The 98,665-nt window shown below is 62.6% G+C and carries 102 protein-coding genes, 5 tRNA genes and 1 rRNA gene; 87 read left to right on the top strand and 21 right to left on the bottom strand.

The features are described 5' to 3' along the window. Positions 1 to 139 precede the first annotated feature (139 nt). The 47 genes from rrf (at position 140) to rplQ (ending at position 33,483) form a co-directional block, all read left to right on the top strand. Positions 140 to 255: ribosomal RNA gene (rrf, locus tag BM341_RS16530) — 5S ribosomal RNA — on the top strand. 158 nt (positions 256 to 413) lie between these two features. Next, positions 414 to 1,397 (top strand): biotin--[acetyl-CoA-carboxylase] ligase, encoded by a 984-nt coding sequence (locus BM341_RS16525; RefSeq protein ID WP_089797158.1) that lies wholly within the window; start codon positions 414 to 416, stop codon positions 1,395 to 1,397. Then, complete coding sequence (locus BM341_RS16520; protein ID WP_089797157.1) at positions 1,394 to 2,233, top strand: type III pantothenate kinase; 840 nt, start codon at positions 1,394 to 1,396, stop codon at positions 2,231 to 2,233. The genes BM341_RS16525 and BM341_RS16520 overlap by 4 nt, the downstream gene beginning before the upstream one ends. Before the next feature lie 122 nt (positions 2,234 to 2,355). After that, positions 2,356 to 2,439: transfer RNA gene (locus tag BM341_RS16515), tRNA-Tyr, on the top strand. 47 nt (positions 2,440 to 2,486) lie between these two features. After that, positions 2,487 to 2,560: transfer RNA gene (locus BM341_RS16510), tRNA-Gly, on the top strand. A 46-nt stretch (positions 2,561 to 2,606) separates the two neighbouring features. Further along, positions 2,607 to 2,681: transfer RNA gene (locus BM341_RS16505), tRNA-Thr, on the top strand. A gap of 147 nt (positions 2,682 to 2,828) precedes the next feature. Next, positions 2,829 to 2,904: transfer RNA gene (locus BM341_RS16500), tRNA-Trp, on the top strand. Between the two features lie 72 nt (positions 2,905 to 2,976). Next, positions 2,977 to 3,345 (top strand): preprotein translocase subunit SecE, encoded by a 369-nt coding sequence (gene secE / locus BM341_RS16495; protein WP_089797156.1) that lies wholly within the window; start codon positions 2,977 to 2,979, stop codon positions 3,343 to 3,345. A gap of 8 nt (positions 3,346 to 3,353) precedes the next feature. Beyond that, positions 3,354 to 3,887, top strand: coding sequence for a transcription termination/antitermination protein NusG (gene nusG / locus BM341_RS16490; RefSeq protein WP_089797155.1), 534 nt, complete (start codon positions 3,354 to 3,356; stop codon positions 3,885 to 3,887). A gap of 89 nt (positions 3,888 to 3,976) precedes the next feature. Continuing rightward, positions 3,977 to 4,408 carry a 50S ribosomal protein L11 gene (rplK, locus tag BM341_RS16485; protein WP_089797154.1) on the top strand — a complete coding sequence of 144 codons (432 nt, stop codon included), beginning with the start codon at positions 3,977 to 3,979 and terminating at the stop codon, positions 4,406 to 4,408. 2 nt (positions 4,409 to 4,410) lie between these two features. Beyond that, complete coding sequence (gene rplA, locus BM341_RS16480; RefSeq protein WP_089797153.1) at positions 4,411 to 5,103, top strand: 50S ribosomal protein L1; 693 nt, start codon at positions 4,411 to 4,413, stop codon at positions 5,101 to 5,103. A gap of 307 nt (positions 5,104 to 5,410) precedes the next feature. Then, a complete protein-coding gene (gene rplJ, locus BM341_RS16475) occupies positions 5,411 to 5,914 on the top strand; it encodes a 50S ribosomal protein L10 (RefSeq protein WP_089797152.1) in 504 nt (167 codons plus the stop codon). Between the two features lie 90 nt (positions 5,915 to 6,004). Continuing rightward, entirely contained in the window at positions 6,005 to 6,376 is a 372-nt protein-coding gene (rplL, locus tag BM341_RS16470; protein WP_089797151.1) for a 50S ribosomal protein L7/L12, read from the top strand. Positions 6,377 to 6,608: 232 nt separating this feature from the next. Continuing rightward, positions 6,609 to 10,688 (top strand): DNA-directed RNA polymerase subunit beta, encoded by a 4,080-nt coding sequence (gene rpoB, locus BM341_RS16465; RefSeq protein ID WP_089797150.1) that lies wholly within the window; start codon positions 6,609 to 6,611, stop codon positions 10,686 to 10,688. Between the two features lie 81 nt (positions 10,689 to 10,769). Then, complete coding sequence (rpoC, locus tag BM341_RS16460) at positions 10,770 to 14,987, top strand: DNA-directed RNA polymerase subunit beta' (protein WP_089797149.1); 4,218 nt, start codon at positions 10,770 to 10,772, stop codon at positions 14,985 to 14,987. A gap of 156 nt (positions 14,988 to 15,143) precedes the next feature. Next, entirely contained in the window at positions 15,144 to 15,518 is a 375-nt protein-coding gene (gene rpsL / locus BM341_RS16455) for a 30S ribosomal protein S12 (protein WP_089797148.1), read from the top strand. A gap of 135 nt (positions 15,519 to 15,653) precedes the next feature. Beyond that, positions 15,654 to 16,124 (top strand): 30S ribosomal protein S7, encoded by a 471-nt coding sequence (gene rpsG, locus BM341_RS16450; protein ID WP_089797147.1) that lies wholly within the window; start codon positions 15,654 to 15,656, stop codon positions 16,122 to 16,124. Between the two features lie 90 nt (positions 16,125 to 16,214). Continuing rightward, positions 16,215 to 18,335: an elongation factor G gene (gene fusA, locus BM341_RS16445; protein WP_089797146.1), complete on the top strand. Its 2,121-nt coding sequence runs from the start codon at positions 16,215 to 16,217 to the stop codon at positions 18,333 to 18,335. A gap of 30 nt (positions 18,336 to 18,365) precedes the next feature. Further along, on the top strand, positions 18,366 to 19,559 hold the full coding sequence (gene tuf / locus BM341_RS16440) for an elongation factor Tu (RefSeq protein WP_089797145.1): 1,194 nt from the start codon (positions 18,366 to 18,368) through the stop codon (positions 19,557 to 19,559). Positions 19,560 to 19,717: 158 nt separating this feature from the next. Continuing rightward, entirely contained in the window at positions 19,718 to 20,029 is a 312-nt protein-coding gene (rpsJ, locus tag BM341_RS16435) for a 30S ribosomal protein S10 (RefSeq protein WP_016419080.1), read from the top strand. 160 nt (positions 20,030 to 20,189) lie between these two features. Next, complete coding sequence (gene rplC, locus BM341_RS16430) at positions 20,190 to 20,828, top strand: 50S ribosomal protein L3 (protein ID WP_089797144.1); 639 nt, start codon at positions 20,190 to 20,192, stop codon at positions 20,826 to 20,828. A 15-nt stretch (positions 20,829 to 20,843) separates the two neighbouring features. Then, the gene (gene rplD, locus BM341_RS16425) at positions 20,844 to 21,452 is read left to right on the top strand and encodes a 50S ribosomal protein L4 (RefSeq protein WP_089797143.1); all 609 of its coding nucleotides are present in this window, start codon (positions 20,844 to 20,846) and stop codon (positions 21,450 to 21,452) included. Beyond that, positions 21,449 to 21,745, top strand: coding sequence for a 50S ribosomal protein L23 (rplW, locus tag BM341_RS16420; protein WP_089714412.1), 297 nt, complete (start codon positions 21,449 to 21,451; stop codon positions 21,743 to 21,745). Before rplD ends, rplW begins: the two co-directional genes overlap by 4 nt. Positions 21,746 to 21,762: 17 nt before the next feature. After that, positions 21,763 to 22,593, top strand: a complete 831-nt coding sequence (gene rplB, locus BM341_RS16415) for a 50S ribosomal protein L2 (RefSeq protein ID WP_089797142.1) — start codon at positions 21,763 to 21,765, stop codon at positions 22,591 to 22,593. A gap of 33 nt (positions 22,594 to 22,626) precedes the next feature. Beyond that, positions 22,627 to 22,902 carry a 30S ribosomal protein S19 gene (rpsS, locus tag BM341_RS16410; RefSeq protein ID WP_048306673.1) on the top strand — a complete coding sequence of 92 codons (276 nt, stop codon included), beginning with the start codon at positions 22,627 to 22,629 and terminating at the stop codon, positions 22,900 to 22,902. 18 nt (positions 22,903 to 22,920) lie between these two features. Next, the gene (gene rplV, locus BM341_RS16405; RefSeq protein ID WP_089797141.1) at positions 22,921 to 23,253 is read left to right on the top strand and encodes a 50S ribosomal protein L22; all 333 of its coding nucleotides are present in this window, start codon (positions 22,921 to 22,923) and stop codon (positions 23,251 to 23,253) included. 11 nt (positions 23,254 to 23,264) lie between these two features. Further along, positions 23,265 to 23,963, top strand: coding sequence for a 30S ribosomal protein S3 (gene rpsC, locus BM341_RS16400; RefSeq protein WP_089797140.1), 699 nt, complete (start codon positions 23,265 to 23,267; stop codon positions 23,961 to 23,963). A 15-nt stretch (positions 23,964 to 23,978) separates the two neighbouring features. Then, positions 23,979 to 24,392 carry a 50S ribosomal protein L16 gene (gene rplP, locus BM341_RS16395; RefSeq protein WP_021819610.1) on the top strand — a complete coding sequence of 138 codons (414 nt, stop codon included), beginning with the start codon at positions 23,979 to 23,981 and terminating at the stop codon, positions 24,390 to 24,392. Further along, positions 24,392 to 24,583 carry a 50S ribosomal protein L29 gene (rpmC, locus tag BM341_RS16390; RefSeq protein ID WP_089797139.1) on the top strand — a complete coding sequence of 64 codons (192 nt, stop codon included), beginning with the start codon at positions 24,392 to 24,394 and terminating at the stop codon, positions 24,581 to 24,583. Before rplP ends, rpmC begins: the two co-directional genes overlap by 1 nt. A 1-nt stretch (position 24,584) precedes the next feature. Beyond that, complete coding sequence (rpsQ, locus tag BM341_RS16385; protein ID WP_089797138.1) at positions 24,585 to 24,845, top strand: 30S ribosomal protein S17; 261 nt, start codon at positions 24,585 to 24,587, stop codon at positions 24,843 to 24,845. Positions 24,846 to 24,897: 52 nt separating this feature from the next. Further along, positions 24,898 to 25,269, top strand: coding sequence for a 50S ribosomal protein L14 (rplN, locus tag BM341_RS16380; protein WP_009723896.1), 372 nt, complete (start codon positions 24,898 to 24,900; stop codon positions 25,267 to 25,269). Positions 25,270 to 25,283: 14 nt separating this feature from the next. Then, on the top strand, positions 25,284 to 25,598 hold the full coding sequence (gene rplX, locus BM341_RS16375) for a 50S ribosomal protein L24 (protein WP_089797137.1): 315 nt from the start codon (positions 25,284 to 25,286) through the stop codon (positions 25,596 to 25,598). A gap of 18 nt (positions 25,599 to 25,616) precedes the next feature. Continuing rightward, positions 25,617 to 26,156, top strand: coding sequence for a 50S ribosomal protein L5 (gene rplE / locus BM341_RS16370; protein ID WP_089797136.1), 540 nt, complete (start codon positions 25,617 to 25,619; stop codon positions 26,154 to 26,156). 10 nt (positions 26,157 to 26,166) lie between these two features. Continuing rightward, a complete protein-coding gene (gene rpsN, locus BM341_RS16365) occupies positions 26,167 to 26,472 on the top strand; it encodes a 30S ribosomal protein S14 (RefSeq protein WP_089797135.1) in 306 nt (101 codons plus the stop codon). Positions 26,473 to 26,504: 32 nt separating this feature from the next. Beyond that, positions 26,505 to 26,897 (top strand): 30S ribosomal protein S8, encoded by a 393-nt coding sequence (gene rpsH, locus BM341_RS16360; protein WP_089797134.1) that lies wholly within the window; start codon positions 26,505 to 26,507, stop codon positions 26,895 to 26,897. A 9-nt stretch (positions 26,898 to 26,906) separates the two neighbouring features. Beyond that, positions 26,907 to 27,437 carry a 50S ribosomal protein L6 gene (rplF, locus tag BM341_RS16355; protein WP_089797133.1) on the top strand — a complete coding sequence of 177 codons (531 nt, stop codon included), beginning with the start codon at positions 26,907 to 26,909 and terminating at the stop codon, positions 27,435 to 27,437. Positions 27,438 to 27,446: 9 nt separating this feature from the next. Further along, complete coding sequence (gene rplR, locus BM341_RS16350; protein WP_089797132.1) at positions 27,447 to 27,797, top strand: 50S ribosomal protein L18; 351 nt, start codon at positions 27,447 to 27,449, stop codon at positions 27,795 to 27,797. 11 nt (positions 27,798 to 27,808) lie between these two features. Continuing rightward, a complete protein-coding gene (gene rpsE, locus BM341_RS16345) occupies positions 27,809 to 28,309 on the top strand; it encodes a 30S ribosomal protein S5 (protein WP_089797131.1) in 501 nt (166 codons plus the stop codon). 5 nt (positions 28,310 to 28,314) lie between these two features. Next, positions 28,315 to 28,497: a 50S ribosomal protein L30 gene (gene rpmD / locus BM341_RS16340; RefSeq protein WP_089797130.1), complete on the top strand. Its 183-nt coding sequence runs from the start codon at positions 28,315 to 28,317 to the stop codon at positions 28,495 to 28,497. A gap of 3 nt (positions 28,498 to 28,500) precedes the next feature. Then, positions 28,501 to 28,935, top strand: coding sequence for a 50S ribosomal protein L15 (gene rplO, locus BM341_RS16335; RefSeq protein ID WP_089797129.1), 435 nt, complete (start codon positions 28,501 to 28,503; stop codon positions 28,933 to 28,935). Continuing rightward, positions 28,936 to 30,264 carry a preprotein translocase subunit SecY gene (gene secY, locus BM341_RS16330; RefSeq protein WP_089797128.1) on the top strand — a complete coding sequence of 443 codons (1,329 nt, stop codon included), beginning with the start codon at positions 28,936 to 28,938 and terminating at the stop codon, positions 30,262 to 30,264. A gap of 51 nt (positions 30,265 to 30,315) precedes the next feature. After that, a complete protein-coding gene (gene rpmJ, locus BM341_RS16325) occupies positions 30,316 to 30,429 on the top strand; it encodes a 50S ribosomal protein L36 (RefSeq protein WP_008959154.1) in 114 nt (37 codons plus the stop codon). A 123-nt stretch (positions 30,430 to 30,552) separates the two neighbouring features. Further along, positions 30,553 to 30,909: a 30S ribosomal protein S13 gene (rpsM, locus tag BM341_RS16320; protein ID WP_089797127.1), complete on the top strand. Its 357-nt coding sequence runs from the start codon at positions 30,553 to 30,555 to the stop codon at positions 30,907 to 30,909. Between the two features lie 39 nt (positions 30,910 to 30,948). Beyond that, positions 30,949 to 31,335, top strand: coding sequence for a 30S ribosomal protein S11 (rpsK, locus tag BM341_RS16315; RefSeq protein WP_040183105.1), 387 nt, complete (start codon positions 30,949 to 30,951; stop codon positions 31,333 to 31,335). Between the two features lie 12 nt (positions 31,336 to 31,347). After that, positions 31,348 to 31,968: a 30S ribosomal protein S4 gene (rpsD, locus tag BM341_RS16310; RefSeq protein WP_089797126.1), complete on the top strand. Its 621-nt coding sequence runs from the start codon at positions 31,348 to 31,350 to the stop codon at positions 31,966 to 31,968. An 84-nt stretch (positions 31,969 to 32,052) separates the two neighbouring features. Beyond that, positions 32,053 to 33,051, top strand: a complete 999-nt coding sequence (locus BM341_RS16305; RefSeq protein ID WP_089797164.1) for a DNA-directed RNA polymerase subunit alpha — start codon at positions 32,053 to 32,055, stop codon at positions 33,049 to 33,051. Between the two features lie 39 nt (positions 33,052 to 33,090). Further along, on the top strand, positions 33,091 to 33,483 hold the full coding sequence (rplQ, locus tag BM341_RS16300) for a 50S ribosomal protein L17 (protein WP_089797125.1): 393 nt from the start codon (positions 33,091 to 33,093) through the stop codon (positions 33,481 to 33,483). A gap of 106 nt (positions 33,484 to 33,589) precedes the next feature. Here rplQ and uvrA read toward each other — a convergent pair whose 3' ends face one another. Beyond that, the gene (uvrA, locus tag BM341_RS16295; RefSeq protein WP_089797124.1) at positions 33,590 to 36,460 is read right to left on the bottom strand and encodes an excinuclease ABC subunit UvrA; all 2,871 of its coding nucleotides are present in this window, start codon (positions 36,458 to 36,460) and stop codon (positions 33,590 to 33,592) included. Positions 36,461 to 36,622: 162 nt separating this feature from the next. On the opposite strand from uvrA, the gene BM341_RS16290 reads away from it, so the two are divergent. The 4 genes from BM341_RS16290 to BM341_RS16275 all read left to right on the top strand — a co-directional run bounded on the left by BM341_RS16290 (position 36,623) and on the right by BM341_RS16275 (position 40,415). Then, on the top strand, positions 36,623 to 38,011 hold the full coding sequence (locus BM341_RS16290) for an MFS transporter (protein ID WP_089797123.1): 1,389 nt from the start codon (positions 36,623 to 36,625) through the stop codon (positions 38,009 to 38,011). Positions 38,012 to 38,113: 102 nt separating this feature from the next. Continuing rightward, positions 38,114 to 38,689, top strand: a complete 576-nt coding sequence (ssb, locus tag BM341_RS16285; protein WP_089797122.1) for a single-stranded DNA-binding protein — start codon at positions 38,114 to 38,116, stop codon at positions 38,687 to 38,689. 74 nt (positions 38,690 to 38,763) lie between these two features. After that, a complete protein-coding gene (locus tag BM341_RS16280) occupies positions 38,764 to 39,657 on the top strand; it encodes a sugar nucleotide-binding protein (protein WP_089797121.1) in 894 nt (297 codons plus the stop codon). Continuing rightward, complete coding sequence (locus BM341_RS16275) at positions 39,654 to 40,415, top strand: lysophospholipid acyltransferase family protein (RefSeq protein ID WP_089797120.1); 762 nt, start codon at positions 39,654 to 39,656, stop codon at positions 40,413 to 40,415. The genes BM341_RS16280 and BM341_RS16275 overlap by 4 nt, the downstream gene beginning before the upstream one ends. Positions 40,416 to 40,494: 79 nt before the next feature. Here the strand turns inward: BM341_RS16275 and fabB are convergent, their stop codons facing one another. The 11 genes from fabB to BM341_RS16220 form a co-directional block, all read right to left on the bottom strand. After that, a complete protein-coding gene (fabB, locus tag BM341_RS16270; RefSeq protein WP_089797119.1) occupies positions 40,495 to 41,712 on the bottom strand; it encodes a beta-ketoacyl-ACP synthase I in 1,218 nt (405 codons plus the stop codon). 13 nt (positions 41,713 to 41,725) lie between these two features. Next, positions 41,726 to 42,241 (bottom strand): 3-hydroxyacyl-[acyl-carrier-protein] dehydratase FabA, encoded by a 516-nt coding sequence (gene fabA, locus BM341_RS16265; protein ID WP_089797118.1) that lies wholly within the window; start codon positions 42,239 to 42,241, stop codon positions 41,726 to 41,728. Between the two features lie 68 nt (positions 42,242 to 42,309). Next, positions 42,310 to 42,852: a DUF2878 domain-containing protein gene (locus tag BM341_RS16260; protein WP_089797117.1), complete on the bottom strand. Its 543-nt coding sequence runs from the start codon at positions 42,850 to 42,852 to the stop codon at positions 42,310 to 42,312. After that, on the bottom strand, positions 42,849 to 44,117 hold the full coding sequence (locus tag BM341_RS16255; protein WP_089797116.1) for an SAM-dependent methyltransferase: 1,269 nt from the start codon (positions 44,115 to 44,117) through the stop codon (positions 42,849 to 42,851). The genes BM341_RS16260 and BM341_RS16255 overlap by 4 nt, the downstream gene beginning before the upstream one ends. After that, positions 44,114 to 44,878, bottom strand: a complete 765-nt coding sequence (locus tag BM341_RS16250; RefSeq protein WP_089797115.1) for a DUF1365 domain-containing protein — start codon at positions 44,876 to 44,878, stop codon at positions 44,114 to 44,116. The genes BM341_RS16255 and BM341_RS16250 overlap by 4 nt, the downstream gene beginning before the upstream one ends. Next, positions 44,875 to 46,200, bottom strand: coding sequence for an NAD(P)/FAD-dependent oxidoreductase (locus BM341_RS16245; RefSeq protein WP_089797114.1), 1,326 nt, complete (start codon positions 46,198 to 46,200; stop codon positions 44,875 to 44,877). The genes BM341_RS16250 and BM341_RS16245 overlap by 4 nt, the downstream gene beginning before the upstream one ends. Then, on the bottom strand, positions 46,197 to 47,000 hold the full coding sequence (locus tag BM341_RS16240) for an SDR family NAD(P)-dependent oxidoreductase (RefSeq protein ID WP_089797113.1): 804 nt from the start codon (positions 46,998 to 47,000) through the stop codon (positions 46,197 to 46,199). The genes BM341_RS16245 and BM341_RS16240 overlap by 4 nt, the downstream gene beginning before the upstream one ends. 108 nt (positions 47,001 to 47,108) lie before the next feature. After that, positions 47,109 to 47,549, bottom strand: a complete 441-nt coding sequence (locus BM341_RS16235) for a nuclear transport factor 2 family protein (protein ID WP_089797112.1) — start codon at positions 47,547 to 47,549, stop codon at positions 47,109 to 47,111. Between the two features lie 40 nt (positions 47,550 to 47,589). Next, positions 47,590 to 49,008 carry a deoxyribodipyrimidine photo-lyase gene (gene phrB / locus BM341_RS16230; protein ID WP_089797111.1) on the bottom strand — a complete coding sequence of 473 codons (1,419 nt, stop codon included), beginning with the start codon at positions 49,006 to 49,008 and terminating at the stop codon, positions 47,590 to 47,592. A 28-nt stretch (positions 49,009 to 49,036) separates the two neighbouring features. Next, positions 49,037 to 49,951: a MerR family transcriptional regulator gene (locus tag BM341_RS16225; RefSeq protein WP_089797110.1), complete on the bottom strand. Its 915-nt coding sequence runs from the start codon at positions 49,949 to 49,951 to the stop codon at positions 49,037 to 49,039. Positions 49,952 to 50,065: 114 nt separating this feature from the next. Beyond that, positions 50,066 to 51,112 carry an NAD(P)/FAD-dependent oxidoreductase gene (locus BM341_RS16220; RefSeq protein WP_089797109.1) on the bottom strand — a complete coding sequence of 349 codons (1,047 nt, stop codon included), beginning with the start codon at positions 51,110 to 51,112 and terminating at the stop codon, positions 50,066 to 50,068. Between the two features lie 89 nt (positions 51,113 to 51,201). On the opposite strand from BM341_RS16220, the gene BM341_RS16215 reads away from it, so the two are divergent. After that, positions 51,202 to 52,107, top strand: a complete 906-nt coding sequence (locus BM341_RS16215; RefSeq protein ID WP_089797108.1) for a TIGR01777 family oxidoreductase — start codon at positions 51,202 to 51,204, stop codon at positions 52,105 to 52,107. Here BM341_RS16215 and rapA read toward each other — a convergent pair. After that, entirely contained in the window at positions 52,104 to 55,049 is a 2,946-nt protein-coding gene (rapA, locus tag BM341_RS16210; protein ID WP_089797107.1) for an RNA polymerase-associated protein RapA, read from the bottom strand. The two genes, BM341_RS16215 and rapA, sit on opposite strands and share 4 nt — an antisense overlap. Positions 55,050 to 55,199: 150 nt before the next feature. Next, positions 55,200 to 56,000, bottom strand: coding sequence for a TlpA disulfide reductase family protein (locus tag BM341_RS16205; RefSeq protein WP_089797106.1), 801 nt, complete (start codon positions 55,998 to 56,000; stop codon positions 55,200 to 55,202). 124 nt (positions 56,001 to 56,124) lie between these two features. On the opposite strand from BM341_RS16205, the gene BM341_RS16200 reads away from it, so the two are divergent. From BM341_RS16200 to BM341_RS16185, 4 genes are read left to right on the top strand one after another with little or no spacing between them, the layout of a single operon-like run. Then, a complete protein-coding gene (locus tag BM341_RS16200) occupies positions 56,125 to 56,364 on the top strand; it encodes a hypothetical protein (RefSeq protein ID WP_089797105.1) in 240 nt (79 codons plus the stop codon). Further along, the gene (locus BM341_RS16195) at positions 56,351 to 57,916 is read left to right on the top strand and encodes a phospholipase D family protein (protein WP_089797104.1); all 1,566 of its coding nucleotides are present in this window, start codon (positions 56,351 to 56,353) and stop codon (positions 57,914 to 57,916) included. The genes BM341_RS16200 and BM341_RS16195 overlap by 14 nt, the downstream gene beginning before the upstream one ends. 51 nt (positions 57,917 to 57,967) lie before the next feature. Then, the gene (locus tag BM341_RS16190) at positions 57,968 to 59,455 is read left to right on the top strand and encodes an SLC13 family permease (RefSeq protein ID WP_089797103.1); all 1,488 of its coding nucleotides are present in this window, start codon (positions 57,968 to 57,970) and stop codon (positions 59,453 to 59,455) included. A gap of 22 nt (positions 59,456 to 59,477) precedes the next feature. Then, entirely contained in the window at positions 59,478 to 60,263 is a 786-nt protein-coding gene (locus BM341_RS16185; protein ID WP_175507891.1) for an alpha/beta fold hydrolase, read from the top strand. Between the two features lie 172 nt (positions 60,264 to 60,435). Here the strand turns inward: BM341_RS16185 and BM341_RS16180 are convergent. Continuing rightward, positions 60,436 to 60,512 (bottom strand) — tRNA-Pro (locus tag BM341_RS16180). Positions 60,513 to 60,588: 76 nt separating this feature from the next. Next, positions 60,589 to 61,584, bottom strand: a complete 996-nt coding sequence (ispB, locus tag BM341_RS16175; RefSeq protein WP_089797163.1) for an octaprenyl diphosphate synthase — start codon at positions 61,582 to 61,584, stop codon at positions 60,589 to 60,591. A gap of 292 nt (positions 61,585 to 61,876) precedes the next feature. On the opposite strand from ispB, the gene nrdH reads away from it, so the two are divergent. The 22 genes from nrdH (at position 61,877) to BM341_RS19085 (ending at position 81,208) form a co-directional block, all read left to right on the top strand. After that, entirely contained in the window at positions 61,877 to 62,098 is a 222-nt protein-coding gene (gene nrdH, locus BM341_RS16170) for a glutaredoxin-like protein NrdH (protein ID WP_089797101.1), read from the top strand. Beyond that, entirely contained in the window at positions 62,095 to 62,538 is a 444-nt protein-coding gene (nrdI, locus tag BM341_RS16165; protein ID WP_089797100.1) for a class Ib ribonucleoside-diphosphate reductase assembly flavoprotein NrdI, read from the top strand. The genes nrdH and nrdI overlap by 4 nt, the downstream gene beginning before the upstream one ends. Further along, positions 62,517 to 64,676: a class 1b ribonucleoside-diphosphate reductase subunit alpha gene (gene nrdE / locus BM341_RS16160; protein ID WP_217646251.1), complete on the top strand. Its 2,160-nt coding sequence runs from the start codon at positions 62,517 to 62,519 to the stop codon at positions 64,674 to 64,676. Before nrdI ends, nrdE begins: the two co-directional genes overlap by 22 nt. Positions 64,677 to 64,752: 76 nt before the next feature. After that, positions 64,753 to 65,727, top strand: coding sequence for a class 1b ribonucleoside-diphosphate reductase subunit beta (nrdF, locus tag BM341_RS16155; RefSeq protein ID WP_089797099.1), 975 nt, complete (start codon positions 64,753 to 64,755; stop codon positions 65,725 to 65,727). 157 nt (positions 65,728 to 65,884) lie between these two features. Then, the gene (gene rplU, locus BM341_RS16150; protein ID WP_089797098.1) at positions 65,885 to 66,196 is read left to right on the top strand and encodes a 50S ribosomal protein L21; all 312 of its coding nucleotides are present in this window, start codon (positions 65,885 to 65,887) and stop codon (positions 66,194 to 66,196) included. Positions 66,197 to 66,252: 56 nt separating this feature from the next. Then, positions 66,253 to 66,510, top strand: coding sequence for a 50S ribosomal protein L27 (rpmA, locus tag BM341_RS16145; protein WP_089797097.1), 258 nt, complete (start codon positions 66,253 to 66,255; stop codon positions 66,508 to 66,510). 86 nt (positions 66,511 to 66,596) lie between these two features. Then, positions 66,597 to 67,784, top strand: a complete 1,188-nt coding sequence (gene cgtA, locus BM341_RS16140; protein WP_089797096.1) for an Obg family GTPase CgtA — start codon at positions 66,597 to 66,599, stop codon at positions 67,782 to 67,784. Positions 67,785 to 67,826: 42 nt separating this feature from the next. After that, a complete protein-coding gene (locus BM341_RS16135; RefSeq protein WP_089797161.1) occupies positions 67,827 to 68,054 on the top strand; it encodes a DUF433 domain-containing protein in 228 nt (75 codons plus the stop codon). Continuing rightward, complete coding sequence (locus tag BM341_RS16130; RefSeq protein ID WP_089797095.1) at positions 68,051 to 68,392, top strand: DUF5615 family PIN-like protein; 342 nt, start codon at positions 68,051 to 68,053, stop codon at positions 68,390 to 68,392. Before BM341_RS16135 ends, BM341_RS16130 begins: the two co-directional genes overlap by 4 nt. 28 nt (positions 68,393 to 68,420) lie before the next feature. Next, entirely contained in the window at positions 68,421 to 69,560 is a 1,140-nt protein-coding gene (gene proB, locus BM341_RS16125) for a glutamate 5-kinase (protein WP_089797094.1), read from the top strand. A gap of 205 nt (positions 69,561 to 69,765) precedes the next feature. Next, positions 69,766 to 70,032 carry a 30S ribosomal protein S20 gene (gene rpsT, locus BM341_RS16120; RefSeq protein WP_089797093.1) on the top strand — a complete coding sequence of 89 codons (267 nt, stop codon included), beginning with the start codon at positions 69,766 to 69,768 and terminating at the stop codon, positions 70,030 to 70,032. Between the two features lie 212 nt (positions 70,033 to 70,244). Further along, on the top strand, positions 70,245 to 71,768 hold the full coding sequence (gene murJ / locus BM341_RS16115; RefSeq protein WP_089797160.1) for a murein biosynthesis integral membrane protein MurJ: 1,524 nt from the start codon (positions 70,245 to 70,247) through the stop codon (positions 71,766 to 71,768). Between the two features lie 138 nt (positions 71,769 to 71,906). Further along, a complete protein-coding gene (ribF, locus tag BM341_RS16110; protein ID WP_089797092.1) occupies positions 71,907 to 72,947 on the top strand; it encodes a bifunctional riboflavin kinase/FAD synthetase in 1,041 nt (346 codons plus the stop codon). A 10-nt stretch (positions 72,948 to 72,957) separates the two neighbouring features. Next, the gene (gene ileS, locus BM341_RS16105; protein WP_089797091.1) at positions 72,958 to 75,792 is read left to right on the top strand and encodes an isoleucine--tRNA ligase; all 2,835 of its coding nucleotides are present in this window, start codon (positions 72,958 to 72,960) and stop codon (positions 75,790 to 75,792) included. Positions 75,793 to 75,871: 79 nt separating this feature from the next. Continuing rightward, positions 75,872 to 76,360, top strand: a complete 489-nt coding sequence (gene lspA, locus BM341_RS16100; protein WP_089797090.1) for a signal peptidase II — start codon at positions 75,872 to 75,874, stop codon at positions 76,358 to 76,360. A gap of 104 nt (positions 76,361 to 76,464) precedes the next feature. After that, positions 76,465 to 76,926 carry an FKBP-type peptidyl-prolyl cis-trans isomerase gene (gene fkpB, locus BM341_RS16095; protein WP_089797089.1) on the top strand — a complete coding sequence of 154 codons (462 nt, stop codon included), beginning with the start codon at positions 76,465 to 76,467 and terminating at the stop codon, positions 76,924 to 76,926. Positions 76,927 to 77,012: 86 nt separating this feature from the next. Next, complete coding sequence (gene ispH, locus BM341_RS16090; RefSeq protein WP_089797088.1) at positions 77,013 to 77,966, top strand: 4-hydroxy-3-methylbut-2-enyl diphosphate reductase; 954 nt, start codon at positions 77,013 to 77,015, stop codon at positions 77,964 to 77,966. 250 nt (positions 77,967 to 78,216) lie between these two features. After that, on the top strand, positions 78,217 to 78,549 hold the full coding sequence (locus tag BM341_RS19685; RefSeq protein ID WP_089797159.1) for a type IV pilin protein: 333 nt from the start codon (positions 78,217 to 78,219) through the stop codon (positions 78,547 to 78,549). Between the two features lie 4 nt (positions 78,550 to 78,553). Continuing rightward, positions 78,554 to 78,994 (top strand): pilus assembly FimT family protein, encoded by a 441-nt coding sequence (locus BM341_RS16080; RefSeq protein ID WP_217646250.1) that lies wholly within the window; start codon positions 78,554 to 78,556, stop codon positions 78,992 to 78,994. Beyond that, positions 78,994 to 79,446: a type IV pilus modification protein PilV gene (gene pilV / locus BM341_RS16075; protein ID WP_089797086.1), complete on the top strand. Its 453-nt coding sequence runs from the start codon at positions 78,994 to 78,996 to the stop codon at positions 79,444 to 79,446. Before BM341_RS16080 ends, pilV begins: the two co-directional genes overlap by 1 nt. Positions 79,447 to 79,448: 2 nt before the next feature. Further along, entirely contained in the window at positions 79,449 to 80,012 is a 564-nt protein-coding gene (locus BM341_RS16070) for a PilW family protein (RefSeq protein WP_089797085.1), read from the top strand. 47 nt (positions 80,013 to 80,059) lie between these two features. Next, positions 80,060 to 81,208, top strand: a complete 1,149-nt coding sequence (locus BM341_RS19085; protein WP_139233026.1) for a pilus assembly PilX family protein — start codon at positions 80,060 to 80,062, stop codon at positions 81,206 to 81,208. Between the two features lie 51 nt (positions 81,209 to 81,259). Here the strand turns inward: BM341_RS19085 and BM341_RS16065 are convergent, their stop codons facing one another. After that, positions 81,260 to 81,826, bottom strand: a complete 567-nt coding sequence (locus BM341_RS16065; protein ID WP_089797084.1) for a GspH/FimT family pseudopilin — start codon at positions 81,824 to 81,826, stop codon at positions 81,260 to 81,262. 103 nt (positions 81,827 to 81,929) lie between these two features. On the opposite strand from BM341_RS16065, the gene thiO reads away from it, so the two are divergent. Beyond that, positions 81,930 to 83,030 (top strand): glycine oxidase ThiO, encoded by a 1,101-nt coding sequence (gene thiO / locus BM341_RS16060; RefSeq protein ID WP_089797083.1) that lies wholly within the window; start codon positions 81,930 to 81,932, stop codon positions 83,028 to 83,030. A gap of 64 nt (positions 83,031 to 83,094) precedes the next feature. Here the strand turns inward: thiO and BM341_RS16055 are convergent, their stop codons facing one another. Then, positions 83,095 to 83,355, bottom strand: a complete 261-nt coding sequence (locus tag BM341_RS16055) for a PP0621 family protein (protein ID WP_089797082.1) — start codon at positions 83,353 to 83,355, stop codon at positions 83,095 to 83,097. Positions 83,356 to 83,455: 100 nt separating this feature from the next. Between BM341_RS16055 and BM341_RS16050 the strand changes: the two genes are divergently transcribed. After that, a complete protein-coding gene (locus tag BM341_RS16050) occupies positions 83,456 to 85,087 on the top strand; it encodes an NAD+ synthase (protein WP_089797081.1) in 1,632 nt (543 codons plus the stop codon). 172 nt (positions 85,088 to 85,259) lie between these two features. Here the strand turns inward: BM341_RS16050 and BM341_RS16045 are convergent, their stop codons facing one another. After that, complete coding sequence (locus BM341_RS16045) at positions 85,260 to 86,093, bottom strand: outer membrane protein assembly factor BamD (RefSeq protein ID WP_089797080.1); 834 nt, start codon at positions 86,091 to 86,093, stop codon at positions 85,260 to 85,262. Positions 86,094 to 86,263: 170 nt separating this feature from the next. On the opposite strand from BM341_RS16045, the gene rluD reads away from it, so the two are divergent. The 3 genes from rluD to clpB all read left to right on the top strand — a co-directional run bounded on the left by rluD (position 86,264) and on the right by clpB (position 90,721). Further along, positions 86,264 to 87,223, top strand: a complete 960-nt coding sequence (gene rluD, locus BM341_RS16040; RefSeq protein ID WP_089797079.1) for a 23S rRNA pseudouridine(1911/1915/1917) synthase RluD — start codon at positions 86,264 to 86,266, stop codon at positions 87,221 to 87,223. A 10-nt stretch (positions 87,224 to 87,233) separates the two neighbouring features. Continuing rightward, the gene (gene pgeF / locus BM341_RS16035; RefSeq protein WP_089797078.1) at positions 87,234 to 87,989 is read left to right on the top strand and encodes a peptidoglycan editing factor PgeF; all 756 of its coding nucleotides are present in this window, start codon (positions 87,234 to 87,236) and stop codon (positions 87,987 to 87,989) included. A gap of 149 nt (positions 87,990 to 88,138) precedes the next feature. Then, on the top strand, positions 88,139 to 90,721 hold the full coding sequence (gene clpB / locus BM341_RS16030) for an ATP-dependent chaperone ClpB (protein ID WP_089797077.1): 2,583 nt from the start codon (positions 88,139 to 88,141) through the stop codon (positions 90,719 to 90,721). Positions 90,722 to 90,836: 115 nt separating this feature from the next. Here clpB and treF read toward each other — a convergent pair whose 3' ends face one another. Then, a complete protein-coding gene (gene treF / locus BM341_RS16025) occupies positions 90,837 to 92,468 on the bottom strand; it encodes an alpha,alpha-trehalase TreF (RefSeq protein ID WP_281246504.1) in 1,632 nt (543 codons plus the stop codon). A 528-nt stretch (positions 92,469 to 92,996) separates the two neighbouring features. Between treF and BM341_RS16020 the strand changes: the two genes are divergently transcribed. Beyond that, positions 92,997 to 94,721 carry an acetolactate synthase 3 large subunit gene (locus BM341_RS16020; protein ID WP_089797075.1) on the top strand — a complete coding sequence of 575 codons (1,725 nt, stop codon included), beginning with the start codon at positions 92,997 to 92,999 and terminating at the stop codon, positions 94,719 to 94,721. Beyond that, on the top strand, positions 94,721 to 95,212 hold the full coding sequence (gene ilvN / locus BM341_RS16015) for an acetolactate synthase small subunit (RefSeq protein ID WP_089797074.1): 492 nt from the start codon (positions 94,721 to 94,723) through the stop codon (positions 95,210 to 95,212). The genes BM341_RS16020 and ilvN overlap by 1 nt, the downstream gene beginning before the upstream one ends. 162 nt (positions 95,213 to 95,374) lie before the next feature. On the opposite strand, the gene ilvY is transcribed toward ilvN, so the two are convergent. Then, positions 95,375 to 96,253: an HTH-type transcriptional activator IlvY gene (ilvY, locus tag BM341_RS16010; protein WP_089797073.1), complete on the bottom strand. Its 879-nt coding sequence runs from the start codon at positions 96,251 to 96,253 to the stop codon at positions 95,375 to 95,377. Between the two features lie 166 nt (positions 96,254 to 96,419). Here ilvY and ilvC point away from each other — a divergent pair, with 166 nt between their 5' ends. Together ilvC and pssA are read left to right on the top strand one after the other, a co-directional pair. After that, the gene (ilvC, locus tag BM341_RS16005; protein WP_089797072.1) at positions 96,420 to 97,436 is read left to right on the top strand and encodes a ketol-acid reductoisomerase; all 1,017 of its coding nucleotides are present in this window, start codon (positions 96,420 to 96,422) and stop codon (positions 97,434 to 97,436) included. A gap of 195 nt (positions 97,437 to 97,631) precedes the next feature. Next, positions 97,632 to 98,519, top strand: a complete 888-nt coding sequence (pssA, locus tag BM341_RS16000) for a CDP-diacylglycerol--serine O-phosphatidyltransferase (protein ID WP_089797071.1) — start codon at positions 97,632 to 97,634, stop codon at positions 98,517 to 98,519. Positions 98,520 to 98,665 lie beyond the last annotated feature (146 nt).

The raw sequence follows: 98,665 nt of genomic DNA, 5'->3' as shown, positions 1-98,665 counted from the left end.
ACGGTGTGGACGCGCCGCAAGGCGTTGAGCTAACGTGTACTAATGGCCCGTGAGGCTTGACCATATAACACCCAAGGGGTCTGCGACCCGCGCGCCGGAACGCCCGGCGTATCACGCCAGCATGATTCACCGCTTTTCGCCTGACGACCACAGCGTGCGGGAACCACCTGATCCCTTGCCGAACTCAGCAGTGAAACCGCTCAGCGCCGATGGTAGTGTGGGGTCTCCCCATGCGAGAGTAGGTCATCGTCAGGCACCCTATCCCGACCCCCGCGCCCACAAGGCGCGGGGGTCTGCGTGTGCATGGAAGGAAAGTGATGTGCTCGGATTCTATCGGGCTTCTCTAAATGGTTCATTTCCGGTGCTGGCATCGTTCAGCTAGAATATGGGCTTTTCCGGTCTGGGGCATGCGCATGACCATCGGTGACTTGATTCGTCTGCTGAGTGATGGGAACTTCCATTCCGGCCAACAGCTAGGCGAACACCTCGGGGTCTCTCGGGCTGCCGTCTGGAAACAGTTAAAAAAGCTCGAGGCGCTGGGCATCCCCATGGAGACGGTAAAGGGCCAGGGGTATCGCCTGGCACAGCCACTCGAGTTGCTCGACGGCAGTCAGATAGTTTCGGCTCTGTCGCGACAGGCCCGTCGGCAACTGGTGCAGCTCTTTGTAGAAGAGACGCTGCCTTCGACCAACGCTTATCTCCGCGAACGTTTCGAACAGGGCGCCGGGCATGGCGAAGTCTGTCTAGTGGAGCAGCAGAGTGCCGGGCGTGGCCGTCGCGGGCGTGTCTGGACAACTCCCTGGGGACGAACGCTGATGTTCTCGGTGGGCTGGCGATTCGAGACAGGTGTCGCGGCCCTGGAGGGGTTGAGCCTGGCCATTGGTGTTGTCGTCGCACAGGTGCTCGAGCGTCATGGGGCACGAGCCTTGCTCAAGTGGCCCAATGATGTGCTGTTGGCCTCCCCGGGAGGTGAGTGGGGCAAGCTTGCCGGTATTCTGGTGGAGATCAGTGGTGACGCCGCCGGGCCCTGTGAGGCCGTTGTCGGAGTGGGGATCAACGTTGACTTGCCTGCTGAATTCCGTATTGGATTCGATCAACCCGTCGCGGCTGTGCATGACCAGGCACCTGGGCTCACACGTAATATCCTGGCGGTGGAGCTGTTGGAAAGGTTATTGCCGCTGATGGCCGAGTTTGAGCATCAGGGGTTCGGTTACTGGCAGGAGGAGTGGAACGCTCGCCATGCGTTTGCCGGGCACCAGGTTGATATTCTCAGGGGCAACGAGCGTGAAACGGGCATCGCGGAAAGTGTTGATGCCGCAGGCAATCTTTGGGTGCGCCAGGGAGATCTGCGTCGCCGACTCGTAGGAGGAGAGGTTAGCGTGCGTGGACGCTCATGATACTGGATCTCGACATCGGCAATACGCTATCGAAATGGCGATTGAAGGATGCCGACAGCAGTGAGATCCGTTCTCGTGGAGCTGTCTGGACACGTGAAGAGTGGCGCCCTGGGTCGGATATCCCCGATCTGGATGTGGTGGAGGCGGTGCGTATTTCCAGCGTGGCGCGTCGTGCCGTGCTTGAGGAAACCGTAAGCCTGCTGCGTAGGCAAGTCGGTGTGGTTCACGTTGCCCGCTCGACACCCGAAGCGCTAGGTGTCGTCAATGGTTATGAGGAGCCGGCCCGGTTAGGTGTCGATCGCTGGTTGGGGACCTTGGCCAGCTATCAGCTGGCAGGGGGCTGTTGCAGCGTTGATTGTGGCAGCGCCATTACCATCGATTTCGTGCTGCCCGGCGGGCGCCACTTAGGCGGCTACATCTTGCCTGGCCTGCGGTTGATGAAAGAGAGTCTTCAGCTAGGGACCCGTAACGTCGCCATCGACCCCGACAGCGAAGCGGAAGAGCTGTTGCTGCCGGGAAAGCGCACGGTTGAGGCGGTTAACCATGGCATCTATATGGCGGCCGTGAGCGCCGTCAATCGCATCTACAGTGAAGTCTGTGATCGCGAGGACGTTGCCTTGCCGATGCTGCTCACGGGGGGCGACGCGCGGGTAGTCTCGCGAGGCATTCAGGTGCCCCATGCCGTATGGCCGGACATGGTTTACGGAGGGCTCGAGGCCTGTTTTCCCCTGACAGCGGCAGAGCGCGCCGGCAAGATGTCGGGTGCGCCGCGTATCCCCCCACCGGTTTCGCTGGAAAAGATCCGCGCAGCGCTTGCATTCTCCATGCTGCTTTGACAAAATGCGCCGCGTTCCGAGGTGATGGGATTGAGCCGGGCTCATGACTTTCATATGGCAAGAAGCTTTGTGAAACAGCAACTTGACATCGGAAGAGAAGGTGGTAGAGTGCATGGCCATCTGGAGGGGTTCCCGAGTGGCCAAAGGGAGCAGACTGTAAATCTGCCGCGAAAGCTTCGAAGGTTCGAATCCTTCCCCCTCCACCAGATTGCGTCGTCGCCCGAGTTGTCGGGTGTGCAAGTAGAGTGGGCATGCGGGCATAGTTTAATGGTAGAACCTCAGCCTTCCAAGCTGATGATGCGGGTTCGATTCCCGCTGCCCGCTCCATCTGTGGCATTGCAATATTTGTAATGTGACGTGTGCAGCAAGTTGCGCTCATGTAGCTCAGGGGTAGAGCACACCCTTGGTAAGGGTGAGGTCGACGGTTCAAATCCGTCCATGAGCTCCATATCGAGAAGGCGAGCCTGGCTCGCCTTTTCTTTTTCTCGTCGGCTCATGTGGGGCCGTGGAGGGGTTGCCAGGCGGTGCTGTATTCGCTATCATGGCGCCCGCTGTCGCGAAGGCCACTCGCAAGGAATGGTTGCAAGGCAGATACAGGCCAGTAGCTCAATTGGCAGAGCAGCGGTCTCCAAAACCGCAGGTTGGGGGTTCGATTCCCTCCTGGCCTGCCAGTCTTCCCCAGGCTGGCGGGTTCTCATATACTTTCACGTTTCGATTGCTGCGCCCTGAGGAGTCTCGTTTTCATGAAGCATAACGCCGAGGTGCAGGAGTCGCGCCACGACGGGCTCAAATGGGCGGCTGTCGTCACGCTGCTGGTTCTCGCCGTGGTCGGCAATACGTATTTCGCCGAGCAAGCGATCATTTATCGCGTGCTGGGTGTGGTAGTCGTAAGCATTGCGGCTGCCGCGGTGGCGCTGACGACCACCAAGGGGCGTGAGCTCACCGAGTTGGCCAGAAGCGCCAAGAAGGAAATTCAGCGTGTTGTGTGGCCGACGCGTCCCGAAACCATACAGACGACCGCTATCGTGCTGGTCGCCGTGCTGGTTGTCGGTCTGATGCTGTGGCTGATCGACACCCTACTTGGCTGGGCGATGTCCGGCGTCATTGGTTAGGAGCTTCCATGTCCAAGCGTTGGTATGTCGTTCACGCTTACTCCGGCTTCGAGAAGCATGTAATGCGCTCGTTGATCGAGCGCGTGAAGATGTTTGGCATGGAGGATCGCTTCGGCGAAATCCTCGTGCCGACCGAAGAAGTCGTCGAGATGCGCGACGGCAAGCGTCGCAAGAGTGAAAGAAAATTTTATCCCGGCTACGTACTGGTCGAGATGGAAATGGATGATGGCACCTGGCACCTGGTCAACGAGACGCCCCGCGTGATGGGCTTCATCGGTGGCACGAAGGAGAAGCCAGCGCCGATCAGCCAGAAAGAGGCAGATGCCATCCTGCGTCGCGTCAAGGACGGGACAGAGAAGCCTCGTCCCAAGACGCTTTTCGAACCCGGCCAGGCGGTGCGCGTGGTCGATGGTCCGTTCGCCGACTTCAACGGCGTGGTGGAAGAGGTCAACTATGACAAGAGTCGGGTGCAGGTCAGCGTGCTGATCTTTGGACGCTCCACTCCTGTCGAGCTGGAATTTGCGCAGGTCGAGAAAGAGTAAACGCTCGGTCTGGCGCCAGAAGGGCGGTCACACGGTCGATCGCATAACCCGGGGAGCCGCGAGGCGCTACTACCCAACTGGAGTTCAACATGGCCAAGAAAGTACAGGCTTACATCAAGCTGCAGGTAGCAGCTGGTAAGGCCAATCCGAGTCCCCCCGTGGGCCCTGCGCTGGGTCAGCACGGCGTCAATATCATGGAGTTCTGCAAGTCGTTCAATGCGGCGACTCAGGACATCGAGCCGGGCCTGCCGACGCCCGTTGTCATCACGGTCTACTCCGACCGCAGCTTCACCTTCGTCACCAAGACCCCGCCGGCGGCTGTGCTGCTTAAAAAGGCGGCCGGCATCAAGTCCGGCTCCGGTGAGCCGAACAAGAAGAAGGTCGGCACCGTGACCCGCGAGCAGCTCGAGGAGATCGCCAAGACCAAGGAGCCGGATATGACGGCCAGTGACCTCGACGCTGCTGTGCGTACTATTGCCGGTAGTGCCCGCAGCATGGGCCTGAATGTGGAGGGTCTCTGATCATGGCCAAGCTTAGCAAGCGTGCACAGCAGATTAGCGAAAAAGTCGACACGAACAAGGCTTATTCCCTGGAAGAGGCCGTGGCCCTGCTTTCCGAGCTGTCCACCGTCAAGTTCAAGGAGTCGCTGGACGTCGCCATCAATCTTGGCGTTGATCCGCGCAAATCCGACCAGGTCGTGCGTGGCGCCACCGTCATGCCCAACGGTACTGGCAAGGATGTGCGGGTTGCCGTCTTCACCCAGGGCGCCAATGCCGACGCCGCCAAGGAAGCCGGTGCCGACCTCGTCGGTATGGAAGATCTGGCCGAGCAGGTAAAGAAGGGCGTCATGGACTTTGATGTCGTCGTCGCCTCGCCGGACGCCATGCGCGTTGTCGGTCAGCTGGGCCAGATTCTGGGGCCACGTGGCCTGATGCCGAACCCCAAGGTCGGCACGGTCACGCCGGACGTCGCCACTGCCGTGAGAAATGCCAAGGCCGGTCAGGTGCGTTTCCGTACCGACAAGAATGGCATCATTCACACGACGCTGGGCAAGGTCGATTTCGACGCTGCCGCAATCCAAGGCAACCTGGAAGCGCTGGTCGCCGACCTCAAGAAGCTCAAGCCGAGCACGTCCAAGGGCATCTATCTAAAGAAGATAACCCTGTCCAGCACCATGGGCCCGGGTCTTACCGTCGACCATTCCGCGCTGGTCTGAATACAGGCGCGAGGTGGGTCGTGATGGCTCCCAAGAGCCATCGAGAAAGTTGCAGTAACTTTGCGGTTCCCGCTCCGGCAATCGTCACTTGCTGGCGGGGCGCCGTCAAAGACCGCAGGTGCCGCCTCTCGTCGTGGGGGTGGCTTAATCTTCCTCCCAGGAAGCCTGCGCAGATGGTGTGGCCGCCAGTTCTCTGGTGAGCACCATCACCCAGGACTCCCGGCCCGCAGCATGCTCGCGTGGCCTGGGAGAGATGGTAACCACCGGAGCTCTCATTGCGAGGTTCCGGCACGAAGGAGTGACCACTGTGCCCCTAGCACTCGAAGGCAAGAAGGCAATCGTTGCCGAGGTCAGTGAAGCGGCCAAGGATGCGCTCTCCGTCGTCGTTGCCGATTCTCGTGGCGTTGCGGTCAGTGCAATGACCGACCTGCGCAAGCAGGCCCGCGAGAATGGCGTGCAGATCCGTGTTGTCCGCAACACCCTGGCACGTCGCGCCCTGTCCGGAACTCCCTGGGAGATTCTGGATGAGACCTTCTCGGGTCCGACCATGCTGGCCTTTTCCTATGATCATCCGGGCGCTGCTGCCCGTCTGTTCAAGGAATTTGGTAAGCAGCAGAAGGATTTCGAAGTCAAGGCGCTGGCCTACGAAGGCGAGCTGATCCCGGCTGCCGATCTTGATCGTCTGGCAACCTTGCCGACCTACGATGAGGCGATCGCCAAGCTGATGTCCGTCATGAAAGAAGCCTCGGCAGGCAAGCTGGTTCGTACCCTCGCGGCGCTGCGTGATCAAAAGCAGGAAGAGGCCGCCTGATCGGCGAACTCATTCTCGCAGCCCGAATCGAAGACTGAATCCTCGAGCCACCGCTTGATCGGGGCTCCCGCAAAGTTAGGAACTGTGACAATGGCACTGACCAAAGAAGATATCATCAACGCTGTCGCCGACATGTCCGTGATGGAAGTCGCCGAGTTGATCGAAGCAATGGAAGAGAAGTTTGGCGTGTCCGCTGCAGCGGCCGTCGTGGCCGGTGGCGGTGGCGGCGAAGCCGCTGCCGAAGAAGAGCAGACCGAGTTCGATGTCGTGCTGACCGCTGCCGGCGACAAGAAGGTCAACGTGATCAAGGCCGTTCGCGAGATTACTGGCCTGGGCCTCAAGGAAGCCAAGGGCGCCGTCGATGGTGCACCGGCTACCATCAAGGAAGGGCTGTCCAAGGACGACGCCGAAGAGGCCAAGAAGAAGCTGGAAGACGCCGGCGCGAGCGTGGAGCTCAAGTAACTCTTGTGCCCATGGCTTCACGCGCTGCGTAAGCTTCCAGGGCTGGTGGCGGGACACCCGCTGCCGGCCTTTTTCTGTTGTCACTGGCCTTTGCATGTGCAGAGCTGCCAGCCGAATTCCGAAGGCGAGCGACCCGACGTGGCGCTTGCCTTCATCGCCTGACGGAGCCGCTCCCGTCGGGTGGCGCCGACCACGCATCGGTCACCCATGGTGAACAAGCTGGGGAATACAGATGGCTTACTCATACACTGAGAAAAAACGCATCCGCAAGGATTTCGGCAAACTGCCCCAAGTGATGGATGTGCCTTACCTGCTGGCCATCCAGCTTGATTCCTACTACGACTTTCTCCAGCAGGACCGCTCCCCGGAGGAGCGTCTGGAAGTCGGCCTGCATGCGGCCTTCAAGTCCGTATTCCCGATCGAGAGCTTCTCCGGCAACGCGGCTCTCGAGTATGTCAGCTACCGCTTCGGCACGCCGGCCTTCGACGTCAAGGAGTGCCAGCTGCGCGGTGTCACCTATTCGGCTCCATTGCGCGTCAAGGTCCGCCTGATCATCTACGACAAGGAGTCGTCGAACAAGGCCATCAAGGACATCAAGGAGCAGGAAGTCTACATGGGGGAAATCCCCCTGATGACCGAGAACGGCACCTTCGTCGTCAATGGTACTGAGCGTGTCATCGTCTCCCAGCTTCACCGCTCACCGGGTGTGTTCTTCGATCACGACAAGGGCAAGAGTCACTCGTCCGGTAAGCTTTTGTATTCCGCGCGAGTCATACCTTACCGCGGCTCCTGGCTGGACTTCGAGTTCGACCCCAAGGACAGCGTCTTCGTGCGTATCGACCGGCGCCGCAAGCTGCCGGCCACGGTGCTGATGCGCGCCCTGGGCATGAGCGCCGAGGAAGTGCTCGACGAGTTCTTCGCGACCAGCACCTTCCACATCGAGAAGTCCGGCTTCTCCGTGGAACTGGTGCCGTCGCGCCTGCGCGGCGAAACCGCTACCTTCGATATCAAGGATGCCGACGGCACCATGATCGTCGAGGAAGGCCGTCGTATCACCCAGAAGCACATTCGCCAGCTCGAGAAAGTCGGGCTGGAGCGTCTTGATGTGCCTATGGAGTACCTGTTCGGCAAGATCCTGGCCAAGGATCAGGTTGATCCCAATACCGGCGAGCTGATCTGTCCCTGCAACACCGAGATCACGCCGGATCTGCTGGAGAAGCTCGGCCAGGCCGGGATTTCTACGCTCGAGACCCTTTACACCAACGATCTCGACTGTGGTCCGTTCATCTCCGATACCTTGAAGCTCGACACCACCGGGTCGCAGCTCGAGGCGCTGGTCGAGATCTATCGCATGATGCGTCCTGGCGAGCCGCCCACCAAGGAGGCCGCCGAGACCCTGTTCAACAACCTGTTCTTCAGCGAGGACCGCTACGATCTCTCGGGCGTCGGTCGCATGAAGTTCAATCGTCGGCTGCGTCGCGACAGCGATACCGGCTCGGGCATCCTCGACCGTCGCGACATCCTCGACGTGCTCAAGGAGTTGATCAACATCCGCAACGGCTTCGGCGACGTGGATGATATCGATCACCTGGGCAACCGTCGTATCCGCTGCGTGGGCGAGATGGCCGAGAACCAGTTCCGCGTGGGCCTGGTGCGCGTCGAGCGTGCGGTCAAGGAGCGCCTCTCGATGGCCGAGAGCGAGGGCCTGATGCCGCAGGACCTGATCAATGCCAAGCCGGTCGCGGCGGCAGTCAAGGAGTTCTTCGGTTCCAGCCAGCTCTCGCAGTTCATGGACCAGAACAACCCGCTCTCCGAGGTGACTCACAAGCGGCGTATCTCGGCGCTCGGGCCGGGTGGCCTGACCCGCGAGCGTGCCGGTTTCGAGGTGCGCGACGTTCACGCCACGCACTATGGTCGTCTGTGCCCCATCGAGACGCCGGAAGGCCCCAACATCGGCCTGATCAACTCGCTGGCGACCTACAGCCACACCAACAGCTACGGCTTCCTCGAGACGCCGTACCGCAAGGTGGTGAATCGTCAGGTCACCGACGATGTGGTGCATCTGTCGGCGATCGAGGAGGGTGACTTCATCATTGCCCAGGCCTCGGCCACCGTGGATGAATCCAACAAGCTGGTCGACGACCTGGTGCAGGTGCGCCACAAGGGCGAGACCACCTTCATGCGTCCCGAGCAGGTGACGTTGATGGACGTGTCGCCGCGCCAGGTGGTGTCCGTGGCCGCGGCACTGATTCCGTTCCTCGAGCATGACGATGCCAACCGCGCCCTGATGGGCTCGAACATGCAGCGTCAGGCCGTGCCGACCCTGCGTGCCGAGAAGCCGCTGGTGGGCACCGGCATGGAGCGCTTCGTGGCGCGCGACTCGGGTGTGTGTGCCGTGGCGCGGCGCGGCGGGCTGATCGACTCCGTCGATGCCCGGCGCATCGTGGTGCGCATCAATGAGGACGAGATCATCGGTGGCGAGGCCGGGGTCGATATCTACAACCTCACCAAGTACACCCGTTCCAACCAGAACACCTGCATGAACCAGCGGCCGATCGTGCGTCCCGGCGACACCGTCGCGCGCGGCGATATCCTGGCCGACGGTCCGTCCGTCGACATGGGCGACCTCGCGCTGGGTCAGAACATGCGCATCGCCTTCATGCCCTGGAACGGCTACAACTTCGAGGACTCGATCCTGCTCTCGGAGCGTGCGGTTCAGGAAGATCGTTTCACCACGATCCATATCCAGGAACTGACCTGTGTGTGCCGCGACACCAAGCTGGGCTCCGAGGAGATCACCTCGGATATTCCCAACGTCGGCGAGTCGGCCCTGGCCAAGCTGGACGAGGCCGGGGTGGTCTACATCGGTGCAGAGGTCGGGCCGGGCGACATCCTGGTCGGCAAGGTCACGCCCAAGGGCGAGACCCAGCTGACGCCGGAAGAGAAGCTGCTGCGTGCCATCTTCGGCGAGAAGGCCAGCGACGTGAAGGACACCTCGCTGCGCGCGCCGACCGGCATGAAGGGCACCGTCATCGACGTGCAGGTCTTCACCCGCGACGGCGTGGAGAAGGATTCACGCGCGCTGTCCATCGAGCAGATGCAGCTCGACGAGGTGCGCAAGGACCTTCAGGAAACCTATCGCATCGCCGAGGATGCCACCTTCGAGCGCCTCAAGCGCACCCTCAATGGCCAGGCCGTCAATGGCGGGCCGAAGCTCAAGAAGGGCGACGTGCTCTCCGAGAGCTACCTTGAGGAACTGCCGCGCCAGCAGTGGTTCAAGCTGCGCCTGCAGGACGAGACGCTCAACGAGCTCCTGGCGCAGTCCGACGAGCAGCTCGAGAATCGCCGCAAGGAGATGGACGAGCGCTTCGAGGACAAGAAGCGCAAGCTCACCCAGGGCGATGATCTCGCGCCGGGCGTGCTGAAGATCGTCAAGGTCTACATGGCGGTGAAGCGTCGTCTGGAACCGGGCGACAAGATGGCCGGTCGCCACGGCAACAAGGGCGTCATCTCGGCGATCATGCCCATCGAGGACATGCCGTTCGACGACAACGGCGAGCCGATCGACGTGGTACTCAACCCGTTGGGCGTGCCGTCACGGATGAACGTCGGGCAGATTCTCGAGACGCACCTTGGCATGGCCGCGCGCGGTCTCGGCGTGAAGATCGAGCATATGCTGCGCGAAGCCCGCGACCAGCAGGTCGGTCAGATACGCGAGTTCCTGGGCGAGGTCTACAACTCGACCTCCGGCACCCGCGTCGAGGATCTGGATTCGTTGAGCGATGACGAGATCATCACGTTGGCAAAGAACCTGAAAGCCGGTGTGCCGATGTCGACGCCGGTCTTCGACGGGGCCAAGGAAGGCGAGATCAAGCATCTGCTGAAACTCGCCGACCTGCCTGAGTCCGGTCAGATGACCCTCTATGACGGGCGTAGCGGCGATGCCTTCGATCGTCCGGTGACCGTCGGCTACATGTACATGCTCAAGCTGAACCACCTGGTGAATGACAAGATGCACGCGCGTTCCACCGGCTCCTACTCGCTGGTCACTCAGCAGCCCCTCGGCGGCAAGGCGCAGTTCGGCGGCCAGCGCTTCGGGGAGATGGAGGTCTGGGCCCTGGAAGCCTATGGCGCCGCCTACACCCTCCAGGAAATGCTCACCGTCAAGTCCGATGACGTGGAGGGTCGCACCAAGATGTACAAGAACATCGTGGACGGCGACCACGCCATGCAGGCGGGCATGCCGGAATCCTTCAACGTATTGGTGAAGGAAATCCGCTCGCTGGGTATCGACATCGAGCTGGAGAGCTGAGGCGACCGACGCTTCGCAGAATGACGGTCCGCGGGGGCTCGGTTGCCCCCGCCCATGACAACTCCGCAACGGAGCCGACCTATGAAAGATTTGGTGAAAGTCCTCAAATCGCAGTCACAGTCCGACGAATTTGACGCGATCAAGATTACCCTGGCGTCGCCGGACATGATTCGGTCCTGGTCCTTCGGCGAGGTCAAGAAGCCGGAAACCATCAACTACCGGACCTTCAAGCCGGAACGCGACGGCTTGTTCTGCGCCAAGGTCTTCGGCCCGGTGAAGGACTACGAGTGTCTGTGCGGCAAGTACAAGCGCATGAAGCATCGCGGCATCATCTGCGAGAAGTGTGGCGTCGAGGTGACCAAGGCCGCGGTACGCCGCGAGCGCATGGGACACATCGAACTGGCAAGCCCGGTCGCCCACATCTGGTTCCTGAAATCGCTGCCCTCGCGCATCGGCATGTTCCTCGACATGACCCTGCGCGATATCGAACGCGTGCTGTACTTCGAGAGCTTCGTGGTCATCGACCCGGGCATGACCACGCTTGAGCGTGGCCAGCTGCTCAACGATGAGCAGTATTTCGAGGCGCTCGAGGAGTTCGGCGACGACTTCGACGCGCGGATGGGCGCCGAGGCCGTCCAGGCCTTGCTCAAGGATATCGATCTCGAGGAGGAGATCGATCGGCTGCGCGAAGAGATTCCGCAGACCAACTCCGAGACCAAGATCAAGAAGCTCTCCAAGCGCTTGAAGCTGCTGGAGGCGTTCTACGGCTCCGGCAACAATCCCGCCTGGATGGTCATGGAAGTGCTGCCGGTGCTGCCGCCGGACCTGCGTCCGCTGGTGCCGCTGGACGGAGGTCGCTTCGCGACCTCCGACCTCAACGACCTGTATCGCCGGGTGATCAACCGCAACAACCGCCTGAAGCGGCTGCTCGATCTCAATGCGCCCGACATCATCGTGCGCAACGAGAAGCGCATGCTGCAGGAGGCGGTGGACGCGCTGTTGGACAACGGCCGTCGCGGCCGCGCCATCACCGGCTCCAACAAGCGCCCGCTCAAGTCGCTGGCCGACATGATCAAGGGCAAGCAGGGGCGCTTCCGTCAGAACCTGCTGGGCAAGCGCGTCGATTACTCGGGCCGCTCGGTGATCACCGTGGGTCCGACGCTGCGTCTGCACCAGTGCGGCCTGCCCAAGAAGATGGCGCTCGAGCTGTTCAAGCCGTTCATCTACTCCAAGCTGCAGCTGCTGGGGCACGCCTCGACGATCAAGGCCGCGAAGAAGATGGTCGAGCGCGAGCTGCCGGAAGTCTGGGATATCCTCGCCGACGTCATTCGCGAGCACCCGGTGCTGCTTAACCGTGCGCCGACGCTGCACCGCCTGGGCATCCAGGCCTTTGAGCCGTTGTTGATCGAAGGCAAGGCAATCCAGCTGCACCCGCTGGTGTGTGCCGCCTACAACGCCGACTTCGACGGTGACCAGATGGCGGTCCACGTACCGCTGACCCTGGAAGCCCAGCTCGAAGCCCGCGCGTTGATGATGGCCACCAATAACGTGCTGTCGCCCAGCAACGGTGAGCCGATCATCGTGCCGTCCCAGGACGTGGTGCTGGGCCTGTACTACATGACGCGCGAGCGCATCAACGACAAGGGCGAAGGTATGATCTTCGCCAACCTCGATGAAGTCGACCGCGCCTTCGGTACCCAGAGCGTCTCGCTGCACGCCCGCATCAAGGTGCGGTTGACCGAGGTGGAATTCGACGAGGAGACCGGCGAAAGGCGTGAACAACGGCGCCTGTTCGACACCACCGTGGGTCGCGCGCTGCTGTCGCGCATCCTGCCCGAGGGCGTGCCCTTCGAGCTGGTCGACAAGCCGATGAAGAAGAAGGCCATCTCGCACCTGCTCAACGAGGTGTATCGTCGCGCCGGCCTCAAGCCGACGGTGATCTTCGCCGACCAGTTGATGTACACCGGTTTTCGCCTGGCGACCTGGTCCGGGGTCTCCATCGGGGTCAACGACTTCGTCATCCCCGAAAGCAAGTACGCCAGCGTGCAGGCCGCGGAAGACGAGGTGAAGGAGATCGAGGATCAGTTCTCCTCGGGTCTCGTGACCGCCGGCGAGAAGTACAACAAGGTGATCGACATCTGGTCCAAGGCTAACGACAAGGTGGCCAAGGCGATGATGGCGGGCATCTCACGCGAAACCGTGGTCGATCGTGAAGGCAATGAGGTCGAGCAGGATTCCTTCAACAGCGTGTTTATCATGGCCGACTCCGGTGCTCGGGGTAGCCCCGCACAGATTCGCCAGTTGGCGGGTATGCGTGGCCTGATGGCCAAGCCGGATGGCTCGATCATCGAGACCCCGATCGTCGCCAACTTCCGTGAAGGTCTGAACGTCCTTCAGTACTTCATCTCGACGCACGGCGCGCGGAAGGGCCTGGCGGATACGGCACTCAAGACCGCCAACTCCGGTTACCTGACCCGTCGTCTGGTCGACGTGGCGCAGGACATGGTGATCACCGAGTCGGATTGCGGCACCGAGCGCGGCCTGACCGTCCATCCGGTCATCGAGGGTGGCGATATCATCGTCTCCCTGGCCCAGCGAGTGCTGGGGCGTGTGGTGGCGCAGGACGTCATCGACCCCGCCACCGATGAGGTGCTGATCCCGCGTGACACCATGCTGGACGAGGCGTGGTGTGCCCAGCTCGACACCATGGGGGTGGACGAGATCGTGGTGCGCAGCGCCATCACCTGCCAGACCTCGCATGGCGTTTGTGCTTATTGTTATGGGCGCGACCTGGCGCGTGGCCATCAGGTCAACATCGGCGAGTCCGTGGGCGTCATCGCCGCCCAGTCGATCGGTGAGCCGGGCACCCAGCTGACCATGCGGACCTTCCACATCGGTGGTGCCGCGTCGCGTGCCTCCGCCGTGGACAGCGTCCAGGCCAAGCACGGCGGCAAGGTACGCTTGCATAACATCAAGCACGTCGAGCGTGCCGACGGCAAGCTGGTCGTGGTCTCGCGCTCCAGCGCCGTGGCGGTGGCCGACGATCATGGCCGCGAGCGTGAGTACTACAAGCTGCCTTATGGCGCCGAGCTGTCGATCAAGGACGGCGATACGGTCGACGCTGGCCAGGCCATGGCCAAGTGGGACCCGCACACCCACCCGATCATCGCCGAGGCGGAAGGTCAGGTGCAGTATGCCGACATGGACGAAGGCCTGACGATCCACCGCAGCGTGGACGAGATGACCGGCTTGTCGTCCATCGAGGTGATCGAAGCGGCAGCACGGCCCATTACCGGTCGTGACAAGCGCCCGATGATCCTGTTGACCGACGATGCCGGTAAGCCGGTAACGCTTTCCGGCACCGAGACCCCGGTACAGTACCTGTTGCCGGGCAAGGCGATCGTCACCGCTGACAATGGCTCGAGAATCGGGGTTGGCGAAGTGGTGGCGCGGATTCCGGTGGAGGCGTCCGGCAACAAGGACATCACCGGCGGTCTGCCGCGAGTGGCCGACCTCTTCGAGGCCCGCAAGCCCAAGGAGCCGGCGATCCTCGCCGAGATCGGTGGCGTGATCAGCTTCGGCAAGGAAACCAAGGGCAAGCGCCGTCTGACGATCACGCCCCAGGACGGCGACCCGTTCGAGATGCTGATTCCCAAGTGGCGTCAGATCGCTGTCTTCGAAGGCGAGAGCGTCGAGAAGGGCGAAGTGATCTCCGACGGTCCGAGCAACCCGCACGATATCCTGCGTCTGCTGGGTACGGCGGAGCTGGCCAAGTACATCACCGTGGAGGTCCAGGATGTCTATCGCCTGCAGGGCGTGGGCATCAACGACAAGCACATCGAGGTGATCGTGCGGCAAATGCTGCGCAAGGTCGAGATCACCGATGCCGGCGACAGCGACTTCATCACCGGCGACCAGGTCGAGCTGGTGCGTGTGCTCGAGCAGAACGCCCGCCTGGAGAAGGAAGAGAAATTCCCGGCGAAATACCAGCGCCTGCTGCTGGGCATCACCAAGGCCAGCCTGGCCACCGAGTCGTTCATCTCCGCGGCCTCCTTCCAGGAGACAACCCGCGTGTTGACCGAGGCCGCGGTGACCGGCAAGCGCGATTACCTGCGGGGTCTGAAGGAGAACGTGGTGGTAGGCCGCCTGATCCCGGCCGGTACCGGTCTGACCCACCATGCGGAGCGTCGTCGCAGGCGTGAAGATGCCGAGCGGTTGCTTCACCCCTCGGCTCAAGAGGTCGAGCAGGAGCTGGGCGCTCAGCTCACGGCGCTCGATTCCGACGAAGACGAGATCTGAGGTTGTCGGTCGCAAGTCCGTCGTCCCGCGGCAATGGGGCGACGGGCTTGACGGCGGCCAGCCTCAGCCATTAGAATGCGCAGCCTTTAACAGTGGGGTGGGTACGCCCGCGCCCGCTGTAACGGCAAGGCAACCCATTGGAGTCAGCGACACAACATGGCAACGATCAATCAGCTCGTGCGCAAGCCGCGCAAGCGCCCCGTCAGCAAGAGTGACGTGCCGGCGCTTCAGGCCTGCCCGCAGAAGCGCGGCGTTTGCACCCGCGTTTATACGACTACCCCGAAGAAGCCCAACTCGGCCCTGCGCAAGGTTTGCCGCGTGCGCCTGACCAACGGCTTCGAGGTGTCTTCCTACATCGGCGGTGAAGGTCACAATCTTCAGGAGCACTCCGTGGTCCTGATTCGCGGCGGCCGCGTCAAGGACCTTCCCGGTGTGCGTTATCACACCGTGCGTGGCGCTCTGGATACCTCCGGCGTGCAGAACCGCAAGCAGGGCCGTTCCAAGTACGGCACCAAGCGCCCGAAGGTTTAACGCCAGGACGCGACTTGGCTGGCCTTTCGGTCGGCCTGACAGAAACATGGCATCGGTCTGATAAGAGTAAGGTCGAGCACTGCCTACGGCAATCGTCTCGGGTTTACCTGAAGGACCCTTTACAGAGGGCTTATCATGCCTAGAAGAAGAGTAGCAGCGAAGCGCGAGATCCTTCCGGATCCCAAGTTCGGAAGTGAGCGTCTCGCCAAGTTCATGAACCACCTGATGTACGGCGGCAAGAAATCCGTTGCCGAGCGGATCGTCTATGGTGCGCTGGACAGGGTTGCCGAGCGTAGCAAGGAAGAGCCGCTGGAGATCTTCGAGAAAGCGCTGGAAGCTATCCAGCCCATGGTTGAGGTGAAGTCCCGCCGCGTTGGTGGTGCGACCTATCAGGTGCCGGTGGAAGTCCGTCCCTCGCGTCGTCATGCACTGGCCATGCGCTGGCTGGTGGATGCGGCACGTCGCCGTGGCGAGAAGACAATGGTATTGCGTCTGGCGGGTGAGATGCTGGACGCCGCCGAAGGTAAGGGCTCGGCCGTCAAGAAGCGTGAAGACGTGCATCGTATGGCAGAAGCCAACAAGGCCTTCTCTCACTATCGCTTCTAAGTGCTTGGTTTCTGAGCATGCCGCTGCGCAGGGTATGACGCGCGACGGCGCAGATTCAAGGCACATCGCCAACTAACGGGGAGTTACAACGTGGCTCGCAAGACTCCGCTTAAGCGTTACCGCAATATCGGTATCGTGGCACACGTCGACGCCGGGAAGACCACCACTACCGAGCGCGTCCTGTTCTATACCGGCCTCTCCCACAAGGTCGGCGAGGTCCATGATGGCGCTGCCACCATGGACTGGATGGAGCAGGAGCAAGAGCGCGGTATTACCATTACCTCGGCGGCGACCACCTGCTTCTGGCAGGGCATGAACAAGCAGTTCGATGAGCATCGCATCAACATCATCGACACGCCTGGACACGTCGACTTCACCATCGAGGTGGAGCGCTCGTTGCGCGTGCTCGACGGTGCCGTGGTCGTGTTGTGCGGTTCTTCCGGCGTCCAGCCGCAGACAGAAACTGTCTGGCGCCAGGCAAACAAGTACGAAGTCCCGCGCATGGTGTTCGTCAACAAGATGGACCGTGCCGGTGCCGACTTCTTCATGGTCGTCGACCAGCTCAAGACCCGTCTGGGCGCCAATGTGGTGCCGATCCAGATCAACTGGGGTTCCGAGGACGAGTTCAAGGGCGTCATCGATCTGGTCCAGATGAAGGGCATTCTCTGGGACGAAGACAATTTCGGCATGAGCTACGAGCTGGTGGATATTCCTGCTGAGTTGCAGGAAACCGCCGAGAAGTATCGTGAAGAAATGGTCGAGGCGGCTGCCGACGGCTCCGAGGAGCTGATGAACAAGTACCTCGAAGGCGGTGAGCTGACGATCGAGGAAATCAAGGCCGGCCTGCGCGCGCGCACCCTGGCCAACGAGATCGTGCTGGTCACCTGCGGCTCGGCATTCAAGAACAAGGGCGTGCAGGCGGTGCTGGATGGCGTGATCGAGTACATGCCGTCGCCCACCGAGGTCAAGGCCATCGAGGGTGAGCTGGACGACAAGGATGGCACCATCGCCACCCGTGAAGCGGACGATAATGCGCCCTTCTCGGCCTTGGCGTTCAAGATTGCCACCGATCCCTTCGTCGGCACCCTGACGTTCATCCGCGTTTATTCGGGTGTGCTGAAGTCGGGCGATAGCGTCTTCAACTCCGTCAAGGAGAAGAAAGAGCGCGTCGGTCGTATCGTGCAGATGCACGCCAACTCGCGTGAAGAGATCAAGGAAGTGCTGGCTGGCGATATCGCCGCCTGTATCGGTCTCAAGGACGTCACCACCGGTGATACCCTGTGCGATCTGAACGACAAGATCGTGCTCGAGCGCATGGAATTTCCGGACCCGGTGATTTCGGTAGCCGTCGAACCCAAGTCCAAGGCTGACCAGGAAAAGATGGGTGTGGCTCTGGGCAAGCTGGCCCAGGAAGATCCCTCGTTCCAGGTCAAGACCGATGAGGAAACCGGCCAGACCATCATCTCCGGCATGGGCGAGCTGCACCTCGACATCCTCGTCGACCGCATGCGTCGCGAGTTCAAGGTCGAGGCCAACATCGGCAAGCCTCAGGTCGCCTATCGCGAAACCATTCGCGCCAAGGTCGAGCAGGAAGGCAAGTTCGTCCGCCAGTCAGGTGGACGCGGGCAGTACGGTCATGTCTGGCTGCGCATCGAGCCGCTCACTGCGGAAGAGAAGGGCGAAGACGAAGACATGCACTTCAAGTTTGCCTCCGAAGTCGTTGGCGGCGTGGTTCCCAAGGAATACATTCCGGCCGTCGAAAAGGGGGCCTACGAGCAGCTGCAAAATGGCGTCATTGCGGGCTATCCGATGATCGACGTCAAGGTTACGCTGTACGACGGTTCTTACCATGACGTGGACTCCAACGAGACCGCGTTCAAGGTCGCCTCCTCCATGGCGGTCAAGGAAGGAGCCAAAAAGGCCAAGGCCGTGCTGCTGGAGCCGGTGATGAAGGTCGAGGTGGTGACGCCCGAAGATTTCATGGGCGACGTCATGGGCGATCTCAACCGTCGCCGCGGCCTAGTGCAGGGTATGGATGATTCCCCAACCGGCAAGATCATCCGCGCCACGGTGCCGCTGGCTGAGATGTTCGGTTATGCAACCGATCTACGTTCTCAGACCCAGGGCCGCGCAAGCTACGTCATGGAGTTTGCGAATTACGAAGAGGCGCCCTCCAGCGTCGTCGAAGCCGTCATCAACCAGAACGGTTAACCGTTTAGCTAACGTAAAGAGGTTATAGCAGTGGCTAAGGCAAAATTTGAACGTACCAAACCGCATATCAACGTCGGCACAATCGGTCACGTCGACCACGGCAAGACCACGCTGACTGCGGCCCTGACCCGTGTTTCCGCCGAGGTCTTCGGTGGTGACTGGAGCGAGTTCGACGCCATCGACAATGCGCCGGAAGAGCGTGAGCGCGGCATCACCATCGCCACCTCGCACGTCGAGTACCAGTCCGAGACGCGTCACTACGCTCACGTCGACTGCCCGGGGCACGCCGATTACGTCAAGAACATGATCACCGGTGCCGCCCAGATGGACGGCGCGATTCTGGTCTGTTCCGCTGCCGACGGCCCCATGCCGCAGACTCGCGAACACATCCTGCTGTCGCGTCAGGTCGGCGTGCCGTACATCGTCGTGTTCCTGAACAAGGCCGACATGGTCGATGACGAGGAGCTGCTCGAGCTGGTCGAAATGGAAGTTCGCGAGCTCCTCGACCAGTACGACTTCCCGGGTGACGACACCCCGATCATCACCGGTTCCGCCCTCATGGCCCTGGAAGGCAAGGACGACAACGGCATGGGTACCACCGCCGTTGCCAGCCTGATCAAGGCGCTGGACGACTACATTCCGGAGCCCGAGCGTGCCATCGACCAGCCGTTCCTGATGCCGATCGAGGACGTATTCTCGATTTCGGGTCGTGGTACGGTCGTGACCGGTCGTGTCGAGCGCGGCGTCGTCAAGGCGGGCGAGGAAGTCGAGATCGTCGGCATCAAGGACACCGTCAAGACCGTCGTGACCGGTGTGGAAATGTTCCGCAAGCTGCTCGACGAGGGGCGTGCCGGTGAGAACGTCGGCGCCCTGCTGCGCGGCACCAAGCGTGACGACGTCGAGCGTGGTCAGGTCCTGGCCAAGCCGGGCACCATCACCCCGCACACCACGTTCGAAGCCGAAGTCTACGTGCTGTCCAAGGAAGAGGGTGGTCGTCATACGCCGTTCTTCAAGGGCTATCGTCCGCAGTTCTACTTCCGTACCACCGACATCACCGGTACCTGTGAACTGCCGGAAGGCGTCGAGATGGTCATGCCGGGCGACAATGTCCAGATGGTGGTCACCCTGATCGCCCCGATCGCCATGGATGACGGCCTGCGCTTCGCCATCCGTGAAGGTGGCCGTACCGTCGGCGCCGGCGTCGTGGCCAAGATCATCAAGTAAGTCGTTTGACGACTGTTTGATCGAAGGGGGTCCCAAGGGACCCCCTTTCTACGCACTGTAGCGTTCGGTTGACACTCGCTAACGACGTGCCTATAATGCGCATCCTTTGAATGCGTGGGTGGACGGCTCGCGCCGTCGATATCCATTGGAGTTTAGGAATGCAGAACCAGAAGATTCGCATTCGGTTGAAGGCTTTCGACCATCGCCTGATCGATCAGTCCGCCGCGGAGATCGTGGAAACCGCCAAGCGTACCGGTGCCCAGGTGCGCGGGCCGATTCCGCTGCCGACCAATCGTGAGCGCTATACCATCCTGATCTCGCCGCACGTCAACAAGGACGCGCGCGACCAGTATGAGATTCGCACCCACAAGCGTGTTCTCGATATCGTCGAGCCCACGGAAAAAACCGTTGATGCCTTGATGAAGCTCGACCTCGCCGCCGGCGTCGACGTGCAGATCAAGCTCGACTAAGACCACACTAGACACTCGCGGCCCAGCGTTCGCCCTACCTCAGAATTCGAGGCGATCAGCAGCCGCCACGCCGCGATGGCGTCATACAACGTGCTAGTGGAATGCTCTGGAAAGGGCAGCCATAGCGGGTGATAGCCCCGTACACTAAAGGAGACTGAGAATGACTATCGGTTTAGTCGGTAAGAAGGCCGGGATGACCCGTGTCTTCACCGAAGACGGCGCATCCGTGCCCGTGACCGTGATCGAGGTTGATCCGAATCGCGTGACTCGCGTCAAGACCGTCGAGAATGATGGTTATGCTGCGATTCAGGTGACAACCGGCTCCCGCAAGGCCAAGCACCTGACGAAAGCCCAGGCTGGGCAATTCGCCAAGGCAGGTGTCGAGGCTGGCCGTTCACTGATGGAGTTTCGCCTTCCCGAAGGCGTCGAGGCTCCCGAAGTGGGTGGCGAACTCACCGTATCCCTCTTTGAAGCTGGTCAGATGATCGACGTGACCGGCACCTCCAAGGGCAAGGGCTTCCAGGGCGCCGTCAAGCGCTGGAATTTCCGCACCCAAGACAATACTCACGGTAACTCCCTGTCGCATCGCGCGCCGGGCTCCATCGGTATGTGCCAGACCCCTGGACGCGTGTTCAAGGGCAAGAAGATGGCCGGCCAGATGGGCAACGTGCGTTGCACCGTCCAGAGTCTCGAAGTCGTGCGTGTCGACACCGAACGTAACCTGTTGCTGGTCAAGGGCGCCGTGCCTGGCGCCACTGGCAGTGACGTTGTCGTGCACAGCGCCGTGAAAGCTCGCTGAAGGGGATAGAGACCGATGAATCTGAATCTTGCAGGTGCAGGCGCCGGAACCGTCGAAGTATCCGATGCCACCTTTGGCAAAGAATTCAACGAGGCACTCGTGCACCAGGTCGTCACCGCCTATCTGGCCGGTGCTCGTCAGGGGACTCGCGCCCAGAAGAATCGCTCCGACGTGCGCGGCGGCGGCAAGAAGCCGTGGCGTCAGAAGGGCACCGGACGTGCGCGTGCCGGTACCATCCGTTCGCCAATCTGGCGTGGGGGCGGTGTGACCTTCGCGGCACGTCCGCAGGACCATTCCCAGAAGGTCAACCGCAAGATGTACCGTGCGGCCATGCGCTCGATTCTCTCCGAGCTGGTGCGCCAGGAACGTCTGGTGGTCGTCGATGAGTTCGCCGTTGAAGCCCCCAAGACCAAGCAGCTAGTCGCCAAGCTCGAAGATCTGGGCCTGGAGAAGGTGTTGATCGTCACCGAAGAGCTTGACGAGAAGCTCTATCTGGCCGCCCGCAACATTCCCAATGTGGATGTAGTGGACGCCGCGGCCGCCGACCCGGTGAGCCTGGTGGCTTTCGACAAGGTGCTGGTCACCGTCTCCGCTCTGCGTAAATTCGAGGAGAAGCTGGCATGAACCAGGAACGTGTATTCAAGGTTCTGCTTGGTCCGCACGTGACCGAGAAGGCTGCGATGGCCGCCGAACGCAACCAGTACGTGTTCAAGGTGGCCAGCGACGCGACCAAGCCCGAGATCAAGGCGGCCGTTCAGGAGCTGTTCGGCAAGAAGGTCGACCGTGTTCAGGTGCTGAACATGAAGGGCAAGACCAAGCGCACTGCGCAAGGTCTGGGTCATCGCAAGGGGTATCGCAAGGCGTACGTCACACTGGCCGCCGGCGAAACCCTTGAAGACTTCTCTGGCGCCGAATAAGGGCAGGAGTACGGATCATGGCAATCGTCAAGACTAAACCCACATCCGCCGGTCGTCGCCACGTCGTCAAGATCGTCGGCGAGGAACTGTACAAGGGCCGCGCCTACGCGCCGTTGCTCGAGAAGCAGTCCCGCTCCGGTGGCCGTAACAACCGCGGTCGCATCACTACCCGTCACGTGGGTGGTGGCCACCGTCATCATTATCGGCTGGTCGATTTCAAGCGCACCAAGGATGGCGTTCCCGCCACCGTCGAGCGCCTGGAGCACGACCCGAACCGCAGTGCGCACATTGCACTGCTCAAGTATCTCGATGGCGAACGCCGTTACATCATAGCGCCGAAGGGCGTGAGTGCCGGTGATCGTCTCGAGTCGGGTGTCAACGCGGCGATCAAGAAAGGCAACGCCTTGCCGCTGCGTAACATTCCGCTGGGTTCCACCGTGCATTGTATCGAGCTCAAGCCCGGCAAGGGTGCCCAGATCGCTCGCAGTGCCGGTACCAGCGCCCAGCTGGTCGCCCGTGAAGGCAACTATGCCACCCTGCGTCTGCGCTCCGGCGAGACACGCAAGGTGTTGGCGGAGTGCCGCGCGACCCTGGGGGAAGTGAGCAACTCCGAGCACAGCCTGCGTCAGCTTGGCAAGGCCGGTGCGAAGCGCTGGAGAGGGGTGCGTCCGACCGTTCGCGGTGTCGCCATGAACCCGGTGGACCACCCGCACGGCGGCGGTGAAGGCCGCAGCAGCGGGGGTCGCCACCCGGTCAGCCCGTGGGGTATCCCCACCAAGGGCCACAAGACCCGCAAGAACAAGCGCACCGACAAGCTGATCGTCCGTCGCCGCAAGGCCCGGAAATAAGATCCAACGCCAAGACATCAAGAGGTAACGGCTGTGCCACGTTCACTGAAGAAAGGTCCCTTTATTGACCTTCATCTTTTGAAGAAGGTTGAGACTGCAGTGGAGAAGAGCGATCGCAAACCGATCAAGACCTGGTCGCGTCGCTCGATGATCCTGCCCAACATGGTCGGGCTCACCATTGCAGTCCATAACGGTCGCCAACACGTCCCGGTGCATGTCTCCGAGGAAATGGTTGGCCACAAGCTGGGCGAATTCGCTGCTACCCGCACCTATCGCGGTCATGCGGCGGACAGAAAAGCCAAACGGTAAGCCAGAGAGGATTCAGAGATGGAAGTCACAGCTAAGTTGCGTGGCGCTCGGTTATCCGCCCAGAAGGCCCGTTTGGTGGCTGACCAGGTGCGCGGTAAACCGGTCGCCGAGGCGCTCGACCTGCTGACCTTCTCACCGAAGAAGGCTGCCAAGCTGGTTCGTAAAGTGCTGCAGTCCGCCATCGCGAATGCGGAAGAAAATAACGGCATGGATATCGACGAGCTGCGTGTCTCGACCGTCTGCGTCGATGAGGGCATGACGCTCAAGCGTATCAAGCCGCGCGCCAAGGGCCGTGCGGATCGTATCTTGAAGCGCACCTGCCACATCACCGTCAAGGTAGCCGAGAAGTAGGAGTCGACCAGATGGGTCAAAAAGTCAATCCAACAGGCATTCGGCTGGGTATCGTCAAAGACCATACGTCAGTCTGGTATGCCGAGCGCGGCGCCTATGCCGATAAGCTCAACAGCGATCTCGAAGTGCGTAGCTTCCTCGAGAAGCGCTTGAAGAATGCGTCCGTGAGCCGTATCCACATCGAGCGTCCGGCCAATAATGCCCGCATTACCATTCACACTGCCCGCCCGGGCATCGTGATCGGCAAGAAGGGTGAGGACGTCGATCGGCTGCGCCGCGAAGTCACCGCGATGATGGGCGTGCCCGTGCACGTCAACATCGAGGAAATTCGCAAGCCCGAGCTGGATGCCATGCTCGTGGCGCAGAACATCGCCGGCCAGCTCGAGCGCCGCGTGATGTTCCGTCGTGCCATGAAGCGTGCCGTGCAGAACTCCATGCGCCTCGGCGCAGGCGGTATCAAGGTGATGCTGTCGGGTCGTCTCGGCGGTGCGGAAATCGCGCGTACCGAGTGGTATCGGGAAGGTCGTGTTCCGCTGCATACCCTGCGTGCGGACATCGACTACGCCGCCTACGAGGCCAAGACCACCTACGGCATCATTGGTGTCAAGGTCTGGGTCTTCAAGGGTGAAATCCTCGGGGGCATCGAGGAGGTCCGCGCCAAGGCGAAGCAGCCGCAGGCAGCGCCCTCCAAGAAGAAAGGTTCCAGATAAGGGGAGAGCGAGTCGATGTTACAACCCAAGCGTATGAAGTTCCGCAAGATGCAGAAGGGTCGCAACCGTGGCCTGGCGCATCGCGGAAGCAAGGTGAGTTTCGGTGAGTACGGGCTCAAGGCCACCGGCCGGGGCCGCGTCACCGCTCGCCAGATCGAGGCGGGGCGGCGTGCGATCACTCGTCACGTCAAGCGTGGTGGCAAGATCTGGATTCGGGTGTTCCCGGACAAGCCGATTTCCAAGAAGCCGCTCGAAGTCCGTATGGGTAAGGGCAAGGGCTCGGTCGAGTACTGGGTCGCCCAGATTCAGCCGGGTCGGGTCCTGTACGAGATCGAAGGCGTGTCCGAGGAGCTGGCCCGCGAGGCGTTCGCTCTCGCGGCGCAGAAGTTCCCGGTCTCCACCACCTTTGTGAAACGGACGGTGATGTGATGAAAGCCCAGGAAATCCGTGAAAAGTCAGCAGAGCAGCTCAAGGAGCAGCTCTTCGAACTCCTCCGCGAGCAGTTCAACCTGCGCATGCAGAAGGCCACCGGCCAGCTCAGCCAGACACACCTGCTCAAGCAGGTTCGTCGGGACATCGCCCGGGTGAAGACTGTGCTCAACGAGAAGGCAGGTGACTGAGATGGCTGAAGAAAAGAAAGCCCGTACGCTCACCGGCAAGGTGGTGAGCGACAAGATGGACAAGTCCATCGTGGTAATGATCGAGCGCCGCGAGCGTCACCCGATCTATGGCAAGTACATGAAGCGCTCCACCAAGCTGCACGCCCACGACGAGGCTAACCAGGCGAAGGCCGGTGATACGGTCTCCATCCAGGAGTGTCGCCCATTGTCCAGGAAGAAAGCCTGGACGCTGGTCGAGGTGGTCGAGCAAGCCAAGGGCTGATCGGCTCACGCCTGTCAAACCAGTGCAGTCAGATTAGGTTTGGAGAAAACCGATGATTCAGACTCAGACAATGCTGGATGTCGCCGACAACAGCGGAGCGCGCCGGGTGCAATGCATCAAGGTGCTCGGTGGTTCACACCGCCGTTATGCCCGCGTCGGTGACGTCATCAAGGTCACAGTGAAAGAAGCCATCCCGCGTGGCAAGGTCAAGAAAGGCCAGGTGCTCAAGGCGGTAGTGGTTCGTACCCGTAGTGGCGTCCGTCGTAGCGACGGTTCGCTGATCCGCTTCGATGGAAATGCGGCCGTTCTGTTGAATAACACCAACGAACAGCCGATCGGTACCCGTATTTTCGGGCCGGTGACGCGTGAACTTCGCAACGAGAAGTTCATGAAGATCATTTCCCTGGCGCCCGAAGTGCTGTAAGGAGCGAGGCGGATATGCAAAAGATCAAACGTGACGACGAAGTGGTCGTCATTGCCGGCAAGGACAAGGGCAAGCGCGGCACCGTCAAGCGGGTTCTCGAAAACCGCTTCGTGGTGTCCGGTGTGAACATGATCAAGCGTCACACCAAGCCCAATCCCATGGCGGGCCAACAGGGCGGTATCGTCGAGCGCGAGGCTCCGATTCACGCGTCCAACGTTGCCATCTTCAATCAGGAGACCGGTAAGGCGGATCGCGTCGGGTTCCAGGTGAACGAAGACGGTACCAAGGTTCGTATCTACAAGTCGACGCAGACGCAGATCGACGCCTAACGCGAGTCGGGTAGCAAAATGGCGAACTTGAAAGAACGTTATCAGAATGAGGTCGTAGCTCAGCTCCAAGAGCAGTTCAGCTACGCCAATGTAATGCAGGTGCCGCGTGTCACCAAGGTGACGCTCAACATGGGCATCGGCGAGGCGACCAGCGATAAAAAGCTGATCGACAACGCCATCGGCGACCTGGAGATGCTTTCCGGTCAGAAGCCGATGGTCACCAAGGCGCGCAAGTCCATCGCGGGCTTCAAGGTGCGTGAAGGCTGGCCGATCGGGATCAAGGTCACACTGCGCAGCGCGCGGATGTGGGACTTTCTCGATCGCCTGGTGAATATCGCGATCCCCCGCGTGCGTGACTTCCGTGGTCTCAACCCGAAGTCCTTCGACGGTCGTGGCAATTACTCGATGGGGGTGCGTGAGCAGATCATCTTTCCAGAGATCGAATATGATAAAATCGATCGGATCCGTGGTCTGGATGTCACCATCACCACCACCGCCAACAACGATGAAGAAGGGCGTGCGTTGCTTAGCGCGCTGAACTTCCCGTTCAAAAAGTAAGGGTGGGATCATGGCAAAGAAAAGCATGGTAGAACGCGAGCTCAAGCGTACCAAGATGGTGGAGAAGTATGCCGCCAAGCGTGCCGAGCTCAAGGCGGTCATCCAGGACGTCAACGCCTCTGACGAGGAGCGCTTCGAGGCGCAGCTGAAGCTGCAGCAACTGCCGCGCGACTCCAGCCCGGTGCGTCAGCGCAACCGTTGCCGGATCACCGGCCGTCCGCACGGCTTCTACAACAAGTTCGGCCTCGGCCGCAACAAGCTGCGTGAAGCCGCCATGCGTGGCGACGTGCCCGGGCTCAAGAAGTCCAGCTGGTAACGCCACGTAGAATCATCAGGAGCGCAACGTAAATGAGCATGCAAGACACTCTGGCGGATATGTTAACCCGTATCCGCAATGCGCAGATGGCCACCAAGGAGACGGTTTCCATGCCGTCTTCCAAATTGAAGGTCCAGGTGGCCCGCGTGCTGAAAGAAGAGGGCTTTATCACTGACTTCGCCGTCAGCGAAAGTGCCAAGCCCGAGCTGACCGTCACCCTCAAGTACTTCGAGGGCAAGCCGGTCATCGAGCACCTGCAGCGGGTCTCCAAGCCGTCCCTGCGCTCTTACAAGGGCAAGGACGCGCTTCCCAAGGTCGCCGAAGGCCTGGGCATCGCGATCGTCACGACCTCCAACGGGGTAATGACCGATCGTGCGGCGCGCCAGGCGGGTATCGGTGGCGAAGTCATCTGCACCGTATTCTAGGAGTTTGGAATGTCCCGCGTAGCCAAATATCCGGTCAAAGTGCCCAGCGGCGTCGACATCAAGGTCGACGGCGATCAGCTGACCGTCAAGGGCGGCCAGGGCACCTTGTCCATGACCGTCCACTCGGATGTGGTGCTCGGCCAGGAGGAAGGTCAACTGACGTTCCAGCCCAGCGAGTCCGCGAAGAGCTGGGCCATGGTCGGTACCACTCGTGCCCTGGTGCAAAACCTGGTCACTGGTGTAAGCGAGGGCTTTACCAAGTCTCTCGAGATCAATGGCGTCGGCTATCGTGCCCAGGCAAAAGGCCAGACGCTCAACCTGACACTGGGCTTCTCCCACCCGGTCGATTACACGCTGCCTGAGGGTGTCACGGTGGAAACACCGAAGAACACTACGATCGTGCTGAAAAGCGCGGACAAGCAGAAGCTCGGCCAGGTTGCCGCGGAAATCCGCGCCTTCCGTCCGCCCGAGCCCTACAAGGGCAAGGGTATCCGGTACGGCGACGAACAAGTCCGCCGCAAAGAAGCCAAGAAGAAGTAAGGCAGGGTTATGAACGCGAAGAAAGAATCTCGTCTCCGTCGTGCCCGCCGCGCTCGCGCCAAGATTCGCGAGCTGGGCGTGTATCGCCTGTGCGTCAATCGTACCCCGCGCCACATCTATGCGCAGATCATCTCGCCGGATGGTGGTAAGGTCCTGGCAAGCGCGTCGACGCTGGACAAGGCGCTGCGTGAGGGAGCGACCGGTAACTCGGACGCCGCCGCCAAGGTGGGTGCATTGATTGCCGAACGTGCCAAGCAGGCTGGCATCACTCAGGTAGCCTTCGATCGTGCCGGTTTCAAGTACCACGGTCGCGTCAAGGCCCTGGCCGACGCCGCTCGTGAAGGCGGCCTGGAATTCTAAAGGGTTTTACGATGGCGAAGAACGAACAGAACACCGGAGATCTGCAAGAGAAGCTTGTGCAGGTCAACCGTGTCGCCAAGGTGGTCAAGGGGGGGCGCATTTTCGGCTTCACCGCCCTGACCGTCGTCGGCGATGGCAAGGGCCGTGTGGGCTTCGGTCGTGGCAAGGCGCGTGAAGTGCCGGTCGCGATCCAGAAGGCCATGGACCAGGCCCGTCGCAACATGGTCAAGGTCAACCTCAAGGGTGGCACCCTGCAGTATCCGGTCAAGGCCCGTCACGGCGCCTCCAAGGTGTACATGCAGCCCGCCTCGGAAGGTACCGGCATCATCGCGGGCGGCGCCATGCGCTCCGTCCTCGAGCTGGCTGGCGTCCACGACGTGCTGGCCAAGTGCTACGGCTCCACCAATCCGGTGAACGTGGTGCGCGCGACGGTGAATGGCCTGGCCTCCATCCAATCGCCGGACGATATTGCCGCCAAGCGCGGAATGTCCGTCGAAGCGATCACGGGGTAAATGCCATGACAGCTACACTCAAGGTCACCCAGACCCGCAGTACCATCGGTATCCTGCCCAAGCACAAGGCCACCATGTGTGGACTGGGCCTGCGCCGCATCGGTCATACGGTTCAACTGGAAGACACCCCTGCCGTTCGCGGCATGATCCACAAGGTCAACTACCTTGTGCGTGTTGAGGGAGAGTAATCCATGAAACTCAATAGCCTGAGCCCGGCTCCGGGCTCCAAGCACGCCGAAAAGCGTGTCGGCCGTGGCATCGGTTCCGGTCTGGGCAAGACCGGTGGCCGTGGCCACAAGGGTCTCAAGTCGCGCAGTGGCGGTAGCGTCAAGCCAGGCTTCGAAGGCGGCCAGATGCCGCTGCAGCGTCGTCTGCCGAAGTTCGGCTTCACCTCGGCAAAGTCGCTGGTCACCGAAGAGGTGCGCCTGGGCGAGCTGGCCAAGGTCGAAAGTGGTGACGTCACCCTGGAAAGCCTCAAGAAGGCCAACGTGCTGAAGGACGCCACGCTGCACGCGAAGGTGATCCTGTCCGGCGAACTGAACAAGGCGGTGACGGTCCGCGGCATCAAGGTCACCCAGGGTGCCCGCGCCGCAATCGAAGCCGCCGGTGGCAAGGTAGAGGACTAAATGGCCAAGTCAGGAAACATGCCGGCGATGGGCAGCGGATTGAGTGAACTGTGGGCGCGTCTGCGCTTCGTGCTCCTCGCCATCGTGGTGTACCGCATCGGTGCCCATATCCCCGTTCCCGGTATCAATCCTGACCAGCTTGCTGCCTTGTTCCGGGAGCAGCAGGGTACCATCCTGGGCATGTTCAACATGTTCTCGGGTGGCGCTCTGGAGCGCATGAGCATCATGGCGCTGGGGATCATGCCCTACATCTCGGCGTCGATCATCATGCAGTTGATGACGGCCGTCTCGCCGCACCTCGAGCAATTGAAGAAAGAAGGGGAGGCCGGTCGGCGCAAGATCAGCCAGTACACCCGATACGGCACCGTGGTCCTGGCATTCGTGCAGGCCACCGGCATGTCCGTGGGCCTGGCGAGTCAGGGTATCGCCTATACCGCCGACTTCAGTTTCTATTTCACCGCCATCGTGACCTTCGTCACCGGTGCGGTGTTCCTGATGTGGCTGGGCGAGCAGATCACCGAGAAGGGCATCGGCAACGGTATTTCGTTGCTGATCTTCGCCGGCATCGTCGCCGGGCTGCCGGGAGCGGTGGGACAGGCGTTCGTCCTGGCGCGCAACGAGGGCGCCTGGAACGTGTTGCCGCTATTGGCGTTGACCGTGCTGGGTGTCGCGACCGTCGCCTTCGTGGTGTTCATCGAGCGCGGCCAGCGTCGCATCACCGTGAACTACCCGCGCCGGCAGGTCGGCAACAAGATGTATGCCGGCCAGAGCAGTTATTTGCCGCTCAAGGTCAACATGGCGGGTGTCATTCCGGCGATCTTCGCCTCGAGCATCCTGCTGTTTCCAGCCTCGCTGGGCCAGTGGGTCGGGGCCGGGGATGGCATGGAGTGGTTACAGCGTGCGTCCCAGGCCCTGGGGCCGGGCCAACCCCTGTATATCTTGCTTTTCGGCGCGGCGGTGGTATTCTTCTGCTTCTTTTACACAGCACTGGTCTTCAATCCCAAGGACGTCGCCGACAATCTCAAGAAGTCGGGGGCCTTCTTGCCGGGCATTCGCCCCGGTGAGCAGACCGCTCGCTATATCGACAAGGTCATGACGCGTCTGACCCTGTTCGGTGCCTTGTACATTACTGCGGTTTCCCTGATGCCCCAATTTCTGATTGTGGCCTGGAACGTGCCGTTCTTCTTCGGCGGCACGTCGCTGTTGATCGTGGTGGTGGTGATCATGGACTTCATGGCTCAGGTGCAATCGCACCTCATGTCGCACCAGTACGAGTCGGTGATGAAGAAGTCCAACCTGAAAGGCTATGGCAGCGGCGGCATGATGTAGCCGTGAGGCCGTCGATTTGGCGCACCGCGAGTCGATTTTGGAGAAAGAACGATGAAAGTTCGAGCTTCCGTGAAGAAAATGTGCCGTAACTGCAAGATCATTCGTCGCAATGGCGCCGTGCGCGTCATCTGCAGCGAGCCGCGGCACAAGCAGCGCCAGGGCTGAACCTGACGCTGTACTGAACCGGGCGCCGGCATACCCCTTGCCCTTCCAAGGGTAAAGGGGTATGCTGTTGCGCCTTTTGTAGTTGATCCAACGAGCAAGCCGCTCAAATTTCGGAGTAAGCTGATGGCCCGTATTGCAGGCGTCAATATCCCGGACAACAAGCATGCGGCGATCTCGCTGACCTATATCTTCGGGATTGGCCGTACTCGCGCACGTCATATCTGTGACGCGACCGGCATCGCGCCGACCACCAAGGTGCAGGATCTGTCGTCAGAAGACGTCGACACCCTGCGTACCGAGGTCGGCAAGTACACCGTGGAAGGCGACCTTCGCCGTGATGTCACGCTTAATATCAAGCGTCTCATGGACCTGGGTTGCTATCGTGGTCTGCGTCATCGTCGTGGTCTTCCGCTGCGTGGTCAGCGTACCAAGACCAATGCGCGTACCCGCAAGGGCCCGCGCAAGCCGATTCGCAAATAACACGCACGTTCTGGCGTAAAGACAGGAAACGACATCAACATGGCTAACCCGCGTAGCAACCGTAAAAAGGTTAAAAAGCAGGTAGTGGATGCCATCGCGCATATCCATGCCTCTTTTAACAACACGATCATTACGATCACAGACCGCCAGGGCAACGCTCTGTCATGGGCGACTGCCGGTGGTTCGGGTTTTCGTGGTTCTCGCAAGAGCACCCCGTTCGCTGCTCAAGTGGCAAGCGAGCGTGCAGCGACTGCTGCAGCCGAGTATGGTGTGAAAAACGTCGACGTGCTGGTCAAGGGCCCCGGTCCTGGCCGTGAATCCGCCGTGCGGGCACTCAATGCCGCCGGCTTCCGCGTGCAAAGCATCACCGACGCGACGCCCATTCCCCATAATGGCTGCCGTCCGCCGAAGAAACGCCGCGTTTAAGGAGACAGATTCATGGCTCGTTACATTGGACCGAAGTGCAAACTGTCTCGTCGTGAGGGGACCGACCTCTTTCTGAAGAGCGGTGTCACTCCCTTCGAGAAGAAGTGCAAATCCGAACAGATTCCGGGTGTGCACGGCCAGCGCCGTCAGCGTCTTTCCGACTACGGCTTGCAGCTTCGCGAGAAGCAGAAAGTACGTCGCATGTATGGCGTACTCGAGAAGCAGTTCCGCAACTACTACAAGGAAGCGGCCCGTCTCAAGGGCGCGACCGGCGAGGTGTTGCTGCAGCTGCTCGAATCCCGGCTGGACAACGTCGTCTACCGCATGGGCTTCGGCTCGACGCGCTCTGAAGCGCGTCAGCTGGTCAGCCACAAGGCGGTTTCCGTGAACGGACGCACTGTCAACGTGGCTTCCTATCAAGTGAAGCCGGGTGACGTCGTGTCGATCCGCGAAAAGGCGAAGAACCAGGCTCGTATTCAAAGCGCGTTGTCCATTGCGGCCAACCGTGGCGATATCGCTTGGATCGAGATTGATGCCAAGAAGATGGAAGGCACTTTCAAGGCTCTGCCTGAACGCGGTGACCTGACTGCCGACATCAACGAAAACCTGATCGTCGAGCTGTACTCGAAGTAAACGGCGCCAGGCGTCGTTCCGGCCCCCATGATCGGGGCCGGCCAGAGTACCGAGTATCCGTTTGGCAGCCTGATAGGTGTTCATATGCAGCGTTCAGTGACAGAGTTTCTCCGTCCTCGCGACATCAAGGTCGAAGAAATCAGCGCACACCACGCAAAGATCGTGCTCGAGCCCTTCGAGCGTGGCTTTGGCCATACCCTGGGCAACGCACTGCGTCGTATCCTGCTCTCGTCTATGCCCGGCTGTGCCGTGGTGGAAGTCGAGATCGCCGGCGTCGATCACGAGTACAGCGCGATCGAGGGTGTTCAGGAAGATGTCATCGAGATTCTCCTGAACCTCAAGGACGTGGCGATCAAGATGCACACTCGCGACGAGGCGGTGCTCTCGCTGAACAAGCAGGGCCCGGCCGTCGTGACTGCGGGAGATATCGCGCTCGATCATGATGTCGATATCGTCAATCCCGAGCACATCATTGCCCACGTCAACGAGGGTTGCGAGCTCAAGATGCAGCTCAAGATAGCCAGAGGTCGTGGCTACGAGCCGGCCGACGTTCGCAGCGAAGCCGACGACGAATCACGTGCCATCGGCCGTTTGCAGCTGGATGCGACCTTCAGCCCCGTGCGTCGTGTCTCCTACTCCGTCGAGGCCGCGCGTGTCGAACAGCGCACCGACCTCGACAAGCTGATCATCAGCCTGGAGACCGACGGCACCCTGGATCCGGAAGAGGCGATCCGTCGCAGCGCCACCATCCTGCAAGAGCAGTTGGGTGCGTTCGTTGACCTGGAAGTCGACAAGGAACAGGAAGTGGAGGAGGAGCAGGATCATATCGATCCCATCCTGCTGCGCCCCGTAGACGATCTCGAGTTGACCGTTCGCAGCGCCAACTGCCTGAAAGCCGAGAATATCTATTATATCGGCGATCTGATTCAGCGTACCGAGGTGGAGCTTCTCAAGACGCCCAACCTCGGCAAGAAGTCCCTGAACGAGATCAAGGACGTTCTGGCAGCCCGCGGTCTTTCCCTTGGCATGCGGCTGGAGAACTGGCCGCCGGCAAGCCTGAAGGACGATAAGGCCTCCGCGTGAGCGTCGTCTCGAGTCCAAGTTTGGTAAGGAATTACAACCATGCGTCATCGTAAGAGTGGTCGTCACCTCAATCGCACGAGCTCGCACCGTCAGGCCATGTTCAAGAACATGAGCGTGTCGTTGATCGAGCACGAAGTGATCAAGACAACCCTGCCCAAGGCCAAGGAGCTGCGTCGCGTCATCGAGCCGCTGATTACCCTGGCCAAGCAGGACAGCGTCGCTAATCGCCGTCTGGCCTTCAGCCGTACCCGCTCGAAGGAAGCGGTCGGCAAGCTCTTCAGTGAGCTGGGGCCGCGTTACGTCGAGCGCCCGGGCGGTTACGTCCGTATTCTCAAGTGCGGCTTCCGCACCGGCGATAACGCGCCCATGGCCTTCGTCGAACTGGTCGATCGTCCGATCGTCGAGGACGAGGAAGTCGCCGTCGAGGAGTAACACTCGGTAGCGGGTTCCGACCTGGCAGCGCAACAGCAAAACCGGCTCCTCTCGCGAGGGCCGGTTTTTTCGTGCGCGCAAGGCTCGTCTTGCGCTGCGGACTCTATCAGCTTCCCGCCGCGCTCGTGGCTCGCGGCTCCTGGCTCCTCGGCTGCTTCTCCAGCAGTGGCTTGAGAAAGCGCCCCGTATGCGACGCCTCCAGGTGGGCCACCTGCTCGGGGGTGCCCTCGGCAATGATGCGCCCGCCGCCCGAGCCGCCCTCGGGGCCGAGGTCGATCAGCCAGTCGGCGGTCTTGATCACGTCGAGGTTGTGCTCGATAACCACGATGGTGTTGCCATGATCGCGCAGGCGGTGCAGTACGGCGAGCAACTGGCGAATGTCCTCGAAGTGCAGGCCGGTGGTCGGCTCGTCGAGGATATAGAGAGTCTTGCCGGTATCCCGCTTGGCGAGTTCTCGGGCCAGCTTGACACGCTGCGCTTCGCCGCCGGAGAGGGTGGTGGCGCTCTGGCCCAGACGAATGTAGGAAAGCCCCACGTCGAGCAGGGTCTGGAGCCGCCGGGCAATGGCCGGTACCGGGCTGAAGAAGTCGAGGGCTTCCTCCACGGTCATCTCCAGCACCTCGTGGATGCTCTTGCCCTTGTAGTGTATCTCCAGGGTCTCGCGATTGTAGCGCTTGCCCCGACAGACATCGCAGGGCACGTAGATGTCAGGAAGAAAGTGCATCTCGACCTTGATCATGCCCTCGCCCTGGCAGGCCTCGCAGCGCCCGCCCTTGACGTTGAAGGAGAAGCGTCCCGGCTTGTAGCCACGTGAGCGCGCCTCCTGGGTGCCGGCGAAAAGCTCGCGGATGGGCGTGAAGATGCCGGTGTAGGTGGCCGGGTTGGAACGCGGCGTGCGCCCGATCGGGCTCTGGTCGATGTCGATGACCTTGTCGAGCTGGTCGAGCCCTTCGATGCCGGTGTGCGCCGCGGGCGTCAGGCTGGTGGCCTTGTTGAGCTCGCGGGCGGCGATGGGCATCAGGGTGCCGTTGATCAGCGTCGACTTGCCGGAGCCCGAGACGCCGGTGACGCAGACGAACAGCCCCAGCGGCAGGCTCAGGCTTACGTCCTGCAGGTTGTTGCCGCTGGCGCCGGTGAGGCGCAGCATCTTCTCGGGATTGCCGGGGATCCGCCAGGGTGGCACCTCGATGCGCCGGGCGCCGGAAAGGTACTGGCCGGTGAGCGAGTCAGGCGCGGCCATGATGTCCTCGGGGGTCCCCTGGGCGACGATATGGCCGCCATGCACGCCGGCGCCGGGGCCGATGTCGAGCACGTGGTCGGCGGCGCGAATCGCCTCCTCGTCGTGTTCGACCACGATGACGGTGTTGCCGAGGTCGCGCAGGCGCTCCAGCGTCTGCAGCAGGCGGTTGTTGTCGCGCTGATGCAGGCCGATGGACGGCTCGTCGAGGATGTACATGACCCCGACCAGGCCGGCGCCGATCTGACTGGCCAGCCGGATACGCTGGGCTTCGCCGCCGGAGAGCGTCTCGGCGCTGCGCTCCAGGTTCAGGTAGTCCAGGCCGACGTTGACCAGAAACTCCAGGCGAGCGTGGATCTCGTTGACGATCTTCGCGGCGATCTCGCCCTTCCGACCGGGCAGCGCGAGCTCACCGAAATAGCGCCACGCCTCGCCGATGGGCAGATGGACGATTTCCGGCAGGGTGTGGTCGTCGATGAAGACGTTGCGGGACTCCTTGCGAAGCCGCGAACCCTGGCAGGTCGGGCAGGGCTGCACGGCGATGTAGCGCGCCAATTCCTCGCGGACCATGGTCGACTCGGTCTCGCGATAGCGCCGCTGCATATTGGGCAGCACCCCTTCGAACGGATGCTCGCGGGACACCTTGCGCCCACGGTCGTTGACGTAGTGAAAGGCGATGTCGTCGCTGTCGCTGCCGTGCAGGATGACCTCGCGCTCGTGTCGCGCCAGGTCCTGCCAGGGGGTTTCCAGCGTGAAGCGGTAGTGGTCGGCGACCGATTGCAGCTGATTGAAATAGTAGACGCTGCGCCGGTCCCAGCCCTTGATCACGCCCTCGGCCAGCGACAGCGCCGGATGGCTGATCAGCTTGTCCGGGTCGAAGACCTGCTGTACGCCCAGGCCGTCGCAGGTGGGGCAGGCGCCGGCCGGGTTGTTGAAGGAGAACATGCGCGGCTCGAGTTCGGCGATGGAATAGCCGCACACCGGGCAGGCGAAGCGTGCCGAAAATGCCATGTCGTCCTGCTCGCCGTCCATGAAGTGGATCATGGCAACGCCGTCGGCCAGGTTGAGCGAGGTCTCGAAGGACTCGGCCAGGCGCTGCTGTAGCCCTTCGCGGACCTTGAGACGGTCGACCACCACGCTGATGTCATGCTTCTTGTTCTTGTCCAGCGGGGCGATGTCGTCGAGCTCGAGTACCTGGTCATCAATCATGGCCCGCACAAAGCCCTGGGCGCGCAGTTCGGCGAGCAGTTGCAGGTGCTCGCCCTTGCGTCCCTTGACGACCGGGGCCAGCAGCATCAGCTTGGTGCCTTCGGGGAGCGCCAGTACCTGATCGACCATCTGCGAGACGGTCTGGGCCTCGAGATCCTCGCCGTGTTCGGGGCAGCGAGGCGTCCCGGCCCGGGCAAACAGCAGGCGCAGGTAGTCGTAGATCTCGGTGATGGTGCCCACGGTGGAGCGCGGGTTATGAGAGGTCGACTTCTGCTCGATGGAGATCGCCGGCGACAGCCCCTCGATGTGATCGACGTCAGGCTTCTCCATCATCGACAGGAACTGGCGGGCATAAGTGGAGAGGGACTCCACATAGCGCCGCTGTCCTTCGGCATAGAGCGTATCGAAGGCCAGCGATGATTTGCCCGAACCAGAAAGACCGGTGACCACGATCAGTCGATTGCGGGGCAACTCCACGTCGATCTGCTTGAGGTTGTGGGTGCGAGCACCCCTGACCAGAATCTTGTCCATTCCCACCTCGAGACGCGCGGCAAAAGATCAATTATACGTGTCTCGCCACCCGGCCGGCAAAGCCCATCCCGGCTGTCGGCTTTCCCTGCCGGGTGACGAGCCGCTAGAATAGTCGGTCCATCTTCGATGCCATGCGTCTGCCTACGGAATCCCGGAACGTTTATGCGAAAGGTCTCAGGGCTGCTGTTAGTGTCAGAGCGGCGTGCCATCACCGGTCTCGCCGGACTTTACGCCACCCGCATGCTGGGTCTGTTCATGGTGTTGCCGGTGCTGGCGCTCTACGCTGATGATCTGGCCGGGGCGACACCGCTGCTGGTGGGACTCGCGCTGGGTGTCTATGGACTGACGCAGGCCATTCTGCAGATTCCCTTCGGCCTGCTCTCGGACCGTCTGGGGCGCAAGCCGGTCATCGCCGCCGGGCTGGTGCTGTTTCTGATCGGCAGCATAGTAGCCGCCGGTGCCGACACCATCGGTGGGGTGATCCTGGGCCGCTGCCTGCAGGGTAGCGGCGCCGTGGCTGCCGCGATCATGGCGCTGCTTGCCGACCAGACCCGTGAACAGGTACGCACGGCCGCCATGGCCACCATCGGGCTATCTATCGGGGCCGCCTTCGCTGTAGCCATGGTGCTCGGCCCCTGGCTAGCCGCCGGTTTTGGCCTTGGCGGTGTCTTCTGGTTCACGGCTGGGCTGGCCATGCTGGGCCTCGTCGTGCTGTGGAAGCTGGTGCCGCCGGCACCGCGCCGGGTGCGCCATCGTGACGTGGGGCTCGACCGCGAGCAGTTGCGCTCGATCCTGAAACGCAGCGACCTGTGGCGAATAGATCTGTCGATCTTCTCGCTGCATCTCATCCTGATGGCGATCTTCGTTGCCGTGCCCTTCCGGCTTATCGAGGCGGGGGTCGTGGTCGAGCGCCATGGACTCACGTATCTTGGCGTCATGGCCCTGGCTTTTCTGGCCATGGTGCCGCTGGTGATCGTTGCGGAAAAATGGCGTCACATGAAAGCCATGTGCCTGCTGGCGATCGGGGCGATCACCCTTAGCCTTGTCGGGCTGGCTGGCCTGGCTTCGGGATGGTGGGGATTGGTCGGCTGGATGCTGCTGTTCTTTACCGGTTTTAACCTGCTCGAGGCGACCCTGCCGTCGATGTTGAGCAAGCTGGCCCCGGCGGGGGCCAAGGGCACGGCCATGGGCATCTACTCCACCAGCCAGTTCCTCGGCGCCTTTCTGGGCGGCCTGCTGGGAGGGCTTCTAGCCCAGCAACTGGGGCTCTCAGCGGTGTTCGCCGGTTGTGCGCTGCTGGGGCTGGCATGGCTGGCGCTGATGGTCGGCATGTCGGCGCCTCCTCATCTGGCCAGCGAGGTCGTCGCCCTCGATGCCGATACACCGGAAGTGGCGCTGGACGCCCTGATGGCACGCTTCGCCGAGGTGGCCGGGGTCGAGGACGTACTCGTGGTACCCGAGGAACGATTGGCCTATCTCAAGGTCGATCGTCAGCGCCTCGATGAGCAGGCCCTGGCACAATTGATCGGCTCGCGGGACCCGAGTGCCTGAGCCGCGTATGATTCGACATATGGTGCCTGGTGCGCCACTGATATTTTCTATCCATCCGCCCCAAGATCCTACCCACTTAATCAAGACAGCAAGGAGTTCACCATGGCCCGTGGCGTCAACAAGGTTATCCTCATCGGCAACCTCGGTCAGGATCCGGAGGTGCGCTTTTTGCCCTCCGGCAACCCAGTCGCCAACCTGCGGCTTGCCACCACCGATACCTGGATGGACAAGCAGTCCGGTCAACGCCAGGAGCGCACCGAGTGGCATACCCTGGTGATGTTCAACAAGCTCGCCGAGATCGGCCAGCAATACCTGAAGAAGGGCTCGAAGATTTATGTCGAGGGCCGCCTGCAGACCCGCAAGTGGCAGGGCCAGGACGGACAGGATCGCTACAGCACCGAAATCGTCGTCAACGACATGCAGATGCTCGACTCCCGCGGTGGCGGCGATATGCCACAGTCCGGCAATCAGGGTGGTAGCTACCAGGGCGGCCAGTCACAGCCGCCTCAGGGAGGCTACGGCAACGCGCCACAGCAGGGCGGCGGCCAGCCCCAGCGACCCGCCCCGCAACCAGCCCCCGCACAGGGCGGTCAACAACAGGGCGGTCAGCAGCAGAGTAATTACGGCGCTCCCGATCCGGGCAGCTTCGACGACTTCGACGACGAGATCCCTTTCTAGCCGGAATAAGAAGAGTTGACTTGAGTCGAAGGAAGCCAAGGGACGAATCGCACAACGCTTGCGGAGACGCCTGAGTGAAGCTGTTGATACTGGATGCCGGGCATTGCCTGAGCCTGGCTCTCGCGCGCGAGGCCAACCGGCGTACTGACACTGAGTTGATGATCGAGGCCGCGGTGACGATTACGCCCGAGCGTCTCGCCGACATCTCGCCGGAGGCTCTGGTCATCCCCCCGTTGTCACGGCCGATTAGTGCCGAGCCGGCCGCCGTCACGGCGCATGCCGAGGCGGTCGAGGCGTGCATGGAAGCCTGTGTGGTCTGTGGTGTGCCTCTGGTATGGTGCGTTTCGGACCAGCTCTATGAGGAGGGCTTCGCGGGGCCGATCGATGAGCACGTCGTTCCCAGGCCGCGTGACGACAGCCTGCGGCGACTGGTGATCACCGGGGACCGCATCCGTGCCGAGGCGCCGCGACATCTGATCATCCGTCTGGGGCCACTGTTCGCCCTGGAAGGCAGCCATGCCTGGCTCGGTGAGCTGGTCGATACGCTGGTGATCGGCGGCGAGTGCCGAGGCGAGTCCGACGTGATCTTCTGCCCGACCTCGGCGGACGCGGTGGCCGTGGCACTGATCGGCATGCTGCAGCAGCAGTCCTGCGGGGCCGATGCCTGGGGGAGCTATCATCTGGCCGGCACCGAGCCGGTCAGTGCCTATACGTTCATTTCCATGGTGCGTACCCAACTGGCGACGCGTCTGGAAGGACGCGGCGAGCATCGCGAATTGGGGGTGGTGAAGGCCCTCAAGCATCACCACGACCAGCCACTTCGTCGGGTACTCAACTGCCGCCGGGTATTGGAGGTGTTCGGCGTTCACCAGAAGCCCTGGCGCCTGGAAGTGGGGCGGCTGCTCGACGCCTGGTGTTATGTGAACGAGCCGGCAATACCGGGCAGCAAGACCGGGGAGAGCCCATGAATGCGCTGCGCAGCTTGGTCTTCTATGCAGGCTACTTCCTGGCAATGCTGGTATGTGGCCTGCTCTTTGTGCCGGTATCGCCCCTGTTGCCGTTGCGAGACCGCTACCGTCTGCTCAATCTCTACAACCACTTCATCATCGCCTGGTTTCGTCTCGTGTGCGGGGTACGCTACGACATTCGCGGCCTGGAACGCTTGCCGTCCGGCCCCTGCGTGATCCTGGCCAATCACCAGTGCGAGTGGGAGACCGTCTATCTTCAGCTGCTCAAGCCCCCGGTGTGTACGGTCCTCAAGAAAGAGTTGCTGAACTTTCCGATCTTCGGTTGGGGGCTGCGCCTGTTGCACCCGATCGCCCTGGATCGCTCGAAGCCGGCACGGGCCATCAAGCAGGTGCTGGTACAGGGCAAGTCGCGTCTGGATGAAGGCCTTTCGGTGCTGATCTTTCCCGAGGGGACCCGGATGGAGCCGGGGCAGCGCAAGCGCTATACCAAGAGCGGAGCGGTCATTGCCTGTCGGGCGGGTGTGCCGGTGGTGCCGGTCGCCCATAATGCCGGTGAGCGTTGGCCGGCGCGGCACTGGGTCAAGAATCCGGGACGACTCTCACTGGTGGTGGGCGAGCCGATCGAGACGGCCGGCCGGACGGCGGAGGAAGTGCTGATCGAGACGGAGGCCTGGATCGAGGCCCGGCTCGCCGAGATCTCGGAGGTGCCACGCCCGGCGACCCCCGAGCCGACGATTACCGAGAAGCCGACGCTCTGATCGACATTCGCCCCCTCATGAACGCCAGAGGCGCCCTGCGGGGCGCCCTCTGACTAGTTGGTTGCTGGCAGCGCGTAGGTCAGTCGCGGAATTTTTCCAGCACCAGGCAGGCGTTGGTGCCGCCGAAGCCGAAGCTGTTGGAAAGTACGCGCTGAAGATTCGCACTGTCGCGCCGACTTGTCACGATATCGAACCCTTCCGCCTGTTCGTCAAGCTCCTCGACATTGGCCGAGGCAGTGATGAAATCATGCTCGAGCATCAGCAGCGAGTAGATAGTTTCCTGCACACCCGTGGCGCCGAGTGAGTGGCCGGTCAGCGACTTGGTAGAGCTCATCGGCGGGGTGGTGTCGCCGAATACCTCGCGAATGGCCTTGAGTTCGGCCACATCGCCCACCGGCGTCGAGGTGCCGTGGGTATTGATGTAGTCGATCTTGCCGTCGAGATTGGCCATCGCTTGACGCATGCAGCGCGCCGCGCCTTCGCCGGAGGGGGCGACCATGTCATGGCCATCGGAGGTGGCGCCATAGCCGACCACCTCAGCGTAGATCTTAGCGCCCCGCGCCTTGGCATGCTCGAGTTCCTCGAGCACCAGCATGCCGCCGCCACCGGCGATGACAAAGCCGTCGCGTGTCTGGTCATAGGGGCGTGAAGCCGATTCCGGTGTGTCGTTGTAGTGGGTCGACAGAGCGCCCATGGCATCGAACAGGCACGAGAGCGTCCAGTGCTCTTCTTCACCGCCACCGGCGAACACCACGTCCTGTTTGCCCATCTGGATCTGCTCCACGGCGCTGCCGATGCAGTGGGCCGAAGTGGCACAGGCCGAGGAGATCGAATAGTTGACGCCCTTGATCTTGAATGGCGTCGCCAGACACGCGGAAACGGTACTGCCCATGGTGCGTGTCACCCGGTAGGGGCCGACGCGGCGCAGCCCCTTTTCGCGCAGCAGGTCGGCGGCTTCCACCTGATTGGCGCTGGAGGCGCCGCCGGAGCCGGCGATCAGGCCGGTACGCTCGTTGGACACCTGGTCGTCGGCCAGCCCCGAATCCTTGATGGCCTGGGCCATGGATATATAGGCATAGGCTGCGGCATCGCCCATGAAGCGAAGCAGCTTGCGGTCGACCAACGCTTCAAGGTCGATATCCACCACCCCGGCGACCTGACTGCGGAAGCCGCGCTCGGCATATTCTTCCTTGAAACGAATACCGGAGCGCCCGTTCCTGAGCGCTTCGAGGACCTGTTGTGCATCGTTGCCGAGGCAGGACACGATGCCCAGGCCGGTGACTACCACTCGTCGCATGGGAGCCTCCTGTTCAGAAATTCGCGGTGGAAGTGAACAGGCCGACACGCAGGTCATTGGCCTGATAGATGTCTCGGCCGTCAACGGCCACGGTGCCGTCGGCCATTCCCAGTATCAGGCGCCGGGTAATGATGCGCTTGATATTGATCCGGTAGGTGACCTGGCCCGCTTCGGGCAGTATCTGCCCAGTGAACTTGACGTCGCCGCAGCCGAGGGCTCGCCCACGGCCAGGATAACCCAGCCAGCCAAGATAGAACCCTACCAACTGCCACATGGCATCCAGGCCCAGGCAGCCAGGCATCACCGGATCGCCGGGGAAGTGGCAGTCGAAGAACCACAGGTCGGGATGGATGTCGAGCTCGGCGAGCAACTCGCCCTTGCCGTGGTCGCCACCCTCTTCATGGATGTGCGTGATGCGGTCGAGCATCAGCATGTTGGGCGCCGGTAACTGGGCATTGCCGGGGCCGAACAGCTCGCCACGTGAGCAGGCCAGCAGTTGGTCGCGATCGAAGGAGTGTTGCTTGGTCACTGAATCATTCCGATTGTCGAACTTTTTGTACCGAAGGCGGCATGCCGCCGCCGGGCGGCTTGTCTAGTCTACTGTCCGTAGCGGGCAAATGCACGCCGCGGGCCGCCTCCTCGATGGCCTCCCAGGTATCGGCTTAGCGCCAGGCAGATTAGCGCCCAGGCCAGCGCCTCGAGAGGCAACAGCCAAGGGGCGAGCTCCACACCCGCCAGGCGGGCGCCAGCGAAATAAGACAGCGGGCCGCTAGTCGCCCCGCCGAGCATCGCCAGCCACGGATACCGCCACAGCCAGGCCAGGGAATGCTGCAGGAGGCTGGCGAACAGCGGCCACAGCAACCATAGCCAGAGCGGCAGGACGCCCAGCAGGCGGGGCTGATCGCCAACATCGAAACCGCCAGCGAGCGACAGGCCGCCGTCGATCACCAACCCCAGCACCGCGAAGCCGGCCAGCCAGCGCCACTCGCCAGGATAGGCGAGAAAGCGCAGGTGCAACGCAAGGATTGCCCCGACCACCCCGGCGCCCACCAGCGAGCCGCCGAGCACGCAGGCAAACCAGCCGAGCTGGAAGGCCACCAAGTTGATCAAGGTGGCCGCGAGGCCCGAGGCTCGACTCACGGCTCGCCCGCCAGGGCCGCCGGCCGGGCGCCGGGACGCGCCAGCAGCATATGGCTGGTGCCGATGGTGCGCTCGAGAAAGCCCCCCTCGCAGTAGCACAGATAGTAGCGCCACATGCGGATGAAACGCTCCTCGTAACCGAGCTTGCGCACGGTTTCCAAGTTGGCCTCGAAGCGATGGCGCCACTCGCGCAGGGTGCGGGCGTAGTGGGGGCCAATCTCGTCGAGTGACAGCAGGTTCAGCGAGGTGCGCCGCGACAGGCCGTCGAGGATGGCGCGATGCGACGGCAGGAAGCCCCCCGGGAAGATGTAGCGCTTGATGAAGTCCATCTCGCGCTTGGCGCCCTCGTAGCGCTGGTCGCGAATGGTGATCGCCTGGAGCATGGCCATGCCGTCGTCGGCCAGCAGCCGGTCGAGGGTGGCGAGGTAAGTATCGAGATATTGATAGCCGACCGCTTCGATCATCTCCACCGAAATCAGTCGATCGTAGCATCCCTCGAGTTCCCGATAATCCTGCTTGAGCAGCGTGATGCGCTCGCCAAGCCCCTCTTCCTCGATGCGTCGGGCGGTATGCGCGTACTGTTCCGCGGAGATCGTGGTGGTGGTGACACGGCAACCGCGGGTGCGGGCGGCATGAAGGGCGAGCCCGCCCCAGCCGGTGCCGATCTCCAGCAGGTGATGCTCGGGACGCACGTCGAGCCGGTCGAGCATCAAGTCGAGCTTGTGGGTGGAGGCTTCTTCCAGGCTCGCCGCGGCGTGGGGAAAGACCGCGCTGGAGTACATCCAATGCTCCCGGTCGAGGAAGAGGGCGAAGAGGTCGTTGCCGATGTCGTAATGAGCGGCGATATTGCGTTTCGAACCCTCCCGGCTGTTGCGCTGCAGTCGATAGAGCGCGGTGAGCAGCCAACGGCCTAGGCGGGCGCTGCCGTTCTCCATCTCGCCGTTGACCCGCTCGAGGTTGGCGGCGAACAGGCGCACCAGCGAGACCAGGTCGTCGGCGTCCCAGTCACCATCCATGTAGGACTCGGCGGCACCTATCGTGCCGCCGAGCGCCATGCGCTTCCATGCCCGGCTGTCGCGCAGGACCAGATTGACATGCAGCGGCCCTCCCTGGCCCAGATGGTGGCGCTGGTGGCCATCGGTCAAGGTGATGTTGCCCCCCTCGAGGCGATCGAGCTGGGCAATCAGCCGTGGCTTGAGCCAGCCGGTCAGCCGGTCGGACTCTGACGCCAGGGAGCGGGACGTAGCGGTGCGAAGCGTGGTCACGACGAGGATTCCTCACGGGGCGGGTGATCATGGAGGGGCACGCGCTTGGCCCATAGCCGCAGCGCCTCGAAATGGATGCCGGCCAGCGTCTTCAGGCTCATCCAGGGCTGGCGTGCCAGGGTGGCGAGCAGCACGCCGCGAGTGGCCGGGCGCGCCTGCAATGTCAGGGTGGCATCGAAGTGCCGGCTACCGTCCTTCCAATTCTCCATGTGCATGGCCAGCCGTTCGCCGGGGGTGTTGAAGCGCCAGCGATAGGTCATGTCCATGGGATTGAAGGGCGAGACGTGCATCGCCTTGGCAAACTCGGCGGCGTGGCGGTGGCGGCGCGGCTCGACGGCGCAGGCGTAGCGGGTGCGCTCGCCCCAGGGCGTGTTGGACACCTCGCCAAGCACCGCGCGCAGCTCGCCATGCGAATCGAAGCAGTAGTAGAGCGAGAGCGGATTGAAGCCCATGCCGAGGGTGCGCAGCTGCGTCAGCAGGCAGACGCGGCCGTCCGGGGCGAAGCCGAGCTGGCGAGTGAGTTCCTCGTGGACCGCCTGCTTGAGGGGGCGGTCGTGAGGGGCGAGATAGTCCTCGCGGCGAAAGCGCGCCAGGGCGGGCCCTCGGGCGCTGAATCCCGGTACGTCGTCGAACAGCTCGGGCAGCTCGTCGAGGTCGAGCCAGGCCATCCACATGCGGTACTCGAAGGCATGCCGGCGCGGCTGGAAGCGGCGGTGGCGCAGCCGGCCCCGATAGATGCGTGAGCGGGGTTCGGCAATCATTCGCTGAGCTCCAGGTCGCGGGCCCGGGCGGGGGACGGCGCGTCGGGACGCGCATCGTCCTCGTCGCAGCCCAGCGACCGGGCGACGCGCAGGGCACTCCAGACACCATCCTCATGAAAGCCGTTGCGCCAGTACGCGCCGCAGAAATGAGTGCGCCGTGCCGGGCCGGAAATTTCCGCATGACGCGCCTGGGCGGCCTGGCCGGCGAGGCTGAACTGGGGGTGGGCGTAGCGGAAGCGGCCGAGTACGCGGGCCGGGTCGATGGCGTCGCTGTCGTTGAGGGTCACGCAGAAGGTATGCGGGGCCTCGAGCCGCTGCAGGATGTTCATGTCATAGGTCACCGACACCCGGGCGGCGTCGCCGCGGCCGTCCAGGCGATAGTTCCAGCTCGCCCAGGCGCGGCGGCGGCGGGGCAGCAGGCGGGTGTCGGTATGCAGCACGACCTCGTTGTCCCGGTAGGGCATGTCGGCAAGAATGTTCCGCTCGGCCGCGCTCGGGTCATCGAGCAGGGCCAGCGCCTGGTCGGCGTGACAGGCCAGCACCACCTGGCCGAAGGCCTCGACGCCGCCCTCGGTGCGAACCTCGACGCGGTCGGCATGGCGGCGGATGCCCCGCACCGGTGTCGACAGGCGGATGCGCTCGGCATAGGGCGCGGTCAACGCCGGGATATAGGCCCGCGAGCCTCCCACCAGGGTGCGCCACTGGGGCCGCTCGTTGACCGAGAGCAAGCCGTGGTTGCGGAAGAAGCGCACGAAGAAGGTCAGCGGGAAACCGCGCAGGTCCTCGACGCTCGCCGACCAGATCGCCGCGCCCATGGGCAGCAGGTAGCGGCGCTGGAAATCGACCCCATAGCCGCGAGCGTCGAGATAGTCGCCGAGGGTCATGGCCGGGTCCAGCCGGCCATCTTCCAGTTCGCGGGTCGCCTCGCGATTGAAGCGCAGGATATCGCGCAACAGACGGTAGAAGCGGGGTTTGAGAAGGTTGCGGCGCTGGGCGAACAGCGTCGTCAGCGTATGCCCGTTGTATTCGAAGTCCTCGGCCGTCTCGTGGACCGAGAAGCTCATTTCGGTCGCTTGGCTGGCCACGCCGAGCCGCGCCATCAGGCGCTGGAAATGCGGGTAGGTCCAGTCGTTGAAGACGATGAAACCGGTGTCGATGGCGTAGTCGCGACCGTCGAGTGTCACGTCGATCGTGGCGGTATGGCCGCCCAGGCGCTCATCGGCCTCGAAGAGGGTGACCGCGTAGCGACTCGACAGGTACCAGGCGGCGGCCATGCCGCCGATGCCGCTACCGATGACCGCGATGCGCGGGGCGGCGATCATGAGCGTGAATCCGGCGAGTCATGGGCTGATTGGCTACGCGCCATGCGCCGCCCGATCAGGAAGCGCAGCCTCGGCGGCAGGATGCCCAGCAGCTTGACCAGCAGCGTGAAGCGACGCGGAAAGTGGATATCCAGCCTGCGCTTGGCCAGGCCACTCAGGATGGCCTCGGCGGCCTCGTCGACCCCGACGCGCATGGGCATGGGAAAGTCGTTGCGGTCGGTCAGGGGCGTCTTGACGAAGCCGGGGTGGATCACGCTGACGTCGATGCCCTCGGCGTAAAGGTCGAGCCGCAGCGATTCGAGAAAATAGCTCAATGCCGCCTTGGAGGCGCCATAGGCTTCGGCACGCGGCAGGGGCAGATAGGCCGAGGCGCTGGAGGTAGCGGCGATCAGCGGTCGTTGCCCTGCCGCACGCGCGCGGCGCAGCAAGGGCAGGGCGGCCTCGAGACAGTAAAGCGCGCCGTAGAAGTTGGGAGCGAAGACCCGCTCGATCATATCGACGTCGAAGTCGCGTACATCGAGATATTCGCAGGTCCCGGCGTTGAGGATGACCAGATCCAGGCCACCGAAGCGCGTATTGATCAGTTCGCCGGCGCGGCGCACCGCCACGCGGTCGGTGACATCCAGCGGCACCCGCAGGGCGTTGTCGCGCTCGCCTGTCAGTTCGGCCAGGGCGTCGTCGCTGCGCGCGCTGAGGGCCACCCGGTGGCCCTCGTCCAGCAGTCGCAGCGCCAGGGCGCGACCGATACCGGACGTGGCGCCGGTCAGCCAGATGCGCTGGGTGTGGCTCGATGCCGTCATTGAAAACTCTCTCTGGAAGACTCAGCGGGCCGTCCGCCGAGACGTTCTGTCGTTGGCGTATGGCGCTCGTTGGGTAGTAGGTGATACGCGATCCGTCACTCGTCGAATTCACCGGCCAAGACGCTGCTTGATGCCCTTCACCACACGACCCAGGACCGGCAGACGCTCGTAAAGCAGTGCGCCGACGTCGAAGTAGTCGCGGTGCTGCGCGACCCGGCCGCTGCCGTCGGCCGCGAAGCGCAGGTGCGAGCAGCCGTCCACTTCGACCGGCTTTCCGCCATCAAGCCGCGGATGGACCAGCTGCATGGTCCAGGTGACGAAGGCGTCGTCGCCTTGACGCTGCGACTGGTGAAAGTCGAAATGGCACGATGTCACGTTGTCGTACAAGGACCGGTAGTAGGCTTCCAGCGACGTTATGCCGTCGAAGTGATGGATCGGATCGTCAAACGCGACGTCTTCAGTGTATACCTTGTCCAGGTTTTCTGTACAGCTTTTGTCAAGGTTATTGAAAAAGGCACAAAAAGCCTGCAGGTCCGGGTCCTGAATCATGCGGGTGCTCTCCGATGAATGAAGGGGCGTCAGCCCGACGTCAGTTCGATGTCAAACCTTTGAAAGCGTCCAGGGCGCGGGCCCGTGCCGCCTTGTGATCAACGATGGGAGGCGGGTAGTCGACGCCTGCCAAGAGGTCGCGCGGCGGGTCGTGGCGGGCCTTGGCCGGCAGGTCGGCCAGTTCGGGCAGCCACTCGGCGAGAAACAGGCCGTCGGGGTCGAAGCGCCGCGACTGGGTGGCGGGGTTGAAGATGCGAAAGTAGGGTGCGGCGTCGGTGCCGGTGGACGCGGCCCATTGCCAGCCGCCGTTGTTGGCGGCGAATTCGCCATCGACCAGGTGGCGCAGGAAGAAGGCTTCGCCGCGACGCCAGTCGATCAGCAGGTGCTTGGCGAGAAACATGGCGGTAATCATGCGCAGCCGGTTATGCATCCAGCCGGTGGCCACCAGCTGGCGCATGGCGGCGTCGACGATAGGATAACCGGTCTGCCCCTTGCACCAGGCCACAAACCCGGCCTCGTCATCGCGCCATGGGAGCTGCTCGGTGTGCGCCTGAAAGGCCCGATGACGACACACTTGCGGGAAGCCATGCGCGACATGCTGGTAGAACTCTCGCCACACAAACTCATTGACCCAGGCGACCAGACCGGCATCGCCCTCGGCGAGCGCGCCATCGTTCTCGGTCAGCGCTGCCTGCAGGCATTGCCGATGAGAGATCATGCCGAGTGCCAGATAAGGGGAGAGTTCACTGGTGCCGCGGATCGCCGGGAAATCCCGCTGGCGCTGGTAGTAGCGGCCATGAAAGCGCAGGAAGCGCTCCAGGCGGTCGGCGGCCGCCGCCTCGCCCGCGGGCCAGAATCGCTCGGCCACCGGGGCATCAGGAAGTTCGGGCATTGACGGCAGCGGGTCGGCATTAACCGAGGGGCGAGCCTGCGGCGCGGGGATGTCGCGAAGTGCCAGGCGCGCTGCGGTCAGCTGGCGATGCCAGGCCTTCGCGAAAGGCGTGAAGACCCCGTAGTAATCGCCCTTTCCGGTGCGCAGCTCGCCAGGCGCAAAGGCCACTGCGTCATGGTGGCCGGTGGCGCGCAGACCGGCCGCATCGAAAGCGGCGGTGACCGCCCGGTCGCGTCGCTGCTCGTCCAGTGGATATTCATGATTGAAATGCAGGGCCTTGGCCTCGGTCTCCCGGGCGATGGCCAGCAGCGCCTGCGGCGCCTCGGCGAAGTCGTCGAGTTCGCGATGCAGCAAGGGGATGCCGAGTCCCTCTAGGGCCTCGTGCAGGGCGGCGACGCCGCGCGCGCGAAAGTCGAGCTGGTTGGCGCCGTGCCCATGGCGCTGCCAATGCGGCAGAAAACGTAGATGCACCGCGAGAACCGGCCCCTGGCGGGCGGCCGCGGCCAGCGCCGTATTGTCGTGAATTCGCAGGTCGCTGCGAAACCACATCAGGACGGGAGAGGGCATGGGACGCTCCGGCAGTCGGCGGGTCGGCTCAGGTGTCCTTGAGCAGCGAGCCCAGGCGGGTGATGGCCTGGGTCAGATCGTCACCCAGCACCTCGACGCGGGTGGGGTCCAGATCGTTGGCGCGAATACGCGCCACCGGCCCGCATAGGGCGAGGGGCACCGCCAGCTGTTCGGCCAGCCGTGGCAGCTGACGACGGATCAGGTCCGAGCGCTCGGCCTGGCCGCTGGCGAGCAGCAGCGCGTCGGCCTTGAAGCGCTCCACAGCCAGCGGCAGCTCGTTGAAGGGCAGCGGGGCATCGAACAGCTGGACGCGGTAGCCCTGATCGCTGGCAGCGAGCGCTACCATCAGCACCCAGAGATTGCCCGGATCGTCCGGCAGCGGCTCGATCAGCACCAGCGGCCCGCGGTGGAGCTGGTCGGCGTGGTAGAGCCGGGTGCCGATGCGGGTACGCAGGAAGGATTCCAGCGTGCGGCGCTGCAACAGGGCGCCGAGCTGGTCGTCCCAGCCCTCCTCGAGCTCGCTGAGTACCGGCTGCCAGAGTTCGGCCAGGCAGGTCGCCACCGGGTACAGCGCCAGGGACTGGTTGAAGAGCGTTTCCAGACGCGCCAGGTCCAGTGCCTCGACGGCGGCGAGCAGTTGCCGCCGCTGGGTCGGCCAGTCGCCCGCGGTGGGGGCAGGGGCCTCCACCATCTCGGGTTGTTCGAGCAGTTCGCGGACCTGGCTGACCGGCACGCCCCGGGTCAGCCATTGCAGGATTCGCTCGACGCGCTCGATGTCCTCACGGCAATACAGCCGATGGCCCTTGGGGGTGCGTTGCGGGCGAATCAGGCCATAGCGCCGTTCCCAGGCGCGCAGCGTGACCGAGTTCACCCCGGTCAGCCGCGACACCTCGCGAATCGGATAAAGTGGCGTATCGGCCGGATGGGGCGCCTTGTCACTCATGGGCGGCTGTGCCTCTTGTGGTCGTGTATCCCGCCGGATCGAGGTGGCTGGAGTTCTGGGCATGATTTTGTACAAATGATTGGCGATGTACAACATCCAAGGCGAAAGGCGCCTTCAAGGATGGTGTCGTTGGTCGGCATCTCGCAGCGCCTCGCCGAGATGGCGTCCCGAGAGCCAGGCGTCCTCGACTCGCGGGCCGCGCCAGCCATCGCCGCACAGCGCTAGGCCCTCGGGCGACAGCCGATAATCGCGATTGACGGCCTCACCCTGGGCGAACACGTCGGGCTGAGCATAGCGCCAGCGGTGGGCGCCGAGCGCGCTGGGTTTCGGCAGATGGGTTCCGCTCGGCAAGGCGGCGCGAAACGCTGCAAGCAGCAACTCGGCGATAGCGTCGGGCTTGGCCTCCAGGTTCGCCTCGCTCCATTCCAGGTGCGCCAGCAGGCTCAGACTCTCGCCTTGTGAGCCGCGTCCCGGCTTGTGGTCGTTGCGGCTGACGAAGCGCAGCGGGCCCGGGGGCAGGCGCACGGCCTGCCAGTCATCGTCAACGCCGGGCAGGGACGGTAGCGGCGTCTCGAAGCGTGCCCACGCCGTCCAGCAGGGTCGTTGGATGACGGCCTCGCAAGCCTCGGCAAGTGCTGAGTCGTGGGGAGCGACGAGTGCCTGGGCCTGGGGCGACGGGGCCGAGATCACCACCCGGCCAAAGGGGCCGTGGCGCTCGCCCTGGGTATCAATGAGCCACCAGCACTTGGCCTCGCGCTCGAGCCGCTCGATGCGGGTGTCGGTCGCAAGGTTCAGGCCCTGGGCCAGGTGGCGGGCGACGCTGCTCATGCGCGGGGTGCCGATGAAGCGCTCAAGAGCATCGCGATGCGGCTGCCAGCCCGCGTCTTCTGCCTGCCAGAGGGTCTGCGGCCAGGGCGCCACGCAACCGGCGTTCTGCCAGTCATTCACTTGCTGGTGGAAGGCGTGATCGCGCACGCTGAAGAACTGGGCGCCGAGATCCACTACTGCGTCGGGCAAATGACGACTGGACATTCGCCCCCCTGGCCCGCGACCCTTGTCGAATAGCGTGACAGGACAGCCGGCGTCGTGCAGGGTTCGGGCGCAGGCGAGCCCGGCGATGCCGGCGCCAATAATTGCGGTGGTAGCGGAAGAGGATGGCATTCGTGGCTCGCACAGTCGGTGGGCTTTTCCGCTAGACTAGCAGAAGTGTACAACGGCTGTATAACGCATTGAGGCGAGGGAGATTCACTATGCGCGTGTTGGTCACCGGTGGGAGCGGGTTCGTCGGGCAGCGTCTGTGTCGGCGGCTCAAGGAAGCGGGGCATCGCCTGCTGGTGGTGTCACGGGAGCCCGAGCAGGTGCGTGATCGGCTACCCGACGGGACCGACATTCGCCGTTCGGTCCTGGATTTCGTGGATACGCCGCCCCAGGCGATCGTCAATCTGGCCGGCGAGCCCATCGCAGCGCATCGTTGGAGCGATGATCAGAAAGAGCGGCTGATCGACTCGCGCGTCAACATCACCCGCGACCTGGTGATGCTCTGCGAACAGTTGCACTCGAGCGGCGGGCATGCGCCGCGGGTGATGGTGTCGGCCTCGGCCATGGGCTATTACGGCGACCAGGGCGATCGCGTGGTCACCGAGGAGACCCCACCGCACGACGAATTCGCGCATCGCCTCTGCAAGCGCTGGGAAGAGGCTGCCAGCGAAGCGGTGGACTTCGGCACGCGGTTGGCAATCCTGCGCCTGGGGCTGGTGCTCGATGCGGGCGGTGGCAGCCTGCAGAAGATGCTGCCCCCTTTCAAGCTGGGGCTCGGCGGTCGTTTCGGTGACGGCAAGCAGTTCATGCCCTGGGTGCACCGCGAAGATCTGGTGCGGGCAATCATCTTTCTGATCGACAACGAGTCACTTGAGGGCCCCTTCAACGGCAGCGCGCCGCATCCGGTAACCAATGCCGAATTCACCCGCACGCTGGCCAAACAGCTCGGCCGTCCGGCACGCATTCCGGTCCCGGCGATCGTGCTCGAAACGGCCTTCGGCGAGATGTCGCGCCTGTTGTTGACCGGCGCCGACATGCGCCCCAAACGGTTGCTCGACGCCGGCTTCGAATTCCGTTTCCCGACCCTCGACAAGGCGCTGGCCGATATTCTCGGTTAGTCGTCCTCACCCACCGTCACGATCACCCGGACGGCGTCGAGCCGCAGCCGGGTGCTGTCGATGGCGGCGTCCAGTGCGGCGCGCTCCTCGCGCTGGGCCTTAAGCTCATCCTCGCGCACGGCCGGGTTGTGGTGGGCCAGCGCTTCCAGCCGGCTCAGTTCGCTATCCAGTTCGCGGCGCATGCGGCTTTGTGCGGCCTCGACGATGCTCGGTAGTTCGCGCTCCGCCTCCGCCTCACCTTGATCGAGCAGATCGCGCAGCTGGTCGTGACGGCTGCGGATCAGGTCGCGGGCCGTAGCCTTCCTGACTTTCTTCAAGGCCTTCGACAGGCCGGTGAATGAGACCTTGCCGCTCAGGTTGGCGCCGGACTCATCGAGGAGTACGCGCACCGCAGTAGGCGGCAGGAAACGGTTGAGATGAAGCTGCCTGGGGGCCGGGCAGTGGGTACTGAAGATCAGCTCCACCATCAGCCGACCGCCGGGAATCGCCGGGTGCTTGAGCAGGGCCAGGGCAGTATTGCCCATGGCGCCGTCGAGAATCCGCCCCATGATCTCGCGAACCAGCGGATGCTCCCAGGAGAGCCGCTGGACGTCATCGCGGGCCAGCGCGCGGGAGCGTGAGTAGGTCGCAGAAAAGCCCTCCTCGCCCTGCACCAGGCCCGGGAGGCCGTCGAGCATGTGCGAGCCCGGCTGCAGATGCACGATGCCTCTGCCGAGCTCCTGGCTGTCGACACCGAAGATGTCCAGCGCCTGGTCGAGATAGCGCGGCAGGGCGCGGTCCTCGTCGAGCTCGCGGATTGCGTCGATCACCGCCTCGGCACGATCGAAGCGACAGGCGTTGAGTTCGAGCAGGCGGTTGCGGCCGGCGTTGCGCTCGGTCTGGCGCGCCTCGAAGAGCATCCGCGTTTCGGTGATGACGTCCTCGAGGCTCGCCGCGTCGAGCAGGCTCTCGGCCAGCGCATCGCCGAAGGCCGCATAGATCTCGCTGCCGATGCCGTGCGGCGCGCTGAAAGCGTCCATGCCCTCTCGATACCAGCGCAGCAGCCGCTCCCCGGGGCTGTCGGCAAAGACCGGCACATGGATCTGAATGGCGTGACGTTGGCCGATGCGATCCAGGCGGCCGATGCGCTGCTCGAGCTGGTCGGGATGCAGCGGCAGGTCGAACATCACCAGGTGGCGACAGAACTGAAAGTTACGACCTTCCGAGCCGATTTCCGAGCACACCAGCACCTGGCAGCCTTCGTCCTCATCGGCGAAGGCGGCCGCGGCGCGGTCGCGCTCCACCAGTGACAACCCCTCGTGGAATACCGGAGCATGCAGGCCGCCGAGCACTCGCAACCCTTCCGCGAGCCCCAGGGCGGTCTCGCGATCATGGGCGATCAGCAGCACCTTGCCATCGGCGAACCCATCCTCGCCGGTATCGGCCAGGCGCTCCAGCAGCCAGGTCACGCGCGGGTCGAACTGCCACCACGGCTCGGTATTCAGAGGGTCATGGGGCTGGGCACGGTACATGACGTCGGGGTAGACGAGCACGTCCGGGTGGTCGAGGCCGGTCTCGATCAAGAGCTCGTCGAGGTAATCCTCGTCACGCTCGAGGCGTCGCAGCACGCGACGATAGGAAGCGGGCAGCTCGAGACGGCTGACATGCAGGCAGCGCTCGGGAAAACCGCCCACATGACGGCGGCTGTTGCGAAACATCACCCGACCGGTGCCGTGGCGGTCGAGCAGCTGATCGCGTAGCTGGTCGCGGGCGGTGACGTGCTGTTCGGGGCCGGCCTGGGGGTCGGCGAGGGTATCGAGCAGCGCCAGGCTGTCGGGCTCATCGATCACCGCAGCGACCCGCACGCGTTCGTCGGCGTCCTGCGGCAGACACTCGAGGGCGTCGATTGCCTCGGCCACTTCAACATAGTGCTGCTCTTCCTCGCGGAAGCGCTCGAGGCTGTGGTAGCGATCCGGGTCGAGCAGGCGCAGGCGGGCGAAGTGGCTGGTCAGTCCCATCTGTTCCGGGGTGGCGGTCAACAGCAGCATACCGGGGACGCGGGCGGCGAGGCGTTCCACGCAACGGTAGCCGGGGCCGCTGTGCTCGGGATGCCAATCGAGATGGTGGGCCTCGTCGACGATCAACAGATCCCACTCGCAGGCCTCGGCCTGGGCCTGGCGCTCGGGGTTGGCGAACAGCCAGTCCTGGCTTGCCAGCACCAGCTGGCCGGACTCGAAGGGGTTGGTCTCGCCGTGCGCCAGGCTCTGCTGCTCGTCGAGCAGGGTGACGTCGAGGGCAAAGCGGCGCAGCAGTTCGACCAGCCATTGATGCGTGAGGCTTGCCGGCACCAGGATCAACGCCCGCTCGGCACGCCCGGTGAGCAGCAGCCGGTGCAGGATCAGCCCGGCCTCGATGGTCTTGCCCAGGCCGACCTCGTCGGCCAGCAGCACGCGCGGGGCATGGCGGCGCGCCACTTCATCGGCGATATAGAGCTGGTGGGGAATCAGGTCGATGCGCGGTCCGCTGAGCCCGAGGGCCGGGTTCTGTTCGACGCGATGGTAGTGGTGCAGGGTGCGAAAACGCAGGTCGAACCAGTCGTTGCGATCGACCTGGCCGCTGAGCAGCCGGTCTCGTGCCTGGTCGAACTGCATGCTGTCGGCGAGCCGTGCCTCGGGCAGCTCGCGCCGTTCGCCCTGGTCATCCTCGCCGAGATAGATGATGAGTCCCGCGACTTCCTTGCTGTCATCGACGGTCAGGTGCCAGCCATCGGCGGCTTCCAGGCGGTCGCCATTGCCAAAGATCACCCGGGTGAGCGGTGCCTGGCGGTTGCTGTAGGTGCGCGTTTCCTGACTGGCACCGAACAGTACGGTGACGCTGCGGGGGTCGACGTTGAGGATGGTGCCCAGGCCGAGTTCGGTTTCGCCGTCACTGATCCAGCGTTGGCCGGGTGAAAAGTCGCTCATGATGCCTCGGAGGATGCGGATAACGTGGCGCCGTGCCGCCAGCCTTGACGGTGGCGTTGACGGGGCGACGTATCTTACCGCAAAGGCGGTCACGGCTTAAGCGTGGCGGCGGCGATTTGGTGGGCGATTCGATTCCCGTGCCTGGCGGGGTCAGGGTTGGCCTAGCCAGCTATCAAGCTGGGCGCGGGTCAGCTCGCCGACGTGGCGCTCCACCGGGCGACCCTCGGTATCGAAGAGCATGGTCGTCGGCAGGCCCGGTGATTCGAGCAGGGCCATGAGTCGCTGCTTGGGGTCGAGCAGGGCGTGGCGAAACGACAGGCCCTGTTCGTCCAGGTAGCGCACCACCGGCAACAGGTCTTCGCCTTGATTGACGACCACCACCGTGACGCCGTCGCGTGAGTCGGCCTCGGCGAGTAGCGGCATCTCGCGCAGGCAGGGCGGGCACCAGGTGGCCCAGAGGTTGAGCACCACCCGCTCGCCGCGCAACGAGCGAAGCTCCACGCGTTCGCCGTCGAGGTTTTCGAGCGCCAGGTCGGGAAGCGCCTGGACGGGCATCCCCCCACCCAGGGGCGCCAGCGTCACCAGCACCAGCCACAGGGTCGAGGCGCCGATCACCAGCGCCGCACCGCCGATCAGTCGCAGCAGGTGAGCCCGTAACGCCCAGCCGGTCCAGATCAGCGCGGCCAGCATGCCCCACAGGCCATGAAAGCCCGGCTGCCAGATCTTGAGAATATCCAGCGGTGCGGCGGTATAGGCGTCGAGGTTGAGGGCCACGTGACCCAGCCGGGCGCCCACCAACCATGCGATGACCAGGCCATTGAACCAGCGAGCGTGTTCGCCACGCGGCAGGCTGAGCAGCCAGGCGCTGGCGGCAAGCAGCAGCAGGGCTGCGCCAATGGCATAGAGGCGCGGCAGGGAAATCAATACGGGGCCGAGGGCGATGGCATCCATGGCGGGGAGGGGCTCCAGCAGGGGTAGGGGGTCGGCGTCAGCGAGTGGCCGCGCTACACTGACGGCTCGACGGCTAGCCTACTGCCCGCGTGCGAGGCTGTCACTCACCCCGGCGGGAGCTTGCATGGCCAGATCCTCCTTCGACACGCTGCGCGCCCTGGCCATCGCCAGTCAGGCGCTGGGCTTCATCCTGATCATCACTCTGGAAACGCTGATGGGAGACGCGGCCAGGCCCTGGCAGGGCTGGACGCTCGCGGCGATGGTCGCGGCGGCGCTATGGATCGCCCTGGTGCGACTCTACCGGCGAAATCGGGCGCGCAAGGCACTCGACCGGTGCCGGGCCGATCTTGATGATTCTGCCTGAACGATCGTGGGGCCTGGGGCGGGCGCTGCTCTGCTGCCTGCTGGCGCTGATCGCCGGGTGCACGGCTCACCCGGTGACACGTGAGCATACTACCGCGCTGCGCCCGGCCGAGATCGAGGCGACCGCCCTGGGGCGCTGGACGCGGCAGGCGTCGCGCGAGGAAGGTGGTGATAGCGGCTTCGCCCTGCTGGCCGAGGGCGAGGATGCCCTTGCGGTGCGAGCGCGCCTCGTGGATGAGGCCGAGCGGCGCCTGGACATCCAGGCCTACTCGATCGACGAAGGCCAGACCACCCGCGCGCTGCTGCGACGTATATTCGACGCCGCCGAGCGGGGTGTGCAGGTTCGCCTGCTGCTGGACGATCTCAGTGCGGTCGGCCAGAACGCGCGGCTGGCCGCCTTGGACAGCCATCCCCAAATCCAGGTGCGAGTGTTCAATCCGGTTACCTTCGGGCGTGGACATCTGGCGAGCTGGGTATTGGCCGCGGCGCTCGACGTGCAGCGCACGCATCGGCGCATGCACAACAAGCTCTGGATCACCGACAACGCGGCGGCGATCACCGGCGGGCGTAACCTGGGCGATCCGTACTTCAATGCCGGTGACCCGCGCAACTTCGCCGATCTTGACCTGCTGGCGGTGGGTCCGGTGGTCGATGCGCTGTCGCTGAGCTTCGATCTTTACTGGAATCACGGCCTGGCACAGCCGATCGGGCGTTACCAGCGCGTCGAGGCCGGCGCCTGGCAGCACCTGCGCGATGAACTTGGCGCCGGGCCTGCCGAGCGGGACGCATCGCGCAGCATGCCGGCGCGGCGAAGGCACGATGGCGTGGCAGCGAAGGAAGCCCTGCCGGATGTACTGCACTGGGGGAAGGGAGAAGCGTTGTGGGATCCGCCGGGCAAGATCAGGGTGCCGGGCCGGCCGCCGTTCGGGATGACCCTGGCGGGCGCCCTGCACGAGCGGGTGATGCCGCTCGACTCGCGATTGCTGATTATCTCTGCCTATTTCGTACCACTGGCACGCGGGACCCAGCTGCTGGTTGAGCTGGCCGAGTCCGGCATTCAGATCGATGTCATCACCAACGCCTTGTCCGCCTCCGACATGCCCTGGGTCCACGGCGACTACGCGGCGAGGCGCCCCGAGCTATTGGCAAGCGGCGTGCGGCTCTTCGAGATGCGGGCAGAGCACGAAGATACCGACGACTCGGCAGGCCTTTCAGGCTCGCCTATGTCCTCCTTGCACATCAAGGCACTGGGCTTCGACGATGACCAGGTATTCGTCGGCTCTTTCAATGTCGATCCTCGCTCGCTGTGGTGGAATACCGAGACGGGCGTACTCGCCGAGAGCGAGAGCCTCGCCGCCGAGTTCCACGCACTGGCTGAGATCGGCATGGCCCCGGCGCTGAGCTACGAGGTCGGACTGGACGGTAGCGGTAACATCGTCTGGGAGACGCAGATCGACGGCGAGCGGGTGCGTCTCGAGCATGAGCCGGGTAGTCGCTGGCAGCACTTCAGCGCTTGGCTGAGTCGAGTCCTGGGACTGGCGCCTTGGCTCTGACGCCATCCACCGCCCATGTATGCTAGGGGTAGTCGACGACAGGGAGGCGTCATGACCGACTCGACGTCCGTGAGCGCTCCGGGGGAATCGCCCTCACGCCTGGCGCGCCTCAAGATCCTGCTGGGGCTAGTGTTGGGGCCGCTGGCCTTCTTAGTGTTGTTACTGATGGAGATGCCGGCAGACATCTCGACGGCAGCCTGGCGGGTGGCGGCGCTGACCGCCTGGATGGCGATCTGGTGGGTGCTGGAGCCGGTTCCCATCGCCGTCACCGCCTTGTTGCCGGTGGCCGTGCTGCCGCTCACGGGGGTGGCGCCCATCGACCAGGTGGCGGCGCCCTATGCCAATCCGCTGATCTTCCTCTTCCTCGGTGGCTTCTTGCTGGCCGAGGCGATCCAGCGCTGGAGCCTGCATCGGCGTATCGCCATGCTGGTACTGCGCCTCTCCGGGCTGCGTCCGGATCGGCTGGTAGGCGGCTTCATGGTCGCCACGGCGGCGCTGAGCATGTGGGTCAGCAATACCGCTACCGCCGCGCTGATGGTGCCTATCGGCATCTCGGTGTTGACCATGCTGGAGCGGGAGGGCGGGGAGGGCGCCAGCCACCACATGGCCTTGACCCTGCTGCTGGGGATCGCTCTGGCTGCCAACATCGGTGGCATGGGCACCCTGATCGGGACGCCACCCAATGCGCTGCTGGCCGGCTTCATGGCCGACAACTATGGCATAGAGATCGGCTTCGCCCAGTGGATGTTGGTGGCCGTGCCGCCCGCCCTGCTGTTGCTGGTGCTCGCCTGGTGGCTGCTGACTCGTTGGGTCTACCCGGTGAGCCACAACGAGCTGCCAGGGGTGGCGCAGATGCTGCGCGAGCAGGCCGAAGACCTGGGGTGCATGAGCCGCCCCGAACAGCGAGTGGCGGCAGTTTTCGCCCTCGTCGCCTTGGCCTGGGTCACCCGGCCGCTCTTGGAGACCTGGCTGGGGGTGCCGCTAAGCGACGCCGGCATCGCCGTGATCGGAGCCCTGCTGCTGTTCGTGGTCCCAGCCCGCTGGCAACAGCGACAGTTCCTGATGGACTGGGACAGCGCCCGTCAGCTGCCCTGGGGGGTACTGGTGCTGGTCGGCGGCGGGCTCAGTCTGGGCACAGCCATCGAGGGCAGCGGCTTGGCCGCGACGGTGGCCGAGGGGCTGGGGGCCTTCGGTGCCTGGCCGACCTGGAGCATGGTGGCGATGGTCGTGGTGGTAGTGATGTTGATGAGCCACGTGACCAGCAATACGGCCACCGCGGCGGCGATTCTGCCGTTGACTGCCGCGCTGACGGTGAGCCTCGGGGCCAGCCCGCTGCTGCTTGCGGTACCGGTCGCCATGGCGGCGAGTTGCGCCTTCATGTTGCCGGTGGCGACCCCGCCCAATGCCGTGGTATTCGGCAGCGGTCGGCTGAGCGTGGCAGAGATGATGCGTGCGGGCGCCTTGGTGAGCCTGGCGGCAATCCTGGTCATCACCCTGGTGGTATTCGGTCTGGCCATGCCGGTGCTGGGTTTTGGCTAGAATGTCGATAAGGAAAGTTCGCGTGACCCGCCTGCCCGGATATGTACCGCGAGACGAAGCGCAATGGGAAAGTCGCTTTATTGATGTGAAAGGCATGACTTACCACACCAGGTGTAGTCTTACTGCTTCAGCGAAGGGGATGAATCCGATTGTGCTGGTGCATGGCTTGGGAATGTCCGGCAACTACTTTATGCCCACTGCGGAGCGACTCGCCGCAAACGGTGCCACCGTTTACGTGCCCGATCTACCTGGTCATGGCAAAAGCGATACACCTGAAGCGCCCTTGAATGTGCTCGGTTTGGCTGATGCCTTGATCGATTGGCTGGATGCCATGGGCATCGCACGAGTCGACTTGGTGGGGCATTCCATGGGTTGTCAGATAGCGGCTGATGCGGCGGTTCGTTTCCCCACCCGGGTAAGACGATTGGTCTTGATAGGACCGACAATCGATCCTCTACATCGAAACTTTTGCGTTCAGCTGCTTCGGGCACTCTACGCCTGCACCTTCGAGCGGCCCGGGCTGCTCCTGCATGTCATGGCGGGCTATTGGCGCATGGGAACGCGACTCTGGCCCGAAGCTATCGCCATGTTTCATGATCCTGTCGTAGAGAAGCTTTCCTGCATCGAGCAGCCTGTGTTACTGGTTCGTGGCCAGCGAGATACGATCGCGCCGCAACGCTGGCTCGACCAAGCGAGCCAAATGACGGGAGCGGAGCGGGTAGTGACGATCCCTAACTGGGGTCATAATGTCATCTACAGTGCGCCAGATGCGGTGGTGGCTGAGCTACGGCCATTTCTGGGCGTGTAAGTTCTCAACTTGCGAGTGCAAGGGCTCGGTCGTAGGTAAATACCAGAGGAAAGTGAAGAGGAATTGTCGATTCCCATCCCGACGGCTGTCACCTATATGCCACCTAGTTATAGGCACAACGCAAAACGGCCACCGCTGCGATGAGCTAAGTGACCGTTTTTACTGTGTTTTCTGGTCGGAGTAGCAGGATTCGAACCTACGACCTCTGCCTCCCGAAGGCAGCGCTCTACCAAGCTGAGCTATACTCCGACGCGTTGGGCTGGCGCCTCAACGGGGCTGAATTATACCCACAGTGTTCGGCTTTGCAAGCCTTTCGCCGAGTGGGTCAGGCGTTGCGATCGACGGCCATGCGGGCCAGCTCGGCCATGCTGTCGCGATAACGGCTGGGCGGCAGGGCATCGAGCTGGTTCAGGGCCTCGCCAGCCATTTCCTCGGCCTTGGCGCGCGTATAGTCCAGGGCGCCGGTCACGTGGACGATCGCCAGCACCTCGTCGAGGTGATCGAGGCCGCCCTGGCGGATCGCCTGGCGCACCAGCTCTGCCTGCTCGGGAGTGCCGGTGGCGATAGCGTGGATCAGCGGCAGGGTCGGTTTGCCTTCGGCAAGATCATCGCCGACGTTCTTGCCCATGGCGTCGGCATCGCCCTCATAGTCGAGTAGATCATCGATCAGTTGGAACGCCAGGCCTAGATAGCGCCCGTAGCGCTGCAGGGCGGCTTCCTGCGTCGGGCTGGCGGCCGCGAGGATGGCGCCGCTATGTGACGCCGCCTCGAAGAGCATGGCGGTCTTGCCCTGAATGGTCTGGAAATAATCGGCCTCGTCGATCTCGGCATTGCCGACGTTGGTCAGCTGCTGCACTTCGCCCTCGGCGATGGTGCAGGTGGCGGCGGAGAGTACTTCCATGATTCGCATCGAGCCGATGTCGACCATCATCTGAAACGAACGCGAATACAGGAAATCCCCCACCAGCACCGAAGGGGCATTGCCCCAGGCGTCGTTGGCGGTAGATTTGCCCCGCCGCATGTGCGACTCGTCGACCACATCATCGTGCAGCAGGGTCGAGGTATGCATGAACTCGATCAGCGTGGCCAGGGTGATGTGCCGATCGCCTTCGTAGCCGAGCGCTCGTGCGGCCAGCAGCACCAGCAGCGGGCGCAGCCGCTTGCCGCCCCCGGCGATGATGTAATGGCCGATGGTTTCGACGAGCGGGACACGAGAGGCAAGCCGATCGGCAATGGTCCGATTGACGGCATCGAAGTCCTCGGCAACGACCGCGTGGATGGGCGGTGACGTAGTGGCTTTCGGTGGAGCATTGGCGGGCATGGAGGCGATGTCGACTTGGAATAAGGAAGGCCAGGAATTGCCGGTCATGCTATGGGGCGCCCATGAGGGCGTCAAGGCAGTGCGGCCGGACATGGCATATTTCAGTCCCAAGCGACACAGGGTAGCCCCTGTCGAGGGGTGAGGTGATCATCGATATCTAGCTACTAGATATTGATTAAATCATTAGATAGCCTACCATATATGGACAAAAGGCGAAGGCCGCCGTGGCTGGCCATGCGCGCCATGCCGTTTCAGACTGCGCTTCTCAACCGCCCCTGACCGAGGATCAACGATGCCCATCGAAATCTACAGCAAGCCCGCCTGCGTGCAGTGCACGGCGACCTATCGTGCGCTGGACCAGCAAGGTCTCGACTACACAGTCGTCGATATCGCCGATGATGCGGTGGCCCGCGAGTTCGTCGAGCGGCTCGGCTATCGCCAGCTGCCGGTGGTGGTGGCCGGCGAGGGTCACTGGTCGGGATTCCGGCCGGACCGTATTCGAGCGCTGGGATGAGGCAAGCGGCCACATTACCGACACCCGGCGGCACGAGCGTCGGGCTGGTCTACTTCTCGACCCGTTCCGGCAACACCCAACGTTTCATGCAGTCGCTGGGGTTGCCGGCCAGCCGGATCCCGCTGAGTCGCGATGCGCCCGGCCTGGTGGTCGATAGCCCCTTTGTGCTGGTCACGCCTAGCTATGGCGGTGGTGGCGTGAAGGGCGCAGTGCCCGGCCCGGTCATTCGCTTTCTCAACGACAAGCGCAACCGCCAGCGGCTGCGAGGCGTCATCGCCGCTGGCAATACCAACTTCGGTGCGGGCTATTGCCTGGCAGGCCGAATCATCGCCGAAAAATGCCACGTGCCGTTGCTGCACCGATTCGAACTGTTCGGTACGCCCGACGACGTGGCCACTGTTTATCAGGGAGTGACTGAATGCTGGATACCCCACGCCTGACGGCGACGTCTCACGTAAACGGCGTCAAGACGCTGGACTATCATGCGCTCAACGCCATGCTCAACCTTTACGGGCCCGAGGGTGAGCTTCAGCTCGACAAGGATCGCGAGGCGGCGCGCCAGTACTTCCTCCAGCACGTCAATCAGAACACGGTCTTCTTCCATTCGCTGGAGGAGAAGCTCGACTACCTAGTGACGGAGGGCTATTACGAGGCCGAGGTCCTGGCGCAGTATGCTCCAGACTTTTTGACGTCGCTTTTCGAGCAGGCCTACGCCGCCAAGTTTCGCTTTCCGAGCTTCCTCGGGGCCTTCAAGTACTACACCAGCTATACGCTCAAGACCTTCGATGCCAAGCGCTATCTGGAGCGCTACGAGGATCGCGTCTGCATGGTGGCGCTGACGCTGGCCCGGGGCGACGAGACCCTGGCGCGTGCGCTGGTCGATGAGATCATCAGCGGTCGCTTCCAGCCGGCTACGCCGACCTTCCTCAACTGCGGCAAGCGCCAGCGTGGCGAGCTGGTGTCGTGCTTTTTGCTGCGCATCGAAGACAATATGGAATCGATCGGCCGGTCGATCAATTCGGCGCTGCAGCTCTCCAAGCGTGGCGGTGGGGTGGCCTTCCTGCTCAGCAACATCCGCGAGGCCGGAGCGCCGATCAAGCGCCTCGAGAACCAGTCATCGGGCATCATCCCGATCATGAAGCTGCTCGAGGATGCGTTCTCCTATGCCAACCAGCTGGGTGCACGGCAGGGCGCCGGTGCGGTGTATCTCAACGCCCATCACCCCGATATCCTGCGTTTCCTCGACACCAAGCGCGAGAACGCCGACGAGAAGATACGCATCAAGACGCTCTCGCTGGGCGTGACGGTTCCCGATATCACCTTCGAGCTGGCCAAGCGCAACGAGGACATGTATCTGTTTTCGCCCTATGACGTCGAGCGCGTCTACGGGGTGCCCTTCGGCGATATCAGCGTGACCGAGAAGTACGCGGAGATGGTCGACGACGGGAGGATACGCAAGGCCAGGATCAAGGCCCGCGAGTTCTTCCAGACCCTGGCCGAGCTGCAGTTCGAGTCCGGCTATCCCTACCTGATGTTCGAGGACACCGTGAACCGCGCCAATCCCATCGCCGGGCGCATCAACATGAGCAACCTCTGCTCGGAGATCCTGCAGGTCAACACGCCAACCGAGTACGCGGAAGACCTCAGCTATGGTCACATCGGCCAGGATATCTCCTGCAACCTGGGGTCGATGAACATCGCCAAGGTGATGGATGCCGGTGATATCGGCACTAGCGTGGAGATCGCCGTGCGGGGCCTCACGGCCGTCTCGGAGATGAGCAACCTTCGCTCGGTGCCTTCCATCGCCACGGGTAACGCGCAGTCGCGGGCCATTGGGCTGGGGCAGATGAACCTGCACGGGTTTCTGGCTCGCGAGCGCATCTTCTATGGCTCCGAGGAAGGGTTGGATTTCACCAACCTGTACTTCTACTGCGTGGCCTATCATGCGCTGCGTGCCTCGAACCGCCTGGCCATCGAGCACGGCGAGCGCTTTGCCGGCTTCGGCGACTCCACCTACGCCAGTGGAACGTTCTTCGATCAATACACCGAGCAGGCGTGGACCCCGCGGACCGACAAGGTGCGTGGGCTGTTCGAGCGCGCCGGCATCGCCATTCCCGACCAGGACGACTGGCGCGCCCTGAAAGCCTCGGTAATGGCCCACGGTCTCTACAATCGCAACCTGCAGGCGGTGCCGCCCACCGGCTCGATCTCCTACATCAACCACTCCACCTCGAGCATCCATCCGGTGGCGGCCAAGATCGAGATACGCAAGGAGGGCAAGCTGGGCCGCGTCTACTATCCCGCGCCGCACCTGAACAACGACAACCTCGCGTATTACCAGGATGCCTACGAGATCGGCCCGGAAAAGATCATCGATACCTATGCCGAGGCGTCGAGACACGTCGACCAAGGGCTGTCGCTGACGCTGTTCTTCGCCGATACCGCCACTACGCGCGACATCAATCGGGCGCAGATCTACGCCTGGCGCAAGGGCATCAAGACGCTTTATTACATTCGCCTGCGCCAGGCGGCCCTGGAAGGCACCGAGGTCGAAGGCTGCGTGTCCTGCTCGCTATGAGAGCCAATCGCTGCGCGGGCGCCTTGTGCTGCATCCCGCTCGCGGATTTGCTGGCTACCCAAGGAATTCGTCGAAAATGACCACTACTACTCACCGTCTATCACACGTCGCCGCCATCAACTGGAACCGCCTGCAGGACGACAAGGATCTGGAAGTCTGGAATCGTCTTACCAGTAATTTCTGGCTGCCGGAAAAGGTGCCGCTGTCCAACGACATTCCCTCCTGGAACACCTTGACGTCCCAGGAGCAGCAGCTGACCATCCGCGTGTTCACCGGGCTCACGCTGCTCGATACCATCCAGGGCAGCATCGGCGCCCCCGCGCTGATCGAGGATGCCCGGACCCAGCATGAAGAGGCGGTCTACACCAATATCGCTTTCATGGAATCGGTGCACGCCCGCTCCTACAGTTCGATCTTCTCGACCCTGTGCACGACCCGTGATGTGGACGATGCCTTTCGCTGGAGCGAGGAGAACGCGCCGCTGCAGGCCAAGGCCGAGCTGATTCTCGACCGCTACCGCGCCGACGACCCGCTGATGCGCAAGGTTGCCAGCGTGTTTCTCGAGTCGTTCCTGTTCTATTCGGGCTTCTATCTGCCGATGCACTGGGCGAGTCACGCCAAGCTGACCAACACCGCCGACCTGATTCGCCTGATCATCCGCGATGAGGCAGTGCACGGTTACTACATCGGCTACAAGTTCCAGCTGGCGCTGGCCGAGGCATCGTCGGAGCGTCAGCAGGCGGTCAAGGACTACGCCTTCGAGCTGCTGCTCGAGCTCTACGATAACGAGGTGAAATACGCCGAGTCGCTCTATGACGCGCTGGGCATGACCGAGGGCGTCAAGGCCTTCCTGCACTACAACGCCAACAAGGCGCTGATGAACCTCGGCTACGAGCCGCTTTTCCCGAGCAGCGTCACCGAGGTCGATCCGACGATTCTTGCCGCCCTCTCGCCGGGCGCCGACGAAAACCACGATTTCTTCTCGGGCTCCGGCTCGTCCTATGTGATCGGCAAGGCGGTGGCCACCGAGGATGCGGACTGGGCCTTCTGAGCCCATTGTCTTGTCGGTTTTTGAGGTTGAAGGCGCGCGCGGCGGCGGTTATAATCCGCGACCCACTCATCACGCTCCCTGTCAGATGGCTGCCGAAAGGGGCGCCACTCGCAGCAGGCCGATGAAGAGCCAATCTCGATGAGTTCTGGAGAGACAGATGTACGCAATTATCAAGAGCGGTGGCAAACAGTACCGCGTTCAGGAAGGCCAGACGCTCAAGCTCGAGAAGCTGGAAATCCCGACCGGTGAAAGCGTCGAGTTCGATCAGGTGTTGCTGGTCGGCAACGACGACGACATCAAGATCGGCGCGCCGCTGGTCGACGGTGCCAAGGTGGCGGCTGAAGTCGTCTCTCATGGCCGTGGTGACAAGGTGACCATCATCAAGTTTCGTCGCCGCAAGCACAGCATGAAGCGTCAGGGCCACCGTCAGTGGTTCACTGAAGTCAAGATCACCGGGATCTCTGCGTAAGCGCTGCGGCGCTAGCGACGAAGAGACAATTCCCCTGAACGAGCGAGGACTTAGCAATGGCTCACAAGAAGGCAGCGGGCTCTACCCGTAACGGTCGCGATTCCGAATCCAAACGCCTTGGTGTCAAGCTCTATGGTGGCCAGGCGGCAGTGCCGGGCAACATCATCGTGCGTCAGCGTGGCACGCGTTTCCACGCCGGCATCGGCGTCGGCCTCGGCCGCGACCATACCTTGTTCGCGCTGAACGAAGGCGTGATCAAGTTCGAGACCAAGGGTCCGAAGAATCGCAAGTTCGTCAGCGTCGTCTCTGCCTGAGACCGCCCGAGCTTGCCCAGAAGGCCCCGCCACGGCGGGGCCTTCTTGTATCATGACGGTGGAGATGGCCGTCGGGAGAGTGACAGATGCAATTCGTGGATGAAGCCTCGATCATCGTGGAGGCGGGAAATGGTGGCAATGGCTGCCTGAGCTTCCGCCGCGAGAAGTACGTGCCCAAGGGCGGCCCCGACGGCGGCGATGGCGGTCATGGCGGCTGCGTCTACCTGATCGGCGACGACGCCCTCAACACCTTGATCGACTTCAAGTACCAGCGCTTCTACAAGGCCCAGAACGGCCAGCCCGGCATGGGCCGCCAGATGAGCGGCAGGGCCGGTGACGACCTGCACGTCAAGGTGCCGGTGGGCACCACGGTGATCGACGAGGACACCCTCGAGGTGATCGCCGACGTCACTGAGATCGGCCAGGAGGTGTTGGTCGCCCAGGGCGGTCGCCGCGGACTGGGCAACATCCATTTCAAGTCGTCCACCAATCGGGCGCCGCGTCGCACCACGTCGGGCACCGAGGGCGAGCGTCGCAACCTGCGCTTCGAGATGAAGGTCATGGCCGATGTGGGTCTGCTGGGCCTGCCCAATGCCGGCAAGTCGACGCTGATCCGCTCCGTCTCCGCGGCCAAGCCCAAGGTCGCCAACTACCCCTTCACGACCCTGGTGCCCAACCTGGGGGTGGTGAAGCTCGGCATGCATGAGCACTTCGTGATGGCCGACGTGCCGGGGCTGATCGAGGGCGCCTCCGATGGTGCCGGCCTGGGGCTGCGCTTTCTCAAGCATCTGACCCGCACGCGGCTGCTCTTTCATGTCGTCGACGTGGCGCCCTTCGACGAGTCCGACCCCGTCGAGGCCGCCGAGGCGATTACCCACGAGCTGGGCGAGTTCTCGCCGACCCTGGCTGAACTGCCGCGCTGGCTGGTGCTCAACAAGCTCGACCTGCTGCCCGAGGACGAGCGCCAGGCGCGCACCGACGCCATTGTCTCCCGGCTCGGCTGGGAAGGGCCGGTGTTTCGTATCTCGGCGATCTCAAGCGATGGTACCGATGCCCTGGTGCAAGCCGCCTACCGCTGGCTGACCGAGCAAAGGCGGTTGGAGAACGAGGACGAGGAGGCCGCCGAGCGCGCTCGCGAGATGCGTGCCCGCATGGAAGACGAGGCGGTGGCGCGCACCGAAGCGCGGCTGGGCCGCAAGCGCAAGCGCGACGATTTCGATGACGACGACTTTGACGATGACGATTATGACGTCGAGGTCGAATACTCTCCTTGATGGCGTAAACTGACGATGAGCTGAATGCATGGGAGGGCCAGGATGAACAACAGTTTATTGAGCCGTATCACGATTGATCCCGCTCAGTGCGGCGGCAGGCCCTGCATCCGCGGTATGCGCATCCGGGTCGTGGATGTGCTGGACCTGATGGCCCAGGGCCTCGGTACCCAAGAGGTGCTAGAGGAGATGCCCGATCTGGAGCTCGAGGATATCCTGGCTGCCTTGCAGTTTGCCGCCAGGCGCCTCGACCATCCCGTGCTCGCCGCATGATCCTGTGGGTTGACGCTCAGCTCTCGCCCCATCTGGCCCCATGGATAACTGAAAATCTAGGCATGGAGGCCTATTCAGCCCGCTGGCTTGGTTATCGAGATGCTTCAGATGAGGAAATCTTTGCGGCAGCTCGGAAGGCAGATGCCGTGGTGCTTACCAAGGACCGGGACTTCCCCGACCTCTTGGAGCGGCATGGTCCACCGCCGAGAGTTGTCTGGGTCACAATGGGCAACACGACCAATGCCAGGATGCGAGAAGTGCTCGCGCGCCTGCTTCCCGAGGCGTTGGGTCTGCTGTCCAAAGGTGAACCTTTGGTTGAGTTAGGTGATTGGCAATAATCCTTCCTAGGACATTTCAGGAATAACGATGACGGATGGGACTGTGAATCCCAGCCGCGATACGCTTGTCGGGGCGCGTCGTGTGGTGGTGAAGATCGGCAGCGCGCTGCTGACCAACGATGGTCGCGGGCTCGACGATGCCGCCATCGGCGGTTGGGTCGATCAGATTGCCGAGTTGCATCGGCGCGGTATCGAGGTAGTGCTGGTCTCGTCCGGTGCCGTGGCGGCCGGCATGGTGCGTCTGGGCTGGCAGCGGCGTCCCTCGGCGGTGCACGAGCTGCAGGCCGCCGCCGCGGTGGGGCAGAACAGCCTGACCGAATGCTACGAAGGCCATTTCGCCCGCCACGGCATCCTCACCGCTCAGGTGCTGCTGACCCACGACGACCTCTCCAACCGCAAGCGCTACCTCAATGCGCGCTCGGCGCTGCGCACCCTGGTCGGCCTGCGTGTCGTGCCGGTGATCAACGAGAACGACACCGTGGTCACCGACGAGATCCGCTTTGGCGACAACGATACCCTGGGCGCGTTGGTCGCCAACCTGCTGGAGGCCGACGCGCTGGTGATCCTCACCGATCAGGAGGGGCTCTTCGATGCCGACCCGCGCGCCAATCCAGGCGCTCGCCTGATTCAGCAAGGCCGCGCCGATGACCCGTCGCTCGCCGCCGTGGCCGGTGGGGGCGGGGCGCTGGGGCGTGGCGGCATGACCACCAAGGTGCGGGCCGCTCAGCTCGCGGCCCGCTCGGGCGCGGTCACGGTCATCGCCAGTGGGCGCCAGTCGGCAGTGCTCGCCCGCCTGGTGGCTGGCGAGTCGCTGGGCACGCTGCTGCTGCCCGAGCAGGCGCCGATGGCGGCGCGCAAGCGCTGGCTGGCCGGCCAACTGCAGGTACGCGGCACCCTGACGCTGGATGACGGCGCCGTCAGCGTGCTGCGCCGCCAGGGCTCGAGTCTCTTGCCGGTCGGGGTCAGGCAGGCGGCGGGCACGTTCGTGCGGGGGGACATGGTGCTCTGCGTGGATGAGCAGGGCCATCGTGTCGCCAAGGGGCTGGTCAATTATGGGATCGAGGATGCGCGGCAGATCCTCGGCAAGCCGAGCCAGCGCATCGAAGCGATCCTCGGCTATATGGAGGCCCCGGAGCTGATCCACCGCGATAATCTGATTATCCTGTAGGCTAATCGTACGACTATGGCAAGCACGCGGGTGCTGTGATAGGATGCGCCATCCTCTCAGACACGGCCCGTAAGCGACTGCTGCCAATCCTGCAGTCGGCCAGATGGCCAGGCCGACGGGGAGTTTCGCATTTCCCTGTTGGATCAAACTGTTATCAAAAGCCGCCCAATGCCGGCGGCGACAACTTTCTCCAAGGAGACAGTCAGTGGCAAATAGCAAGCAAGCTCGCAAGCGCGCCCGTCAGTCAGAAGGCCGTCGTGTCCTGAAGGCGAGCCAGCGCAGCATGGTCCGCACCTACATCAAGCGTGTGCTCAAGGCCATCGAGGGCGGTGACCACGCCGAGGCAATGACCACCTTCCAGAAGGCGCAGCCGATCATCGATCGCATGGCCGACAAGGACGTGCTGTCCAAGCGCAAGGCGGCACGCCTGAAGAGCCGCCTGAACAAGCGGATCAAGGCCCTGGCTGCCTAAGCACGCCGGACGCCTCGGGCCTCCCTGAGCCCAATGGTCAGGGTGTCTCGCAAAAGACCGGCTAAGGCCGGTTTTTTTTGTGCCTGCCAACTGGGGTGTCCCTGAGCAGGACGTCGTGACTGGGGAGAAGGAAGAGCGCCGTGACCGATCACCCCGTGCAAGAACAGCCCGATCCCGACGATCTTGTCGTGGCGCCCAAGCGCGGCGGCTTGATGCGCTCGGGGCTGGTGGTGGGTGCCATGACCATGCTCTCCCGGGTCATGGGGCTCGCGCGCGACGTGGTGATCGCCGCCTTGCTGGGGGCCGGCAACGGGGCGGATGCCTTCTTCGTCGCCTTCAAGATTCCCAACTTCCTGCGCCGGCTGTTTGCCGAGGGAGCCTTCAACCAGGCCTTCGTGCCGGTGCTTTCCGAGTATGCCACCCGCGGTTCCAAGCGAGAGGTGCGTGAGCTGCTCGATGCGGTGGCCGGCAGCCTCGCCACGGTGTTGGCGCTGATCACGGCGATCGCCATGCTCGCCTCGCCCTGGCTGGTATGGGCCTTCGCTCCGGGCTTCGGGCGTGACCCCGAAAAGCTGACGATGACCGCCGACATGCTGCGGCTGACCTTTCCCTATCTGCTGCTGATCTCGCTGACGGCCTTCGCCGGCAGCACGCTCAATACCTGGAATCGCTTTGCCGTACCGGCCTTCACGCCGGTGCTGCTCAACTTGTCGTTGATTGGTGCCGCCATCCTGCTGACGCCGCTGATGAGCGAGCCGGCCATGGGCCTGGCCTGGGGCGTGCTGATCGCCGGGGTCGCCCAGCTGGCCTTTCAGGTGCCCTTCCTGGCGCGGCTGGGGCTGCTGCCGCGGCCCTGGCCCGATTTCGCCAACGCAGGCGTGCGGCGTATTCTGCGCCTGATGGTGCCGGCGCTGTTCGGTGTCTCGGTCTCCCAGATCAACCTGCTGCTCGATACGGTGCTGGCCTCGCTGCTGGCCGCGGGCAGCGTGTCCTGGCTGTATTATTCTGACCGCCTCGTGGAGCTGCCGCTGGGCGTGTTCGGCATCGCCATCGCCACGGTAATCCTGCCGGCGCTCTCCCGGCGCCATGCCGAGCAGTCCCGCGAGCACTTCGCCGCCATGCTCGACTGGGCGATTCGCACCGTGCTGCTGCTTGGTCTGCCGGCCGCCCTGGCGCTGGCCGTGCTGGCCGAGCCATTGCTGATCAGCCTGTTCCACTATGGCGCCATGACCGCTAACGACATCGCCATGGCCGCCATGAGCCTGCGCGCCTATGCCCTGGGTCTGGTCGCCTTCATGCTGATCAAGGTGCTGGCGCCGGGCTTCTTCGCCCGCCAGGACACCGCCACACCGGTCAAAGTCGGCATCATCGCGATGGTCGCCAACATGGTGTTCAACTTGCTGCTGATCTGGCCGTTGGCTCACGCCGGTTTGGCGCTGGCCACGGCGCTCTCCGCCTTTCTCAATGCCGGCCTGCTGGGCTGGCTGCTGCGAAAACAGGGCATCCTGATCTTTCAGCCCGGCTGGGGACGCTACGCTGTCCAACTCGTCGGCGGCTGCACGGTGATGGGCCTGGGACTGTGGTGGCTGTCCCCCGGCTGGCAGGAATGGCTCGGCTGGGAGGTAGGGACCCGCGTTGCCTGGCTGTCGGCGTTGGTGGTGTCGGGGGCGCTGGTGTATTTCGCCTGGCTGGCGGTCTTCGGGGTGCGCCTGCGGCACTTTCGTATGAAAAGCTAACGTGAGCGAATGAAAGGCTGACGTGAGCGCATGCTGGGATAGACAACCATCGGGGAATGACCACGCCGCGTCGGCTGTCAAGGGGCCCTGGGTCCGTTATAATCGACGACTTATTACCATCGGCCAGGCAACGAGCGCATGCGAGTGATTCGAGGACTGCACAACCTGCGCGACGAGCATCGCGGCTGCGTGGCCACCATCGGCAACTTCGATGGCGTCCACCGCGGCCACCAGGCGATCCTCGAACAGTGCCGGGAGCAGGCCGCGGCACGCCAGCTGCCAGTGACGGTGGTGGTGTTCGAACCGCAACCCCGCGAGTTCTTCGCCGGTGACCAGGCGCCGCCCCGGCTGACACGCTTGCGCGAAAAGGTGCGCCTGCTCGGCGAGGCCGGCGTCGATCGTATTCTCTGCCTGCCCTTCAACGAGGCATTGCGAAGCCTGACGGCACTCGAGTTCATCGAGCGGGTGCTGATCGACGGCCTGGGCGTGCGGCATCTGGTAGTGGGCGACGACTTTCGCTTCGGCTGCGACCGCCGCGGAGACTTCCACCTGCTCACCGAGGTGGGCGAAGCGAGCGGGTTTCGCGTCGAACATACCCGCACCTTCACGCTGGACGATGAGCGCGTGTCGAGTACCCGTGTGCGCACCATGCTCGCGAGCGGCAACTTCGTCGCGGCGTCGCGTCTGCTGGGGCGTCCCTATCGGCTGGATGGCCGCGTGGTGCCGGACCAGCAGCTCGGCCGCACCATCGGCGTACCGACGGCCAATCTGCCGTTGCCCTCCTTGCCGCTTCCGCTGCAGGGCGTCTATGCCGTGGTGACGGAGTTGCCGGATGGCCGGCGATTGCCGGCGGTGGCCAATATCGGCTGGCGGCCCACCCTGGGCAGCCGGCGTCCGGTACTCGAGGTGCACCTGTTCGATTTCGATGGCGATCTCTACGGCGAGCGGCTGGTGGTGTTTCCCTGCGCCAAACTGCGCGGCGAGGTGAAGTTCGACGACTTCGAGGCCCTCAAGGCGCAGATCCACAGCGACCAGGCCCGCGCGCGGCGTTTCTTTTTACAGCAGCCCGCCCACGCTGCCCTACATGATTCTCTTCCTCTGGCATCGGCGCCGCTGGCGCGCGAGGCCGTGACTTTCGACTCCTCGGCGGGCAAGCCCGCCGACCACGACGACGGCTGACCCCCAGGATATGAGCGACTACAAGCACACTCTGAACCTGCCAGATACCGACTTCCCGATGCGCGGCATGCTGCCCAAGCGCGAGCCCGAGCGCGTGGCGCAGTGGCAGCAGTTGGACCTCTACCATCGGTTGCGTGAAGAGCGCCGTGGCCGGGAGCTGTTCGTGCTGCACGATGGCCCTCCTTATGCCAACGGCAGCATTCATATCGGGCATGCCGTCAACAAGATCCTCAAGGACATCATCGTCAAGTCGAAGAGCCTGGCCGGCTTCGACGCGCCCTACGTGCCGGGCTGGGATTGCCACGGCCTGCCTATCGAACACAAGGTTGAGACCACGCACGGCAAGCATCTGGAGCCGCAGAAGGCCCGCGAGCTGTGCCGGGAATACGCCGGCGAGCAGATCAAGGAGCAGCTGTCCGACTTCGTTCGCCTGGGTGTGATCGGCGACTGGGGCAACCCCTATCGCTCCATGGACTTCGCCAACGAGGCCGGCGAAATCCGTGCGCTCGCCGAGATGGTCGCGGCGGGCTATGTCTTCAAGGGCCTGAAACCTGTCAACTGGTGCTTCGATTGCGGCTCGGCGCTGGCCGAGGCCGAGGTCGAATATGCCGACAAGAAGTCCGATGCCATCGACGTCGCCTTCCCGGCGGCCGACGAGGACAAGCTGGCCGCCGCCTTCGGCCTTGCCGAGCTCAGCAAGCCTGCCGCCATCGTCATCTGGACCACCACGCCCTGGACCATTCCGGCCAACCAGGCGCTCAACGTCCACCCCGAATTCACCTACGCGCTGGTCGACACCGGCGAGCGGTTGCTGGTGCTCGCCGAGGAACTGGTCGAGAGCTGCCTTGAGCGCTATGGCCTGCAGGGCGAGGTGATCGCCACCGCCCAGGGCGAGGCGTTGAACCTGATCGAGTTTCGCCATCCTTTGTATGATCGCCGCTCGCCGGTGTATCTCGCCGACTACGTGGAGTCCGAGATCGGCAGCACCGGCATCGTCCACTCCGCGCCGGCCTACGGCGTCGACGACTTCGTGACCTGCCGTGCCCACGGCATGAGCTTCGACGAGATCCTGAGCCCCGTGCAGGGCAATGGCGTCTACGCCGACGACCTGCCGCTGTTCGGCGGTCAGATGATCTGGAAGGCCAATCCGCAGATCGTCGACAAGCTGCGCGAGGTCGGGGCGCTGATGGTCCACCAGCCCATCACCCACAGCTACATGCACTGCTGGCGCCACAAGACGCCGGTGATCTACCGCGCCACTGCCCAATGGTTCGTAGGCATGGACCTCAAGGACGCGGACGGCCTCACGCTGCGCGAGCGGGCGCTGGCAGGCATCGAGGCCACCCGGTTTACGCCGGGCTGGGGCAAGGCGCGGTTGCACAGCATGATCGCCAACCGCCCCGACTGGTGCATCTCGCGCCAGCGCAACTGGGGCGTGCCGATTCCCTTCTTCCTGCACAAGGCCAGCGGTGAGCTGCACCCTCGCACGCTCGAGCTGATGGAAGAGGCCGCCAGGCGTGTCGAGAAAGAAGGCATCGACGCCTGGTTCCGCCTCGACCCGGTTGAGCTGCTGGGCGAGGAGGCCGCCGATTACGACAAGGTCACCGATACCCTGGATGTGTGGTTCGACTCCGGCACCACCCATCGCCACGTGCTGCGCGGCTCGCATCCGCATGGCCATCAGCAGGGGCCGGTCGCGGACCTATACCTGGAAGGCTCCGACCAGCACCGTGGCTGGTTTCATTCCTCGCTGCTGACCGGCTGCGCCATCGACGGGCATCCGCCGTATCGCGGCCTGCTGACCCACGGCTTCACCGTCGATGCTCAGGGCCGCAAGATGTCCAAGTCGGTGGGCAACGTGGTGGCGCCCCAGGAAGTGATGGACAAGCTCGGCGCCGATATCCTGCGCCTGTGGGCCGCCTCGACCGACTACTCCGGCGAGATGGCGGTGTCCGACGAGATCCTCAAGCGCACCGCCGACGTCTACCGGCGCATCCGCAACACCTCGCGCTTCTTGCTCGCCAACCTGACCGGCTTCGAGCCGGACCGCGACCGGGTAGCCTTCGACGACATGCTCGCGCTCGACCAGTGGGTGGTCGATCGTGCCGCACAGTTGCAGGCGCGCATCGAGACGGCCTATGAGGAGTACCGTTTCCTCGATGTCTACCAGCAGGTGCATGGCTTCTGTGCCCGCGAGCTGGGCGGTTTCTACCTCGACGTGATCAAGGATCGCCAGTACACCACCCAGGCCGACTCGCTGGCCCGCCGCAGCGCCCAGACCGCGCTCTATCAGGTGGTCGAGGCGCTCTGCCGCTGGGTGGCGCCGATCCTCTCCTTCACCGCCGAGGAAATCTACGAGCACATTCCCGGCAAGCGCCGCGACAGCGTGCTGCTGGATACCTACTACCTTGGCCTTGCCACCCTGGCCGATGACGCCGAAATGGGGCGTGACTTCTGGGAGCAGGTGCTGGAGGTCAAGCAGGCCGTCAACAAGTGTCTCGAGGATGCCCGTAACGCCAAGACCATCAAGGGCAGCCTGGCCGCCGAGGTTATCCTGTATGTCGATGACGAACTGCGCGCGACCCTCGAGAGGCTTGGCGACGAGCTGCGCTTCGTGTTGCTCACCAGTGACGTCAGGCTGCTGCCCATCGCCGAGGGTCCCACCGCGGAAGAGACAGAGATAAAGAATCTCAGGGTGCGAGTGGCGGCAAGTCACCACGACAAGTGCGAGCGCTGCTGGCATCACCGCGAGGACGTGGGCACCCACCCCGAGCACGATGATCTCTGCGGCCGCTGCATCAGCAACCTGCCGGATGGCCCGGGCGAGACGCGTTTCTATGCATAGGACAGGGCATAAAGCCGAGCATAAAGCCGGTGGGCATGAAGAACGTAGAGGCGAGCCGGCCTCGGCTACCGTGCCGCCCATGCAGCGCCCACTTCGCTGGCTATGGCTGGCCGCGGCGATCGTCGTGCTTGACCTCGCCACCAAATACGCCGCCAGTGCCTGGCTCAGCTATGGCCGCCCGGTGGAGGTGCTGCCGTTCTTTAACCTGACGCTGTTGCACAACACCGGCGCGGCCTTCAGCTTCCTGGCCGGTCACCCCGGCTGGCAGCGCTGGTTCTTCGCCACGGTCGCGGTGGGCGCGAGCATTGGCCTGACGATCTGGATGAGTCGCCTCAAGCGCGATGAAACGCTGATGGCGGTATCGCTGGCGATGATCATCGGCGGGGCGCTGGGCAATCTCTACGACCGCCTGGTGCATGGCTACGTGGTGGACTTCCTGTCGTTTCACGCCGCCGGCTGGTACTACCCGGCATTCAACGTGGCGGATATCGGCATTACCCTGGGCGCCGCCGGCCTGATCTGGGAGTCGGTGATCGGCGAGCGGCGTCGGGCTCGGCAACGCTCGTAAGGAACGGCGCGTGAGGAACCGGCAGCGCCTGGGGGTATCCAAGCAAGCATCGCGCCTTACGCCAGCGCCTCTACACGATCAAGACGATCAAGGGACACCAAACGATGAGCGATTCCAACCATCAAGCCTTACGCATCGACGAGGGCATGGACGTCACCCTGCATTTCACGCTCAAGCTGGAAGACGGCACCGTGGTGGATACCACCCGTGACAAGTCGCCGGCCAACTTCCAACTGGGCGACGGCAACCTGCCGCCCGGTTTCGAGCACCCGCTCAAGGGGCTGGAAGCCGGCGATACCGGCAGCTTCGAGATTGCGCCGGAACACGCCTTCGGACAGCACAACCCGCAGAATATTCAGTTGCTCAAGCGTGACGACTTCGAGAGCGACGAGCCCGAGATCGGCATGGTGATGTCGTTCGCCGATGCCGCCGGTGGCGAGCTGCCGGGGGTGATCAAGCGTATCGAGGGCGAGCAGGTGGAAGTGGACTTCAACCATCCGCTGGCAGGGCGTACCCTGACCTTCGAGGTGGAAGTGCTTGACGTAAAGCCGGCCACGACGCACTGAGCCGACCCCGATTCTTCGAACGCACCGATGCGCCGGCATCAAGGCAAGGCCTATCCATGCAACGCAATTTCCCGCAGGCTAACTCCATGAAAATCAAGCTGGCCAACCCGCGCGGCTTCTGCGCCGGCGTCGATCGCGCCATCGATATCGTCAATCGCGCGCTGGATGTCTTCGGCCCGCCGATCTACGTGCGCCATGAGGTTGTCCACAACCGCTTCGTGGTCGATACCCTGCGCGAGCGCGGCGCGGTCTTCGTCGAGGAACTGCACGAAGTGCCCGACGACGTGATCGTGATCTTCTCGGCCCACGGCGTCTCGCGTGCCGTGCAGGAGGAGGCCGACCGACGCGGCCTGCGCGTGTTCGACGCCACCTGCCCGCTGGTCACCAAGGTGCACATGGAAGTGCTGCGCTATGCGCGGCGCGGCCAGGAATGCATCCTGATCGGCCATGAAGGCCATCCCGAGGTGGAGGGCACCATGGGCCGTTACGATACGTCCCACGGTGGGCAGATCTACCTGGTGGAAGACGAAGCCGATGTGGCGCGCCTTGAAGTCAACAACTCCGAGCTGCTGGCCTTCGTCACCCAGACCACGCTGTCGATGGACGATACCGCCCGGGTGATCGACGCCCTGCGCGCCAAGTTCCCGGCGATCGACGGGCCGCGCAAGGACGATATCTGCTACGCCACGCAGAATCGCCAGGACGCCGTACGCGAGCTGGCCGCCGGCAGCGACCTGCTGCTGGTCGTCGGCAGCCCCAACAGCTCCAATTCAAACCGCCTGCGCGAGCTCTCCGAGCGTGTCGGCACAGCCGCGTATCTGATCGACAATGCCGAGCAGATCGATCCCGCCTGGCTGAATGGTGTCAACGCCATCGGCGTCACGGCCGGCGCCAGCGCCCCCGAGGTGCTGGTGCAGGGTGTGATCGACCGCCTGCAGCAGCTGGGCGCCACCGCACCCGAAGAGCTCGCCGGCCGTGCCGAGACCATCACCTTCTCGATGCCGCGCGAGCTGCGCGAGCAGGTGATCGCCAGCGACTAGCCGTACGGGCTTGGCGGCGATTCAGCCAGAAAGGCTGGTATCGTTCATCCTCAGGTAAGCAGAAGAAGCCGGGCAAGCGCCCGGCTTTTTTCGGTCTTGACACTGGCAGCTAATACAAACTTACCACATACTGAATACTAGAATTCTACGACAGGAGAGGCGCTGCGTGATCCTCACGAGCCCCCGACATCGACGGCAAGGCAATCAGGGCGGCCCTCGGCGCATCGCCGGCTTCACGTTGATCGAGCTAATGATTGCGGTAGCCATCATCGGCATTCTGGCGTCGATTGCGTATCCGAGTTATACGCGTTATGTGGAGCGTTCTCGGCTCTCCGATGGTAAGACGGGGTTGATGCAGGCAGCGGGAGAAATGGAGCGATGCTACACCCAGAATTACGAATATTTAGCTTCCTGCCTACAGACGACCTCATCACCAGAAGACGTTTATAAGAAAATTGAATTCGTGGGGACGCCTAGCGCCACTTTCATGTTGCAGGCGACCGAGGGGACACGAGTTCCATCGCGCTGCACGACGCTTACTCTAAGTAGTAATGGGGCTCGTGGCCCTGAGGGTTGTTGGTAAACATATGGTGAAAGTACGTGGCTTCACGCTGATCGAGCTTTTGATTACCCTTGCCTTGGCCGCCATAATTATGACCATCGCGGTGCCAAGCTTTCAGCGCATGATGGCTGTGACTCGTGTCGCTTCCGACTACAATGAAATACTTTTCGGCCTTAATTATACCAGAAGCGAGGCGATAAAAAAGCGTAGCGTTGTGGCGTTTACGGTGAGCCAACCCGAGCCTTGGGTATATCAAGTATCGGATGACAGTATACTTCGCAATCGTAGTGGTAGAGATGCTCGTACCTCATTACCTGAGGGGTTTTCTGTTGCCTTTGATTCCTTAGGTAAGCCGATAGGTTCTTGTTCCACTGGGTGCGGCCTGACACTGGGTAATACGTATTCAGAAGTAGATAGCCGAGTTATCAATATTAGCTCCATGGGGCGGGTCGGAGGAGGCTCATAATGGCTTTTCGGCCCTTAAGGCAGCACGGCTTCACCCTGATCGAAGCGCTGGTCGCTCTTCTGGTGCTCTCTATCGGCCTGTTGGGCGTCGCCGCCATGCAACTCGAGGCGCTTAAGAGCGCCCACGCGGCCTATCAGCGTTCCATTGCTAGCCTGGCGGCGCAGGATGCGCAGGAGAGACTTTGGGGTCAGCTGGCGTTGGATGGTGGTGCCTGCCCAACTTGGGCTAATGCAAACGATATTGGTGGAGTCGATGTTACATCCTGGGACGCATCTTGGGCCGAGTATCTACCGGACTTTAACAGTGATGAAGCTGGTACTGGTGGTTCAGTGACCGCCGTTGTTCCTAATAATGAATGTGAATTCAGTATCACAGTATCTTGGAGTGAAGGCCGCTTCTCTGATGAAGGCAACCCTGAGTTTAACTACACCGTCAGGCTGACTGGGGAATGACAATGAAACGCAATAGTGGTTTTTCCCTTATCGAGCTGATGGTGGCCATGGTAATCGGCCTGATTATTATTTTAGGTGCAGGTCAGCTGTTTCTTACAGTATTTCAGACCAATCGCCAAGTTGAGATGCTAGGCGAAAAACAAGCTGCTGTTAACTTCGCTGTTGACATTTTGCTTAGAGATATTAGGCGTGCTAATACTGTGACTTGGGATAGTTCCTCAAGTGAGTTGAAATTAGTCGTTACTAATCGTGGAGATATTTCCACTGGCTGTGCAACTGGTGATGATGTCGCCAAGGTTTACAAATTGAGTGATTCGGCGGTGAGCGACAGAGAAGGATGGGCGCTTGAGGCTGGGCAAGAATGCACATCAACCCTTCCCAGTGAGCCCAGTGGAAACCTGCCGGATATCGTTAGCGCATTTGTTGATAATGGTTTTTCTGTGGATAATAGCTTCGGTGGTGAAGGTGTTTGGGTCGTTACCTTTAAGCTATTGTCGACCTCTGAATCTGGTTCCGACGAGCTGGTTTTCTATGCCGTCAATCGTTCAGCCGCGGTAACCAACTGATTCGATATTGTATCGATGAAGCCGACGTGGCTTCCCGGAGAATGATGATGAAACATCAAAAAGGCGCAGCGTTAATTGTGGTTCTCACTCTTTTGTCCATTTCGCTGATGGTCGGACTATCAAGCATGCAGTCTTCGCAGATTGATGAGCGATTGGCGGGCAATTATAAAGCACAGTCAGAGGCCCAGATGAATGCGGAATACGCGGCTGCAGAAATGTATAAACTTATCTTATCAAAAGTGCAGGAGCCAAATATTGTTAGTAATTCACTAGAGGATGGAAGCTCCTCATGGCTAAACTTTGAGAAGTTATTTTCTACGGGTGAGTTGTGTTTTATAGATATAAACAAGAAAGCTTGTTATGTTAAGGTTGATGTTGCTATAGAAGGCTTGTTAGGATTGTCGCCTGGTGTTTATATAGTGGCAATTGGTGCAGTGGTGGAGGACAATGAAGTGCTTTCTCAGAGTGAGCTTATTTGGGTTCACTTAGTTAGCTCAAAAGTTCCGAATATTAATGGTGCACACTCTTGCTATGGTGAAGATTGTAATTACAGCGCCGGGGGGAACTCAGAGTTGACTGGTGTCGATCACCCGGTTCCCACTAATGTTTCTTGTAGTGGTGATGCTTGCCGCACAGATCCAGATGCGAATGAAGCTAACCGTAATGATGTAGATCAATGTTTCTACCCAAATGTTTCAAGTACTGGTTCCTTCGGTCACTGCCGATCGAGCGCTGACAGCATAAATGATGATGCTGATGATGGTATTGAGGGTTGGATAGATTTTCTCGCAGCGCTAGGGTCAGGTATACCTTTCTCAGAAGAAGGGGATTCGACTGTTAATTCTCTTGGGTCTAGAGACTTTCCTGCTCTTATTGATGTAGTTAGTGGTGTCGTCTCTAGAGGTAATGGTAATATAAATACCATAGGAATTATCGTTGTTAGAGAAGGCGCAACTTTTAAAATGTCAGGTACTGGCCACCATGAGGGGCTGGTTATAGTTGAAGAAGGGGGTGAATTAGTATACGACGGAACTCCAGTTTTGTATGGTTCCGTGATCAGCCTAAATGGAAGCATTGATTTTGACTTAAGTGTTACAGGTAACACTAGAGTGAGGTATAGTGAGCAAGCTGTTAGCATGCTTCGCAATTACTATAATTCGGAGGATGGACCTACTATAATTGCATCTTGGAGATAAGTGGCATATAGGACATTTAGAGATTAACGTTGCCTGTATTGGTTAAATAGTTTAACACCCTGAATCTTTAGGCTCGACGCGTACTCGTCCAGAATTGCTGACAATAATGGTCGCTCCCTCTTCTTTACGTCCACATATTTCAAAGGTACCGTTATGCCCCTTTGACCGTCCCATTTGCTTATAGCGTATAGGGTAGGTTCGATTGAAAGTCACTTTAGGCCCAATGTCACCTTCTAGAATTTTCAGCAGCGTCGTGTCTACTAGCTCTTTGCCCGCGGTTTGGCCTGTGACAATCACCAAATCCTTCCCCCAGTCCTCGAAATCGCAATTAGTGGCTGCCGCTGAAGCGACAGGACAGATTGCAATAGTGGTTCTTCGTGTAACCGCCGTGTTCCTTGCCAATGCTAATGCTGTTTTGATCCGCATGACTTCCGCCGCGACTTCATTACGTGCGCTGAATTGCTGAAAGCCAGGAATTCCAACCGTAGCGACAATGGCAAGCACGGCAATGGTCACGATGAGCTCGATCAGGGTCAGCCCGCCCTGGCGTCGCTTTGCCCGTCGCACGGGTGCGCCGTTATCGTACGCAGCATCTGAGGGTAGAATGGCATCGTGCATGCGGGTCTTCCAAAGAGGGTCGTTTTCCCGCTCTCACAGCAGGGCATCCTCTCAACATAGCTAATCCAATAAATTCTTATGTACGATTTCTCGGACAGTGCCTGTGAGTGATTTTGTCGTGATAGGTGGCGGCGTCATCGGCTTGATGACGACGCTGCAGCTGGCCGATGCCGGCCATTCGGTGACCCTGCTGGAACGTGGTGATTGCGGTCGCGAGGCGTCGTGGGCGGGCGGCGGTATCGTCTCGCCGCTCTATCCCTGGCGCTACAGCGAGCCGATCTCGCGGTTATCGACCTGGTCCGAGGGCTTCTATCCCCAGCTCTCCTTGCGCTTGCTGGAAGAAACCGGCATCGACCCCGAGTATCGCCAGCGCGGGTTGCTCTATCTGCGCGTAGACGATGAGGAACGCGCCATGGCCTGGGCGCGCAAGGTCGGCAAGCCGCTGGAGCGCGTCAATGCCGACTTCGTGTATACCAAGGAGCCAAATATCACGCCGGGGGTAACGGACGCACTGTGGATGCCGACCCTCGGTAGCCTTCGCAACCCTCGCCTGGTGCGCGCGCTGCGCAGGCGGTTGGGCAACATGGCGAAGGTGAGTATCCACGAGCGCTGTGAGGTGACCGGCTTTCGCCGACGAGGCCCGCACATCGAAGCGGTGGAGACGACAAGCGGGGCAGTGGCCGGCGATCAGGCGATCGTTTGCGGCGGTGCCTGGGCGGCGGGCCTGCTCGAGCGGGTCGGCGTGCGGCTGCCGGTGCGGCCGGTGAAGGGGCAGATGATCCTGTTCAAGGCACCGCCGGAGCGGGTCCGCAGAGTGGTGCTGATGGATGGCCGCTACGTGATTCCCCGTGCCGATGGGCGTGTGCTGGCCGGCTCGACGCTGGAGGAGACGGGCTTCGACAAGTCGCTTTCACACGCGGCGCGCGAATCGCTATGGGAGAGCGCGGTGAAGATCATTCCGACGCTCGCCGACTGCGAGGTGGAGCATCACTGGGCGGGGCTGCGACCGGGCTCGCCGGATGGCGTGCCCTTCATCGGCAGCGTACCGGGTGTGGATAACCTGCATGTGAATGCCGGCCACTACCGCAATGGCCTGGTACTGGCGCCGGCTGCAACACGGTTGCTGGTGGATCAACTGCTGGGTCGCGAGCCGATCGTCGACCCCAGGCCCTATGCCTTGTCGGATCAATGGCAGGCGCAGTAGGGAGAGAGTTGACGCTGCGCCAGGATCGCTGACAATAATTCAGCTTGGCGCTTGGCGCTTGGCGCTAGTCGTCCTTCTTTTCTTCGAGATATTTGTCGCGGTGCGCGCTGCAGCAGAACCATTCGCCCTTTTCGCGCAGGGCGTCGGGTTCGGGAACGTGCACCTTGCACCAGCTGCACAGCACCATCTTGCTGTCGGCAGGCTGTGAGTCACCCTCGACCAGATTGTCGCGGTTGAGCTTCCACTCGCGATACATGCTATAGAGCTTGAGGCCGGCGAAGAACAGCACGGCGAAGATAATGAGACGAATCAGCAACAGGTTCATCCTTATGAAGCCTCCCTGGTGGGGTGGCTGGCTTTGCCACTCGGCTGTCCTTGCGGGACAATGAAGGAATACCATCGATTCTCGAGAGATTTCCAAGCCCATGCAAGACCTGACGCTGGTAATGGCTCAGCTGGACCCGCTGGTCGGGGATATTCCCGGCAACACAGAGACCGCTATCGAAGCGGTGCGCGAGGCGCGTATCGAGCATGGCGCCGATATCGTCGTGCTGCCCGAGCTCTTCCTGACCGGCTATCCGCCGGAGGACCTGCTGCTGCGTCCCTCGATGGAAAGCCGCCTGCGCCATGCCCGCATTCGCATGGCCGAGAAGGTGGCGCACGACGTGATGGTGATCGTCGGCTATCCCGGCCGCCGCGAAGGGCACACCTGGAACCTCGCCGGAGTGCTCTACAACGGCGAATGGCTGGGAGAATACGCCAAGCAGGCACTGCCCAACTATCAGGTCTTCGACGAGCAACGCTATTTTTCGCCCGGTACGCAGCCCCTGGTGATCGATCATCATGGGGCCCGCATCGGCATCCTGATCTGTGAGGATCTCTGGAGCGGTGCGCCGGTTACGGCGGCGAAGCAGGCCGGAGCGCAGATACTGGTCAGTCTCAATGCCTCGCCCTTCCATCAGGACAAACCCGCCGAGCGGCTGCGCTTGCTCGAGGAGCGTGCCGACGAGGTGTCGCTGCCGATGGTCTACGTCAACATGATCGGTGGGCAGGACGAACTGGTCTTCGACGGTGGTTCGGCCTGCGTGAATGCCCAGGGTGAGTTGATAGTGCAGGCGCCGCACTGGGCGGTAGGGCTGATGCCGGTGCAGTTCGTGCGCGAGGGAGATCACTGGGTGCCACAGCCCGGCGAGACCGACCCCGAGGTCGAGCCGGAGGAGAACCTCTACTGCGCGCTGGTCACCGGGCTGCGTGACTATGTCAACAAGAGCGGCTTCGACGGCGTGGTGATGGGCCTGTCCGGCGGGATCGACTCGGGGCTGTCGTTGGCCATTGCCGTGGATGCGCTGGGGCCGCAGCGGGTGCATGCGGTGATGATGCCGTACCACTACACGGCGGATATCTCCCGGCAGGACGCTGCCGAGCAGGCCAAGCTACTGGGTGTCGAGTATGAGGTCATGCCCATCGAGCCGATGGTCGAGGCCTTCATGGACACCCTGTCCGAGAGCTTCGCCGGTACCGAGCGCGATACCACCGAGGAGAACCTGCAGTCACGCTGTCGTGGTGTGCTGCTGATGGCGATCTCCAACAAAAAAGGCCTGATGGTGCTGACCACCGGCAACAAGAGCGAGATGGCGGTGGGCTACGCCACGCTTTATGGCGACATGGTGGGCGGCTACAACGCCATCAAGGATGTCTACAAGACCTGGGTGTACCGCCTGGCGCGCTGGCGCAACACCCAGTCGCCGGCGATTCCTGAGCGGGTCATCGAGCGGCCGCCTTCCGCCGAGCTGGCCCCCGATCAGCAGGATAGCGACTCGCTGCCTGACTACGACGTGCTCGATGCCATCCTAGTGAGCTATATCGAGGGCGACATGAGCGCCGAGGCCATCATCGCCGCTGGCTTCGATGACGAGGACGTCTACAAGGTGGTCAAGCTGGTCGATCGCTGCGAGTACAAGCGACGCCAGGCGCCAGTCGGCGTGCGGGTCACGCCGCGCGGGTTCGGTCGCGACCGGCGCTATCCCATCGTCAACGGCTGGCAGCCGGGAGAATAAGCTTCAAGCGCCGAGCGCCGAGCTGTTCGGTGACGGGCAGTCGTTGCCGAGACTGAAAACAGAAACCCCGCCGAGCTTTGACTGGGCGGGGTTTCTTTTTGATGCCGGATCCGAAACCGGCATCATCCTGCTCGGCGCTCGGCGCTCGGCGCTCGGCGCTCGGCGCTCGGCTTCAGACCGACAGCAAGTTGGCATCGACATGCTGTGGACGGAAGGTGCGTCCGCTGAGTCGTTCGTGGTTCGGCGTATTCTCGATCAGGACATTGAGAGTCTCGCGGGCCCGGTCGCGCATCTCGAGGCCCAGATAACCTTCTACCATCACCGCCAGGGCGTCGGAGGTGGCCTCCGAGCGGGGATAGTTCTCGACCACCCAACGCCCGCGCTCAACGGCGGCGAGATACGCGCCCTTGCGCAGGTAGAAATCGGCGACATGCAGTTCGTGGCGCGCCAGGATATTGCGCAGGTAGATGAGGCGCTGCTCGGCGTCCGGGGCGTATTCGCTGTCGGGGTAGAGGCGAATCAGCTCGCGAAAATCGTTATAGGCCTCGCGCGAAGCGCCGAGGTCGCGCTTTGAGATATCAATCACCCGCAGACGCTCCAGGCTGAAGCGGCCGGCCTGCCAGGACGCCAGGCCGCGCATGTAGAGCGCGTAGTCGGCCTGAGGGTGGCTCGGATGCAGGCGGATGAAACGGCTGGCGGCGGCGCGGGTAGCCTCCCAGTCGTCAGTCTCGTAATAGGCGTAGATCAGTTCCAGCTGGGCCTGCTCGGCGCGACTGCCGAACGGGTAGCGGGTATCCAGGGCTTCCAGCCGGGTGATGGCGGAGGTGTAGCTGCCGCGCTCCAGGGCCTCGCGGGCGTCTTCATAGAGCTCGCTTTCGGAAACGCCGGTAAACTCGTCGGGTTCTTCCTCTTCCTGTTCCTGGTTGCCATTGCTGGCACAGCCGACCAGCAGGGTGGAGGCCAGGAGCAGGGCCGCAAGGCGTGTGGGCATGGTAAAAACGCGCATCATGATCCTCTGTGTCAAGCAATTCGTGTCAATCGATTCGTGTCAAGAAAACCCGGGTGACCGTGCTAGAATCTGACGAAATTCCGCTTACTATAAAGCACCCTGCGGCAAAACGCAGTCTTCCACGGCTGCCCCTTTCTCCTACCAGCACACGGGCCTCTTTCCCTTTCATGTCCCAGACCCTGGAAGCACAGCAACGCATCCCCGACACCATGGCCGGCATGCGCCTGGACCAGGCCGCCGCCGAACTGTTCGCCGACTACTCCCGCGAGCGTCTGAAATCCTGGATCAAGTCCGGCGCGCTGACCGTCGATGCCCGTCCCGGCAAGCCCAAGGACAAGGTCTACGGTGGCGAGGCGCTTCGTCTTCAGGCCGAGATCGAAGACGATACCCGCTTCGAGGCCCAGGACATCCCGTTGACCGTGGTCTACGAGGACGAGCATGTCCTGGTGATCGACAAGCCGGCGGGACTGGTGGTGCATCCGGCCGCCGGCAATCCCGACGGCACCCTGCTCAATGCCTTGCTGCACTATGCGCCCGAGCTTGCCACTGTGCCCCGGGCGGGTATCGTGCACCGCCTAGACAAGGGCACCACGGGGCTGATGGTGGTCGCCAGGACGCTAGCCGCCCAGACGGCGTTGGTCGAGCAGCTTCAGGCGCGCACGGTGTCGCGCGAATACGACGCCGTGGCGCTGGGGACGATGACCGCTGGCGGCACGCTGGATACCCCCATCGGACGCCATCCCCGCGATCGCAAGCGCCAGGCGGTCAACGCTTCCGGCAAGCCGGCGGTGACCCACTATCGAGTGGTGGAGCGTTTTCGCGCGCACACCCATGTGCGCTGTCGTCTCGAGACCGGCCGCACCCATCAGATCCGCGTACACATGGCGCATCTGCACCACCCGCTGGTCGGCGACCCGGTTTATGGCGGCCGCCTCAAGTTGCCTGCCGGGGCCGGAGATGAACTCAAGGAAGGGCTGCGTGCCTTCCCGCGCCAGGCGCTGCATGCCCGCAAGCTGGCTTTCGTGCATCCTGCCTCCGGTGAGAGACTGATGTGTCGCGCGCCGCTGCCCGATGACATGCTGGTGCTGCTCGATATGCTCCGCGACGATCACGCGACAATGCGTTGAGGACCCCGCAATGAGTGATGCCCTGGATCTGCGCCCGACGCTTATTCTTCCCGACTGGCCGGCTCCCGAGACCGTGGGCGCCTTCGTGACTACGCGCGAGACCGGCCCCAGCCAGGATGAGTTCGCCGCCTTCAACGCGGCGGATCACGTCGGTGATAATCCCGAGCATGTGGCCCTGTGCCGCCGTCTGCTGGAAAAGGAACTTCACGATGAACGCCCGCTGCTTTGGCTGAACCAGGTCCACGGGGCGCGGGTGCACCAGCGTTATACCGACCAGCCGCCCGAGGCGGATGCCGCGGTGGCCCTCGATCGCGACTACGCCTGCGTGGTGCTCACCGCCGACTGCCTGCCGGTATTCTTCTGCGATTGGCGCGGCGAGCGGGTCGGGCTGGCCCATGCCGGTTGGCGGGGTCTGGCCGGGGGCGTGCTGGAGGCCACGGTAGGGGCACTTGCCACCCCGCCGGAGGAGCTTTACGCCTGGCTGGGCCCGGCGATCTCCAACGCCCAGTTCGAGGTTGGCCCCGAGGTACAGCGCGCCTTCGTCGGCGTGCACCCCGAGACGGTTGATGCCTTCGAGCCCAGCCCCTATCGGCTCGGGCATTTCATGGCGGATCTTTACCGCCTGGCACGCCTGCGTCTGGAACGGCTGGGTGTCTCTCATATCAGTGGCGGCCACTTCTGTACCGCCTGCGAGCCACGCTTCTACTCCCATCGCCGCGACGAAGGCCGTACGGGCAGGATGTCGAGCGTGATCTGGCTGCGTTGATCTGCGTCAAGTCTTTCCGGTTCTCCTGCGAGCTCTCCTGTCCTTCGACTTGAAAGCGACCCGAACCGACTCCATTGAGACTGTCAAGACACATACCAGGGTCAACGCGGCGCGTCCGAACGCGTCGTCACCCCGATGGAGGAATTTCGATGCGATTCGACAAGTTTACCGCCAAGTTACAGAACGCCGTGGCCGACGCCCAGTCGCTGGCCGTGGGGCGAGGCCACAACCAGCTCGAGCCAGGCCACTTGCTGCTGGCGTTGCTGGATGCACGCGATACCGGCGTCAAGGCGCTGGTAGAGCGGGCCGGAGGCGATGCCGCACGGCTGCGCGATGGCCTGGTGGGCCACCTCGACGATCTGCCCAAGGTTGCGCAATTCGACGGCGAAGTGCAGCCCTCTCGTGATCTGGTCAAGCTGTTCAACCTCACCGACCGCGAAGCCCAGAAGCGCGGCGATCAATACATCGCCAGTGAGCTGGTGTTGCTGGCGGCGCTGGAAATGGGCCATGCGGTCAGCAAGCTGTTGGAGAAGGCCGGGCTCTCCCGCAAGGCCTTGAGTACCGCCGTCGACAGCGTACGCGGCGGCGAGAAGGTCGATGATCCCAATGCCGAGGATCAGCGCGAGTCGCTGGACAAGTACACCCTGGATCTCACCGAGCGGGCGGCCAGCGGCAAGCTCGACCCGGTGATTGGCCGCGACGACGAGATTCGCCGCACCATCCAGGTGCTGCAGCGACGCACCAAGAACAACCCGGTGCTGATCGGCGAGCCCGGCGTGGGTAAGACCGCCATCGTCGAAGGGCTGGCCCAGCGTATCGTCGATGGCGAGGTGCCCGAAGGCCTCAAGGACAAGCGCGTGCTGTCGCTGGACATGGGCTCGCTGCTGGCCGGGGCCAAGTTCCGCGGCGAGTTCGAGGAGCGGCTCAAGTCGGTGCTCAAGGAGCTGGCCCAGGAAGAGGGTCGGGTGATCCTGTTCATCGATGAGCTGCATACCATGGTCGGCGCCGGCAAGGCCGAGGGCGCCATGGATGCCGGCAACATGCTCAAGCCGGCGTTGGCGCGTGGCGAGCTGCACTGCGTAGGCGCCACCACGCTCGACGAGTATCGCAAGTACATCGAGAAGGATGCCGCGCTCGAGCGGCGTTTCCAGAAGGTGCTGGTCGACGAGCCCAGCGAGGAAGATACCGTGGCGATCCTGCGTGGCCTCAAGGAGCGCTACGAGGTGCATCACGGCGTTGACATTACCGACGGCGCCATCATCGCCGCGGCCAAGCTGTCGACCCGCTATATCACCGACCGCCAGTTGCCCGACAAGGCCATCGACTTGATCGACGAGGCATCGTCGCGCATCCGCATGGAGCTCGACTCCAAACCCGAGGCAATGGATCGCCTCGACCGCCGGTTGATCCAGCTGAAGATGGAGCGCGAGCACCTCAAGAAGGAGACCGACGAGGCCTCGCGCAAGCGTCTCGAGATCCTCGAAGAGCAGATCAGCGAGCTCGAGCGTGAGTATGCCGATCTTGATGAGATCTGGCGGGCCGAGAAAGCCAGCATCCAGGGCGCGGCGCAGTTCAAGGACGAGCTCGACCGTGCCCGTATCGACCTCGAGCAGGCGCGCCGCCAGGGTGACCTCGCGCGGATGTCCGAGATTCAGTACGGCGTGATTCCGTCGCTCGAGAAGAAGATCGCCGAGAGCTCCGAGGCCGAGGCGGATACCTCCAGGCACCAACTGTTGCGCTCCAACGTCACCGAGGAGGAGATTGCCGAGGTCGTCTCGCGCTGGACGGGAATTCCCGTCTCGAAGATGCTCGAGGGCGAGCGCGACAAGCTGCTGCGCATGGAGGAGGCGCTGCACGAGCGGGTCATTGGCCAGGACGAGGCGGTGACCGCCGTGGCCAACGCTGTGCGCCGTTCGCGTGCCGGCCTGGCCGACCCCAATCGGCCCAACGGCTCCTTCCTGTTCCTTGGCCCGACCGGCGTGGGCAAGACGGAACTCTGCAAGTCGCTGGCCAATTTCCTCTTCGATACCGAGGAAGCGATGGTGCGCATCGACATGTCGGAATTCATGGAGAAGCACTCCGTGGCCCGGCTGATCGGGGCGCCCCCCGGCTATGTCGGCTATGAAGAGGGCGGCTACCTGACCGAGGCGGTGCGTCGCAAGCCCTACTCGGTGATGCTGCTCGATGAGGTCGAGAAGGCGCATCCGGATGTGTTCAACATCCTGCTGCAGGTGCTCGAGGACGGCCGGCTGACCGATGGCCAAGGCCGCACGGTGGACTTCCGCAATACCGTGATCGTCATGACTTCCAACATGGGGTCGGACATCATCCAGCGCATGGGCGGCGACGAGGCGAACTACGAGCAGATGAAAAGCGCGGTGATGGAGGTGGTGGGCAACCAATTCCGCCCCGAATTGATCAACCGCATCGACGAGGTGGTGGTGTTCCACGCCTTGGGGCAAGAGCAGATCCAGGCAATTGCCGGCATCCAGCTAGACCGTCTGCGTCAGCGGCTGGCCGAGCACGACCTGGGGCTCGAGGTCAGCGACGATGCTCTGGCGCAACTCGCCGTGGTGGGCTTCGACCCGGTGTTCGGCGCCCGACCTCTCAAGCGGGCCATCCAGAGCCGCCTCGAGAACCCGCTGGCGCAGGATCTGCTGGCCGGCAAGTTCACTGCCGGCGAAGTGATCCACGTGACTGCCGAAGACGGGCAACTGGTATTTAACAAGTAACTCGCCTGTCTTACGGTTGTCGCCTGCGCTCCCGTCTGGCCCGCCTTGCGGCGGGCCTTTTGTCTTTTCGAGTTCGGCTATTCTTCTTTCCGTTCCGGGTAGCGTGCGTCCGGGGTCAGGCAATCTCCGGGACCCAGCCATCCCGCGGGTAAAGCGTCAGTAGCTTGCGGAGCACGCCGTTGGTCCAGCCGAAGCCATCCTGAGCGGGATATTCCCCGCCACTGGCGTGCTGGTTGGTGTAGACGTCGTATTTTTCGAGCAGCTTGTTTTCCAGCGAGTAGCGTTGCAGGTTGGTGGTGACCCAGCGCTCGGCGATGGTGCGGGCCAGGTCATGTTCGACATAGTCGCGCAGTCCGCTGATTGCTATCCACTGCAGCGGTGCCCAGCCATTCGGGGCATCCCATTGCTGACCGCTTTCCTGGTTCGTCGCGGCAAGCCCGCCGGGCTGGAGCAGGTCACGCTCGAGTACCCGGGCGACCTGCTCGGCCTGGTGGGGTGTGGCGATGCCATAGTAAAGCGGGAAGACCATGGCGCCGTTGACGCTTCTGGTCGGCGTGCCTTCTGCCCAGAGATAGTCGGCAAAGTGCCCCCGCTCGCCGTCCCAGAAAATCTGCTGGATTGCCTGGTAGCGGGCCTGGGCCCGGTCACGATAGCTCTGGGCCTGTTCGGTGTTGCCATTGGACTGGTGAGCCTTAGCCAGGGTCTTCTCGAGATGGTGCAGCAGTGTGTTCAGGTCCACCGGTAGAATGTCGACCGTGCGGATGGTATGCAGCGCATTGTCGTCATCGTTGCCGTTTTCGGCCAGCCAGCGAGACGAGTAGTCCCAGCCGCTCTCGGTCGCGGCGCGCAGATTGCGCCAGACATCCATGTGCGGCCGCTGGCTTTCCGCGGCGGTGCCCATGTCTTCATGGTGGGATTCCTGGCGCGGTATGCAAAGGTCATCCCAGTAGCGATTGAGCAGCGTGCCATCGTCGAGCCTGACCAGCCGGCGATGGGCCTGGCCGCGTGGCAGGGTATCTTCACCATCCATCCAGTAGGCATATTCCTTTTCCAGTTCGGGCAGAAAGCGCCGATAGGCGTCGCGATCGTGCCGCTCGGCCAGGCGTTGAACCATGCTCGAGAACATCGGTGGCTGCGAGCGCGTCAGGTAATAGGTGCGGTTGCCATTGGGCACGTGGCCGTATTCACGAATCAGATGGGCGAGGTTGTGTACCAGGTTGCAGGCCAGGTCATGACGGTTGCTTTCCTCGAGCCCGAGCATGATGAAATACGAGTCCCAGTAATAGATTTCGTCGAAACGACCGCCGGGGATCAGGTAGGGATAGCGCAGGTGCAAGCGCGATGTCAGTGGCGGTGCATCCGGCTGGGGATGGCGCGTCAGCACCGTCCATAGCGTATCGATATGGGCTTCGATATCGCAGCCAGAAGCGGCACGATAAGCCTCGCCGGGCGGTACTTCCGACTGGAAATAAGCGTCGACGAAGGCATGCAGCGCGGCATCGTCGAAGTTTGGCTGATCCTTGAGCCGGGTATATTCGCTGAGAATGGTTTCGGGCAATTCCCGCGGCACCAGGTCCACGAAGATCTTGCTGTCGGGATAGATGTGGCGTTCCTGAATGGCATGGAACAGCTCGCCCCACAGCAGGTTGGGCGGCAACGTGACATGCGCCACGAGAGGAGCCATGAGATTTGCCTGTGGCTTGACGCACGCTTTTTCATCCAGGGCGAACCCGGGAGCACACGCCATGCCGACATGGGGCGCTTCCAGCGCCTGGGGTGTCCCTGTGTTGTGCATCGCACCCTGCATCGCGTACCTCTGTCTGGGATTGATCTAGGTTAAGTTATTATGAAGACCTTCCCCGCCGTCTATCAAGCGCACGGCACCTGATCTACCGGTCAGACACGATAAAAGCGCGTTTATACGCCGGCTGCATGGATTCGCAGTTGACACTGGGTAGATGCTATTGGAATCTTGTGCGTTCCTGATTGTGGACGCGGCTCTTGCGGGCGATCCCCGACCGCCGCGTGAAGGGTAGGTGTGAGACCTCTACCCGCCTTAGACGGACTTCCGGGCGCGGGCTGACCGCCTGGCCTGGCCCAACCCCCGACGCGGCGATCCGTCGCGATGAAGAGTGCAGGCCCCAACCGGGCCGAAAAACTGCCAGGGTTTGGCATCAGGTGCCGGTGTATCCGGCAGCGACATACCGTCGCACTCGTCTCCGTGCTTCCTGCTGGAACACGGATCGCACTCGAGACCTTCTGGGGAGAAATATACGTGGAATTGCTTTCCGGCGCGGACATGATTGCCCGCTTCCTTCAAGATGAGGGCGTCGAATACATCTATGGCTATCCCGGCGGGGCGGCGCTGCACATCTACGATGCGCTGTTTCGGCAGGACAAGGTCAAGCATATTCTGGTGCGCCACGAACAGGCCGCGACACACGCCGCCGACGGCTATGCCCGGGCGTCGGGCAAGCCCGGCACGGTACTGGTCACCTCGGGCCCCGGTGCCACCAACGCCGTCACCGGTATCGCCACCGCCTACATGGACTCGATCCCCATGGTGGTGCTGTGCGGCCAGGTAATGAGCCACTTGATCGGTGACGACGCTTTCCAGGAAACCGACATCATCGGCGTGACCCGGCCGATCGTGAAACACAGTTTCGCGATCCGCCATCCCTCCGAGATTCCGGAGGTTCTCAAGAAGGCCTACCACCTGGCGGCGACCGGCCGGCCCGGCCCGGTGGTAGTGGACATTCCCAAGGACATGACCGCGCCCACCGAGCGCTACGAGTACGTCTACCCGAAAAAGGTCAAGATGCGCTCGTACAACCCGGTCACCCGTGGCCACACCGGCCAGATCAAGAAGGCCGTGGAGCTGATGCTCAAGGCCAAGCGGCCGGTGTTCTATACCGGCGGCGGCGTGGTCACCGGCCGGGCCAGCGAAGGGCTGACTGATCTGGTCAAGCGGCTGGGCTACCCGATCACCACCACCCTGATGGGGATCGGCGCGTATCCGCAGAGCGATCGCCAGTGCCTGGGGTGGCTCGGCATGCACGGCTCCTATGAATCGAACATGGCCATGCACCACGCCGACCTGATCATCGCCATCGGCGCGCGCTTCGACGACCGCGTGACCAACAATACCTCCAAGTTCTGTCCCACGGCCAAGATCATCCATGTCGACATCGACCCCAGCTCGGTGTCCAAGACCGTGCGCGCCGACGTGCCCATCGTCGGGCCGGCGGCCAGCGTGATCGACGAGATGATCAGCCTTATCCAGGGCAAGGAGATCGCTAACCCGGAAGGGCTCGCCGAGTGGTGGCAGAAGATCGACGGCTGGCGCGAGGAGCGTGTCGGCAAACTCTACGAGCCTTCCCAGGCCGGGGAGAAGATCAAGCCCCAGGAAGTGATAGAAGCGCTGTGTCGGGTGACCCGCGGCGAGGCCTACGTGACCACCGACGTGGGCCAGCACCAGATGTTCGCGGCCCAGTACTACAAGTTCGACAAGCCCAATCGCTTCATTACCTCGGGGGGACTCGGGACCATGGGCTTCGGTTTCCCGGCGGCCATGGGCATCAAGCAGAACTTCCCCGACGAGGAAGTCATCTGCGTGACCGGTGAGGGCAGCTTTCAGATGATGATGCAGGAGCTGTCGACCATCAAGCAGTTCGGCGGCGGCGTGAAGATCGTCAATATCAACAACGCCTCGCTGGGCATGGTGCGTCAGTGGCAGGACCTCAACTACAAGTCGCGCCATGCGCACTCCTATATGGAGTCGCTGCCCGACTTCCAGAAATTGATCGAGGCGTATGGCTTCACCGCGCTGCGGGTGGAAACACTCGAGGAGCTCGAGCCGGCACTGGAGAAAACCTTTGCCGATACGCACGAGCTAGTGTTCCTCGACGTCATCGTCGACCCGCACGAGCACGTCTATCCGATGCATGTGCCGCTGGGCGCCATGCGTGACATGCTGCTTTCCAAGACGGAGCGGACCTGATGCGCCATATCATCTCGATCCTGGTGGAAAACGAACCGGGTGCCCTGTCTCGCGTGGTGGGACTGTTCTCACAGCGCAACTTCAACATCGAAACGCTGAACGTGGCGCCCACCGACGACCCTAGCCTGTCAAGATTGACCGTGACCACCGTGGGTGACGACCGGGTGATCGAACAGATCACCAAGCATCTCAACAAGCTGATCGATGTGGTCAAGCTGGTGGATCTCACCGAGGGCAATCACATCGAGCGCGAGCTGATGCTGATCAAGGTCAAGGCGCTTGGGGCGGCTCGCGACGAGGTCAAGCGCACTGTAGATATCTTCCGCGCGCAGATCGTCGATGTCTCGCCGAGCCTCTATACCGTGCAGATCACCGGCGATGCCGGCAAGCTCGACGCCTTCCTGCAGGCCATGGCGCCGGTGGGTATTCTCGAGGTGGCGCGCACCGGGGTGTCGGGCATTGCCCGCGGCGACAAGGTGCTGTCGCTCTGATTGCCCACTACGCTCGATAGCCTGTCCTCGACAGCCAAGCCGCTCTTCGGGGCGGCTTTTTTGTGGCCGTGGCCCCTGCGATTTCATCTCGCACACCCATCACTTCCCCACCCACCCACCCACGCGCGCGTTTTACACTTTCGCCCAAAGCGCGCCCTCTATTTATACCTCCGCCCAAAGCGCACGGATGAGCGGGCTCTTCAGGCGTCGCTTGGCCACGCAAAGCCCTACATCGTAGTGGGGCAGCTCCGGCTTGACCGGCAGGATCGACACCCGGTCGCGCAGCGGACTGTTGTCGAGCACGATCCGCGGCACCACGCCGACCCCGAAGCCCAGGCCCACCATGCTGACGATGGCCTCGTTGCCGGCCACCTGGGCGTAGATCTGGGGAGTGACGCCGAGCGCCTTGAACCAGGTGTCGCTGTGCTCCCGGGCCAGGCCGGACTCGGAAAGAATCATCGGTACGCCTTTCCACTGGTCGGCACTGGGCGTTTCCGGGGCGCTGGGCATCCAGGCCGTGTCTTCACGGGGCGCGATGAATACCAGCGGCGAGGTGGTCATCGGCTTGAAGGCAAGGCCGTTGGGTAGCGTGCGCGGCCGTGGCGTGATCGCCATGTCCTCCTCACCGGCCAGCACTCGGCCTACCGATTCGGCCGGGTCGCCGGTGTGCAACTTGAGCTCGATGCGCGGATGACGCAGTCGGAACTCGCTGAGCAAGGCGTAAAGGAAGCTGTAGCTGGCCGTCACCGAACAGTAGATGCTGATCTCGCCGGCCAGCTCGCGGGCCTCGCTCATCAACGAATGGCGAATGGCTTCCCATTGCTCAAGCGCATCGCGGGCGTAGTGCTGAAACAGTTCTCCCTGTCGCGTTAGCGCCACATGACGGTTGTCACGCTCGAATAACGGTGCACCAAGACTCTCTTCGAGGTGTCGAATCGAGCGCGACAGCGTCGAGGGGCTGACATGGCAGGCATCGCTGGCGCGACCAAAATGCAGCATGTCAGCCAGCGCCAGAAAATGGAGAAGAGGGCGCATATCCATATGGTGCATTTCACTATCTGCATTATGACATTGCAAATATAGCGTTTTACGCAACGCTATGCCTGGCTTAAGGTATCCCTCGTTTCATTGAGCCCATGCCGTGAAAGAACGCATGGGTGGCTAGCCACGCCGACTTCTCTTTCCGTTTACTTACAAGGAGCACGACATGCGCGTCTATTACGATAAGGATTGCGACCTCTCCCTCATTCAGGGCAAGAAAGTCACCATCGTGGGTTATGGTTCGCAGGGCCACGCCCATGCCAACAACCTCAAGGAGTCCGGCGTCGACGTTACCGTCGCGCTGCGCAAGGGGTCGTCATCTGCGGCCAAAGCCGAGACCGCTGGCCTTAAGGTCGCCTCGGTGGAAGAGGCCTCCAAGACCGCCGATGTGGTCATCATGCTGGCCCCGGACGAGAATCAGAAGGCGATCTACGAGCAGCAGGTCGAACCGAACCTGCCACAGGGCGCGACCCTGGCCTTCGCTCATGGTTTCAATATCCATTACAACCAGGTCGTGCCGCGCCAGGACTTGGACGTCATCATGATCGCGCCCAAGGCACCGGGTCATACCGTACGCTCCGAATTCGTGCGCGGCGGCGGCGTCCCCGACCTGATCGCGATTCATCAGGACGCCTCGGGCAGCGCCAAGGAGCTCGCACTCTCCTACGCCGCGGCCATTGGCGGCGGGCGTAGCGGTATCATCGAGACGACGTTCCAGGACGAGACCGAGACCGACCTCTTCGGTGAGCAGGCCGTACTGTGTGGCGGCGCCGTGGAGCTGGTCAAGGCCGGCTTCGAGACGCTCACCGAAGCGGGCTACGCCCCGGAGATGGCCTACTTCGAGTGTCTGCACGAGCTCAAGCTCATCGTCGACCTGATGTACGAGGGCGGTATCGCCAACATGAACTACTCCATCTCCAATAACGCGGAGTATGGCGAGTACGTGACTGGCCCCGAGGTGATCAACGAGCAGTCCCGCGAGGCGATGCGCCATGCCCTCAAGCGCATCCAGACCGGTGAATACGCCAAGATGTTCATCAACGAAGGCAACACCAACTATCCATCGATGCATGCGCGTCGTCGCCTGAATGCTGAATCCGAAATCGAGCAGGTCGGTGCCAAACTGCGTGGCATGATGCCGTGGATCGCCGCTAACCAACTGGTCGACAAGAGCAAGAACTGATCCGTTCGATTCAGTTTTGGCTAGTCGAACCGCTGAGCTAAATGGCCAGTTGGGCTAAAGGGCTAGTGAGGTGCAGAAGAGGGCGCGGATTTCCGCGCCCTCCTTGCGTTTGGCCTTCGCCAGGCGTTGGAGTCGGTGGGCTGAGGGCTGTGTGTGTAGAATGGGGGAATCAACAAGCGGCAACGGAAATGACAGATGACCCAGCAGCCGAACGACGGCCAACACGAGACTCTCCGCCAGGACGCCGAGCTGGACTCGGCCGACAACGACAAGAGCATTCACGACGACGAAGACATGGCAGCGGCCTTTCTGCGCGAGACGGAAGTGATTGAAGAGTCCATGGAGGACGGCAAGAGAGTCCGGCGCAAGGGGATTTTCCTGTTGCCCAACCTCTTTACCACCTCGGCACTGTTCGCTGGCTTCTTTGCAGTGGTGGCCGGTATCAATGGCGATTTCACAGCGGCGGCGGTGGCGATATTCATTGCCATGCTGCTCGATGGCCTGGATGGTCGTGTGGCGCGGATGACCAATACCCAGAGTGCCTTTGGTGCTGAGTATGACAGCTTGGCCGATATGATTTCTTTCGGCATGGCTCCCGCACTGGTCGCTTTCACCTGGATTCTGCAGGACATCGGCAAGACCGGGTGGGTGGTGGCGTTTCTTTACGTTGCCTGCGCAGCACTGCGCCTGGCGCGCTTCAATGTGCAGATAGGCAGTATCGACAAGAAGTGGTTTATTGGCCTGCCCAGCCCATCCGCTGCGGCCTTGGTGGCTGCGTGTGTCTGGACATTCCACAGCTTTGATGCCGACGCCTTCGCGTTCAAGCTGCTGATGCTGTTTATCGTTGGAGCTGCCGGCCTCCTGATGGTCAGCAATATTCGTTACTACAGCTTCAAGGATCTGGATCTCAAGGGGCCAGTGCCTTTCGTGGTACTGCTGGCGATCGTGCTCGGTTTTGTTGTAATTTCCATCGAGCCGTCAGTGATGCTTCTGCTGCTGTTCAGTGCCTATGTGATATCTGGCCCTGTGTTGGCGTTGATGCGCAAGGCGAAGCCTGCCAAGGGCGGTAGCGAAGCTGTTTGAACTTTTTCTTCGTCCAGGTCTTGTGCCCGCGGTCGGGAGGTCGTAGGATACGCATCCGCTGCCAGGGACGGGGAACGTTTCCGGCGGTGGGGTTGGAGGAAGTGGTTGTTTTTCCTGGCAGTTAGCGGCGATCAGTACGAACGATC

Origin of the sequence: Halomonas korlensis (assembly GCF_900116705.1) — a bacterium.
In the GTDB taxonomy this organism is placed as follows: Bacteria; Pseudomonadota; Gammaproteobacteria; order Pseudomonadales; family Halomonadaceae; genus Halomonas; species Halomonas korlensis.
Note: the sequence above shows the minus strand (reverse complement) of the source record. Positions and strands in the feature narration are given on the sequence as shown.

Coding starts and splice junctions, on each gene's coding strand:
- BM341_RS16525 (WP_089797158.1), top strand. CDS start 414: ATGACCATCGGTGACTTGATTCGTCTGCTGAGTGATGGGAACTTCCAT.
- BM341_RS16520 (WP_089797157.1), top strand. CDS start 1,394: ATGATACTGGATCTCGACATCGGCAATACGCTATCGAAATGGCGATTG.
- secE (WP_089797156.1), top strand. CDS start 2,977: ATGAAGCATAACGCCGAGGTGCAGGAGTCGCGCCACGACGGGCTCAAA.
- nusG (WP_089797155.1), top strand. CDS start 3,354: ATGTCCAAGCGTTGGTATGTCGTTCACGCTTACTCCGGCTTCGAGAAG.
- rplK (WP_089797154.1), top strand. CDS start 3,977: ATGGCCAAGAAAGTACAGGCTTACATCAAGCTGCAGGTAGCAGCTGGT.
- rplA (WP_089797153.1), top strand. CDS start 4,411: ATGGCCAAGCTTAGCAAGCGTGCACAGCAGATTAGCGAAAAAGTCGAC.
- rplL (WP_089797151.1), top strand. CDS start 6,005: ATGGCACTGACCAAAGAAGATATCATCAACGCTGTCGCCGACATGTCC.
- rpoB (WP_089797150.1), top strand. CDS start 6,609: ATGGCTTACTCATACACTGAGAAAAAACGCATCCGCAAGGATTTCGGC.
- rpoC (WP_089797149.1), top strand. CDS start 10,770: ATGAAAGATTTGGTGAAAGTCCTCAAATCGCAGTCACAGTCCGACGAA.
- rpsL (WP_089797148.1), top strand. CDS start 15,144: ATGGCAACGATCAATCAGCTCGTGCGCAAGCCGCGCAAGCGCCCCGTC.
- rpsG (WP_089797147.1), top strand. CDS start 15,654: ATGCCTAGAAGAAGAGTAGCAGCGAAGCGCGAGATCCTTCCGGATCCC.
- rpsJ (WP_016419080.1), top strand. CDS start 19,718: ATGCAGAACCAGAAGATTCGCATTCGGTTGAAGGCTTTCGACCATCGC.
- rplC (WP_089797144.1), top strand. CDS start 20,190: ATGACTATCGGTTTAGTCGGTAAGAAGGCCGGGATGACCCGTGTCTTC.
- rplD (WP_089797143.1), top strand. CDS start 20,844: ATGAATCTGAATCTTGCAGGTGCAGGCGCCGGAACCGTCGAAGTATCC.
- rplW (WP_089714412.1), top strand. CDS start 21,449: ATGAACCAGGAACGTGTATTCAAGGTTCTGCTTGGTCCGCACGTGACC.
- rplB (WP_089797142.1), top strand. CDS start 21,763: ATGGCAATCGTCAAGACTAAACCCACATCCGCCGGTCGTCGCCACGTC.
- rplV (WP_089797141.1), top strand. CDS start 22,921: ATGGAAGTCACAGCTAAGTTGCGTGGCGCTCGGTTATCCGCCCAGAAG.
- rpsC (WP_089797140.1), top strand. CDS start 23,265: ATGGGTCAAAAAGTCAATCCAACAGGCATTCGGCTGGGTATCGTCAAA.
- rplP (WP_021819610.1), top strand. CDS start 23,979: ATGTTACAACCCAAGCGTATGAAGTTCCGCAAGATGCAGAAGGGTCGC.
- rpmC (WP_089797139.1), top strand. CDS start 24,392: ATGAAAGCCCAGGAAATCCGTGAAAAGTCAGCAGAGCAGCTCAAGGAG.
- rpsQ (WP_089797138.1), top strand. CDS start 24,585: ATGGCTGAAGAAAAGAAAGCCCGTACGCTCACCGGCAAGGTGGTGAGC.
- rplN (WP_009723896.1), top strand. CDS start 24,898: ATGATTCAGACTCAGACAATGCTGGATGTCGCCGACAACAGCGGAGCG.
- rplX (WP_089797137.1), top strand. CDS start 25,284: ATGCAAAAGATCAAACGTGACGACGAAGTGGTCGTCATTGCCGGCAAG.
- rplE (WP_089797136.1), top strand. CDS start 25,617: ATGGCGAACTTGAAAGAACGTTATCAGAATGAGGTCGTAGCTCAGCTC.
- rpsN (WP_089797135.1), top strand. CDS start 26,167: ATGGCAAAGAAAAGCATGGTAGAACGCGAGCTCAAGCGTACCAAGATG.
- rpsH (WP_089797134.1), top strand. CDS start 26,505: ATGAGCATGCAAGACACTCTGGCGGATATGTTAACCCGTATCCGCAAT.
- rplF (WP_089797133.1), top strand. CDS start 26,907: ATGTCCCGCGTAGCCAAATATCCGGTCAAAGTGCCCAGCGGCGTCGAC.
- rplR (WP_089797132.1), top strand. CDS start 27,447: ATGAACGCGAAGAAAGAATCTCGTCTCCGTCGTGCCCGCCGCGCTCGC.
- rpsE (WP_089797131.1), top strand. CDS start 27,809: ATGGCGAAGAACGAACAGAACACCGGAGATCTGCAAGAGAAGCTTGTG.
- rpmD (WP_089797130.1), top strand. CDS start 28,315: ATGACAGCTACACTCAAGGTCACCCAGACCCGCAGTACCATCGGTATC.
- rplO (WP_089797129.1), top strand. CDS start 28,501: ATGAAACTCAATAGCCTGAGCCCGGCTCCGGGCTCCAAGCACGCCGAA.
- secY (WP_089797128.1), top strand. CDS start 28,936: ATGGCCAAGTCAGGAAACATGCCGGCGATGGGCAGCGGATTGAGTGAA.
- rpmJ (WP_008959154.1), top strand. CDS start 30,316: ATGAAAGTTCGAGCTTCCGTGAAGAAAATGTGCCGTAACTGCAAGATC.
- rpsM (WP_089797127.1), top strand. CDS start 30,553: ATGGCCCGTATTGCAGGCGTCAATATCCCGGACAACAAGCATGCGGCG.
- rpsK (WP_040183105.1), top strand. CDS start 30,949: ATGGCTAACCCGCGTAGCAACCGTAAAAAGGTTAAAAAGCAGGTAGTG.
- rpsD (WP_089797126.1), top strand. CDS start 31,348: ATGGCTCGTTACATTGGACCGAAGTGCAAACTGTCTCGTCGTGAGGGG.
- BM341_RS16305 (WP_089797164.1), top strand. CDS start 32,053: ATGCAGCGTTCAGTGACAGAGTTTCTCCGTCCTCGCGACATCAAGGTC.
- rplQ (WP_089797125.1), top strand. CDS start 33,091: ATGCGTCATCGTAAGAGTGGTCGTCACCTCAATCGCACGAGCTCGCAC.
- uvrA (WP_089797124.1), bottom strand. CDS start 36,460: ATGGACAAGATTCTGGTCAGGGGTGCTCGCACCCACAACCTCAAGCAG.
- BM341_RS16290 (WP_089797123.1), top strand. CDS start 36,623: ATGCGAAAGGTCTCAGGGCTGCTGTTAGTGTCAGAGCGGCGTGCCATC.
- ssb (WP_089797122.1), top strand. CDS start 38,114: ATGGCCCGTGGCGTCAACAAGGTTATCCTCATCGGCAACCTCGGTCAG.
- BM341_RS16275 (WP_089797120.1), top strand. CDS start 39,654: ATGAATGCGCTGCGCAGCTTGGTCTTCTATGCAGGCTACTTCCTGGCA.
- fabB (WP_089797119.1), bottom strand. CDS start 41,712: ATGCGACGAGTGGTAGTCACCGGCCTGGGCATCGTGTCCTGCCTCGGC.
- BM341_RS16250 (WP_089797115.1), bottom strand. CDS start 44,878: ATGATTGCCGAACCCCGCTCACGCATCTATCGGGGCCGGCTGCGCCAC.
- BM341_RS16245 (WP_089797114.1), bottom strand. CDS start 46,200: ATGATCGCCGCCCCGCGCATCGCGGTCATCGGTAGCGGCATCGGCGGC.
- BM341_RS16240 (WP_089797113.1), bottom strand. CDS start 47,000: ATGACGGCATCGAGCCACACCCAGCGCATCTGGCTGACCGGCGCCACG.
- BM341_RS16235 (WP_089797112.1), bottom strand. CDS start 47,549: ATGATTCAGGACCCGGACCTGCAGGCTTTTTGTGCCTTTTTCAATAAC.
- phrB (WP_089797111.1), bottom strand. CDS start 49,008: ATGCCCTCTCCCGTCCTGATGTGGTTTCGCAGCGACCTGCGAATTCAC.
- BM341_RS16225 (WP_089797110.1), bottom strand. CDS start 49,951: ATGAGTGACAAGGCGCCCCATCCGGCCGATACGCCACTTTATCCGATT.
- BM341_RS16220 (WP_089797109.1), bottom strand. CDS start 51,112: ATGCCATCCTCTTCCGCTACCACCGCAATTATTGGCGCCGGCATCGCC.
- BM341_RS16215 (WP_089797108.1), top strand. CDS start 51,202: ATGCGCGTGTTGGTCACCGGTGGGAGCGGGTTCGTCGGGCAGCGTCTG.
- rapA (WP_089797107.1), bottom strand. CDS start 55,049: ATGAGCGACTTTTCACCCGGCCAACGCTGGATCAGTGACGGCGAAACC.
- BM341_RS16205 (WP_089797106.1), bottom strand. CDS start 56,000: ATGGATGCCATCGCCCTCGGCCCCGTATTGATTTCCCTGCCGCGCCTC.
- BM341_RS16200 (WP_089797105.1), top strand. CDS start 56,125: ATGGCCAGATCCTCCTTCGACACGCTGCGCGCCCTGGCCATCGCCAGT.
- BM341_RS16195 (WP_089797104.1), top strand. CDS start 56,351: ATGATTCTGCCTGAACGATCGTGGGGCCTGGGGCGGGCGCTGCTCTGC.
- BM341_RS16190 (WP_089797103.1), top strand. CDS start 57,968: ATGACCGACTCGACGTCCGTGAGCGCTCCGGGGGAATCGCCCTCACGC.
- ispB (WP_089797163.1), bottom strand. CDS start 61,584: ATGCCCGCCAATGCTCCACCGAAAGCCACTACGTCACCGCCCATCCAC.
- nrdH (WP_089797101.1), top strand. CDS start 61,877: ATGCCCATCGAAATCTACAGCAAGCCCGCCTGCGTGCAGTGCACGGCG.
- nrdI (WP_089797100.1), top strand. CDS start 62,095: ATGAGGCAAGCGGCCACATTACCGACACCCGGCGGCACGAGCGTCGGG.
- nrdE (WP_217646251.1), top strand. CDS start 62,517: ATGCTGGATACCCCACGCCTGACGGCGACGTCTCACGTAAACGGCGTC.
- nrdF (WP_089797099.1), top strand. CDS start 64,753: ATGACCACTACTACTCACCGTCTATCACACGTCGCCGCCATCAACTGG.
- rplU (WP_089797098.1), top strand. CDS start 65,885: ATGTACGCAATTATCAAGAGCGGTGGCAAACAGTACCGCGTTCAGGAA.
- rpmA (WP_089797097.1), top strand. CDS start 66,253: ATGGCTCACAAGAAGGCAGCGGGCTCTACCCGTAACGGTCGCGATTCC.
- cgtA (WP_089797096.1), top strand. CDS start 66,597: ATGCAATTCGTGGATGAAGCCTCGATCATCGTGGAGGCGGGAAATGGT.
- BM341_RS16135 (WP_089797161.1), top strand. CDS start 67,827: ATGAACAACAGTTTATTGAGCCGTATCACGATTGATCCCGCTCAGTGC.
- BM341_RS16130 (WP_089797095.1), top strand. CDS start 68,051: ATGATCCTGTGGGTTGACGCTCAGCTCTCGCCCCATCTGGCCCCATGG.
- proB (WP_089797094.1), top strand. CDS start 68,421: ATGACGGATGGGACTGTGAATCCCAGCCGCGATACGCTTGTCGGGGCG.
- murJ (WP_089797160.1), top strand. CDS start 70,245: ATGCGCTCGGGGCTGGTGGTGGGTGCCATGACCATGCTCTCCCGGGTC.
- ribF (WP_089797092.1), top strand. CDS start 71,907: ATGCGAGTGATTCGAGGACTGCACAACCTGCGCGACGAGCATCGCGGC.
- ileS (WP_089797091.1), top strand. CDS start 72,958: ATGAGCGACTACAAGCACACTCTGAACCTGCCAGATACCGACTTCCCG.
- lspA (WP_089797090.1), top strand. CDS start 75,872: ATGCAGCGCCCACTTCGCTGGCTATGGCTGGCCGCGGCGATCGTCGTG.
- fkpB (WP_089797089.1), top strand. CDS start 76,465: ATGAGCGATTCCAACCATCAAGCCTTACGCATCGACGAGGGCATGGAC.
- ispH (WP_089797088.1), top strand. CDS start 77,013: ATGAAAATCAAGCTGGCCAACCCGCGCGGCTTCTGCGCCGGCGTCGAT.
- BM341_RS19685 (WP_089797159.1), top strand. CDS start 78,217: ATGATTGCGGTAGCCATCATCGGCATTCTGGCGTCGATTGCGTATCCG.
- BM341_RS16080 (WP_217646250.1), top strand. CDS start 78,554: ATGGTGAAAGTACGTGGCTTCACGCTGATCGAGCTTTTGATTACCCTT.
- pilV (WP_089797086.1), top strand. CDS start 78,994: ATGGCTTTTCGGCCCTTAAGGCAGCACGGCTTCACCCTGATCGAAGCG.
- BM341_RS16070 (WP_089797085.1), top strand. CDS start 79,449: ATGAAACGCAATAGTGGTTTTTCCCTTATCGAGCTGATGGTGGCCATG.
- BM341_RS19085 (WP_139233026.1), top strand. CDS start 80,060: ATGAAACATCAAAAAGGCGCAGCGTTAATTGTGGTTCTCACTCTTTTG.
- BM341_RS16065 (WP_089797084.1), bottom strand. CDS start 81,826: ATGCACGATGCCATTCTACCCTCAGATGCTGCGTACGATAACGGCGCA.
- BM341_RS16055 (WP_089797082.1), bottom strand. CDS start 83,355: ATGAACCTGTTGCTGATTCGTCTCATTATCTTCGCCGTGCTGTTCTTC.
- BM341_RS16050 (WP_089797081.1), top strand. CDS start 83,456: ATGCAAGACCTGACGCTGGTAATGGCTCAGCTGGACCCGCTGGTCGGG.
- BM341_RS16045 (WP_089797080.1), bottom strand. CDS start 86,093: ATGCGCGTTTTTACCATGCCCACACGCCTTGCGGCCCTGCTCCTGGCC.
- rluD (WP_089797079.1), top strand. CDS start 86,264: ATGTCCCAGACCCTGGAAGCACAGCAACGCATCCCCGACACCATGGCC.
- pgeF (WP_089797078.1), top strand. CDS start 87,234: ATGAGTGATGCCCTGGATCTGCGCCCGACGCTTATTCTTCCCGACTGG.
- clpB (WP_089797077.1), top strand. CDS start 88,139: ATGCGATTCGACAAGTTTACCGCCAAGTTACAGAACGCCGTGGCCGAC.
- treF (WP_281246504.1), bottom strand. CDS start 92,468: ATGGCGTGTGCTCCCGGGTTCGCCCTGGATGAAAAAGCGTGCGTCAAG.
- ilvN (WP_089797074.1), top strand. CDS start 94,721: ATGCGCCATATCATCTCGATCCTGGTGGAAAACGAACCGGGTGCCCTG.
- ilvY (WP_089797073.1), bottom strand. CDS start 96,253: ATGGATATGCGCCCTCTTCTCCATTTTCTGGCGCTGGCTGACATGCTG.
- ilvC (WP_089797072.1), top strand. CDS start 96,420: ATGCGCGTCTATTACGATAAGGATTGCGACCTCTCCCTCATTCAGGGC.
- pssA (WP_089797071.1), top strand. CDS start 97,632: ATGACCCAGCAGCCGAACGACGGCCAACACGAGACTCTCCGCCAGGAC.